The organism is Pseudomonas sp. PB101 (assembly GCF_009764265.1).
GTDB lineage: Bacteria > Pseudomonadota > Gammaproteobacteria > Pseudomonadales > Pseudomonadaceae > Aquipseudomonas.
Window position 1 is genome coordinate 55,937 of the sequence record NZ_RWIR01000052.1, and the last position, 114,117, is coordinate 170,053.

107 protein-coding genes and 1 pseudogene (2 of these 108 only partly in view) are annotated in these 114,117 nt (G+C 60.2%); 56 read left to right on the forward strand and 52 right to left on the reverse strand.

Annotated features, from left to right (window positions below; genetic code table 11):
• The 4 genes and pseudogenes from EI969_RS15355 to coxB all read right to left on the reverse strand — a co-directional run.
• Positions 1–266: the 5' end (the start) of a cytochrome c oxidase assembly protein gene (locus EI969_RS15355; protein WP_160388535.1), read on the reverse strand. Its footprint begins 286 nt before the window's first position; only the first 266 of its 552 coding nucleotides appear in the window; its start codon is at positions 264–266; the stop codon falls past the left edge of the window.
• A 13-nt stretch (positions 267–279) separates the two neighbouring features.
• A pseudogene (locus EI969_RS30575) lies at positions 280–396 on the reverse strand (outer membrane lipoprotein carrier protein LolA); the annotation flags it as partial.
• The gene (ctaD, locus tag EI969_RS15360; protein WP_160388536.1) at positions 393–1,979 is read right to left on the reverse strand and encodes a cytochrome c oxidase subunit I; all 1,587 of its coding nucleotides are present in this window, start codon (positions 1,977–1,979) and stop codon (positions 393–395) included. The gene ctaD and the pseudogene EI969_RS30575, both read right to left, overlap by 4 nt.
• Before the next feature lie 82 nt (positions 1,980–2,061).
• Positions 2,062–3,189 (reverse strand): cytochrome c oxidase subunit II, encoded by a 1,128-nt coding sequence (gene coxB, locus EI969_RS15365; RefSeq protein ID WP_160388537.1) that lies wholly within the window; start codon positions 3,187–3,189, stop codon positions 2,062–2,064.
• 369 nt (positions 3,190–3,558) lie between these two features.
• On the opposite strand from coxB, the gene EI969_RS15370 reads away from it, so the two are divergent.
• Entirely contained in the window at positions 3,559–4,209 is a 651-nt protein-coding gene (locus EI969_RS15370; protein WP_160388538.1) for a hypothetical protein, read from the forward strand.
• A gap of 121 nt (positions 4,210–4,330) precedes the next feature.
• Here the strand turns inward: EI969_RS15370 and EI969_RS15375 are convergent, their stop codons facing one another.
• The 3 genes from EI969_RS15375 to EI969_RS15385 form a co-directional block, all read right to left on the reverse strand.
• Positions 4,331–5,857: a SulP family inorganic anion transporter gene (locus tag EI969_RS15375; protein ID WP_160388539.1), complete on the reverse strand. Its 1,527-nt coding sequence runs from the start codon at positions 5,855–5,857 to the stop codon at positions 4,331–4,333.
• Positions 5,858–5,947: 90 nt separating this feature from the next.
• The gene (locus tag EI969_RS15380; RefSeq protein WP_160388540.1) at positions 5,948–6,679 is read right to left on the reverse strand and encodes a carbonic anhydrase; all 732 of its coding nucleotides are present in this window, start codon (positions 6,677–6,679) and stop codon (positions 5,948–5,950) included.
• A 244-nt stretch (positions 6,680–6,923) separates the two neighbouring features.
• The gene (locus EI969_RS15385; RefSeq protein WP_160388541.1) at positions 6,924–7,982 is read right to left on the reverse strand and encodes a PA0069 family radical SAM protein; all 1,059 of its coding nucleotides are present in this window, start codon (positions 7,980–7,982) and stop codon (positions 6,924–6,926) included.
• A 207-nt stretch (positions 7,983–8,189) separates the two neighbouring features.
• Between EI969_RS15385 and EI969_RS15390 the strand changes: the two genes are divergently transcribed.
• Complete coding sequence (locus tag EI969_RS15390; protein WP_160388542.1) at positions 8,190–8,495, forward strand: hypothetical protein; 306 nt, start codon at positions 8,190–8,192, stop codon at positions 8,493–8,495.
• A 236-nt stretch (positions 8,496–8,731) separates the two neighbouring features.
• Positions 8,732–9,376, forward strand: coding sequence for a dual specificity protein phosphatase family protein (locus EI969_RS15395; RefSeq protein ID WP_160388543.1), 645 nt, complete (start codon positions 8,732–8,734; stop codon positions 9,374–9,376).
• A 38-nt stretch (positions 9,377–9,414) separates the two neighbouring features.
• Here the strand turns inward: EI969_RS15395 and EI969_RS15400 are convergent, their stop codons facing one another.
• Complete coding sequence (locus tag EI969_RS15400) at positions 9,415–9,693, reverse strand: YheV family putative zinc ribbon protein (RefSeq protein WP_160388544.1); 279 nt, start codon at positions 9,691–9,693, stop codon at positions 9,415–9,417.
• A complete protein-coding gene (gene prlC / locus EI969_RS15405) occupies positions 9,690–11,741 on the reverse strand; it encodes an oligopeptidase A (protein ID WP_160388545.1) in 2,052 nt (683 codons plus the stop codon). Before prlC ends, EI969_RS15400 begins: the two co-directional genes overlap by 4 nt.
• 88 nt (positions 11,742–11,829) lie before the next feature.
• Here prlC and EI969_RS15410 point away from each other — a divergent pair, with 88 nt between their 5' ends.
• Entirely contained in the window at positions 11,830–12,375 is a 546-nt protein-coding gene (locus tag EI969_RS15410; RefSeq protein WP_150718243.1) for a gamma carbonic anhydrase family protein, read from the forward strand.
• Between the two features lie 27 nt (positions 12,376–12,402).
• Positions 12,403–13,053: an HAD family hydrolase gene (locus EI969_RS15415; RefSeq protein WP_160388546.1), complete on the forward strand. Its 651-nt coding sequence runs from the start codon at positions 12,403–12,405 to the stop codon at positions 13,051–13,053.
• 110 nt (positions 13,054–13,163) lie between these two features.
• Here EI969_RS15415 and EI969_RS15420 read toward each other — a convergent pair whose 3' ends face one another.
• The 9 genes from EI969_RS15420 to EI969_RS15460 form a co-directional block, all read right to left on the reverse strand.
• Positions 13,164–13,787 carry an ABC-type transport auxiliary lipoprotein family protein gene (locus tag EI969_RS15420; protein ID WP_160388547.1) on the reverse strand — a complete coding sequence of 208 codons (624 nt, stop codon included), beginning with the start codon at positions 13,785–13,787 and terminating at the stop codon, positions 13,164–13,166.
• The gene (locus tag EI969_RS15425) at positions 13,784–14,722 is read right to left on the reverse strand and encodes an MlaD family protein (RefSeq protein ID WP_160388548.1); all 939 of its coding nucleotides are present in this window, start codon (positions 14,720–14,722) and stop codon (positions 13,784–13,786) included. Before EI969_RS15425 ends, EI969_RS15420 begins: the two co-directional genes overlap by 4 nt.
• A gap of 1 nt (position 14,723) precedes the next feature.
• Positions 14,724–15,527: an ABC transporter ATP-binding protein gene (locus EI969_RS15430; protein ID WP_160388549.1), complete on the reverse strand. Its 804-nt coding sequence runs from the start codon at positions 15,525–15,527 to the stop codon at positions 14,724–14,726.
• On the reverse strand, positions 15,524–16,672 hold the full coding sequence (locus EI969_RS15435; RefSeq protein ID WP_160388550.1) for an ABC transporter permease: 1,149 nt from the start codon (positions 16,670–16,672) through the stop codon (positions 15,524–15,526). Before EI969_RS15435 ends, EI969_RS15430 begins: the two co-directional genes overlap by 4 nt.
• Positions 16,673–16,726: 54 nt before the next feature.
• The gene (locus tag EI969_RS15440; protein WP_160388551.1) at positions 16,727–17,755 is read right to left on the reverse strand and encodes a DUF5924 family protein; all 1,029 of its coding nucleotides are present in this window, start codon (positions 17,753–17,755) and stop codon (positions 16,727–16,729) included.
• 229 nt (positions 17,756–17,984) lie between these two features.
• On the reverse strand, positions 17,985–19,361 hold the full coding sequence (locus EI969_RS15445) for a pitrilysin family protein (RefSeq protein ID WP_160388552.1): 1,377 nt from the start codon (positions 19,359–19,361) through the stop codon (positions 17,985–17,987).
• A gap of 56 nt (positions 19,362–19,417) precedes the next feature.
• Positions 19,418–21,076, reverse strand: coding sequence for a Na/Pi cotransporter family protein (locus EI969_RS15450; protein WP_160388553.1), 1,659 nt, complete (start codon positions 21,074–21,076; stop codon positions 19,418–19,420).
• 209 nt (positions 21,077–21,285) lie between these two features.
• Positions 21,286–22,053 carry a TerC family protein gene (locus EI969_RS15455; protein ID WP_160388554.1) on the reverse strand — a complete coding sequence of 256 codons (768 nt, stop codon included), beginning with the start codon at positions 22,051–22,053 and terminating at the stop codon, positions 21,286–21,288.
• An 85-nt stretch (positions 22,054–22,138) separates the two neighbouring features.
• Positions 22,139–23,446: a CitMHS family transporter gene (locus EI969_RS15460; RefSeq protein ID WP_160388555.1), complete on the reverse strand. Its 1,308-nt coding sequence runs from the start codon at positions 23,444–23,446 to the stop codon at positions 22,139–22,141.
• A 341-nt stretch (positions 23,447–23,787) separates the two neighbouring features.
• Here EI969_RS15460 and EI969_RS15465 point away from each other — a divergent pair, with 341 nt between their 5' ends.
• Positions 23,788–24,189 carry a GFA family protein gene (locus EI969_RS15465; protein ID WP_160388556.1) on the forward strand — a complete coding sequence of 134 codons (402 nt, stop codon included), beginning with the start codon at positions 23,788–23,790 and terminating at the stop codon, positions 24,187–24,189.
• Here the strand turns inward: EI969_RS15465 and EI969_RS15470 are convergent, their stop codons facing one another.
• On the reverse strand, positions 24,190–24,516 hold the full coding sequence (locus EI969_RS15470; protein ID WP_160388557.1) for a DOPA 4,5-dioxygenase family protein: 327 nt from the start codon (positions 24,514–24,516) through the stop codon (positions 24,190–24,192).
• 59 nt (positions 24,517–24,575) lie between these two features.
• The gene (locus EI969_RS15475) at positions 24,576–25,526 is read right to left on the reverse strand and encodes a LysR family transcriptional regulator (RefSeq protein ID WP_160388558.1); all 951 of its coding nucleotides are present in this window, start codon (positions 25,524–25,526) and stop codon (positions 24,576–24,578) included.
• Positions 25,527–25,640: 114 nt separating this feature from the next.
• On the opposite strand from EI969_RS15475, the gene betC reads away from it, so the two are divergent.
• The 3 genes from betC to EI969_RS15490 all read left to right on the forward strand — a co-directional run bounded on the left by betC (position 25,641) and on the right by EI969_RS15490 (position 29,818).
• Positions 25,641–27,155 carry a choline-sulfatase gene (gene betC, locus EI969_RS15480; RefSeq protein ID WP_160388559.1) on the forward strand — a complete coding sequence of 505 codons (1,515 nt, stop codon included), beginning with the start codon at positions 25,641–25,643 and terminating at the stop codon, positions 27,153–27,155.
• A 16-nt stretch (positions 27,156–27,171) separates the two neighbouring features.
• Entirely contained in the window at positions 27,172–28,092 is a 921-nt protein-coding gene (choX, locus tag EI969_RS15485; protein ID WP_160388560.1) for a choline ABC transporter substrate-binding protein, read from the forward strand.
• A gap of 157 nt (positions 28,093–28,249) precedes the next feature.
• Positions 28,250–29,818 (forward strand): SulP family inorganic anion transporter, encoded by a 1,569-nt coding sequence (locus EI969_RS15490; protein ID WP_160388561.1) that lies wholly within the window; start codon positions 28,250–28,252, stop codon positions 29,816–29,818.
• 113 nt (positions 29,819–29,931) lie between these two features.
• On the opposite strand, the gene aroE is transcribed toward EI969_RS15490, so the two are convergent.
• Together aroE and hemF are read right to left on the reverse strand one after the other, a co-directional pair.
• On the reverse strand, positions 29,932–30,753 hold the full coding sequence (gene aroE, locus EI969_RS15495) for a shikimate dehydrogenase (RefSeq protein ID WP_160388562.1): 822 nt from the start codon (positions 30,751–30,753) through the stop codon (positions 29,932–29,934).
• A gap of 13 nt (positions 30,754–30,766) precedes the next feature.
• Positions 30,767–31,681: an oxygen-dependent coproporphyrinogen oxidase gene (hemF, locus tag EI969_RS15500; protein ID WP_160388563.1), complete on the reverse strand. Its 915-nt coding sequence runs from the start codon at positions 31,679–31,681 to the stop codon at positions 30,767–30,769.
• 164 nt (positions 31,682–31,845) lie between these two features.
• Here hemF and EI969_RS15505 point away from each other — a divergent pair, with 164 nt between their 5' ends.
• Positions 31,846–32,823: an NADPH:quinone reductase gene (locus EI969_RS15505; RefSeq protein WP_160388564.1), complete on the forward strand. Its 978-nt coding sequence runs from the start codon at positions 31,846–31,848 to the stop codon at positions 32,821–32,823.
• A 114-nt stretch (positions 32,824–32,937) separates the two neighbouring features.
• Here EI969_RS15505 and EI969_RS15510 read toward each other — a convergent pair whose 3' ends face one another.
• The 3 genes from EI969_RS15510 to EI969_RS15520 form a co-directional block, all read right to left on the reverse strand.
• A complete protein-coding gene (locus tag EI969_RS15510; protein ID WP_056726757.1) occupies positions 32,938–33,495 on the reverse strand; it encodes an L-threonylcarbamoyladenylate synthase in 558 nt (185 codons plus the stop codon).
• 54 nt (positions 33,496–33,549) lie between these two features.
• Positions 33,550–34,656, reverse strand: a complete 1,107-nt coding sequence (dprA, locus tag EI969_RS15515; protein ID WP_160388565.1) for a DNA-processing protein DprA — start codon at positions 34,654–34,656, stop codon at positions 33,550–33,552.
• An 81-nt stretch (positions 34,657–34,737) separates the two neighbouring features.
• Positions 34,738–35,562, reverse strand: coding sequence for a peptidoglycan-binding protein (locus tag EI969_RS15520; RefSeq protein ID WP_160388566.1), 825 nt, complete (start codon positions 35,560–35,562; stop codon positions 34,738–34,740).
• A 187-nt stretch (positions 35,563–35,749) separates the two neighbouring features.
• Between EI969_RS15520 and def the strand changes: the two genes are divergently transcribed.
• From def to EI969_RS15545, 5 genes are all read left to right on the forward strand, one after another.
• Positions 35,750–36,256, forward strand: coding sequence for a peptide deformylase (def, locus tag EI969_RS15525; protein WP_160388567.1), 507 nt, complete (start codon positions 35,750–35,752; stop codon positions 36,254–36,256).
• Positions 36,257–36,313: 57 nt separating this feature from the next.
• Complete coding sequence (gene fmt / locus EI969_RS15530) at positions 36,314–37,273, forward strand: methionyl-tRNA formyltransferase (protein ID WP_160388568.1); 960 nt, start codon at positions 36,314–36,316, stop codon at positions 37,271–37,273.
• The gene (rsmB, locus tag EI969_RS15535; RefSeq protein WP_160388569.1) at positions 37,270–38,580 is read left to right on the forward strand and encodes a 16S rRNA (cytosine(967)-C(5))-methyltransferase RsmB; all 1,311 of its coding nucleotides are present in this window, start codon (positions 37,270–37,272) and stop codon (positions 38,578–38,580) included. Before fmt ends, rsmB begins: the two co-directional genes overlap by 4 nt.
• 22 nt (positions 38,581–38,602) lie before the next feature.
• Positions 38,603–39,979 carry a Trk system potassium transporter TrkA gene (gene trkA, locus EI969_RS15540; RefSeq protein WP_008045725.1) on the forward strand — a complete coding sequence of 459 codons (1,377 nt, stop codon included), beginning with the start codon at positions 38,603–38,605 and terminating at the stop codon, positions 39,977–39,979.
• A 179-nt stretch (positions 39,980–40,158) separates the two neighbouring features.
• A complete protein-coding gene (locus tag EI969_RS15545) occupies positions 40,159–40,473 on the forward strand; it encodes a tetratricopeptide repeat protein (RefSeq protein WP_160388570.1) in 315 nt (104 codons plus the stop codon).
• Here the strand turns inward: EI969_RS15545 and EI969_RS15550 are convergent, their stop codons facing one another.
• From EI969_RS15550 to EI969_RS15560, 3 genes are all read right to left on the reverse strand, one after another.
• Positions 40,474–40,713, reverse strand: coding sequence for a PilZ domain-containing protein (locus tag EI969_RS15550; protein WP_160388571.1), 240 nt, complete (start codon positions 40,711–40,713; stop codon positions 40,474–40,476).
• Positions 40,714–40,786: 73 nt separating this feature from the next.
• Positions 40,787–41,674 (reverse strand): lysophospholipid acyltransferase, encoded by an 888-nt coding sequence (locus EI969_RS15555; RefSeq protein WP_110661925.1) that lies wholly within the window; start codon positions 41,672–41,674, stop codon positions 40,787–40,789.
• Between the two features lie 40 nt (positions 41,675–41,714).
• Positions 41,715–42,272, reverse strand: a complete 558-nt coding sequence (locus EI969_RS15560) for a DNA-3-methyladenine glycosylase I (RefSeq protein WP_160388572.1) — start codon at positions 42,270–42,272, stop codon at positions 41,715–41,717.
• Positions 42,273–42,353: 81 nt separating this feature from the next.
• Here EI969_RS15560 and glyQ point away from each other — a divergent pair, with 81 nt between their 5' ends.
• From glyQ to EI969_RS15580, 4 genes are all read left to right on the forward strand, one after another.
• A complete protein-coding gene (gene glyQ / locus EI969_RS15565; protein WP_025112261.1) occupies positions 42,354–43,307 on the forward strand; it encodes a glycine--tRNA ligase subunit alpha in 954 nt (317 codons plus the stop codon).
• On the forward strand, positions 43,304–45,358 hold the full coding sequence (gene glyS, locus EI969_RS15570; protein WP_160388573.1) for a glycine--tRNA ligase subunit beta: 2,055 nt from the start codon (positions 43,304–43,306) through the stop codon (positions 45,356–45,358). Before glyQ ends, glyS begins: the two co-directional genes overlap by 4 nt.
• Before the next feature lie 6 nt (positions 45,359–45,364).
• Positions 45,365–45,898 carry a D-glycero-beta-D-manno-heptose 1,7-bisphosphate 7-phosphatase gene (gene gmhB, locus EI969_RS15575; protein WP_150716653.1) on the forward strand — a complete coding sequence of 178 codons (534 nt, stop codon included), beginning with the start codon at positions 45,365–45,367 and terminating at the stop codon, positions 45,896–45,898.
• A gap of 84 nt (positions 45,899–45,982) precedes the next feature.
• Positions 45,983–46,762 (forward strand): 1-acyl-sn-glycerol-3-phosphate acyltransferase, encoded by a 780-nt coding sequence (locus tag EI969_RS15580; protein ID WP_160388574.1) that lies wholly within the window; start codon positions 45,983–45,985, stop codon positions 46,760–46,762.
• Between the two features lie 181 nt (positions 46,763–46,943).
• Here the strand turns inward: EI969_RS15580 and EI969_RS15585 are convergent, their stop codons facing one another.
• On the reverse strand, positions 46,944–48,479 hold the full coding sequence (locus EI969_RS15585; protein ID WP_160388575.1) for a PAS domain-containing sensor histidine kinase: 1,536 nt from the start codon (positions 48,477–48,479) through the stop codon (positions 46,944–46,946).
• A 169-nt stretch (positions 48,480–48,648) separates the two neighbouring features.
• Between EI969_RS15585 and EI969_RS15590 the strand changes: the two genes are divergently transcribed.
• Entirely contained in the window at positions 48,649–49,365 is a 717-nt protein-coding gene (locus EI969_RS15590) for a response regulator transcription factor (RefSeq protein ID WP_160388576.1), read from the forward strand.
• Positions 49,366–49,428: 63 nt separating this feature from the next.
• Here EI969_RS15590 and gyrB read toward each other — a convergent pair whose 3' ends face one another.
• From gyrB to dnaA, 4 genes are read right to left on the reverse strand one after another with little or no spacing between them, the layout of a single operon-like run.
• Positions 49,429–51,846 (reverse strand): DNA topoisomerase (ATP-hydrolyzing) subunit B, encoded by a 2,418-nt coding sequence (gyrB, locus tag EI969_RS15595; protein ID WP_160388577.1) that lies wholly within the window; start codon positions 51,844–51,846, stop codon positions 49,429–49,431.
• Positions 51,847–51,851: 5 nt separating this feature from the next.
• Complete coding sequence (gene recF / locus EI969_RS15600) at positions 51,852–52,955, reverse strand: DNA replication/repair protein RecF (protein ID WP_047535636.1); 1,104 nt, start codon at positions 52,953–52,955, stop codon at positions 51,852–51,854.
• 20 nt (positions 52,956–52,975) lie between these two features.
• Positions 52,976–54,079: a DNA polymerase III subunit beta gene (gene dnaN / locus EI969_RS15605; RefSeq protein WP_007969885.1), complete on the reverse strand. Its 1,104-nt coding sequence runs from the start codon at positions 54,077–54,079 to the stop codon at positions 52,976–52,978.
• 39 nt (positions 54,080–54,118) lie between these two features.
• Complete coding sequence (dnaA, locus tag EI969_RS15610) at positions 54,119–55,642, reverse strand: chromosomal replication initiator protein DnaA (protein WP_160388578.1); 1,524 nt, start codon at positions 55,640–55,642, stop codon at positions 54,119–54,121.
• A gap of 566 nt (positions 55,643–56,208) precedes the next feature.
• Between dnaA and rpmH the strand changes: the two genes are divergently transcribed.
• The 21 genes from rpmH to glmS all read left to right on the forward strand — a co-directional run bounded on the left by rpmH (position 56,209) and on the right by glmS (position 76,492).
• On the forward strand, positions 56,209–56,343 hold the full coding sequence (gene rpmH, locus EI969_RS15615) for a 50S ribosomal protein L34 (RefSeq protein WP_003213577.1): 135 nt from the start codon (positions 56,209–56,211) through the stop codon (positions 56,341–56,343).
• A 16-nt stretch (positions 56,344–56,359) separates the two neighbouring features.
• Positions 56,360–56,761, forward strand: coding sequence for a ribonuclease P protein component (gene rnpA, locus EI969_RS15620; protein ID WP_015097448.1), 402 nt, complete (start codon positions 56,360–56,362; stop codon positions 56,759–56,761).
• A complete protein-coding gene (gene yidD / locus EI969_RS15625) occupies positions 56,754–56,999 on the forward strand; it encodes a membrane protein insertion efficiency factor YidD (RefSeq protein WP_010207715.1) in 246 nt (81 codons plus the stop codon). Before rnpA ends, yidD begins: the two co-directional genes overlap by 8 nt.
• A 2-nt stretch (positions 57,000–57,001) precedes the next feature.
• Positions 57,002–58,681, forward strand: coding sequence for a membrane protein insertase YidC (yidC, locus tag EI969_RS15630; protein WP_160388580.1), 1,680 nt, complete (start codon positions 57,002–57,004; stop codon positions 58,679–58,681).
• A gap of 79 nt (positions 58,682–58,760) precedes the next feature.
• The gene (gene mnmE, locus EI969_RS15635; RefSeq protein WP_160388581.1) at positions 58,761–60,131 is read left to right on the forward strand and encodes a tRNA uridine-5-carboxymethylaminomethyl(34) synthesis GTPase MnmE; all 1,371 of its coding nucleotides are present in this window, start codon (positions 58,761–58,763) and stop codon (positions 60,129–60,131) included.
• 550 nt (positions 60,132–60,681) lie between these two features.
• Entirely contained in the window at positions 60,682–62,580 is a 1,899-nt protein-coding gene (mnmG, locus tag EI969_RS15640) for a tRNA uridine-5-carboxymethylaminomethyl(34) synthesis enzyme MnmG (RefSeq protein WP_160388582.1), read from the forward strand.
• The gene (gene rsmG / locus EI969_RS15645) at positions 62,577–63,221 is read left to right on the forward strand and encodes a 16S rRNA (guanine(527)-N(7))-methyltransferase RsmG (RefSeq protein WP_150716645.1); all 645 of its coding nucleotides are present in this window, start codon (positions 62,577–62,579) and stop codon (positions 63,219–63,221) included. Before mnmG ends, rsmG begins: the two co-directional genes overlap by 4 nt.
• A gap of 18 nt (positions 63,222–63,239) precedes the next feature.
• Entirely contained in the window at positions 63,240–64,037 is a 798-nt protein-coding gene (locus EI969_RS15650; protein WP_008002319.1) for a ParA family protein, read from the forward strand.
• Between the two features lie 9 nt (positions 64,038–64,046).
• Positions 64,047–64,919 (forward strand): ParB/RepB/Spo0J family partition protein, encoded by an 873-nt coding sequence (locus EI969_RS15655; RefSeq protein WP_160388583.1) that lies wholly within the window; start codon positions 64,047–64,049, stop codon positions 64,917–64,919.
• Positions 64,920–65,067: 148 nt separating this feature from the next.
• The gene (locus EI969_RS15660) at positions 65,068–65,475 is read left to right on the forward strand and encodes a F0F1 ATP synthase subunit I (protein WP_008045685.1); all 408 of its coding nucleotides are present in this window, start codon (positions 65,068–65,070) and stop codon (positions 65,473–65,475) included.
• Between the two features lie 16 nt (positions 65,476–65,491).
• Positions 65,492–66,361 (forward strand): F0F1 ATP synthase subunit A, encoded by an 870-nt coding sequence (gene atpB / locus EI969_RS15665; protein ID WP_160388584.1) that lies wholly within the window; start codon positions 65,492–65,494, stop codon positions 66,359–66,361.
• Between the two features lie 133 nt (positions 66,362–66,494).
• Entirely contained in the window at positions 66,495–66,752 is a 258-nt protein-coding gene (gene atpE / locus EI969_RS15670; protein ID WP_003097235.1) for a F0F1 ATP synthase subunit C, read from the forward strand.
• Positions 66,753–66,810: 58 nt separating this feature from the next.
• Positions 66,811–67,281 (forward strand): F0F1 ATP synthase subunit B, encoded by a 471-nt coding sequence (locus EI969_RS15675; protein ID WP_008064601.1) that lies wholly within the window; start codon positions 66,811–66,813, stop codon positions 67,279–67,281.
• A 12-nt stretch (positions 67,282–67,293) separates the two neighbouring features.
• Complete coding sequence (locus EI969_RS15680) at positions 67,294–67,830, forward strand: F0F1 ATP synthase subunit delta (protein ID WP_007934341.1); 537 nt, start codon at positions 67,294–67,296, stop codon at positions 67,828–67,830.
• 21 nt (positions 67,831–67,851) lie between these two features.
• Entirely contained in the window at positions 67,852–69,396 is a 1,545-nt protein-coding gene (gene atpA, locus EI969_RS15685; RefSeq protein WP_150716641.1) for a F0F1 ATP synthase subunit alpha, read from the forward strand.
• 50 nt (positions 69,397–69,446) lie between these two features.
• Positions 69,447–70,307: a F0F1 ATP synthase subunit gamma gene (atpG, locus tag EI969_RS15690; protein WP_008045673.1), complete on the forward strand. Its 861-nt coding sequence runs from the start codon at positions 69,447–69,449 to the stop codon at positions 70,305–70,307.
• Between the two features lie 27 nt (positions 70,308–70,334).
• Positions 70,335–71,714 carry a F0F1 ATP synthase subunit beta gene (atpD, locus tag EI969_RS15695; RefSeq protein WP_060540274.1) on the forward strand — a complete coding sequence of 460 codons (1,380 nt, stop codon included), beginning with the start codon at positions 70,335–70,337 and terminating at the stop codon, positions 71,712–71,714.
• A gap of 45 nt (positions 71,715–71,759) precedes the next feature.
• On the forward strand, positions 71,760–72,185 hold the full coding sequence (locus EI969_RS15700; RefSeq protein WP_007969909.1) for a F0F1 ATP synthase subunit epsilon: 426 nt from the start codon (positions 71,760–71,762) through the stop codon (positions 72,183–72,185).
• Between the two features lie 113 nt (positions 72,186–72,298).
• Positions 72,299–73,666 carry a bifunctional UDP-N-acetylglucosamine diphosphorylase/glucosamine-1-phosphate N-acetyltransferase GlmU gene (glmU, locus tag EI969_RS15705; protein WP_160388585.1) on the forward strand — a complete coding sequence of 456 codons (1,368 nt, stop codon included), beginning with the start codon at positions 72,299–72,301 and terminating at the stop codon, positions 73,664–73,666.
• A 215-nt stretch (positions 73,667–73,881) separates the two neighbouring features.
• Positions 73,882–74,658 (forward strand): DeoR family transcriptional regulator, encoded by a 777-nt coding sequence (locus EI969_RS15710; protein WP_160388586.1) that lies wholly within the window; start codon positions 73,882–73,884, stop codon positions 74,656–74,658.
• Position 74,659: 1 nt separating this feature from the next.
• A complete protein-coding gene (glmS, locus tag EI969_RS15715) occupies positions 74,660–76,492 on the forward strand; it encodes a glutamine--fructose-6-phosphate transaminase (isomerizing) (protein WP_160388587.1) in 1,833 nt (610 codons plus the stop codon).
• 45 nt (positions 76,493–76,537) lie between these two features.
• Here glmS and EI969_RS15720 read toward each other — a convergent pair whose 3' ends face one another.
• From EI969_RS15720 to EI969_RS15735, 4 genes are read right to left on the reverse strand one after another with little or no spacing between them, the layout of a single operon-like run.
• Complete coding sequence (locus tag EI969_RS15720) at positions 76,538–77,563, reverse strand: DUF2955 domain-containing protein (RefSeq protein ID WP_160388588.1); 1,026 nt, start codon at positions 77,561–77,563, stop codon at positions 76,538–76,540.
• On the reverse strand, positions 77,553–78,671 hold the full coding sequence (locus EI969_RS15725) for an HlyD family secretion protein (RefSeq protein ID WP_160388589.1): 1,119 nt from the start codon (positions 78,669–78,671) through the stop codon (positions 77,553–77,555). The genes EI969_RS15720 and EI969_RS15725 overlap by 11 nt, the downstream gene beginning before the upstream one ends.
• A complete protein-coding gene (locus EI969_RS15730) occupies positions 78,664–80,175 on the reverse strand; it encodes an efflux transporter outer membrane subunit (protein ID WP_160388590.1) in 1,512 nt (503 codons plus the stop codon). The genes EI969_RS15725 and EI969_RS15730 overlap by 8 nt, the downstream gene beginning before the upstream one ends.
• Positions 80,176–80,189: 14 nt before the next feature.
• Complete coding sequence (locus tag EI969_RS15735) at positions 80,190–81,347, reverse strand: AI-2E family transporter (protein WP_160388591.1); 1,158 nt, start codon at positions 81,345–81,347, stop codon at positions 80,190–80,192.
• Positions 81,348–81,834: 487 nt separating this feature from the next.
• Here EI969_RS15735 and EI969_RS15740 point away from each other — a divergent pair, with 487 nt between their 5' ends.
• From EI969_RS15740 to EI969_RS15755, 4 genes are all read left to right on the forward strand, one after another.
• Complete coding sequence (locus tag EI969_RS15740; RefSeq protein ID WP_160388592.1) at positions 81,835–82,737, forward strand: LysR family transcriptional regulator; 903 nt, start codon at positions 81,835–81,837, stop codon at positions 82,735–82,737.
• A gap of 126 nt (positions 82,738–82,863) precedes the next feature.
• Positions 82,864–83,490 carry a glutathione S-transferase family protein gene (locus tag EI969_RS15745; protein WP_160388593.1) on the forward strand — a complete coding sequence of 209 codons (627 nt, stop codon included), beginning with the start codon at positions 82,864–82,866 and terminating at the stop codon, positions 83,488–83,490.
• Between the two features lie 63 nt (positions 83,491–83,553).
• On the forward strand, positions 83,554–85,584 hold the full coding sequence (locus EI969_RS15750; RefSeq protein ID WP_160388594.1) for a pyridoxamine 5'-phosphate oxidase family protein: 2,031 nt from the start codon (positions 83,554–83,556) through the stop codon (positions 85,582–85,584).
• A 110-nt stretch (positions 85,585–85,694) separates the two neighbouring features.
• Positions 85,695–86,891: a DUF3142 domain-containing protein gene (locus tag EI969_RS15755; protein WP_160388595.1), complete on the forward strand. Its 1,197-nt coding sequence runs from the start codon at positions 85,695–85,697 to the stop codon at positions 86,889–86,891.
• A 1,968-nt stretch (positions 86,892–88,859) separates the two neighbouring features.
• Here the strand turns inward: EI969_RS15755 and EI969_RS31005 are convergent.
• Positions 88,860–89,060: a flagellar basal body protein gene (locus EI969_RS31005; protein WP_371925966.1), complete on the reverse strand. Its 201-nt coding sequence runs from the start codon at positions 89,058–89,060 to the stop codon at positions 88,860–88,862.
• Positions 88,997–89,626 (reverse strand): LysE family translocator, encoded by a 630-nt coding sequence (locus EI969_RS15765; RefSeq protein WP_160388597.1) that lies wholly within the window; start codon positions 89,624–89,626, stop codon positions 88,997–88,999. The genes EI969_RS31005 and EI969_RS15765 overlap by 64 nt, the downstream gene beginning before the upstream one ends.
• A 145-nt stretch (positions 89,627–89,771) precedes the next feature.
• Between EI969_RS15765 and EI969_RS15770 the strand changes: the two genes are divergently transcribed.
• Complete coding sequence (locus EI969_RS15770) at positions 89,772–90,245, forward strand: Lrp/AsnC family transcriptional regulator (protein ID WP_160388598.1); 474 nt, start codon at positions 89,772–89,774, stop codon at positions 90,243–90,245.
• A gap of 94 nt (positions 90,246–90,339) precedes the next feature.
• Here the strand turns inward: EI969_RS15770 and lpdA are convergent, their stop codons facing one another.
• On the reverse strand, positions 90,340–91,740 hold the full coding sequence (gene lpdA / locus EI969_RS15775; protein WP_160388599.1) for a dihydrolipoyl dehydrogenase: 1,401 nt from the start codon (positions 91,738–91,740) through the stop codon (positions 90,340–90,342).
• Positions 91,741–91,954: 214 nt separating this feature from the next.
• Here lpdA and hflK (EI969_RS15780) point away from each other — a divergent pair, with 214 nt between their 5' ends.
• The 5 genes from hflK (EI969_RS15780) to cfaB all read left to right on the forward strand — a co-directional run bounded on the left by hflK (EI969_RS15780) (position 91,955) and on the right by cfaB (position 99,308).
• Positions 91,955–93,913, forward strand: coding sequence for a protease modulator HflK (gene hflK / locus EI969_RS15780; protein ID WP_160388600.1), 1,959 nt, complete (start codon positions 91,955–91,957; stop codon positions 93,911–93,913).
• Entirely contained in the window at positions 93,910–94,944 is a 1,035-nt protein-coding gene (hflC, locus tag EI969_RS15785) for a protease modulator HflC (protein WP_160388601.1), read from the forward strand. The genes hflK (EI969_RS15780) and hflC overlap by 4 nt, the downstream gene beginning before the upstream one ends.
• On the forward strand, positions 94,941–95,999 hold the full coding sequence (gene hflK / locus EI969_RS15790; protein ID WP_160388602.1) for a protease modulator HflK: 1,059 nt from the start codon (positions 94,941–94,943) through the stop codon (positions 95,997–95,999). The genes hflC and hflK (EI969_RS15790) overlap by 4 nt, the downstream gene beginning before the upstream one ends.
• Positions 95,996–97,906 (forward strand): cation-translocating P-type ATPase, encoded by a 1,911-nt coding sequence (locus EI969_RS15795; RefSeq protein ID WP_160388603.1) that lies wholly within the window; start codon positions 95,996–95,998, stop codon positions 97,904–97,906. The genes hflK (EI969_RS15790) and EI969_RS15795 overlap by 4 nt, the downstream gene beginning before the upstream one ends.
• 217 nt (positions 97,907–98,123) lie before the next feature.
• Complete coding sequence (cfaB, locus tag EI969_RS15800; protein ID WP_160388604.1) at positions 98,124–99,308, forward strand: C17 cyclopropane fatty acid synthase CfaB; 1,185 nt, start codon at positions 98,124–98,126, stop codon at positions 99,306–99,308.
• Here cfaB and cls read toward each other — a convergent pair.
• Entirely contained in the window at positions 99,305–100,744 is a 1,440-nt protein-coding gene (gene cls / locus EI969_RS15805; protein WP_160388605.1) for a cardiolipin synthase, read from the reverse strand. The genes cfaB and cls overlap by 4 nt on opposite strands.
• Positions 100,745–100,877: 133 nt before the next feature.
• Here cls and EI969_RS15810 point away from each other — a divergent pair, with 133 nt between their 5' ends.
• Positions 100,878–101,399: a DUF3617 domain-containing protein gene (locus EI969_RS15810; protein ID WP_103396008.1), complete on the forward strand. Its 522-nt coding sequence runs from the start codon at positions 100,878–100,880 to the stop codon at positions 101,397–101,399.
• A gap of 91 nt (positions 101,400–101,490) precedes the next feature.
• Here EI969_RS15810 and EI969_RS15815 read toward each other — a convergent pair whose 3' ends face one another.
• From EI969_RS15815 to folE2, 6 genes are all read right to left on the reverse strand, one after another.
• Positions 101,491–102,378 (reverse strand): His/Gly/Thr/Pro-type tRNA ligase C-terminal domain-containing protein, encoded by an 888-nt coding sequence (locus EI969_RS15815; protein ID WP_160388674.1) that lies wholly within the window; start codon positions 102,376–102,378, stop codon positions 101,491–101,493.
• An 81-nt stretch (positions 102,379–102,459) separates the two neighbouring features.
• Positions 102,460–103,020: a carbonate dehydratase gene (locus EI969_RS15820; protein WP_160388606.1), complete on the reverse strand. Its 561-nt coding sequence runs from the start codon at positions 103,018–103,020 to the stop codon at positions 102,460–102,462.
• Entirely contained in the window at positions 103,017–103,892 is an 876-nt protein-coding gene (locus tag EI969_RS15825; protein ID WP_160388607.1) for a metal ABC transporter substrate-binding protein, read from the reverse strand. Before EI969_RS15825 ends, EI969_RS15820 begins: the two co-directional genes overlap by 4 nt.
• An 11-nt stretch (positions 103,893–103,903) precedes the next feature.
• Positions 103,904–104,770 carry a metal ABC transporter permease gene (locus EI969_RS15830; protein ID WP_160388608.1) on the reverse strand — a complete coding sequence of 289 codons (867 nt, stop codon included), beginning with the start codon at positions 104,768–104,770 and terminating at the stop codon, positions 103,904–103,906.
• The gene (locus EI969_RS15835) at positions 104,770–105,438 is read right to left on the reverse strand and encodes a metal ABC transporter ATP-binding protein (protein WP_160388609.1); all 669 of its coding nucleotides are present in this window, start codon (positions 105,436–105,438) and stop codon (positions 104,770–104,772) included. Before EI969_RS15835 ends, EI969_RS15830 begins: the two co-directional genes overlap by 1 nt.
• On the reverse strand, positions 105,435–106,331 hold the full coding sequence (gene folE2, locus EI969_RS15840) for a GTP cyclohydrolase FolE2 (RefSeq protein WP_160388610.1): 897 nt from the start codon (positions 106,329–106,331) through the stop codon (positions 105,435–105,437). The genes EI969_RS15835 and folE2 overlap by 4 nt, the downstream gene beginning before the upstream one ends.
• A gap of 241 nt (positions 106,332–106,572) precedes the next feature.
• Between folE2 and zigA the strand changes: the two genes are divergently transcribed.
• Positions 106,573–107,778 carry a zinc metallochaperone GTPase ZigA gene (gene zigA / locus EI969_RS15845; protein ID WP_160388611.1) on the forward strand — a complete coding sequence of 402 codons (1,206 nt, stop codon included), beginning with the start codon at positions 106,573–106,575 and terminating at the stop codon, positions 107,776–107,778.
• Between the two features lie 15 nt (positions 107,779–107,793).
• On the opposite strand, the gene EI969_RS15850 is transcribed toward zigA, so the two are convergent.
• Positions 107,794–108,150, reverse strand: coding sequence for an NADH:ubiquinone oxidoreductase (locus tag EI969_RS15850; protein ID WP_160388612.1), 357 nt, complete (start codon positions 108,148–108,150; stop codon positions 107,794–107,796).
• Positions 108,151–108,177: 27 nt separating this feature from the next.
• Here EI969_RS15850 and EI969_RS15855 point away from each other — a divergent pair, with 27 nt between their 5' ends.
• Positions 108,178–109,149: a GTP-binding protein gene (locus tag EI969_RS15855; RefSeq protein WP_160388613.1), complete on the forward strand. Its 972-nt coding sequence runs from the start codon at positions 108,178–108,180 to the stop codon at positions 109,147–109,149.
• Between the two features lie 4 nt (positions 109,150–109,153).
• On the opposite strand, the gene EI969_RS15860 is transcribed toward EI969_RS15855, so the two are convergent.
• Positions 109,154–109,567 carry a DUF3301 domain-containing protein gene (locus tag EI969_RS15860; RefSeq protein WP_160388614.1) on the reverse strand — a complete coding sequence of 138 codons (414 nt, stop codon included), beginning with the start codon at positions 109,565–109,567 and terminating at the stop codon, positions 109,154–109,156.
• 119 nt (positions 109,568–109,686) lie between these two features.
• Here EI969_RS15860 and pdxY point away from each other — a divergent pair, with 119 nt between their 5' ends.
• Positions 109,687–110,559 carry a pyridoxal kinase PdxY gene (pdxY, locus tag EI969_RS15865; protein WP_160388615.1) on the forward strand — a complete coding sequence of 291 codons (873 nt, stop codon included), beginning with the start codon at positions 109,687–109,689 and terminating at the stop codon, positions 110,557–110,559.
• 113 nt (positions 110,560–110,672) lie between these two features.
• Here pdxY and EI969_RS15870 read toward each other — a convergent pair whose 3' ends face one another.
• Entirely contained in the window at positions 110,673–111,155 is a 483-nt protein-coding gene (locus tag EI969_RS15870; protein WP_160388616.1) for an acyl-CoA thioesterase, read from the reverse strand.
• A gap of 285 nt (positions 111,156–111,440) precedes the next feature.
• Here EI969_RS15870 and EI969_RS15875 point away from each other — a divergent pair, with 285 nt between their 5' ends.
• On the forward strand, positions 111,441–113,204 hold the full coding sequence (locus tag EI969_RS15875) for a cation:proton antiporter (RefSeq protein WP_160388617.1): 1,764 nt from the start codon (positions 111,441–111,443) through the stop codon (positions 113,202–113,204).
• Positions 113,205–113,226: 22 nt separating this feature from the next.
• Here the strand turns inward: EI969_RS15875 and EI969_RS15880 are convergent, their stop codons facing one another.
• Both EI969_RS15880 and EI969_RS15885 read right to left on the reverse strand, forming a co-directional pair.
• Complete coding sequence (locus EI969_RS15880) at positions 113,227–113,634, reverse strand: SMI1/KNR4 family protein (RefSeq protein WP_077430996.1); 408 nt, start codon at positions 113,632–113,634, stop codon at positions 113,227–113,229.
• Positions 113,635–113,772: 138 nt separating this feature from the next.
• Positions 113,773–114,117 carry the final stretch of a Tim44 domain-containing protein gene (locus EI969_RS15885; RefSeq protein ID WP_150716607.1) on the reverse strand. 534 nt of this gene lie beyond the right edge of the window, so only the last 345 of its 879 coding nucleotides appear in the window; its start codon lies off the right edge, out of view; it ends in the stop codon at positions 113,773–113,775.

A 114,117-nucleotide genomic window follows, 5' to 3' on the forward strand; every position in this document is an offset into this window, starting at 1 on the left:
CCGGGGTTGGCCGTCAGTTCATCGTGCCTTGGATAGAAATCCCAAGGCATGTCGGCGGTGTTGGTCGACAGAAACTGCACGCGCACCTGCCGCGAGGTGTCGACCGTCTGCTCACCCTCGTACTGCCCGGCGGTCTTGCCATTGATGCCGAAGGCCTTGCACATCACGTCGTAGATCGGCACCAGCGCAAACCCGAACACAAACATTGCCCCCACCACGATCAGCAAACGCGTGACCAGTTTCTTCAACGAAATCGAATCAGCCATGATTCCAAACCTCTACGCATAACCCTGTAGGAGCGAGCTCGCTCGCGAAAAACCTGAGAGCGCCACGGGGCGTCAGGCTTCCAGCGTTATCGTTCACGACCATCGCGAGCAAGCTCGCTCCTACAGTCATTTCACTTCCGGTGGCGTGGTGAAGGTGTGATACGGCGCCGGCGACGGGATGCTCCACTCCAGGCCTTCAGCCCCATCCCACGGTTTGGCCGGTGCCGGCGGGCCGCCGCGAATGGTCTTGATCACGATGAACAGGAAGAAGATCTGCGTGGCGCCGAACATGAATGCGCCAATCGACGACACCATGTTGAAGTCGGCGAATTGCAGGTTGTAGTCCGGAATCCGCCGGGGCATGCCCGCCAGTCCCACGAAGTGCATCGGAAAGAAGGCCATGTTCATGCCGATGAACGACAGCCAGAAATGCAGCTTGCCGAGGGTTTCGTCGTACATGTGGCCGGTCCATTTCGGCATCCAGTAATAGGCCGAGGCGAAGATCCCGAAGATCGCCCCCGGCACCAGCACATAGTGGAAGTGCGCGACCACGAAGTAAGTGTCCTGGTACTGGAAGTCCGCCGGGGCGATGGCCAGCATCAACCCGGAGAAACCGCCGATGGAGAACAGGATCACGAACGCCACGGCAAACAGCATCGGCGTCTCGAACGTCAGCGAGCCTTGCCACATGGTGCTGGCCCAGTTGAACACCTTCACCCCCGTCGGCACAGCGATCAGCAGCGTGGCGTACATGAAGAACAGCTCGCCCACCAGCGGAATGCCGACCACGAACATGTGGTGCGCCCAGACGATGAACGACAGGAACGCGATGCTCGCCGTGGCGTAGACCATCGAGGTGTAGCCGAACAGCGGCTTGCGCGAGAAGGTCGGGATGATCGAACTGACAGCGCCGAACGCCGGCAGGATCATGATGTACACCTCGGGGTGACCGAAGAACCAGAACACGTGCTGGAACAGCACCGGGTCACCACCACCGGCGGCACTGAAGAAACTGGTGCCGAAGTGGATGTCCATCAGCATCATCGTCACGCAACCCGCCAGTACCGGCATCACCGCGATCAGCAGGAACGCGGTGATCAGCCAGGTCCAGACGAACAGCGGCATTTTCATCAGCGTCATGCCGGGGGCGCGCAGGTTGAGGATGGTGGCGATCACGTTGATCGCCCCCATGATCGAACTGATCCCCATCAAGTGAATGGCGAAGATAAAGAAGGTCACGCTTTCCGGTGCATAGGTCGTCGACAGCGGCGCGTAGAACGTCCAGCCGAAATTCGGCCCGCCACCGGGGGTGAACAGGGTCGACACCAACAACAGGAACGCTGCCGGCAGCAGCCAGAAGCTGAAGTTGTTCATCCGCGGCAGGGCCATGTCCGGCGCGCCGATCATCAGCGGGATCATCCAGTTGGCAAGGCCGACGAAGGCCGGCATTACCGCACCGAAGACCATCACCAGACCGTGCATGGTGGTCATCTGGTTGAAGAATGCCGGCTCGACGATTTGCAGCCCCGGCTGGAACAGCTCGGCGCGAATCACCATCGCGAACGAGCCACCCAGCAGGAACATGGAGAATGCAAACCACAGGTACAGCGTACCGATGTCCTTGTGGTTGGTGGTCAGTACCCAGCGCATCAGGCCTTTTGCGGGGCCGTGGGCGTGGTCGGCATGACCATGGTCATCGATGACGGCGCTCATGGTTTGTCTCCTGCAAGCAGATGGGCTGGGCTGGTCGGGGCACGTTGTCCCGACCGGTTCCGTACGTGCGCAATAGACCGGGTCATTTGCTTTCCGCCTGTTTCAGCTCCAGCACTTCTTTAGGCGTGACCATGTCGCCCTTGTTGTTGCCCCAGGCATTACGTTCATAGGTCACGACCGCCGCGATGTCGACTTCCGAGAGTTGCTTGCCGAACGCCGCCATTGCAGTACCCGGCTTGCCGTGGAAGACAATGCTCAGGTGAGCGTCTTTCGGCCCGGTAGCGATCTTCGAACCCTTGAGCGCCGGGAACATCGGCGGCAGACCCTGGCCCTCGGCCTGGTGACAGGCCACACAGGTGGTGTGGTAGATCTTGTCACCGCGCTCCTTGAGCTCGTCGAGCGTCCATTCCTTGCTGGTCAGCTCCTTGAGCTGCGCGGCCTCGGCCTTGCGATCGGCCAGCCATTTTTCGTAATCGGCCTTTTCCTTGACCTCGACCACGGTCGGCATGAAGCCGTGGTCCTTGCCGCACAACTCGGCGCACTGGCCACGGTAGATGCCGGGTTTGTCGACGCGGGTCCAGGCTTCGTTGACGAACCCGGGAATCGCGTCGCGCTTGACCGCGAAAGCCGGCACCCACCAGGAGTGGATCACGTCGGCGGAAGTCACCAGGAAGCGCACCTTGGCGCCGACCGGCAGCACCAGGGGCTTGTCGACCTCGAGCAGGTAGTGCTCGCCCTTGGCTTCCTTGTTGTGGATCTGGTCTTGAGGAGTGGTCAGGTTGCTGAAGAACTCGACGTCCTGGCCCAGGTACTTGTAGTGCCACTTCCACTGGTAGCCGGTGACCTGGATATCGATTTCCGGCTCACTGGCGTCGTACATCTTGATCAGGGTCGCGGTAGCGGGAACCGCCATGGCCACCAGAATCAGGAAGGGCACGATGGTCCAGAGGATTTCGACGGTGGTGCTTTCATGAAATTTGGCGGCCACCTGCCCGGTCGAGCGGCGGTGGAGAATCATCGACCAGAACATGGCACCAAAAACGATGATGCCGATCACCACACAGATCCAGAAAATGGTCATGTGCAGGTCGAATACTGCGTGACTGATTTCAGTCGCTCCAGGCGCCATATTCACAGTCCAGGCCGCTTGCGCCTGACTGAAAATCGACCACAACAGGAGGCCCATCCAGACATGTGGATGTCGCATCATTGCGGGTTCCCCTTATCGTTCTTGTTATCCCGCCGGCTTTCACCTGCGGCAAGGGAGCGGCTGCATCAGACTACGAACTTGAGCACCGGGCCTTGCTGCATATGCAGTCGGGCGTCATCAGCTAACTCCATTCCACCCCGAGTATAGACAGCACCTCCGACCTCGCAACGCGAAGGCGTAAATCATCTGAAACAGCATTAACTTGCATTGCCGGGCACGAATGGAGAAGGATGCAGACGAGTGGTGGCAAATCGATATAACGGGTGCGTCTCAAGGATGAAATAATTATGACAAATGCGTCTTAGCATTTTTCGTAAGCCAGCTAAGTTATGTCTTCCCTATTTCATTGCCTTGTTTCCTGGAGTTTTCATGAACACCGCCGCATTGCGCGAGCAGATCGAAAAAGCCCAACAGCACGAAAAAGAAACCGGCCTGCTGACGCGTCAGCTGGAAAGCAAACTGCCTCATCTACACCCGGCCATCCAATTGCCGGAAGCGGACGCCAATAGCGTACTGACGCGATTTGTCGCCGCCTACATCGAAGAAGTGCCCGACCTGCTGGATGCAGCCAATGAAGTCGCCAGGGAAGCGGGCATTGAGTCACAGATCAAACCGGTGCTGAAAATCGCCGAGCAGTACTTCCTCCAGCCGCCAGCCATCATGGCCGGTCATGTCGGGCTCGATAGCCTGCTGGATGAAGCCTACCTTGCGCACCGGTTTGTCGAAGAGGTCAACGACCTGTACATCAAGCATTTCGGCCAGCCACTGATCCCCCTGGACATGACTGTCGCCAACCTGATTGCTCACCAATTGATCGGTGAGTCGTTCGCCAACCAACTGGACGAAGTGGTGCACCACGCCATCGACGAAATGCTCAACGACGAAAGCTTCGCGCTGGAATCGGTGGAAGCCTACCGCGAGAAGCTCAACAGCCCGGACACCGGTGCCGCGTGGAAACGCTGGCCGTGCATGTCCCGGCGCTTGGGCGTAGGCCTGGAACTGGATCAGCCGGCGGCTTGATCCATCGGTAAACACAATCTCCTTGTAGGAGCGAGCTTGCTCGCGATGAGGCCATGTCATTCAACATCAAGGTTGACTGATCCACCGCCATCGCGAGCAAGCTCGCTCCCACACTGGAGTCTCAGCCAGCCGCGCCTATGCCGGTATTCGTCCGCACCCGTCCCTCGAGCCTGCGCTTCAACCCCCGCGACTCAATCAACAGCCTCGAACCCTTGGCCGCATTCGCCCGTCCCCAGTCCTCCAGCAGTTCCAGGCACGAGTGATCGATGTAGCTCAGATTGTTGAGTGGCACATGCACCGTCGTGCCCGGCGCAATGCTGCCCAACACCCGGGTCAGCGCCGGCACCTTGAGGAAAGTCGCCGCGCCCGCCAGGCGCAATTCCATCTGCCCTTCCTGAGGCAGGTCGATCAGGCTGATTTTCAAACGCGAGGCTTTCAGCGCCAGCTTCACCAGCGTCAGGCCGAAGCCAACCAGCACGCCCGTCAGCAAATCCGTGAAAACGATGGCCAGCGCGGTTGCCGCGTAAGTGAACATCGGCGCCCGACCATACCGGCCCAAACCACGAAAGACCTTGAGATCCACCAGTTTGAAGCCGGTGTACACCAGTACGCCCGCCAGGCTCGCCACCGGAATGCTCTGCAACACGCTGGACAGCAACAGCACGAACGCCAGCAGCCACAGGCCGTGAAAAATGGTGGAAAACCGCGTAGTTGCTCCGGCCTGAACATTCGCCGAACTGCGCACGATAACGCCCGTCATCGGCAACGCCCCAAGCAGGCCACACAACATATTGCCGATACCCTGGGCTGACAGCTCCCGGTCGAAGTCCGATCGCTGACCGCTGTGCATGCGATCAACCGCCGCGGCCGAGAGCAGGGTTTCGGCGCTGGCGATGAAGGCCACGGCAAACGCAGCGATCAGCAAGGTCGGATCCGCCAGGTTGAGCAGGTCCATCGGCTTCAACCAGTCGATGGCCTCCGTCAGGTTGGCCGGTACCTCAACCCGTTTGACCTGCAACGCCAGCACCAGGCTGGCAAGCGTGGCCAGGCCGACGCCAAGGAGCGCTCCGGGAATGAAGCGCAGGGATCGCGGACGAAATTTTTCCCACAGCCACATGACAGCGATCGTCGACAAACCAAGCAAACCGGCTTGCCAGCCAAACGTAGGCAGCGCCTGGGTCAGCGCCGCCGGGAAGGCTGCCAGATTATCGAGACCCGAGGGTTTGGGCACGGCATCCAGCATCACATGCACCTGAGACAAAACGATCAGCACGCCAATCCCGGCCAGCATGCCGTACACCACCGCAGGCGCCGTCACCCGAAACCAGCATCCCAGCTTCAATCGACCCGCCACCAGTTGCAGCAACCCGGCCAGCAACAGAATGGGCCCGAGCATGGCAATACCGTGTTGGCGCACCAATTCAAACACCAGAACGGCCAGACCCGCCGCCGGGCCACTGACTTGCAATGGCGAGCCGGCCAACCAGCCGACCACCAGCCCCCCGATGATGCCGGTGATCAAACCTTTGGCCGGCGGCAGCCCCGAGGCAATCGCGATGCCCATGCACAAGGGCAGGGCGACCAGAAACACAACCACCGAAGCCAGCAGCTCCCGTGGCAGAACAGCTTTGAGTCGAGCAGCACGCATGGTGAGTCTCCCGAAGTTTTCTTCAGGCATGGCAAAGCCAGGCTGCCTGAACGGCAGCCACGGCTAAACCACACAACGATTTTGGAGGATTCAGAAGCGCGCTTTGGGCGTCGCCACAGGAATTGGCAGGCTGCCATCAAGCGGCAGGAAACTGCCTTGATCGGCGTCGTACGCTTTGATTTCGCTGGTTTCGATGTTGTAGACCCAGCCGTGGATAAACAACTGACCGTTGGCCATGCGCGAGGCCACCGACGGATGGGTGCGCAGATGCTGCAACTGGGCGATCACATTCTCTTCGGTGAGGATGTGCATGCTTTCGCTTTCGTTAGAGCAGTTGCAGTTCTCCTGCACCATGGTCTTGGCCACTTCGGCGTGACGCAGCCACGCTTTGACCGTGGGCATTTTTTCCAGACTGTCCGGGTTGAGCACCGCGCGCATGGCGCCGCAGTCGGAATGCCCGCAAATGATGATGTGATGCACACCCAGAGCCAGTACGGCGTACTCGATGGCCGTGGATACGCCCCCGTTCATTTGCCCGTAAGGCGGTACGACGTTACCGACGTTGCGGGTCACGAACAGATCGCCAGGGGAGCTTTGAGTGATTAATTCAGGAACGATGCGCGAATCGGCGCAGGCAATGAACATCGCGCGTGGCCGCTGGGCCGTGGCGAGTTTCTTGAAGAGCTCTTCCTGCTGGGGAAATATCTCATGATGAAAATGCAAAAAACCGTCAACGATATGCTGCAACGCCGCATCGGCGGATTCGGCCTCGGGTTGGGCTGAAGCCGACGCAGCCAACGGCTGTTTATCCTTGTCACTCATGAATTCATCCTCATTGGCGGGCTCGCAAAGTCGTCCCGTGGGGTCCGGTGTGGAGCCAGTGGCTGGTTAAAAAACATCCGGGCCAAACATCTCGACCAGTCAGTCACTCGATGAACAAGGTAGCGGCCGAATCTTAATTGAAACTGAATAAAACGCTCTAGAACGCGTGTTCCAGGTCACAAAAAACGTGACCACCCTAAAGCTCGAGGGCGCTCCTCAGTACTCAACCATAGGCCAATTGTCCTCAAATCAACGACATTTGGCGACCCGGCGGACAAAAGGCGTCGCAGTCCAGATTGAACCCCTCCCGGCGATTGAGCCCCAGCCGCTTGATCGCCTTGGCAAAGCGCTGGGCCAGCAAGTCCGCAAACGGGCCTTCGCCGCGCATTCGAGCGCCAAAGCGGCTGTCATAGAGTTCACCGCCACGGCTCTGGCGAATCAGGCTCAGCACATGCGCGGCCCGCTGCGGATAATGGGCGCCCAGCCATTCCTCGAACAGCGGCGCCACTTCCAGCGGCAAGCGCAACATCATGTAGGCAGCGCTCTGCGCCCCGGCTGCATGGGCCTCGGTGAGCAGGCTTTCGAGCTCGCTGTCGTTGATCATCGGGATCATCGGTGAACACAGGACGCCGACCGGGATGCCCGCCTCGCGCATCACCCGAATGGCCCGCAACCGCGCCTTGGGTGCTGCGGCGCGGGGCTCGAGGATGCGCTTGAGTTCGTCGTCCAGGGTGGTCAGGCTGATCATTACCGCCACCAGTCTTTGGCTGGCAAGCTCGGTCAGCAGGTCCAGGTCACGCAGAATCAGCGAGCCCTTGGTGACGATGGTCACCGGATGCCGGTAACGCAGGAGTACTTCGAGGGTTCGACGCGTGATCCGGTATTCGCGCTCGATCGGCTGATACGGGTCGGTGTTGGAACCGAGGTTGATCGGCGCACATTGATAGCCACGCCTGGACAACTGCTCCTCCAGCACATCCACGGCGTTGGTCTTGGCGATCAGTTTTGTCTCGAAATCCAGCCCGGGCGACATGTCCCAATAGGCGTGGCTCGGTCTTGCATAACAATAGATACAACCATGCTCGCAGCCGCGGTAGGGATTGATCGACCGATCGAATGGCAAATCCGGCGAGGTATTGCGGGTGATGATGGTTTTCGCCGTTTCGATGCGCACCTCGGTGCCTTGGGTAACCGGTGCTTCCTGATACCAGCCGTCGTCTTCGACCACCGAACGATTGGGGGCGAAACGGTTGTGCGGGTTGGTCGCGGTGCCGCGGCCACGGGGAGGAGATGGCGTGTGCATGAAAAACACCCAATGACTGTATGCGCATACAGTACGCCGATCAAAACCACTCGACCAGCACCGTTCGGCACTTTCTAATCATTTGTCATGTGCCCTTACATGAAGCAACTGGGAGAAACATATAAGTTCTGGCTGTTTCGGCAAGACAGCAGATACCATTTTTTTTCGCTACACACACATACCGATATTCTATAAAAGGATTTATTTATGTCGTTTTTCAATCGCCGCGGTATCTTTCTGCAAAAACTTGGACCGACCATAGTCGACCCAAATGAAGTACTGGTATCGATGCAGTTCGCTCTCAAGGAGGAAGGCTGGGATGAAGAAAACTCGGCAACAACCACGTCTTTGCTGGACTCCACCACAATAATTGCGTCCTCCTATGACGGGGGCCAGTCTTTTAGCATCGGTAAGGTCGACAAAGATATTGATGGCAACGGGACCATCAATTCCGCTGACAAGGAAAAACTGCTGACGCTGGCTAAAGCGTACGCAAGCATTGCCCAGCCTTGAAGCAAAGTTTCAGGCAAATATATATTTATTAATCAGATCCGGTCGAAACTGACAATCGATCGGATTTGATTTTGCATATGACAAAGTTCTTTCAATGAGCGAAGCCAGATCCTTGATGGAACACTCATCACGCCTTCAGCTTCACGATTCTTTGACGGTTCGCTCACAGGTCTTTGACCGGGCTTGGCTGATCCTTGCCAGCATCTTCCCGTCCCCTTCAGAGCGGTCGCTCAAGCATGCCCTTACGACGATTCATATCTGCAATCTGCCTGTCGCTCATTGCACTCGTTAACCTGGCACCGGCACTTGCTGACGACAGTGTGGTTCAGCGCCCGGCAGACTGGGCGCAACCGGTCGAGAAGCAGTACAACCTCTTTCAGATGTCGCCAACCCTCTACCGCAGCGCCTTGCCGGACAAGGAAGCGGTATCGCTGCTGGAGAACCTCAAGATCGGCACGGTGATCAACTTCCTGCCGGAACAAGACTCCGGTTGGCTGTCCACGCCGGGCATCAGGCAAGTACATCTGCCTTATCGCACCAACCATGTGGATGACGCCGATGTGCTCAAGGCCCTGCGCGCCATCACGTCTGCCGAAGCCCAAGGCCCGGTGCTGATGCACTGCAAACACGGCTCCGACCGCACCGGCCTGATGGCGGCCATGTATCGGGTCGTCGTCCAGGGCTGGAGCAAGGAAGAGGCCCTGGACGAGATGACCCAGGGCGGCTTTGGTGACAGCACCCATTTCAAGGATGGCATTCGCTACATGATGCAGGCCGATGTGGACAAACTGCGCACGGCGCTGGCCAATGGCGATTGCAGCACCAGCCCGTTCGCCGCGTGCTCAATGAAGAGTTGGTTCAAGTCGGCTCATATCGAATAAGAAAAGCCCTCGCTGCATGGCGCAGCGGGGGCTTTTTTTCACTCAGGCTTTTTCTTCAGTTTCGGGTTCGGGAAGAACTGAACCGCCTGAACCTTGGTGGCGGCTGGTTTGGGTGCGCTGGTGTTGACCCGCGTCCCCAGCTCCTTGGGAACCGACAGCCCCTGCTCGTTGAGTGTGTCGGAGTAACCGCAGGCCACGCACTCACGGTGCGGGACCAGGTCTTCGTTCCACATCATCAACTTGTCCGGTTCGCTGCATGCCGGGCATACCGCCCCGGCGATAAAGCGTTTTTTCGTGATCACAGGTCCCTCACTCATGCTGCTGCGTCCTCACTCAGGCCGCTGTGGCGCAAGAGTGCGTCAATCGATGGCTCACGGCCACGGAAGTCGACGAACAACACCATCGGTTCCTGGGAGCCGCCCCGGGCCAGGATCGCTTCACGGAAGGCTCGACCGGTGTCGGCGTTGAGCACGCCTTCTTCTTCAAATTTCGAGAAGGCATCGGCCGACAGCACTTCAGCCCACTTGTAGCTGTAGTAGCCCGCGGCATAACCGCCAGCGAAGATGTGCGCAAAGCTGTTGGGGAAGCGGTTGTAGGCCGGCGGACGCATCACCGAGACCTCATCGCGCACGCCTTCGAGCACTTGCAGCACGCTGCGGCCGTCGCCGTGGGTGGTGTGAAGCTCGAAGTCGAACAGCGAAAACTCCAGTTGGCGGACCATCATCAGGCCGGACTGGAAGTTTTTCGCCGCGAGCATTTTCCCGAGCAAATCCTGAGGCAGCGGTTCGCCGGACTCGTAGTGACCGGAAATCAGCGCCAGGCCTTCCGGCTCCCAGCACCAGTTTTCCATGAACTGGCTTGGCAGTTCGACGGCATCCCAGGCCACGCCGTTGATGCCAGACACGCCAGCATGCTCGACGCGGGTCAGCAGGTGATGCAGGCCGTGGCCGAATTCATGGAACAGGGTGGTGACTTCATCGTGGGTCAGCAGCGCAGGCTTGCCGCTGTCGGCCGGGGTGAAATTGCACACCAGGTTCGCCACCGGGCTTTGCAGCACGCCGCCAGCCGTGCGGCGACGGTCGCGGGCGCCGTCCATCCAGGCACCGCCACGCTTGTTGGCGCGGGCATAGAGATCGAAGAAGAAGCGGCCGACGTGCTGGCCGTTTTCCTTGATCTCGAACAGGCGCACATCCGGGTGCCAGGCGTCGAAGCCTTTGAGTTCGGCGATCTCGATGCCGTACAGGCGCTGCACGATGGCGAACAGGCCGCTGAGCACCTTGTCGATCGGGAAGTAGGCGCGCAGGGCTTCCTGGGCGACGCTGTAACGCTGCTCACGGAGCTTTTCACCGTAGAAACCGCTGTCCCAGCTTTGCAGGTCCGGGCAGCCTTGCTCGGCAGCGTAGGCCTTGAGCTGTTCCAGATCCTGGGCGGCGAACGGCTTGCTGCGCTTGGCGAGGTCGCGCAGGAAGCTCAGCACCTGATCGCTGGACTCAGCCATTTTGGTTGCCAGGCTCAGCTCGGAGAAGCTGCCGAAACCCAGCAGCCTGGCCAACTCCTGACGCAGGTCGAGGATTTCTTCCATGACCGGGCCGTTGTCGTTCTGACCGGCATTCGGTCCCTGGTCCGACGCTCGGGTGCAGTAGGCTGCGTAGACTTCTTCACGCAGTGCGCGGTCCTGGGCGTAGGTCATCACCGCGTAATAGCTCGGGAATTCCAGGGTGATCAGCCAGCCGTCCAGATCCTTGGCCTGGGCCGCAGCGGCCATTTGCGCCTTGGCCGAATCGGTCAGGCCGGCGAGGGCGGCTTCATCGGTGACATGCTTGGTCCATGCCTGGGTGGCGTCGAGCAACTGGTTGGAGAAACGGCTGCCCAGTTCGGAGAGTTTGCTCTGCACTTCGGCGTAACGTTTCTGTTCGGCTTCCGGCAAGTCGATACCCGACAGACGGAAGTCACGCAGGGCGTGTTCCAGGATAGTTTTCTGCGCCACGTCGAAACCGCTGGCCTGCGGGCTGCTGGCCAGGGCTTCGAAGGCCTGGAACAGTTCACGGTTCTGGCCCATTTCGGTGGAGTAGGCGCTCAAGGCCGGCAGGCACGACTCGTAGGCTTCGCGCAGTTCGGCGCTGTTGCACACGGCATTGAGGTGGCTGACCGGGCTCCACGCCGCGCCCAGGCGATCGTTGAGTTCGTCCATCGCCAGCACCAGGCCGGCCCACGTTGGCTGCTTGGCCTGGGTCTTGAGGATCTCGACGATGGCGGCGCGGTTGTCAGCCAGGATCTGTTCAATGGCCGGTTGCACGTGTTCGGCGCGGATGGCGGAGAACGGCGGCAGGTCGTAGGACTGCAAAAGAGGGTTGTTCACGCTCACGGTTGATACCTTGGCTGGAGAAACATGCAGCCATCTTAATTACAATCGACACTCACCGCAGCTATCAGCGACAGAGAGAAACCCTATCGTGAACCTTCGCAAGTATCAGAACCACACGCCGCTGCTCGGCAAAGGCGCTTTTGTCGACGGCTCGGCGGTGGTGATCGGCGACGTTGAAATCGGCGCGGACAGCTCGGTCTGGCCGCTGACGGTGATCCGTGGCGACATGCACCGTATCCGCATCGGCGCGCGCACCAGCGTGCAGGATGGCTGTGTGTTGCACATCACCCACGCCGGGCCGTTCAACCCCGATGGCTTCCCGTTGCTGATCGGCGACGACGTGACCATCGCCCACAAGGTCATGCTGCACGGCTGTTCGGTGGGCAGCCGGGTATTGATCGGCATGGGCAGCATCGTCATGGACGGTGCGGTGGTCGACGATGACGTGATCATCGGCGCCGGCAGCCTGGTGCCACCGGGCAAACATCTGCAAAGCGGCTTCCTGTATGTGGGCAGCCCGGTAAAGCAGATCCGCCCGTTGACGGACAAGGAACGCGCCTTTTTCACCTACAGCGCGGCGAACTACGTGAAGCTCAAGGACCTGCATCTGGCCGAAGGCTACGACCAGCTCTGACCCGGCCCCTCATTTTCAGGATTCAACATGCATTACCAAACCGTTCTGTTCGACCTCGATGGCACCCTGACCGACCCGCGCGAGGGCATTACCCGTTCGATCCAGTTTGCCTTGGGCAAGCTGGGTATCGATGAGCCGGATCTGGCCAAACTCGAGCACTTCATCGGCCCGCCATTGTTGCAGGCCTTCATGCAGTTCTACGCCTTCGACGAAGCCAAGGCCTGGGAGGCGGTGAATTTCTACCGTGAGCGTTTCAAGGTCACCGGTTTGTACGAAAACCGCGTGTTCGACGGCGTCACCCCGCTGCTGGAAACCCTCGGCGGACAAGGCCGTCAGCTGTACATCGCGACCTCGAAACCGTGGGTGTTCGCCCGGGAAATCGCCCGGCATTTCGACTTTGCCAAACACTTCAAGGTGATTTACGGCAGCGAACTGGATGGCACCCGGACCAACAAGGTCGAGCTGATCGCTCACCTGATGGCCGAAGAAAACCTCGACCCGGCCAATACCCTGATGATCGGTGACCGCAAACACGACCTGATCGGCGCGCGCAGCAACGGCCTGGACGCAGCGGCAGTGGGTTACGGATTTGGCAGCCACGAAGAATTGAGCGCCGAAGCGCCGGCCTATCACTTTGAAACGCTGGCCGAGTTGCATCAGGCGTTTTTGCCGCGCTGAAAAGGCCAACCCCTGTAGGAGCCGGCTTGCTGGCGATTGTTACAACGCAGTGTGCCAGGCACGCCCCCATCGCGGGCAAGCCCGCTCCCACAGGGGCACGGTGCAGGTGTTCAGGGTCTGGGTGGTGGCGCCAGCTTCTGCCCTTGCTCGACCGCCCAGTTCACCACCTGCGTGGTCAACTGATCGTTCGCCTGACCGAACCCGACCACCACCGCCGGGACCTGCACGGCACTGAGTGGCTGGCGCACTTCAAAGCGGCGGCTGGCGAGGAGGCGCTGATCGTAACTGCGCACCAGCAGGGCATCCAGACGCACGACCACGCTGGCATTCGTATCCTGATACTCGGTCTGGAACGCCTGCAGGCTGCCGCCTAATTCAAGATCGGTCTGGAAGATGCTGTCATCGGTGCTCAGCAATGTCACCCGTCCGTCATGCTGGAAACCTTGCAGCAGGCGATTGCGCACCAGCACCGGCGCCGGGTCGGTCCAGCGCGAACCCTTGTAGTGGCTGAGCACGTCGCCCTGAGGAATCACGGCAATGTTCGGACTGTTCAACGCTTCGCTGGACTGGAACTTGTTCAGGCGCAATGACCACCGCTGCGGCGCGCCATGGCTGGCCGATGAACTCTGCGCCGAAGGCAATCTATAGACCTCGAAGGGTTCGGGCTTGGGCAGTATCGAGCACGAACCGATCAGCGTGAAGCCGGCGAGGAGGGCAATCTGAATCAGCTTCATGGCGTGAATTCCTTGGTCTTTTCACTGCCCAGCAGGTAACCGCTGGGGTCGGCCTCCAGACGCTTGGTAATGACGCGCAACGAGGACAGGGTTTCGCGCATCTCGTGCACGGCCGGACCCAGGCCATTGAGGCCTTGCATACCGCTGTTGAGCGAATCCTGATTGGCGCTGATCAGTTTGTTGAGGGTGGCGCTGCTTTGCTGCAGCGACTTCATCGCCTGTTCGGCACTGCCGAGCGCCTCCTTGCCATGTTCATTGAGCAGCCCGTTGGCATTGCGCATCAGCGCCGTGGTCTGCTCCAGCATGGTGTTGGCCTGCTTGCCGACGGAGGCCAGTTGCTGCATGGCCTGGCGAATATCGCCGCGCTGCTCGGCAATGGTCCCGGTAGTTTGCTCCAGGTTCTCCAGGGTATTGCTGATGCGCTCGATGTTTTCCGTGGAAAACATCCGGTTGGCGTTATGCATCAGGGTGTTTACCCCGGCCATCAGGTCTTCGCTGTCATTGAGCAGGCGGGCGATGGGCGAGGGCGAGGCGACGATGGTCGGCAGATTGCCGTCCTTGCCCTTGAGCGTCGGGCTCTGTGGCGTGCCGCCGCTGAGCTGGATGATCGAAGTCCCGGTGACGCCGGTCAGGGCCAGTTTGGCCTGGGTGTCTTCCTTGACCGGGGTGTCGCCGGCCAGGCGAATTCGCGCCAGTACCCGGCGCGGATCTTTCGGATCCAGGCGCAGCGAGATCACGTCGCCGACCTTGATCCCGCTGTACTGCACCGAACTGCCCTTGGACAAACCGCTGACCGCCTCGTTGAACACGACCTCGTAATCCTTGAACTCGGTGTCGACACTCGACTTGGCCAGCCACAGGCCGAACAGCAGCGCGGCCGTCACCACAATCACGGTGAACAGGCCGATCAATACATGATGGGCTCGGGTTTCCATGTCAGACCTCGTTGAGCTGTTGGGCGGCCGTCAATGCCGCGCGGCCGCGAGGGCCATGGAAGTATTCGTGAATCCACGGATCGTTGGTTTCCGACACCTTGTCGATGGCGTCCGCCACCAGCACCTTTTTCTGCGCCAGCACCGCCACCCGGTCGGTGATGGTGTAGAGCGTATCGAGGTCGTGGGTCACCAGAAAGACACTCAGGCCCAGGGCATCGCGCAGGGTCAGGATCAATTGGTCGAACGCGGCGGCGCCAATCGGGTCGAGACCGGCGGTGGGCTCGTCGAGGAACAGGATGTCCGGATCCAGCGCCAATGCCCGGGCCAGCGCGGCACGCTTGATCATCCCGCCGGACAGCGACGAGGGGTACTTCTCCGCCGCCGACAGGGGCAACCCGGCCAGGGCCATTTTCACCGCCGCCAGGTGCTCCGCGTCGTTGCGGCTCAAGCCGGCGTGCTCGATCAGCGGCAGGGCGACGTTTTCGGTCACCGTCAGCGAGGAAAACAAGGCGCCTTTCTGGAACAGCACGCCGAATCGCCGTTCCACCCGCGAGCGCTCGTGCTCGGACAAGGTCGGCAGGTTTTTGCCGAAGACTTTCACCACACCCTCGCTCGGCTGACGCAACCCGACAATGCTGCGCAGCAACACCGATTTACCGCTGCCGGAACCACCGACCACGGCGAGGATTTCCCCCTTGTACAAATCCAGGTCGAGGTTTTCGTGCACGCTCTGGCTTCCAAAGCGATTGCACAGCCCACGGACTTCAATCACCGCCTCGCTGGGCGCTCGGGGAATACGACTCACCAGCCCATCTCCATGAAAAACATCGCCGCTATCGCATCCATCACGATCACCACGAAAATCGACTGCACCACACTCGACGTGGTGTGGGCGCCCACAGACTCGGCGCTGCCGCTGACCTTGAAGCCTTCGAGGCAACCAATCGCGGCGATCAGGAAAGCGAAGACCGGTGCTTTGACGATCCCCACCAGAAAGTGCTGAACACCGATGTCCGATTGCAGCAGCGAGATGAACATCGCCGGCGAGATATCCAGCTTCACCGCGCAGACCACCGCACCGCCGATGATCCCCGACAGCATCGCCACAAAGGTCAGCATCGGCAGGGCGATCAGCAACGCCAGGACCCGAGGCACCACCAGCAATTCCACGGGGTCGAGGCCCAGGGTGCGAATGGCGTCGATTTCTTCGTTGGCCTTCATCGAGCCGATTTGCGCGGTGAACGCGCTGGCGGTGCGCCCGGCCATCAGGATCGCGGTCAGCAGCACACCGAACTCGCGCAGGAAGGCGAACCCCACCAGGTCGACGGTGAAGACCGTGGCGCCGAACGTGGCCAGCACCGTCGACCCGAGAAACGCCACCACGGCGCCCACCAGAAAAGTCAGCAGGGCAACGATGGGGGCAGCATCGAGGCCGGTCTGTTCGATGTGCGCGATCATCGGTGTGACGCGCCAGCGCTTGGGCCGGAACAGGCCGCGAACGATGGTTTCGATGATCAGGCCAACGAAACCCAGCAGTTGCAGGGTGTCCTGCCAGACGGTGTCCACCGCCCGGCCAATGCGGGTCAGCAACTGCACGGTGACGCTGACTTGCGGCTCCTTGATCGGTACGCAGAAATCGGTCAGCGAGCGGTAGACGGTCTGCAGCAACGCACGATCGGCGCTGGAGAGTGTGCAATCCGGATGCTCGGCGGAGCGGCCGAGGCGCTCGGAGCCGAGCAGCTCGACCAACAGCGAGGCGCCAGCCGTGTCGAGAGCGCCGAGACCATTGAGGTCGACGGGGGTGTTGGCGTCGTACTGGCCATAGAGTTTTTCGCTCAACAGCTTCAAGTCAGCGTAATGGGCAAGCGTCCAGTCGCCCGTCACCCGCAACCGTGCAGGGGTGAGCGACGTGTCCAACTGGGCATTGCCGGCCGTCGTGCTGCTGATCATAAGCTCCGTGCTTGTTCAGTGATTTCGCAGCACTACGTAATAGCACGAACCTGACTACTTTTCTTTGATCGCTGTGCTGTCCGTGACTTCGAAACGCAGCACGCCGATGACCTGGCCATCTTCGGTCAGCACCCGAACCTGCCATTTGCCGGCCGGGTTGCCCGGGAAGTTCTGTTTGTGGGTCCAGGCCCGGTAACCTTCCTTGCGCCCGCCGTGAATATCCAGCGGGATGCGGTCGACCTCTTTACCGTTGAACTGCCAGACGTGATAAATCCGCTCGTCCAGGCCACGCGGGGCGTTGATCGCGGTGTAGGCGTAAAGCCCGCCATTGCGGATCTGCTCGGCGCTGACTGTGTCGAGGCTGGCGCCGGGCGTGCGGTCCTGCATTTGCGTGCTGATGGCCACGTCCGTCATCCACAGCGTCGCCGGCGGCACCCACGAGCGCAGCGTCCAACCGACGGCGCCGATGCCCAGGGTGATACTCAGAATCGCCAGCGCACTGCGCAGGGTACGAATCGGGAAGATCGACGCCAGGCTCGGGAACGACAACAGCACCGAGATACCCAGTGCCCATTTGAAACTTTGCGCGGTGGTCAGGTGCATGATCACCGGCAACGCCGTGAGCAGCGCGGCGAACAGGGTCAGGGTGTGCAGGGCCAGGAACGCCCAGCGCCGTGGCGCCAGCCACTTGTAGTAGAGCGGGTCGATGATCGAAATCAGCGCCGCGATGCCCAGCAGCCCGGTGAAAAACAACTGGCCACTGTTCCACGTCGTGGTGATGAAGAAGAACGGCAGGACAAAAAACAGGCTTTCCTGATGGATCATCTGCGTGGCGTAACGCAGCAAGGGCTCCGGGATTTCGCGCTTGAAAATGCGTGTGAACAGCTTGGTCAGGCTGTTTTCCAGCATCAGCCAGATCCAGCTGATCAGCATGATGGTGGTGATCCAGGTCGCCAGGCCCTGTTGGCGATCGACCAGAATGAAGCTGCCCACCCCGGAGATGAAACCAGCGAGCGCAATGACCCCGGGATAGCGCTTCATCAATTCGAGGATGCGCTGTACGAAAAGGGTCAGCTTTTGCATTCGGCGTTTTCACAGTAGTTGTAGGAAAAAACCTCAACAGGGTACCGCTGACACGACCCTGTGGCGAGGGTTCGCGGTCAGTAACACCACGCAACCTGTGGGAGCGAGCTTGCTCGCGATGAGGCCGGCACATCCAACATTTTTCGTCGGCTGACAATCCGCTATCGCGAGCAAGCTCGCTCCCACAGGGAACCGGCAAGGTCTCTCAGTCCGTTGTCACATGGAATGGTTACTTCCTGCGATGCAAACGCCAGCCCACCAACATCAACACGATCAAGCCCACCCCACCGACCACCAACCACATCAACTGGTCATAGCTGAACAGCGACTTCTCGATCCGCAAATACCCCGGCTGCAACAGCAGTTCACGCACGGCCTTGTTCGCCTCTTGCAGCGTCACCCCTTGCAGCTCACGGGCCGGGTTGGCGAAACGGCCGTCCTCGTAGTCGCCGATGGCGCTCCAGTAGTAGTCGGCCAACGCGCTGTTGCCTTGCACGGCCCAGGTCTGGCGGGCGATCGCGGCCTGCTTCAGGCGGTTGAAGGTCTCGGCGTTGAGGCCGTCCTTGAGCAGTTCGGCCTTCAGGTCATCGAGCACTTGTTCGGCCTCGGGCACGTCGTCGCGTTCAAGGTCGGCGTTGAGGCTCATGAAGCCCACGCCGCCAAACACCTCGCGTTCCGCCCAGGGGCCGTAGGACAAACCGTGAGCCAGGCGCAACTGGCGATAAAGCGCCCAATCCAGATAGTCCTTGAGCAAATCGAAGGTTTGGTCGTGCCCCTCTTCCAGAACCGGCTCCGGCACCAGCCAGTGCAATTTGGCACCGTTGCCGACCAAACCGTCGGTCAGGCTGCGCTCATGGACCGCGCTGGTCTTGATTTGCGGCAGCGGCGGATGCTCGCCGGGTTCAATCGCTTCCAGCGTGCCATACGCCCGATCCAGATAGGCCGGCAACAACTTGTCGAGGTCGCCGACCACGATCAGGGTCATGTTGTTCGGCGCATACCAGTCCTTGCGCACCTGCTCCAGTTGCTCACGGGTCAGGTTATCGACTTGCGCACGCTCCGGGCATTTGAGGCCAAGCTCCACGGCCAGTTGATTGCTGGCCGTGTGGCCGAGGTCCTGACGATCGAGCCAGCGTTGCAGGTGTGAATAGTGGCCGCCGTCTTCACGCTCGACCACTTGCTTGGCGGCGTTGATGGCGTTGTCGTCGAAACGGGTCTGGGTCAGCAGCGCCAGCAGCAGGTCGAGTACCTTGCGCTGGTTTTTTGCCGGGGCTTCGATGACGAACGTCGTGTCGGCGTTGCTGGTGAATGCATTCCACTCACCGCCCAGGGCCTGCATGCGCTCTTCCAGGCCACCTTCACCGCTGGCGTCGATGCCGCTGAACAGCAGGTGCTCGAGCAGATGCGGCAGTTCCTTTTCTTCGCAGTTGAAATCGTCCAGGCCAACGCCGACCACCAGCCGGATCGCCACATGCCCGCGGTCAGTGCCCGGTTTGAGCAGCAACTGCAAACCATTGCGCAGCGTATAGCCCTCGACCTGAAAGCGATCCAGGGCGAATGACGGGAATGAACCCAGCAACAGGCAGGCGAACAACAGACAACGCATAACGGGCTTCCATACGGCCAGCGTAAGTTCAACAGACTCCAGGCGACTGTGGACGTTCAGGGCGAATGGGTGATGTCGCTCAAATCATCAACAACCAATGCGCCGGTATCCGACGTTTCCAGCACCACATAGGCACTGCTGCAAAACAGCGAATTGAGACGCTTCATGTCGGCGATCAGCTCCAGGTGCAACGAACTGGTTTCGATACTTTGCACGATTTTACGTTGCAAGCGGCTGACATGAGCATGAGCCAGGCGCCGTTCCTGTGCGCGGAAACGACGTTTCTCCCGCACCAATTGGCGGGCACTTTCCGGATCGCCACTGAGAAACACCGACATCCCGAGCCGCAGGCTGGAAATCAACTGCGCATGCAGCCCGGTCAATTCGTCCAGCCCGACTTCGGAAAACGACCGGCGCTGCGAGGTTTTCTGCTGCTGAATCTTGCGCAGCATGCGTTCGATCAAGTCGCTGGCGAGTTTCAGGTTGATCGCCAGCTCGATGATTTCCGCCCAGCGTCGGCTGTCCTGATCGCTGAGGTCTTCCCGGGGCATTTGCGCCAGGTACAACTTGATCGCGCTGTAGAGCGCTTCGACATCGTCGCTCAGGCGGCGCATTTCCTGGGTGACGGCGGTTTGCTTGCCGCGCAACACGTCCAGCATGGCTTCGAGCATGCTGTCGATCAGGTCACCCATGCGCAGGGTTTCCCGCGCCGCGTTGGCCAGCGCCAGACCGGGCGTGACCAATGCCGTGGGGTCAAGATGCCGGGGCTTGGCCGTGCCGTTGGCCTGCGGGCGCTCCGGTAGCACCCAGGCACAGAACCTGGCCATCGGTCCGAGGCTCGGCAGCAGGATCACGCAGCGCACGGTGTTGTAGAGCAAGTGAAAGCCGATGACCATTTCCTGAGGGCTGAAATCGAGGCCGTCGAGCCAGTGCACCAGCGGATCGAGCACCGGGATGATCAATAAAAGACCAATCAGTTTGTACAGCAGGCTGCCCAGCGCCACCTGCCGTCCGGCGGCGTTCTGCATGCTGGTGCTGAGGAAAGCGAGTACGCCACTGCCGATATTGGCGCCGATCACCAGCCCGATCGCCACCGGCAGGCTGATCACATTGGCCCCTGCCAGGGTCGCGGTCAGCAGTACAGCGGCCAGGCTGGAATAGGAAATCATCGCGAACAGCGCCCCGACCAGGGCATCGAGCAGGATATCGCCGGTGAGCGAGGCGAAAATCACTTTCACCCCCTTGGCATGGGTAATCGGATGCGCCGCTTCAACAATCAGTTGCAGCGCCAGAATGATCAAGCCCAGGCCAATGGCAACACGGCCCAGTTGCCCGAGGCGGGTCTGTTTGCGCGACAGAAAGAAAATCACCCCGAGAAAGATCAGCAACGGCGACAGCCACGACAGATCGAACGTCAGCACCCGCGCCATCAACGCCGTACCGACGTCTGCGCCAAGCATGGTGGCCAGAGCCGGGGTCAGCGCCATCAAGCCCTGACCGACAAAGGAGGTGACGAGCATGGCGGTGGCGTTGCTGCTCTGGACCATCGCCGTCACGGCGATCCCGGAGGCGAAAGCCAGCCAGCGTTTGGACATGTTATGGCCAATGACATGGCGCAGGTTGGTGCCGTAGACCCGCAGGATGCCGGTTCGGACGATGTGCGTGCCCCAGATCAGCAGGGCCACGGCGGAAAGCAGATTGAGCAGGGTGAGCATACAGACCCCCTGTGGTGTAGCGCCCCAAAGGAGCAAATTGACGGTGCCGCGACGTTCTACGTTCTGTACTTAAGCTGTAGTTGGCTAACGGTCTGCGCGCCAGCATCGCATAGCCAAAGAGTGGATTGAAACAAAACTGTCATGAAGACGGTTTTATGAAAACAAGGAAAAAGGGGCCAGAAGGCCCCTTTCTCAGCACAACATTCGGGTTACTGGCCCGGAATGTCCTTGCGCAGCTTCACCGGATCCTGCTGTTTCCTCTTTTTCGCGATAGCGGTGCGCATCTTGATGTTGATCGCTTCCACTGCCAGCGAGAACGCCATGGCGAAGTAGACGTAGCCTTTTGGCACGTGCACGTCCAGGGATTCGGCAATCAGCACGGTACCGACGATCAACAGGAACGACAGCGCCAGCATCTTCAGCGACGGGTGCTTGTCGATGAACTCACTGATGGTGCCCGACGCCCACATCATCACCAGCACGGCCACGATGATTGCCGCGACCATGACCGGTACGTGGGAAACCATGCCGACTGCGGTGATCACCGAGTCCAGGGAGAACACGATGTCGATGATCGCGATCTGGATGATGGTGTAGAGGAAGTTGCCGCCCTTGCCCGAAGGTTCTTCGTTGGTTTCATCTTCACCTTCCAGCGCGTGGTACATCTCTTGCGAGCTTTTCCACAGCAGGAACAGACCACCGAAGAACAGGATCAGGTCGCGCCCGGAGATGCCCTGGCCGAACACTTCGAACAGATCGGCGGTGAGGCGCATGACCCAGGTGATCGACAGCAGCAACAGGATTCGCGTGATCATGGCCAGCGCCAGACCGAAAATCCGGGTGCGCGCCTGCATGTGTTTGGGCATGCGGCTGACCAGGATCGAAATCATGATGATGTTATCGATGCCCAGGACGATTTCCAGGGCGGTCAGGGTGAAGAAGGCAACCCAGATTTCAGGGTTGGTCAGCCATTCCATGTGTATTCCTTTGAGCGATTGTTAAACCAAAAAGGGCCCGGGCTTCAAACCGCGAAGCCTGGACCCGAAGTGGTGAGTCTTGGGCTTATAGAGTGCTGAACAGCGGGAAAGTCCCCAACAGCAGTGCAGCAACCAGTATGCAGATACAAACCAGCACTGCCCACTTCAGGGTGAAGCGCTGGTGATCACCGAAATCGATGCCGGCCAGGGCCACCAACAGGTAGGTCGATGGAACCAGCGGGCTCAACAGGTGGACGGGCTGACCGACGATCGAGGCACGTGCCATTTCCACTGCGGTTATACCGTAATGGCTAGCGGCTTCGGCAAGTACCGGTAACACGCCGTAATAAAATGCATCATTCGACATGAAGAACGTGAACGGCATGCTCACCAGCGCCGTGATCACCGCCAGGTACGGGCCGAGGAAATCCGGAATCACCGCCAGCAGGCTTTTCGACATCGCATCGACCATCCCGGTGCCGGTCAGGATACCGGTGAAGATACCGGCAGCAAAGATCAGCCCGACCACTGCCAGCACGCTGCCGGCGTGGGCCGCGACGCGATCCTTCTGTTGTTGCAGGCACGGATAGTTGACGATCATCGCGATACTGAACGCCACCATGAACAGCACGGGCAGTGGCAACAGGCCGGCGATCAGGGTGCACATCAGGCCCAGGGTCAGGGCGCCGTTGAACCAGATCAGCTTCGGACGACGGGCATCCGGGAACTGTGAAACGCTGATTTCGCTGTGATCGATCTCATCGCCCACCAAGTGCAGTTCACCCAGGCGCGCACGTTCACGTTTGCCGTAGAAGTAGGCGATCGCCAGGATGGCCACTACACCGGCCGCCATCGCCGGGATCATCGGCACGAAAATCGCCGACGGATCCACGTGCAGCGCACTGGCGGCACGGGCGGTCGGACCGCCCCATGGGGTCATGTTCATCACGCCACCGGCGAGGATGATCAGGCCGGCCATGATCCGCGGGCTCATGCCGATGCGGCTGTAGAGCGGCAGCATCGCGGCCACGCAGATCATGTAAGTGGTCGCGCCGTCACCATCGAGGGAAACGACGAGCGCCAGCACGGCGGTGCCGACCGACACTTTCAGCGGGTCGCCCTTGACCATCTTGAGGATCTTGCGCACGGCCGGGTCGAACAGACCGGAGTCGATCATCAGGGCGAAGTACAAAATCGCGAACATCAGCATCACGCCGGTCGGGGCGAGCTTGGTGATGCCTTCGAGCATCATCGGGCCGATTTTCGGGCCAAAGCCGCCGAACAGGGCGAAGATGATTGGAATCAGGATCAGGGCGATCAGCGCGGACAGGCGCTTGGTCATGATCAGGAACATGAACGTGATGACCATGGCGAAGCCAAGGAAAGTCAGCATGGGAATACTCCAGGCGTGGCGCGGCTAGGGAATGGGCGGACCGGTGGGATCAGCGCAGAACGGGAAGCACGGGACGTACGGACGGAGTTACAGCGACGCGGCGGGTAGAAGAGGACATCAGAATCACCATTGTTGTTGTTAAATGGGCTGTGCGAGCGATAAAACGCTGGCATTGGCCGACCGGTCTGTTGCCGGTAGTGGGGCGATCCTAATCGGGGAAGCTTTCAGCCAGCTTTCGCCGATGAAAGCGTTGACCGGAAGTACGACCGGTCGTCGGAGCGGGGCAGGGACGCGAGCATGCTCGCGATGGCGTCAGAGAATTCCCAACAGGAGGAACCAGCATGGCCGACATTCACACCGGCGGCTGCCACTGCGGGCAACTGCGCTATCAATTCAGCGGGCCGCTGCACGATATCGCCCACTGCCATTGCTCGATTTGCCGACGGGTCAGCGGCGGCATCGTGACCACCTGGATCACCGTGCCGACGTCCGCCTTTCAATGGCTGGCCGGGACGCCGGCGCGGTACGATTCTTCCGCCACCTGCGCGCGATATTTCTGCGGCCACTGTGGGGCGCAACTGGCAGTGGTAACGCTCCTGAGCCCGGACAGCATCGACCTGACCATCGCTACCCTCGACCATCCCGAGCAAGCACCGGCCGAGCGGCACATCTGGACCGACAGCCGCCTGCCGTGGCTGCACCTGGACGAACACTTGCCCGGCGAGGCTGAAGAAACCCTCTGATCAAAAAATAGACAGGTCCAGCGGCCGAACCGCGCCCATCCAGATTGCATGCTCGGTGTGATCGCGCAGATCGTCGCCGGTGTCCGGATGCAAGAACACCACCAGACCCTTGCGGTTGAGCGCCAGCCACGGCAGCACGTCGCCCAGCAGCTGCGGCTCGAACGCCAACTGGCAGCTCCAGTCCGGGTGCGGACCGACCGGACGCTCGTGGACGCGGCCCATTTTCAATGGAAACAATTGCGCCGCCTGCTCACACAGGGCTCGCGCCTGATCAATGGTGCCGGCATCGAAATAGACATGGGCGTGGTAGCCCGTTATGCGTTGCATTTGAAATCCTCTTTCAGGTCGAGCTGATCACGCGGCACAGGCTGCGATTTTTTCACCATTCACACCGCAATCGAAGGCAATGACAGCCCCGACAACGACTCCGCGCTGCTGGCCTGCTCGGACATCAACCATTCTACAAATTGTTGAATGAGCGCTCCGCGCCGTTTGCGCTGGGGCAGGACCACGTAGTAACCCAGCCTGGACATCGCCGTCTCGGCAATCGGTCGGCACAACAGACCTTGGCCCAGTAAGTTATCCACAAGGTGGCGCCAGCCGATGGCCACACCCTGACCCCCTATCGCCGCCTGTATCAGCAGCGTGTAATTGTCGAATCGCAGCTGACCGGGCGCGGGCGGCGAAGTAATCCCCAATTCCCGAAACACACCACTCCAGTCGAACCAATTACTGCTGTGTTCCCCACGCAGGTGCAGCAAAGGAAACTCCAGCAATGCCTGGGCCGGCAAGGGCAGGGTTCGTTCACCCAACAACTGCGGGCTGCACACCGGAAACACTTCCTCGCTGAACAGCCAATGACTTTCACCCTGTTTGAAGCGGCCATCGCCGAACAGTATCGCCACATCGATATCGGTACGTAGCATGTTATGGCTGCGTTCACTGGTGACCAGGCTGACATCCACCTGCGGATTGGCCGCGTGAAAGCGATGCAGGCGCGGCATCAGCCAATAGGCGGCGAAGGCAAAATCCGTGGCCACCTGCAGCACCTCATGCTGATGTTGTGCGCTGATTGCACTCAATCCTGCGTCGATGTTCTGCAAACCTAGCTGAACCTGCTCAAAAAGAATCTGCCCGGCCTCGGTCAGTTCAATACCGCGATAAATGCGGTCGAACAATCGGGTCGCGAGTTGTTCTTCAAGGCGCTTGATCTGCTGGCTGATGGCCGGTTGCGTGGTGCCCAGTTCAACCGCCGCCGCCGTGAAGCTGCGCTGACGGGCCGCGGCTTCAAAGGCACGAAGCAGATCCAGTGACAGGTCACCAAGGGCGTCATACATAAGCTGTGCTTATCCTAGTCATTGCCGCGCGTGGGCTTTACCGCAAAGTGCGAGGGTTTCATTCTCAAAGCCAGCACTCTCGCATAAACATCCACTATGGAATGCCGCGATCACATGAAGCGCAAGAACATTCTTTTCATCATGGCCGATCAAATGGCCGCGCCAATGTTGCCGTTCTACGGTCCATCGCCCATCAAACTGCCCAATCTGAGCCGCCTCGCCGCCCAAGGCGTGGTGTTTGACTCCGCCTATTGCAACAGCCCTCTGTGCGCGCCGTCGCGTTTCACCCTGGTCAGCGGCCAATTGCCGAGCAAGATAGGCGCTTACGACAATGCCGCCGATTTCCCCGCCGACGTACCGACCTACGCCCACTACCTGCGCCGCCTCGGCTACCGCACCGCCCTGTCGGGAAAGATGCACTTCTGCGGGCCGGACCAGTTGCATGGCTACGAAGAACGCCTGACCAGCGATATTTACCCCGCCGACTACGGCTGGGCGGTGAACTGGGATGAACCGGATGTACGCCCGACCTGGTATCACAACATGTCCTCGGTGCTGCAAGCCGGCCCGTGTGTGCGCACCAATCAGCTGGATTTCGACGAGGAGGTGGTGTTCAAGGCCCAGCAATACCTGTTCGACCATATCCGCGAAGATGGCGACCAGCCGTTCTGCCTGACCGTTTCGATGACTCACCCACACGACCCATACACGATTCCCAAGGCTTTCTGGGACCTGTACGACGATGCCGACATCCCGCTGCCTGCAACGCCGGATCAGCATGAACTCGACCCGCACTCCCAGCGTTTGCTCAAGGTCTACGACCTGTGGGACAAGCCACTACCTGTGGATAAAATTCGCGACGCCCGCCGCGCTTATTTCGGCGCGTGCAGCTATATCGACAGCAACGTCGGCAAACTCCTGCAAACACTCGAGGAAACCGGGCTGATCGATGACACCATCATTGTGTTTTCCGGCGACCACGGCGACATGCTCGGCGAACGCGGCCTCTGGTACAAAATGCACTGGTACGAAATGGCCGCACGGGTGCCCCTGTTGATAAGTGCACCGGGGCAATTCGGCGCCGCTCGGGTCAGCGCCAGCGTTTCGACCGCCGATCTGCTACCGACCTTCGTCGAACTGGCCGGCGGCTCGCTTGAACCGGGCTTGCCGCTGGATGGCCGTTCGCTGGTCCCGCACCTGCGAGGGCAGGGCGGCCACGACGAAGTGTTTGGCGAATACATGGCCGAAGGCACCATCAGCCCGCTGATGATGATCCGTCGCGGTGCCTATAAATTCATCTATAGCGAAGACGACCCTTGCCTGCTATTCGACGTGCACAATGACCCGCACGAACAGCAAGAACTCAGCCATTCGCCGCAACATCGCCAGCTGTTCGACGATTTTCTCGCCGAAGCACGGGCTAAATGGAGCATTCCGACGATTCATAACCAAGTACTCGCCAGCCAGCGGCGCCGACGTTTCGTGGCCGAGGCGCTGACCCTCGGCAAGCTGAAGAGCTGGGATCACCAGCCGCTGGTGGATGCCAGCCAGCAATACATGCGCAACCATATCGACCTCGACGATCTGGAACGTAAAGCACGTTATCCACAACCCTGCCAAAACCAATAATGTTAAGGGGAAGTCCATGCAAAGGTTATCCACAGTACTGACGGTCGGGCTCCTGGCCCTGGGCAGTGCATCGGCATTTGCCGATCAGAGCTGCGAGACGGTGAAGATGGCCGACCCGGGCTGGAGCGACATCGCCGCGACCAACGCCATCACCGGGTTTCTGCTGGACGGCATGGGCTACAAGGCCAAGGTCGACACCCTCGCGGTGCCGATCACCTTTGGCGGGCTCAAGGATGGCCAGGTCGATGTGTTCCTGGGGAACTGGATGCCGGCGCAGCAGGGTTTCTACGACAAGTTCGTGGCCAACGGCGATGTGACGCAACTGGCGAAAAACCTCGACGGCACCGAGTTCACCCTCGCCGTCCCGGATTACGTCTGGGACGCAGGTGTGCATGACTTTGCCGACCTGAACAAATACGCCGACAAGTTCGACCACAAGATCTACGGTATCGGGTCCGGCGCGCCGGCGAACATTTCGCTGCAGGAAATCATCAAGAAAAACGATTTCGACATGGGCCAGTGGAAACTGGTCGAGTCCAGCGAGCAGGCAATGCTGGCCGAAGTATCCCGCGCGGTGAAAAAACAGAAATTCGTGACCTTCCTCGGCTGGACGCCGCATCCGATGAACGTGCAACTGAAGATGCACTACCTCAAGGGCGGCGAGAAATACTTCGGTGACACCGGCAGCGTCCACACCCTGACCCGCAAAGGTTATGCACAGGCCTGCCCGAACGTCGGCAAACTGCTGACCAACCTGAGCTTCACCCAGGACATGGAGAACAGCATCATGGCCGAAGTGGTGAACAGGAAAGTCAGCAATGCCGACGCGGCCAAGGCCTGGATCAAGGCTAATCCGGCGGTGCTGGATAAATGGCTCGATGGGGTGAAGACCGTGGATGGCAAGGATGCGTTGCCTGCGGTCAAAGCCAGGCTTTAACCCATCCCTGTGGGAGCGAGCTTGCTCGCGATAGCGGCGGGACAGTCAGCAGAGATGTTGAATGTGATTCCGTCATCGCGAGCAAGCTCGCTCCCACATTGGGCACATCGTTATCTCGTCCTGATACTCTTTCACAAAACCCCAACCGAGAGGCCCCATGGCCCTGCCAAGCCGCCATTCACTCTTTCCATTCCTCAGTTGGTTGCCCAAGCAAACCCGCGCCAGCGTCGGGCGCGACCTGATCGTCGGCCTCAGCGGCGCGATTCTCGCGTTGCCGCAATCCATTGCCTACGCGCTGATTGCCGGCCTCCCACCGGAATACGGCCTCTACGCCGCAATCATCCCGGTGCTGATCGCCTGCCTCTGGGGTTCGTCGTGGCATTTGATCTGCGGTCCCACGGCGGCCATCTCGATTGTCCTGTACGCCAGCGTCAGTCCCCTGGCCGTTCCGGCGACGCAGGACTACGTCACCGTGATCCTGTTGCTCACCTTCCTGGCCGGGATTTTCCAGTGGCTGCTGGGATTGCTGCGCTTCGGCGCCCTGGTGAATTTCGTCTCCCACTCGGTGGTACTCGGCTTCACTCTGGGTGCTGCCGTGGTGATTGCCATCGGTCAGCTGCCTAACCTGCTGGGGCTGGACTTGCCCAGCCAGGCCACTGCGCTGGACAGTTTCATCACCTTGTTGCGCCATCTCGGCGAAATGGACAAACCTTCGCTGGCACTGGGGCTGGCGACGGTAGTCGTGGGCGTGATCCTCAAGCTGTGGTTGCCACGCTGGCCGACGCTGTTGATCACTCTGGTGCTGGGTGCATTGCTGGTCTGGCTTTGGCCATCAATGTTCGGCCATGTGCAACTGGTCAGCGCCTTTACCGGCAAGCTGCCGCCTTTCAGTCCGTTGCCGCTGGACCTCGATCTGATCCTGCGCCTGCTGCCCAGTGCGGTGGCGGTCGGTATGCTCGGGCTGGTCACCAGTCTGTCGATTGCCCGCTCGATCTCGGCACGTTCGCAGCAATTACTCGACGCCAACCAGGAAGTTCGCGCCCAGGGCTTGTCGAACATCGTCGGTGCGTTTTTTTCCGGGTCGCTCTCAGCCGGCTCCTTCACTCGCTCAGGTCTGAGCTATGAAGCAGGGGCCTGTTCGCCCCTGGCGGGGATTTTTTCGGCATTGTGGGTAGCTCTGTTTGCGATCTTCGGCGCGAGCCTGATCGCACACATACCGATTCCCGCCATGGCTGGCAGCATTCTGTTGATCGCCTGGGGACTGGTGGACCATCGCGGCATTCGCGCGCTGTTGCGGGTCAGCCGCGCCGAATTTTTGGTCATGGCGCTGACCTGCGTCGCCACGCTGTTGCTGGAGTTGCAGACGGCGATCTACGCCGGCGTGCTGGCGTCGCTTTTTTTCTACCTCAAACGCACATCGCAACCACGGGTGCAGCACGTACGCGATGGCGAGGAAGATATTCTGCGGGTCGGCGGGTCGATCTTTTTCGGCGCCAGCCATTACCTGCAAGTGCGCCTGCAACGCATGCACGGCGCGCGGGTGGTGATCGAGGCGCAGCAGATCAACTTCATCGACTATTCAGGGGTGGAAATGCTCCATCAGGAAGCGCGGCGCCTGCTGCGCCAGGATCGCAGCCTGACCCTGCGCCGGGCCCGGCCGCAGGTGGTGGAAGAATTGAGGAAGCTGGAAGGGGCAGAGAAATGCCCGATCCGGTTTGAGGATTAATCCGACTTCACTCTGAACCCTGTGGGAGCGAGCTTGCTCGCGATAGCGGTATGTCTGGCATATCAATGCTGGATGTACTGCCGTCATCGCGAGCAAGCTCGCTCCCACAGGGGTTACAGGGCTAATTGTCGGCGAAGTTCGGCCAGCACCGGCGTCGTATCCGGGCGCACTCCGCGCCAAAGGAAGAAGGCTTCCGCCGCCTGCTCGGCCAGCATCCCCAAGCCATCCATCGCCACCGCAGCCCCGTGTTCACTGGCCCAGCGGCAGAATGAGGTCGGCTCCTTGCCGTACATCATGTCGTAGCACACCGTTTTGCCCGGCTCGATCAGTCCGGGCGATATGGGCGGCACATCGCCTGTCAGGCTCGCGGAGGTCGCGTTGATGATCAGGTCCACCGACTCCTGCAACCAGTCATAACCACTGGCCGAGACCGGCCCCAGATCGCAGAACAGTTCCGCCAGCAATTCGGCCTTGTCCACCGTACGGTTGGCGATGATCACCGAGGCCGGCTGCTCGGCCAGCAACGGCTCCAGGGCACCGCGCACCGCGCCGCCGGCACCGAGCAGCAGGATGCGTTTGCCCTTGAGGCTGAACCCGGCGTTGACCTTCAGGTCGCGCACCAACCCGGCACCGTCGGTGTTGTCGCCCAGCAGACTGCCATCGGCCAGTTTGCTCAGGGTATTGACCGCACCGGCGCGCTGCGCCCGTGCCGTCAGGCTATTGGCCAATCGATAGGCCTCTTCCTTGAACGGCACCGTCACGTTGGCGCCGCGTCCTTCGAGGAAAAACGTCCGGGCACAAGTGGAGAAATCGTCGAGGGGTGCCAGCAGGGTGTTGTAGTCCAGCTTTTGCGCGGTCTGCTCGGCGAACAGGCGATGGATCAACGGCGACTTGCTGTGGCCAATCGGGTTACCGAATACGACATAACGGTCCATCAGGTTTCCTCGTTCAGGCTTCGGCCAACCAATCGCGGTCTTGCAGGAAGTACTCGGTCAGGCGCGCTTCTTCGCTGCCAGGCGTAGCCTTCCAGTCGTAACCCCAGCGCACTTGCGGCGGCAGCGACATCAGGATCGACTCGGTTCGCCCGCCCGATTGCAGGCCGAACAGCGTGCCGCGGTCGTAGACCAGGTTGAATTCAACGTATCGGCCACGGCGGAATTCCTGGAACTCGCGCTGTTTTTCAGTAAACGCATCATTCTTGCGGCGCTGCACGATGGGCAGGTAGGCGTCGATGTACGCATCACCAATGGCGCGCATGAAGGCGAAGCTGGTGTCGAAGTCCCACTCGTTCAGGTCGTCGAAAAACAACCCGCCGATGCCGCGTGGCTCGTGGCGATGCTTGATGTGGAAGTAGCTGTCGCACCAGGCCTTGTAACGCGGGTAGACGTCCGCACCGAACGGCGCACAGGCCTGCTCGGCGACGCGGTGCCAGTGGATGCAGTCTTCTTCGTTGCCGTAATACGGGGTCAGGTCGAAGCCGCCGCCAAACCACCAGACCGGCTCTTCACCTTCTTTTTCGGCAATGAAAAAGCGCACGTTGGCGTGGGAAGTCGGCACGTGCGGGTTGTGCGGGTGAATCACCAGCGACACGCCGAGGGCTTCGAAGCCACGGCCAGCCAGTTCCGGTCGATGAGCGCTGGCAGACGGTGGCAGACCGCTGCCGAAGACGTGGGAAAAGTTGACGCCGCCCTTTTCAATCAATGCGCCGTTTTCGATCACACGGGTGCGACCGCCACCGCCGGCCGGCCTGGTCCAGGCGTCTTCGACGAATTGCGTGCCACCGTCTTCGGCTTCCAGGGCGGCGCAGATACGGTCTTGCAGGTCGAGCAGGTAGGCTTTTACGGCCTCGGTGCGGGTCGTCATGTCTTCACCTTGAATCGGGCAAAACTACGCGGCGCTCCATCGGAGCGGGGGCCAGCGCAAATGGGCCCGTAGCATACCATCGCAAGTCGGCCCGTCGCAGTTGACGAAGATCAAGCTTAGGAGTCCGATAGGGAGCTTGGTAAAACGACCTATGGAGAGTTCTGATGGCAAAGCGTATCCAGTTCCGCGCCCATGGCGGCCCCGAAGTGCTCGAGTATGTGGATTACCAACCCGCCGAGCCAGGCCCGAAAGAAGTGCGCGTGACCAACAAGGCCATCGGCCTGAACTTCATCGACACCTATTACCGCAGCGGCCTGTACCCGCCGCCGTCCCTGCCATCGGGAGTCGGCTCGGAAGGTGCGGGCGTGGTCGAGGCGGTGGGCAGCGACGTGACCCGCTTCAAGATCGGCGATCGTGTGGCCTATGGCAGCGGCCCGCTGGGCGCCTACAGCGATGTGCATGTCCTGCCGGAGGCCAATCTGGTGAAACTGCCGGACGCCATCAGCTTCGAACAGGCCGCAGGCGTCATGCTCAAGGGCCTGACCGTGCAGTACCTGCTGCGTCAGACGTATGAACTCAAGGGTGGCGAAACCATCCTGTTCCACGCCGCGGCCGGTGGGGTCGGCTCTCTGGCCTGCCAATGGGCCAGGGCCCTGGGCGTGAAGCTGATCGGTACGGTCAGTTCGGCGGAGAAAGCCGCACTGGCCAAGGCCAACGGCGCCTGGGCGACCATCGACTACAGCCACGAAAACGTCGCCCAGCGTGTGCTGGAATTGACTGACGGCAAAAAAGTCCCGGTGGTGTACGACGGCGTCGGCAAGGACACCTGGCTGACATCACTCGACAGTGTCGCGCCGCGTGGGCTGGTGGTGAGTTTCGGCAATGCGTCCGGCGCGGTCGACGGCGTGAACCTGGGGATCCTGGCGGGGAAAGGCTCGCTGTACGTGACCCGGCCGACCCTCGGCACTTATGCGAACAACGCCGAGAACCTGCAACGCATGGCCGACGAGCTGTTCGAGATGATCATCAGCGGCAAGCTGACCGTGGAGATCAGCCAGCGCTTTCCACTGGCTGAGGCGGCGAAGGCGCAGACCGAGTTGTCGGCGCGTCGTACTACCGGTTCGGTTGTTTTGTTGCCTTGAGGACGCAATCGCTGGCAAGCCAGCTCCCACAAGGATCAGCGGTGACCACAAATTTTGTGAACACCAGAAGACACTGTGGGAGCGGGCTTGCCCGCGATAGGGGTCGCTTCGGTATCAGTCCGGGCGCACAACCCTGCCGGTGGCCAGATCGCGAATCACGCTCGGGTTCTTGCGCCCGCCCAGATTTCCACCCAGCACCAGATCCACCTGCCCCCGGAAATACTGTTCGACGCGAATCCGCGTACGCGCTGCCGGGCGCCCCTGCGGGTTGGCCGACGTCGACACCAGCGGCCCGACCAGCGCGCACAGGTCGCGCACCTGCGGATGATCGCTGACCCGCAGCGCCACGGTTTCATGCACGCCGGTAATCCACTCTGGCAGCAGGTTCTGGTGCGGCACCAGCCAGGTGTTCGGGCCAGGCCAGGTGCTGGCCATGCGGTCCATCCACAGCTCGGGGAAGTCCTCGAAAAGGAAATCGAACTGACGAATGTTGTCGGCAACCAGGATCAGCCCCTTGTCCACAGACCGGCCCTTGATCAGCAGCAGACGTTCCACCGCTTCCTCGTCCCACGGGTCGCAACCCAGGCCCCAGACTGCTTCGGTTGGGTAGGCAATCACCGCCCCGGCGCGAATTGCTTGCGCGGCTTGTTGCACACGCCAACTGTTGACCATGAAAAACACTCCAGAATAAGGCTCTGCGCAGTTTACCGATCTTGTTCATAAAACCTAGCTCACCCGCGCAAACCAGCGCCCGCTTTCGCACACGGCGCGGCCATCCATTTCCAGTTCCGTCAACGCCGCCAGCACTTTCGGCAAGGCCCAGCCGCTTGCATCGACCAGCGCTTCACTGGTCAGAGGCGCGGCATGCAGCAGCTTCAGCAGCGGGTGAGTGGTTACAGCGGTGCACGTTTCTGTGGATAACGACAGTCGTTGCCAGCCGCGCAAGGCTTCGAGGATATGCTCGATGGTTTCCACCAGCACCGCACCGTCACGGATCAACTGATGGCAGCCGCGTGCGCCCGGATGATGAATCGACCCGGGCATCGCAAACACCTCGCGCCCCTGTTCCGCCGCCAGCCTCGCCGTAATCAGCGAACCACTGGCGACACTTGCCTCGACCACCAGCACGCCAAGGGACAAGCCGCTGATGATCCGGTTGCGTCGAGGGAAGTTGCTCGCGGTCGGGCCTGCATCCAAAGGAAACTCCGAAAGCACGGCACTGCCCGAGGCAATCATCGCGTCTGCCAGGCGCCGATTGCGCTGTGGATAAAACTTCTCGAGCCCCGTGCCAAGCACGCCTACGGTTTGCCCGCCGACATCCAGAGCAGCCTGGTGTGCAGCGGCGTCAATGCCCAGGGCCAGGCCGCTGGTGATGACAAACCCGGCGCCCGCCAGGCTGCGGGAAAACGCCGCCGCGGTGTCCATCCCCGGCCGAGACGCGCGACGGCTGCCGACCATGGCCAGTTGGGGTTTTTCCAGAATGCCCGGATCGCCCGCGACAAATAACAGCGGCGGTGCATCGCTGATTTGTGCCAGCAGTGCCGGGTAGTCCGGTTGGTCAAACATCAGTAAATGCTGGCCCGGACGCTCAAGCCAGGCCAACGCATGGCTGGCGCCGTCGCGAATCTCGGGACTGCGCCGGGCCTCGGCACAGGCCAGTGGCAAACCCAACGCGCGCCAGGCACTGGCCGGTGCGCTGATGGCCTTGGATGCCGAACCGAAGGCTTCGAGCAGCTTCCTGAACCGCGCCGGACCGAGTTCCGGCACACGGTGCAGGCGTAATCGAGCTTCCAGTTCCGCAGGGGAAACCGGTGTAACGGCAGACGTCGACATGGATCATCCTTGATCGTTATGAGCACCCGTACAAACGGGAATAAGCTGTGGATAACTCTGTTGGTAACTTGTGCAGCAAGCTTATGGATTTCGCACCTTGTCCATCACCGACAGCGAACGCGAAGCGCTCAGCACCAGCCCGTAGCTGAGCTTGTCGTAGGTACGGAAAACCATCAGCAGACCGGCGCGCTCATCGGGAATCTTCAAGGGCTGGCCGGTGATCCGGTCGCGCACGGTTTCGCCGGTCTTCATCACCGCCAGCAGATTGCCTTCGGCCAGTCCGTCGCGCTGCCCCTTGTTCAGCGTAACCACGTCCAGTTCGCCGATCTGCGTGACCCCGCGCGGTACATCGATGATCAAACCGCTGATTTCGTGGCTCGGTGCGCTGGGTGCGTAGGTGGAATTGATCGAGCGCTCTTCGCCGCTGAACAGGCGGTCACCGAGGCGCACTTCCTGGGTGGTGCGCTGCAACTCCAGGGTGGCGACGTCACCTTCGATGGCCACGACCTCGCCGCCGCCGATGTCGTCGGCGTTGATCCCCAAAATCTCTTTGCTCTGCGGATCGGTGTAGACCTTGCCCTGGCGAAAGATGCCGTACACCGGCTGCGCCGGATCGAACTGACCACGGGCAAAGATGCGGTCACCCGCGCCGCTGAGCACACGCTCGGAATCGCCGGCGACGATATAGGGCGCCTTGGTGAATTCCTCGGCCTTGTCGACGATGCGGTTGCTCAGCAGAAAGCTGTTGATCGATTTCAGCGCGATGCCGGGGATAGCCTCGGTCACCGGGCTGCTGCGCACCTGAGGGGACAGCTTTATGGTGGGAATATCTTCCCGAAGTTGCACTTGCCCATGCGCCAGACCGGCCGAGACCAGAAGCGGCAGGGCGAGTAGTGATTTCCTCATGCGGTGAATCCCTTTATTATGTGCGTTCGCGTGAAACGCCAGAGCCCTCGGTGGCTCGCTCCCGGCTTGCTTGTCAAAACTTGCTTGTCAACAGAAGGGAGCTACGTTTTACAACGGTAGCCTGCAATTCTTCGGACCCGCCAGGCCATCGACCCGACCTTACTTCACACGTGCACTAATCAAGCTTATGGCCATTTTAAACATCCTCGAATTCCCTGATCCGCGTCTGCGCACTATCGCCAAGCCAGTGGCCGTAGTGGACGACGAAGTGCGTCAGTTGGTCGACGACATGTTTGAAACAATGTATGAAGCGCCTGGCATCGGCCTCGCCGCGACCCAGGTCAACGTGCACAAACGTATCGTCGTGATGGACCTCTCCGAAGACCGCACTGAGCCCCGAGTGTTCATCAACCCCGAGCTCGAACCGCTGACCGTCGACATGGGCCAGTATCAGGAAGGCTGCCTGTCGGTACCGGGCTTCTATGAAAACGTCGATCGCCCGCAACGAGTCAAGGTCAAGGCGCTGGACCGCGACGGCCAGCCATACGAACTGATCGCCGAAGATTTGCTCGCGGTGTGCATCCAGCACGAATGCGACCACCTCAACGGCAAATTGTTCGTCGATTACCTGTCCACGCTCAAACGCGACCGCATCAAGAAGAAACTGGAAAAGCTTCATCGCCAGAACGCCTGATGCCCATCTTCAAAGGCTTGCTGCGGCAAGCCTTTTTCTTTTCAAGAGACGTCATCCATGACTGAGCCACTGCGCATTGTCTTTGCCGGCACCCCGGAATTCGCCGCCGAACACCTCAAGGCCCTGCTGAGCAGCCCTTACGAGATCGTCGCGGTCTACACCCAACCGGATCGTCCGGCCGGTCGCGGGCAAAAACTGATGCCGAGCCCGGTCAAGCAGCTTGCTCTGGAAAACAACATCCCGGTGTTGCAGCCGCCGACCTTGCGCAACGAAGGCGCGCAAGCGGAACTGGCCGCACTGCAACCGGACTTGATGGTGGTGGTCGCCTACGGCCTGATCCTGCCGCAAGTGGTGCTGGATATTCCGCGCCTGGGTTGCATCAACAGCCACGCCTCGCTGCTGCCGCGCTGGCGCGGTGCGGCGCCGATCCAGCGCGCCGTGGAAGCGGGCGACGCCGAAAGCGGCGTGACCGTGATGCGCATGGAAGCCGGTCTCGACACCGGGCCGATGCTGCTGAAAGTCACCACGCCGATCAGCGCCGAAGACACCGGCGGCAGCCTGCACGATCGCCTCGCCGAAATGGGCCCGCCAGCCGTTATCCAGGCGATTGCCGGCCTCGCCGCCGGAACCCTGGAAGGCGAAGTCCAGGACGACAGCCTGGCTACCTACGCGCACAAATTGAACAAGGACGAAGCACGCATCGACTGGAGTCGCCCGGCGGTTGAGCTGGAGCGTCTGGTCCGTGCCTTCAACCCGTGGCCGATTACCCATAGCACCTTGAACGGCGAAGCCCTGAAAGTGCTGGCCGCGAACCTCGCCGAAGGCAAAGGCGCACCCGGTGAAATCCTCGGCGCCAGCAAGGACGGTCTGATCGTCGCCTGTGGCGAACAGGCCTTGTGCCTGACCCGCCTGCAGTTGCCCGGCGGCAAGGCGCTGAACTTCAGCGACCTGTTCAACAGCCGTCGCGAGAAATTCGCCACCGGTATCGTCCTCGGTCAAGCGGTGGACGCTCAATGAATCCGCGTCTGGCCGCCGCCAAGGCACTTGCCGCTGTCCTGAGCGGAAAAGCTTCGCTCAACAGCTCCCTGCCGACGCAACTGGACAAGGTCGAGGACCGTGATCGCGGCTTCACCCAGGACCTGGCGTTCGGTACCGCGCGCTGGCAGCCACGCTTGTCGGCACTGGCGGCCAAGCTGCTGCAGAAACCGTTCAAGGCCGCCGACGCCGACGTCGAGGCGCTGTTGCTGGTCGGCCTCTATCAGTTGCTCTATACCCGTGTCCCGGCTCATGCCGCCATCGGGGAAACCGTCGGTTGCGCCGACAAGCTGAAAAAGCCTTGGGCCAAGGCACTGCTCAATGCCGTGTTGCGCAACGCTCAGCGCGAAAGCGAAACGATTTTCGCCGAACTGGAGCGTGATCCGGTGGTGCGCACCGCTCACCCACGCTGGCTGCAAAAATCCCTGAAGGCGTTCTGGCCTGAGCAGTGGGAGGCCATCTGTGCGGCGAACAACGCGCATCCGCCGATGATCCTGCGGGTCAATCGTCGCCATCACAGCCGGGATGCCTACCTCGGCCTGTTGACCGACGCCGGTATCGCCGCGACTGCGTGTGTCTATAGCCGCGACGGTATCGTGCTCGAAGCCGCCGCCGACGTGCGCAGCCTGCCAGGGTTCGCCGAAGGCTGGATCAGCGTGCAGGACGAAGCCGCGCAACTGGCCGCCGACCTGCTGGATCTGGCGCCGGGGCAACGGGTACTGGACGCCTGCTGCGCACCCGGCGGCAAGACCTGCCATATCCTCGAAGCCGAACCAAAACTGGCCGGCGTGGTGGCGGTGGACCTGGAAGCCAAACGACTGGTGCGCGTGCGCGAGAACCTCGAACGCCTGAAACTGAGCGCCGAACTGATCGCCGCCGACGGCCGCGACACTCAGGTGTGGTGGGACGGCAAGCCGTTCCAGCGCATCCTGCTGGACGCGCCATGCTCGGCCACCGGCGTGATTCGTCGTCACCCGGACATCAAGCTGACCCGCCAACCCGACGACATCGCCGCGCTGGCGCTGTTGCAAGGCGAACTGCTCGATGCCATGTGGACCACGTTGGAGGTGGGCGGCGTTCTGCTGTACGCCACTTGCTCCACGCTGCCGACCGAAAACACTGAAGTCATCGAAGCGTTCCTGGCCCGCACGCCGGGCGCCCGTGAACTGGACCTCGCCACGGCGGCCGGCATCAAGCAGCCCCATGGTCGCCAGCTGCTGGCCCAGGAAGGCGGACACGACGGGTTCTACTACGCCAAGCTGATCAAGATCGCCGCCGCTCGCGGTTAAACGGATTCAATGGAGTGACTGGATGAAAATCATCATCCTCGGTGCAGGGCAGGTCGGCGGCTCGCTGGCAGAACACCTGGCCAGCGAAGCCAACGACATTACCGTGGTCGATACCGATGGCGAGCGCCTGCGCGATCTCGGCGATCGCCTGGACATCCGTACCGTTCAAGGTCGCGGTTCGTTCCCGACGGTACTGCGCCAGGCCGGCGCCGATGACGCCGACATGCTGGTCGCGGTGACCAACAGCGATGAAACCAACATGGTCGCCTGCCAGGTCGCCCACACGCTGTTCCACACCCCGACCAAGATCGCCCGGGTGCGCGAAGCCGCGTACCTGACCCGCGAAGAGCAGTTGTTCCAGAACGAAGCGATTCCGGTGGACGTGCTGATCAGCCCGGAACAAGTGGTCACCAACTACATCAAGCGCCTGATCCAGCATCCCGGCGCCTTGCAGGTAATCGACTTCGCCGAAGGCAAGGCGCAACTGGTGGCGGTGCGGGCGTACTACGGCGGGCCGCTGGTGGGCCAGCAACTGCGGCAGTTGCGCGAGCACATGCCGAACGTGGAAACCCGCGTCGCGGCGATTTTCCGTCGTGACCGGCCGATCCTGCCCCAGGGCGATACGGTGATCGAGGCCGACGACGAGGTGTTTTTCATCGCCGCCAAAGCGAACATTCGCGCGGTGATGAGCGAAATGCGCCGTCTCGACGAAACCTATAAACGCATCGTCATCGCCGGTGGCGGACAAATCGGCGAGCGCTTGGCCGAAGCCATCGAAAGCCGTTATCAGGTGAAAATCATCGAGATGAACCCGGCACGCTGCCGCCATCTCTCCGACACCCTGGACAGCACAGTGGTGCTGCAGGGCAGTGCTTCGGACCGCGACCTGCTGATGGAAGAGAACATCGCCGACGCGGACCTGTTCCTGGCCCTGACCAACGACGACGAAGCCAACATCATGTCGTCGCTGCTGGCCAAACGGCTGGGTGCGAAGAAGGTGATGACCATCATCAACAACCCGGCTTATGTCGACCTGATCCAGGGTGGCGACATCGACATCGCCATCAGCCCGCAACTGGCGACTATCGGCACCTTGCTGGCCCACGTGCGCCGGGGTGACATCGTCAGCGTGCACTCACTGCGCCGGGGCGCGGCGGAAGCCATCGAGGCGATCGCCCATGGCGATGCGAAATCGAGCAAGGTGATCGGCAAGGCCATCGAGAACATCGGTTTGCCGCCAGGCACCACGATCGGCGCGATCATCCGCGATGAAGAAGTGATCATCGCCCACGACGACACCGTGATCGAAGCGGGCGACCATGTGATTCTGTTCCTTGTGGATAAAAAGCATATTCGCGATGTGGAGAAGTTGTTCCATGTGGGGTTGAGCTTCTTCTGATCCTGATTTTTTCAGTGCCTGCATTGGCCCTATCGCTGGCAAGCCAGCTCCCACAGTTTTTTGGTTGTTTACAAATATGATGCACACCAGAGAACCCTGTGGGAGCTGGCTTGCCAGCGATGGCGGCGTCAAAGACGAAAAAAACATCCCCTGATACCCGCAGAAAAGGAATCCACCCCATGATCGAATCCCTGGAAAAAATGCTCGCCAAGGGTGTGGATAACGCTTTGCTGCGCTTCGGCCTGGGCAAGGGTTATCTGGATCTGGGGGAGAACGCCAAGGCTGCGGAGCATTTCCAGCGCTGCGTCGAATTCGATCCGAAGTATTCGGCGGCGTGGAAACTACTGGGCAAGGCCCATCTGGCGCTGGCGGACTTTGCGGCCGCGCGCCAAGCCTGGGAGCAAGGCGTGGAAGCCGCTCGCAACCATGGCGACAAGCAGGCAGAAAAGGAAATGACGGTGTTCCTGAAGAAGCTCGACCGCCAGGCGCACTGATCAGAGATAACGCAAACCGATGCCCTCGGCATCCACCTGCACCACTTCCATGCGCACTCGCGGCGCGCCTGTGGGCAAGTCCTGCACCTGACCGTAGACCACTGCGCCCGGGGGCAGCGTCGACAGTTGCGGATGCTTGACGTAGACGCCGGTGGTCGACAGGTTGCGGGTCTGGCCCAGGCAATCGCCGATGCTTTCATGACTGATCTTGATGCGGAATGACTTGCGGTGTTCGGACATCTTCTGCGCCCTTGAATGAACGGTTGTGGATAACCCCGGGGTGCAGGGTTATCCACAGATCATGCCAATTGAATCAATACCAACGCTCTTCACCCGGTGGACGCTTCTTGAAGCGCTTCATGCTCCACATGTACTGGCTCGGGTAAGCGCCGACATAACGCTCGACCACCTTGCTCATGGCTGCGCAGGACTCCGCCGTATCGGTGCTGTACATGGCTTCTGGCGCGGCTTCGAGGATCACTTTGTAGCCCGAACCGTCCGGCAGGCGCAGGGCATGCAGGAACACGCCGACCGCCTTACCACCGGCGAGCATGTTCGGCACGAACTTGCTGGTCAGCGCCTGGGTGGCGAAGAACGGCACGAAGATCCCGGCGGATTCGGACGGTTCCGGGTCAGCGGGAATGCCCACTGCACCACCTTTGCGCACTTCCTTGATGACGCTGAGGATGCCTTCCTTGGTGGAGGCAGCGACCTTGTTACCCAACTGCACCCGTTGCTTTTGCAGCAATTCATCCACCGCCTTCAACTTCGGCGGACGATAGAAAATGATCGGCTTGCACTGGCTGCAATAGAAGTGGTTCAGCACTTCCCAGTTGCCCAGGTGGCTGGTGATGCCGACCACGCCTTTGCCGGAGGCGAGGGCGTCCTTCAACACGTCGAGGCCTTCGACCTCGCGCACCAAGTCGATGGAGCGCTGGGCCGGCCAGATCCAGGCGCAGGCGCTTTCGGTCAGGGACTTGCCGATGTCCTTCAGGCTCTGTCCGACCAAACGTTCACGCTCGGCGGGGTCCATGTCCGGAAAACACTTGGACAGATTGATCCGTACCACGTCGCGGGAACGGTTCGGGGTTTTCCACATGACCCAGCCAATCGCCGAGCCCACGGCCTGCACGGCCCGCCACGGAAGCAGGGCAAACAGCCGCAGAGCGCCTACCAGCAAGGCGCCTTTCAACTTATCCACAGGTCACTCCTGATCTTGTGCTGTGCGCGAATCGGCCATTCTAACCGCCGTTGGCCAACTGCGCGTAGCGGTCGCAATCACGGGTGTGATCCATGACCATGCCCGAGGCCTGCATCAGCGCGTAGCAAATGGTCGGCCCGACGAAGGTGAAGCCGGCTTTTTTCAGGCCTTTGCTCATCTCGACAGCGACCGGCGTAACGGCCGGCACTTCGCTGCGATCCTTGAAATGATTGATCACCGGCGTACCACCGACGAAGGACCAGAGAAACCCCACCGGGTCCTCCAGCGCCAGCCAGGCCTGGGCATTGCGCCGGGCGGCGTTGAGCTTCAGGCGATTGCGGATGATGCCCGGATCGAGCATCAACTCGTCGATTTCGGCATCGCTCATCTGCGCCACGCGCTGCACATCAAAGCCGAACATCACCTGACGATAACGCTCGCGTTTGCGCAACACGGTGATCCAGGAAAGCCCGGCCTGGAACCCTTCGAGCAAAAGCAACTCGAACAAACCCTGCGCATCGCGTAGCGGCGTGCCCCACTCCTGATCGTGATAAGCCATGTACAGCGGATCTTCGGAACACCAAAAGCAGCGTGGCATAAGGCTCCAGGGGGCGTGCGCAGCAACGAATCGGGTATACTCCCGCTCTTTAAATCGCAGCCCAAGAAACAGGTGAATTTCGTGAGCCAGCCTACGCCAGCCGTGCGTACCTTCCAAGACTTGATCCTCGCCCTCCAGCAATACTGGGCCGAGCAAGGTTGTGTGGTACTTCAGCCCTACGATATGGAAGTAGGCGCCGGCACTTTCCACACCGCAACGTTCCTGCGCGCCATCGGCCCGGAAACCTGGAACGCCGCCTACGTGCAGCCAAGCCGCCGTCCGACTGACGGCCGCTACGGCGAAAACCCGAACCGTCTGCAGCACTACTACCAGTTCCAGGTGGTCCTGAAGCCGAACCCGGACAACTTCCAGGAACTGTACCTGGGCTCCCTCAAGCACGTCGGCCTGGACCCACTGGTCCACGACATCCGCTTCGTCGAAGACAACTGGGAATCGCCGACCCTCGGCGCCTGGGGTCTGGGCTGGGAAGTCTGGCTCAACGGCATGGAAGTGACCCAGTTCACCTATTTCCAGCAAGCGGGCGGCATCGAGTGCTACCCGGTGACCGGCGAGATCACCTACGGTCTCGAGCGTCTGGCCATGTACCTGCAAGGCGTGGACTCGGTCTACGACCTGGTCTGGGCTGACGGCCCGATGGGCAAAGTGACCTACGGCGACGTGTTCCACCAGAACGAAGTGGAGCAGTCCACCTACAACTTCGAACACGCCAACGTCGACAAGCTGTTCGAACTGTTCGATTTCTACGAAAGCGAAGCCAAGCGCCTGATCGAACTCGACCAGCCGCTGCCGTTGCCGAGCTACGAAATGGTGCTGAAGGCCTCCCATACCTTCAACCTGCTGGATGCGCGCCGGGCAATTTCCGTGACTGCGCGTCAGCAATACATCCTGCGTGTACGCACCCTGGCGCGTTCCGTTGCGCAAGCCTACCTGTTGGCTCGCGCCAAGCTGGGCTTCCCGATGGCGACCCCGGACCTGCGTGACGAAGTACTGGCCAAGCTGGAGGCTGCACAATGAGTGCTCTGGATTTTCTGGTTGAACTGGGCACTGAAGAACTGCCACCCAAAGCCCTGAACACCCTGGCCGAGGCGTTCCTCGCCGGTATCGACAAGGGCCTGCAAGCCGCCGGCCTGAACTACGAGAGCAAAACCGTTTATGCCGCCCCGCGCCGCCTGGCCGTGCTGATCACCGCACTGGCCACCCAGCAGCCGGATCGCAGCATCAACCTCGACGGCCCGCCACGTCAGGCCGCGTTCGATGCCGAAGGCAACCCGACCCAGGCAGCACTGGGCTTCGCCAAGAAGTGCGGCGTCGAGCTGAGCGAAATCGATCAGAGCGGCCCGAAACTGCGCTACAGCCAGAGCATCGCCGGCAAGCCGACCGCCAGCCTGCTGCCGACCATCGTCGAAGATTCGCTGAACGACCTGCCGATCCCGAAACGCATGCGTTGGGGGGCACGCAAGGAAGAATTCGTTCGTCCGACCCAATGGCTGGTGATGCTGCTCGGTGACCAGGTCATCGATTGCACCATCCTCGCGCAGAAGGCCGGCCGCGACTCCCGTGGTCACCGCTTCCATCACCCGGAAAACGTGCGCATCGGTTCGCCGTCCAGCTACCTGGCCGACCTGCGTGCCGCCTACGTTCTGGCCGACGCCAACGAGCGTCGCGAGATCATCAGCAAGCGCACCGAAGAGCTGGCCACCCGTCAGGAAGGCACGGCAATCGTACCGCCAGCCCTGCTCGATGAAGTGACCGCGCTGGTCGAGTGGCCAGTGCCGCTGGTGTGCTCGTTCGAGGAGCGTTTCCTCGACGTGCCGCAAGAAGCACTGATCACCACCATGCAGGACAACCAGAAGTACTTCTGCCTGCTGGATGCCGACGGCAAGTTGCTGCCACGTTTCATTACCGTGGCCAACATCGAAAGCAAGGACCCGCAGCAGATCATCGCCGGTAACGAGAAAGTGGTTCGCCCACGCCTGACCGACGCCGAGTTCTTCTTCAAGCAAGACAAGAAGCAGAAGCTCGAAGACTTCAACCTGCGCCTGCAGAACGTGGTGTTCCAGGAAAAACTCGGCAGCGTCTACGACAAGGCCGAGCGCGTATCCAAACTGGCCGCGTTCATCGCTCAGCGCATCGGCGGCAACGCCGCGTGGGCCGCCCGTGCAGGCTTGCTGTCCAAGTGCGACCTGTCGACCGAGATGGTCGGTGAGTTCCCGGAGATGCAAGGTGTCGCCGGTTACTACTACGCCCTCAACGACGGCGAGCCGGAAGATGTCGCCCTGGCCCTGAACGAGCAGTACATGCCGCGCGGTGCCGGCGCTGAACTGCCAGCCACCTTGACCGGTGCGGCCGTGGCCATCGCCGACAAGCTCGACACCCTCGTGGGTATCTTCGGCATCGGCATGTTGCCGACCGGCAGCAAAGACCCGTATGCCCTGCGCCGCGCCGCACTGGGCGTGTTGCGTATCCTGATCGAGAAACAACTGGATCTGGACCTCAACGACGCCGTGGCCTTCGCCGTGAATGCGTTCGGGACCAAGGTCAAGGCTGCCGGCCTGAACGAATCGGTGCTGGAGTTCATCTTCGATCGCCTGCGTGCCCGTTACGAAGACGAAGGCGTCGACGTCGCCACCTACCTGTCAGTACGTGCCCTGAAGCCGGGTTCGGCCCTGGACTTCGATCAGCGCGTGCAAGCGGTAGAGGCCTTCCGCAAATTGCCGGAAGCCGCTGCCCTGGCTGCGGTGAACAAGCGCGTGTCGAACTTGCTGAGCAAGGTCGAAGGCTCGGTGCCTACCGTCGTCGAAGCCAAGTACTTCGACAATGCCAACGAGTTCTCCCTGTACTCGGCGATCCAGCAGGCTGACCAGGCTGTACAGCCGATGGCTGCAGCGCGTCAGTACAGCGAATCGCTGGCACGCCTGGCCGCCCTGCGCGAGCCGGTGGATGCGTTCTTCGAGGCGGTAATGGTCAATGCGGAAGACGCCAACGTGCGCGCCAACCGTTATGCCTTGCTGGCGCGCCTGCGTGGGCTGTTCCTCGGCGTCGCCGATATTTCGTTGCTGGGGTAAGACTGTTTGAAACTGCTGATTCTCGATCGGGACGGAGTGATCAATTACGACTCCGACGCTTACATCAAGTCGGTGGAGGAGTGGATTCCGCTCCCCGGCTCGATCGAAGCCATCGCGCAGTTGAGCAAGGCCGGCTGGACGGTAGCGGTCGCTACCAACCAGTCGGGCATCGCTCGCGGCTATTACGACCTCGCCACCCTGGATGCCATGCACGAGCGCTTGCGCGCACTGGTGGCGGAGCAGGGCGGTGAAGTCGGGCTGATCGTCTACTGCCCGCACGGGCCGGACGAAGGCTGTGATTGCCGCAAGCCGAAACCCGGGATGTTGAAAAGCATCGCCGCTCATTACAACGTGTCGCTGACCAATCTCTGGTTCGTCGGCGACAGCCTTGGTGACCTGGAAGCCGCCAAAGCCGTCGATTCACAGCCAGTTTTGGTAAAGACCGGGAAAGGCGAAAAGACTTTGGGCAAGACCCTTCCGGTTGGCACATTGATTTTTGACGATTTGGCGGCGATTGCCGCAGAACTTATCCACAATTAAAGTGCTTCGATTGTTCCTGACCAAGGATTGATCGGGGGTGCGCTTTATATAAGGCGGGCAATTCCCGCAACGGTAAACGTCACCATGTCGATATTGCAGGCCATCAGAACCTTCCTCTTCTACCTTCTGCTGGGCACCAGCTCGTTGCTTTGGTGCAGCCTGAGCTTTTTTATCGCGCCGTTTCTGCCATTCAAGGCACGTTATCGCTTCATCAACGTGTACTGGTGCCGCTGCGCCTTGTGGCTGAGCAAAGTGTTCCTGGGCATCCGCTACGAAGTGAAGGGTGCCGAGAACGTACCTGAACGGCCTTGCGTCATTCAGTCGAACCACCAGAGCACATGGGAGACGTTCTTTCTCTCTGCTTACTTCTCACCGCTGAGCCAGGTGCTCAAACGTGAACTGCTCTATGTGCCGTTCTTCGGCTGGGCCATGGCCATGCTGCGACCGATCGCCATCGATCGCGACAACCCGAAAGCCGCGCTCAAGCATGTGGCGCAGAAAGGCCATGAGTTGCTCAAGGACAATGTCTGGGTGCTGATCTTCCCCGAAGGCACGCGCGTACCTTTCGGCACCGTCGGCAAGTTCTCGCGCGGTGGCAGCGCCTTGGCGGTCAACGCCGAATTGCCGGTGCTGCCGATTGCGCACAACGCCGGCAAGTTCTGGCCGAAAACCGGTTGGGCGAAGAAACCGGGCGTCATCACTGTGATCATTGGCGAGCCGATGTATGCCGCAGGCACCGGACCGCGAGCCATTGCCGAATTGAACGACCGGGTGCAGGCGTGGAACGAGCAGATGCAACGGGAAATGGGCTCGCTGCCACCGACTCCGCAAGCGCCGGTTTCAAACGATCAGGTGGCTGTCTGAGATTCTGTGGATAACCTGTGTACCGTTTCATTGAAAACCGTCGCTATTTGCACGTAACTTTATGATTTTTTTACATATTTCTTTGAATGATAAAAATCATAAAAACGTGCATAAGTTTTTTTAGGACGTAAAAAAGCCGGCTGATATAGCCGGTTTTTTTATATCCACAATTCCTCCGCCTTCACTCCGTGAACAGCGGAAATTGCAGCCTGAATGTCGTGCCCCGACCCACCTCGCTCTGACACTCGATTCGCCCGCCGTGCCGATCCACAACGGCCTTGACCATCGACAATCCCAAGCCCACGCCATCGATACCCTGGGCGGAAGAAAAGCGCCTGTATTGGCTGAACAGCTCGGGCAACTCCTCCGCCGCGATGCCTTTGCCCTGATCGATGAGTTCACAGGTCAGCCAGCCGTCGCGCTGACTGACGTGCAAACGGATACGAGTGCCTGGAGCGCTGTACTTGATGGCATTTTCCAGCAGATTGAACAGTGCCCGAGTCAGCAGCACCTGATCCGCCAGAACCAGACTTTCCTGCGCCTGCTCCTCAACCTGATGGGCCAGTTCGATCTGTTTCAACTGCGCAATGGGCAGCGCCTGATCGAACACATCCAACACCAGCATCGCAAACAGGCTCGGCTGAAACTGATAAGCGTCGGACTCGGCCCTCGCCAGTAGAACAAAACCGTCAGTCAACTCCAGCGCCCGACGAACCTGTAGTTCGATTTGAGCAAAGAGCGGCGAATCCCCCCCCACTTGATGACGATGGACATCAAGCAACGCGAGGATGGCCGAGTGAGGTGCCCGCAGGTCGTGAGACAAGAATCGCAGCAGCACCGCACGCTGTTCCTCCGCATCGCGCTCGACACTCAAATCAGTCAGGTTCCATAGCCAGCCGACCGGCACCTCACCGTCCACCGGCAACAGCTCGGCGCGCTCCAGCCGCAGGCTGCGTTCCTTGAGGTCGCGGAACTCCAGCAGCGGCAGCGTCGACAAGGGCGAATCCGACCCGCGGTTCATATCCGGACAACCCAGCTGTTCAAGTCGCTTCAGCACATCATCGCCGACCAGTTCCCCACCAAACAGATCACGGGCCTTGCGATTGCCGAGCAGAATCCGTCCCTGGGGATCGCTGATCAATGTAGCCACCGGCAGGTATTCCAGGCCATCGGCAATGAATCGGTGGGTATCGCGGGTCAGGCTCATGGCTTGTTCCAGCGCGACGATTTGATTCTGCAAACTGTCGCCACCGGGATGGAGGGTACGACGGCGCTCGGGAAACACTTTCGGCTCGCTGTCCAGCCGTGCCAGTTCCCAACCGAAATAGGTCAGCACCACACTGAGGCGTCGCCAGTTCCAGATCAGGTAACCAAACAGCATCCCCAAGACTGCAGGCGTCGGAGACCACCACCAGCGCCTGAATTCCGCAAGACCGGCACTGGTCAGCAGCGCGCACGCCATCCCCGTGAGCGTCAACCAGAGCGCCAGCCGCGGACGCCACCACAACAGGCCAAGTACGCACGTCACCAGACCAAGGGAAAACAAGGCGCTCAGGCCTGGGGAAGCATCGTTCAGGTTGATCTGCGCGCGGTAGGACAGCAGTGTCGTCAACGGCAGCAACACAAAACTTATCCACAGCCACTCGCGCAGCAATTGCCGAAACAATCGCTGTACCTGGCTTGGCTCTCGGCTTTCGCGGCGGCGCTGGTCAGTCATGGCCAAGCGGGCAGGGCGGGGTATAAGGTTTCATGGTTCCTGTGTCTTAGGCGTCGACTCAAGAATCATAGCGGACGCTGCGACCAACGGCGGGCCGCTGACTTTCACTGTGTCGATTGACCCGCTATCGTCGATACAGAGCTGCCCAGGCGACAAGGAATCACCGTATATGCGCGTTGCGATTCTGGACGATGAGCCCGCCGAACTACGCCGGGTCGAACAAACCCTGCAACAGATGAGCGAAGCCGGAGAGCAGCCGTGGTCTTTGCACAGCTTCGAACGGGCCAAAGACCTGTTGCGCCAACTGCGTCGGGAAACCTTCGACCTGCTGATCCTCGACTGGCAACTGCCCGACCTAACGGGCCTGTCACTGCTGCAATGGACCCGCGAACACATGGAAGCGCCGCCGCCGACAATCATGCTCACCAGTCGTGACGGCGAAAGCGATATCGTTCAGGCCCTGAATGCTGGCGCCGATGACTACGTCAGCAAGCCGTTCCGCCCCAATGAACTGAAGGCCCGCGTTGGCGCGGTCCTGCGTCGACATGGCCAACAGCGCACAACGGCCGAAGGCTTGAGCTTCAATGACCTGGTGTTCGACGACGCCGAACTGACCGTCACTCGCGACGGCAAACCGATCGTCATGACCGAACGCGAATACCGCCTGGCGCATTGCCTGTTCAGCAACCTCGGCCGGCCGCTGTCGCGCGATTACCTGTACGAACGATTCTGGCCCCATGAAGAAATATCGTCGTCACGCCCACTGGATACGCACATCTATCGTCTGCGCAACAAACTTGGGCTGACGGCGGATCGCGGCTGGCAGCTGCTGACGATTTATAGGTATGGGTATCGGCTGGAGAGTGTGACACCGGCGAACGAATGAAACGCAGGCAATAAAAAAGGCCAATGCAGATGCATTGGCCTTTTTCGTTGGCACCGACCGGGATCAGAAGTCCAGGTTGGACACCGCCAAGGCGTTGCTTTCGATGAAGTCACGGCGTGGTTCGACCGCATCACCCATCAGGGTGTTGAAGATCTGATCCGCGCCAATGGCGTCTTCGATGGTCACTTTGAGCATCCGGCGCTGGCTTGGGTCCATGGTGGTTTCCCACAGCTGATCCGGGTTCATTTCGCCCAGACCTTTGTATCGCTGGATGGTGTGGCGCTTGGTGCTTTCAGCCATCAGCCATTCAAGGGCTTCCTTGAACTCGGTCACCGGCTTCTTGCGCTCGCCACGCTGGATGTACGCGCCGTCGTCCAGCAGGGTGCTCAGTTGAGCGCCTAGCGAAACCACAGTCTTGTAATCGTTACTGCCGAAGAAGTCGCGGTTGAAGGTGACGTAGTTCGACAGGCCGTGGGAGATCAGTTCGACCTCTGGCAGCCAGACGTTACGTTCACGGTCTTCACGCAGGCTGGCTTTGTAAACCAGGCCGGACTTCTCAACGGTGCGCAGGCGAACTTCGTACTGAGCCAGCCAATCCTGCATCGCTGCGTGATCGGACAGTTGCTCCATGCTCACCGCAGGCAGGTAGATGAAGTGCTCGGTCAGCTCCTGTGGGTACAGGCGCGACAGACGCTTGAGGGTCTTCATCACCAGACGGAAATCATTCACCAGACGCTCAAGCGCTTCACCGGAGATACCGGGTGCTTCTTCGTTCAGGTGCAGGCTCGCATCTTCCAGGGCCGACTGGGTCATGTACTCTTCCATGGCCTCGTCGTCTTTGATGTATTGCTCCTGCTTGCCCTTCTTGACCTTGTACAGCGGTGGCTGAGCGATGTAGATGTAGCCGCGTTCGATCAGCTCCGGCAGCTGACGGAAGAAGAAGGTCAGCAGCAGCGTACGGATGTGCGAACCGTCGACGTCAGCATCGGTCATGATGATGATGTTGTGGTAACGCAGCTTGTCGATGTTGTACTCGTCGCGGCCGATGCCGCAGCCCAGCGCGGTGATCAAGGTGCCCACTTCCTGGGAAGAGATCATCTTGTCGAAGCGCGCCTTCTCGACGTTCAGGATCTTGCCCTTCAGCGGCAGGATGGCCTGGGTCCGACGGTTACGTCCCTGCTTGGCGGAGCCGCCAGCAGAGTCACCTTCCACGAGGTACAGTTCGGAAAGGGCAGGGTCTTTTTCCTGGCAGTCAGCCAGTTTGCCCGGCAGGCCGGCGATATCCAGCGCGCCTTTGCGACGGGTCATTTCACGGGCTTTACGCGCCGCTTCACGAGCACGTGCCGCATCGATCATCTTGCCGACGACCAGCTTGGCTTCGTTCGGATTTTCCAGCAGGAAGTCGGAGAAGTACTTGCCCATTTCCTGTTCGACCGCGGTCTTCACTTCGGAAGACACCAGCTTGTCTTTGGTCTGGGAGCTGAACTTCGGATCCGGCACTTTTACCGAAATGATCGCGGTCAGGCCTTCACGAGCATCGTCACCGGTGGTGGCGACCTTGTGCTTCTTCGCCAGGCCTTCAGCTTCGATGTAGGTGTTCAGGTTACGCGTCAGTGCGGAACGGAAACCCACCAGGTGAGTACCGCCATCGCGCTGTGGAATGTTGTTGGTGAAGCACAGCAGGTTCTCGTTGAAGCTGTCGTTCCACTGCAGGGCGATTTCCACGCCGATGCCGTCTTCACGCTGGATGTTGAAGTGGAACACCTGGTTGACCGGGGTCTTGTTGGTGTTCAGGTATTCAACGAACGCACGCAGGCCGCCTTCGTATTTGAACAGTTCTTCCTTGCCGCTGCGCTCGTCCTTGAGGACGATGCCGACACCGGAGTTGAGGAAGGACAGTTCACGAATCCGCTTGGCCAGGATGTCCCAGCTGAAATGGATGTTCTTGAAGGTTTCGCTGGAAGCCTTGAAGTGGATCTGCGTACCGGTGGTTTCGCTGTCGCCAACGATTTTCATCGGCTCTTGCGGAACACCGTGGACGTAAGTCTGTTCCCAGATCTTGCCGCTACGGCGAACGGTCAGGACCAGCTGTTCCGACAGGGCGTTAACGACCGACACACCCACGCCGTGCAGACCGCCGGAGACCTTGTAGGAGTTGTCGTCGAACTTACCGCCGGCGTGCAGCACGGTCATGATGACCTCGGCTGCCGAAACGCCTTCTTCCTTGTGAACGTCTACCGGGATGCCACGGCCGTTGTCGCGAACGGTGATGGACTCATCCGGGTGGATGATGATGCTGATGTCGTCGCAGTAGCCGGCGAGGGCTTCGTCGATCGAGTTATCGACCACCTCGAACACCATGTGGTGCAGACCGCTACCATCATCGGTGTCGCCAATGTACATACCGGGACGTTTGCGTACGGCATCCAGGCCTTTCAGCACTTTAATGCTCGTTGAGTCGTACGTATTTTCTTCGCTCAATGCCTTCACTCCCGATGGTCGTGGGTCTGGGTGATACGGCCCTGTTCCACGTGGAACAGTGCGACTGGCGTTTCCGTCTGCCAGCCTTCCCTCAATAATTCGTGATCTACACAGGTGATAAATACCTGGCAGCGTAAGTCTTCCAACAAGCGGCAAAGCGCGCGACGGTGCTGCTCGTCCAGTTCGGACGGCAAGTCATCCACCAGATAAATACACTGACCGCGTCGAGCCTGGCTGACCAGGTGCCCCTGGGCAATCCGTAATGCGCAAACCACCAACTTCTGCTGGCCACGGGACAAGATGTCCGCGGCGTTGTGTGCGCCCAGTCTGAGACGCAAATCAGCACGTTGTGGTCCGGCCTGGGTGTGCCCTATTTGCTGGTCCCGCTGTAGAGACCCGGCGAGCACAGCACTCAATTCACGGTCCTTGTCCCAGCCGCGGTAATAGCTGAGCGTCAAGCCTTCAAGCTCAACCAGTTCGCTCAAGGTTTGTTCAAAGACTGGTTTCAAGGCTTTGATATAGGCGCGGCGGTATTCATCAATTTCAGCGCTGGCCTGGCACAGTTCCCTGTCCCAAACCGCTTGCGAAACGGCGTCAAGTGTACCATGCCGCAGCCAAGAGTTTCTCTGGCGCAGGGCCTTCTGCAAGCGCTGCCAGGTTGACATGAAGCGCGGTTCCACGTGGAACACGCCCCAATCGAGAAACTGTCGGCGAATCTTCGGTGCCCCTTCCAGCAATCGAAAGCTGTCCGGGTTGATCAGTTGCAGCGGCAGAATCTCGGCCAGTTGGGCTGCGCTGCGCGCGTTCTGCCCATCGATCCGGATCTGGAATTCACCCTGGCGATCCCGCGAAATGCCCAAGGCGCTATGCCCACCCTCAGCCAGTTCAACCTGGCCAAACACCGTGCAGGCAAGCTGTTCGTATTGAATGACCGGTAACAGGCGGGTGCTGCGAAACGAACGGGCAAGCCCCAGCAGATGGATGGCTTCCAGAACACTGGTTTTGCCGCTGCCGTTGGCGCCGTAAAGGATATTGATGCGGGGAGAGGGGGAGAAGGTCACCGGGTGCAGATTGCGCACCGCGGTGACCGAGACGCGACTTAAGGACATCTAGCTTCTGCTGGGCATGATTACAGACGCATCGGCATGACGACGTAGGCCGAGTCGTCGTTGTCCGATTCCTGCACCAGCGCACTGCTGTTGGAGTCGGACAGGATCAGACGAACCTGCTCGGTGGTCATCACGCCCAGTACGTCGAGCAGATAGCTCACGTTGAAGCCGATTTCCAGGGAGCCGCCGTTGTATTCAACGCCCACTTCCTCTTCCGCTTCTTCCTGCTCCGGGTTGTTCGCCTGGATCTTCAGCTGACCGCTGGCCAGTTGCAGACGGATACCACGGTACTTCTCGTTGGACAGAATCGCGGTACGGCTGAACGCTTCACGCAACGCCTGGCGATCGCCCAGTACCAGCTTGTCGCCGCCTTTTGGCAGAACGCGCTCGTAGTCCGGGAATTTACCGTCGACCAGTTTCGAGGTGAAGGTGAACTCACCGGTGGTGGCGCGGATATGGTGCTGGCCCAGCACGATGCTGACATTGCCGTCCGGCTCGGTGAGCAGGCGCGCCAGTTCGAGGATACCTTTGCGCGGCACAATGACCTGGTGACGATCCGGCTGACCGATATCGGCCTGCATCGAGCACATGGCCAGGCGGTGACCGTCGGTGGCCACGGCGCGGATCACGCCGGCAGACACTTCCAGCAGCATGCCGTTGAGGTAGTAACGCACGTCCTGCTGGGCCATGGCGAAGCTGGTGCGCTCGATCAGACGACGCAGCTTGCTTTGCTCCAGGCTGCAGGTCAGCGAACCCGGGCCTTCTTCTACAGTCGGGAAATCGTTGGCCGGCAATGTCGACAAGGTGAAGCGGCTACGGCCAGCCTTGACCACAAGCTTCTGCTCATCGACCTTGATATCGATCAGCGCATCGTTCGGCAGGCTTTTGCAGATGTCCATCAGCTTGCGCGCCGGCACGGTGATGGAACCCGGATCCGCCGGCTCTTCGAGTTGAACACGACCGACCAGCTCGACTTCCAGGTCGGTACCGGTCAGCGACAATTGCTGGCCTTCGACAACCAGCAGCACGTTGGAGAGCACCGGCAAGGTCTGGCGGCGTTCGACGACGCCTGCGACCAGTTGCAGGGGTTTCAACAGGGCTTCGCGTTGAATGGTGAAATGCATGGTCTAGTCCCTTGCCTTAATTAGCTGCGCTGGTGTTCATCAAGTGGTCAGTGTACGCAGCAGGTTCTTGTAGTCCTCGCGGATGTCCGCGTCGGATTCCTTAAGTTCGTTGATCTTGCGGCAGGCGTGCAAAACAGTCGTATGGTCGCGGCCGCCAAACACATCGCCGATTTCCGGCAGGCTGTGGTTAGTCAACTCTTTGGACAAGGCCATTGCAACCTGACGCGGACGTGCGACCGAGCGAGAACGACGCTTGGACAGCAAGTCGGAGATCTTGATCTTGTAATACTCGGCGACGGTGCGCTGAATGTTATCCACAGAGACCAGTTTATCCTGCAACGCCAACAAGTCCTTCAGGGATTCGCGAATCAACTCGATGGTGATATCGCGGCCCATGAAGTGCGAGTGGGCGATCACGCGTTTGAGCGCGCCTTCCAGCTCACGGACGTTGGAGCGAATGCGCTGGGCAATGAAGAACGCGGCGTCGTGTGGCAGATCGACCTTGGCCTGGTCGGCCTTCTTCATCAGGATCGCCACGCGGGTTTCCAGCTCCGGCGGCTCGACCGCTACGGTCAGGCCCCAGCCAAAGCGGGATTTAAGGCGCTCTTCAAGGCCTTCGATTTCTTTCGGGTAGCGGTCACTGGTGAGAATGACCTGCTGGCCACCTTCGAGCAGGGCGTTGAAGGTGTGGAAAAACTCTTCCTGGGAACGCTCCTTGCGGGCGAAGAACTGAATGTCATCGATCAGCAAGGCATCCACCGAGCGGTAGAAGCGTTTGAACTCGTTGATCGCATTCAGTTGCAGGGCCTTGACCATGTCCGCCACAAAACGCTCCGAATGCAGGTACACCACCTTGGCATTCGGGTTCTTCTTTAATAGATGGTTACCCACAGCGTGCATCAAGTGGGTTTTACCCAGGCCGACACCACCATAAAGGAAGAGCGGGTTGTACCCGTGCTTGGGGTTGTCCGCCACCTGCCAGGCGGCGGCGCGCGCCAGCTGGTTGGATTTACCTTCAACGAAGTTCTCGAAGGTAAAGGTGCGGTTCAGGTAACTGGTGTGCTTGAGCGCACCTTCGACCTGCACGGTACGTTGCTCGGCGCGCACCGGGGCCTGTTGCGAACTGGCGCCGGCCATCGGGTCGAAGCTGTCACGGGAAGGTTCTTCCTCGTTTACCTCGGCCGTTTTTTGCGTGGCGCGTTTGGTCGAAGCCGCGGCAGGTGCCGGCGCTGGCGAACTGGCGGGTGCCTGTGCAGCCTGGGCCTGGGAAGCCGCAGCTGCCAGGGGAGCATTGGGCGCGGCACGGGGTGCCGAACTGCGTTTGCTGCCTATTAACAAGGAAAGCGCAGGCGCCATGCCGTTGCCGTGCTCATCGAGCAATTCGAGAACACGCCCCAGGTACTTTTCGTTGACCCAGTCCAGAACAAAACGGTTGGGTGCATAGACACGCAACTCGTCGCCTTCGGCTTCGACCTGTAGTGGACGGATCCAAGTGTTGAATTGTTGGGCAGGCAGCTCATCGCGCAAAAGCTCCACGCACTGCTGCCAAAGTTCCACTGACACGGATATCCCCTAAGTTGAAAGCCGGTGAGGCAAAAACAAGCGGCCATTGTAGCGGCCAGACGCCGACTTATCCACACGAAGGTGGTTCATCGACCAAGAACAATCAGGGATTTATACGCAAAAAAGACGACCAATGGTCTGTGCATAAGCTCTGTGGATAACCGGGGTTAAGGTCATTGCACAAGTGGGGGCGAAACTCGGTGGATAACCGGCCTGTGGATAAAGCGGCATTCCACACACAGGTTATCCGACAGTGCAGCACAGGCTGAACACGGTTTTCCACTGTAGTTGTCATTCTCTGTACATCAGGTAAAACAAGGGCTGAATCGACTTATCCACAGAAGGAGGCGAGCCTAGCTTTTATAAGCTTTACAGAAAAGCTTTAAATTCTTTCCTTTCTTATTTTTATATTTACCGACGGTTCCTTCAGCGCAAAACGCCTGGAGATCTATTTATAAGGAAACGCTGGTTGGAAATTGACCTGAAGGCTTGCTTTCTCTAGAATCCCCGGTCTCTTAAAACGGGGGCCATTCCGGCCCGTTGTGGACGAACCAGGTAACACGACAATGAAACGTACTTTCCAACCAAGCACTATCAAACGCGCTCGTACCCACGGCTTCCGTGCTCGCATGGCTACCAAGAACGGTCGTGCCGTTCTGTCGCGTCGCCGCGCCAAAGGTCGTGCGCGTCTGGCAGTTTGATAAGCCGGCACTGGAGGTGAGTCAGGACTTCAGTCGGGAAAAGCGTCTGCTTACTCCCCGGCATTTCAAGGCAGTCTTTGACTCCCCTACCGGCAAGGTTCCGGGGAAAAATCTCCTGCTCCTTGCGCGCAACAACGATCTTGATCACCCCCGTCTCGGGTTGGTTATCGGGAAAAAGAGCGTAAAGCTCTCCGTCGAGCGCAATCGCCTCAAACGTCTGATGCGCGAATCGTTTCGCCTGAACCAGGATTCACTGGTCGGTTGGGACATCGTTATCGTCGCGCGCAAAGGTTTGGGTGACGTAGAAAACCCCGAATTGATTCAGCATTTCGGCAAACTCTGGAAGCGTCTGGCTCGCAGTTCGCCGGTACCAGCAGTCAAAACCGAAACTGTAGGGGTAGACAGTCCCGATGCGTAAACTGGCACTCGTTCCGATCCAGTTTTACCGCTATGCCATTAGTCCTCTGATGGCCAGTCACTGTCGTTTCTACCCCAGTTGTTCCTGCTACGCGTTAGAAGCCATCGAAAATCATGGCCTTCTTCGCGGTGGCTGGCTGACCTTTCGTCGTTTAGGTCGCTGTCATCCGTGGAATCCCGGTGGTTATGACCCGGTTCCACCTATCCCTACCTCCCGTTCTTCTTCGATGGCCGAGTAATCATGGATATCAAACGCACGATCCTGATCGTCGCCCTGGCAATCGTGTCCTACGTTATGGTTCTTAAATGGAACCAGGACTATGGTCAGGCTGCCTTGCCGACTCAGAATGTTGCCTCCAGTACGACTGCACCGGGCCTGCCGGAAACGGCAACTGGCTCCAACGCTTCCGCCAGTGACGACATTCCACGTGCTGCAAGCGACACCAGCGCACCTGCCGAAACGCCGGTGGCTGTGAGCAAGGACCTCATCCAGATCAAAACGGATGTACTGGACCTGGCTATCGACCCACAAGGTGGCGATGTTGCCCAGTTGACCCTGCCGCTGTATCCGCGTCGCCAGGATCACCCGGAAATTCCGTTCCAGCTGTTCGATAACGGCGGCGAACGTACTTATCTGGCGCAAAGCGGTCTGATCGGCACCAACGGTCCGGATGCCAATCCGGCCGGTCGTCCGGTTTATTCCTCGGAGAAGAAGGTTTATCAACTGGCTGACGGTCAGGACCAATTGGTCGTAGACCTGAAGTTCAGCAAGGACGGCGTCAACTACATCAAGCGTTTCACCGTGAAACGCGGCCTGTATGACGTAACCGTTTCCTACCTGATCGACAACCAGAGCGCTCAGCCCTGGACCGGTGCGATGTTCGCCCAGTTGAAGCGCGACGCCAGCGCCGATCCTTCGTCGACCACGGCTACCGGCACCGCGACTTACCTGGGCGCCGCCCTGTGGACAAGTTCTGAGCCGTACAAGAAAGTGTCCATGAAGGACATGGACAAGGCAGCGCTCAAAGAAACCGTCACTGGCGGTTGGGTTGCCTGGTTGCAGCACTACTTCGTGACCGCGTGGATTCCGGCCAAGGGCGAAAACAACGTCGTCCAGACCCGTAAAGACAGCAAAGGCAACTACATCATCGGCTACACCGGCCCATCGATGAGCGTTGCACCGGGCGCCAAGGCCGAGACCAGCGCTGTTCTGTACGCAGGTCCGAAAAGCCAGGCCGTGCTCAAAGAGTTGTCCCCAGGTCTGGAACTGACGGTCGACTACGGTATTCTGTGGTTTATCGCCCAACCGATCTTCTGGTTGCTGCAACACATCCACGCCATTGTGGGTAACTGGGGCTGGTCGATCATCTTCCTGACCATGCTGATCAAAGGGATCTTCTTCCCGCTGTCGGCTGCCAGCTACAAATCCATGGCGCGCATGCGTGCAGTGGCACCGAAACTGGCCGCGCTGAAAGAGCAACATGGCGATGACCGACAGAAAATGTCGCAAGCCATGATGGAGCTGTACAAGAAAGAGAAGATCAATCCGCTGGGTGGTTGCTTGCCAATCCTCGTGCAGATGCCGGTTTTCCTCTCGCTGTACTGGGTTCTGCTGGAAAGCGTTGAAATGCGCCAGGCGCCGTTCATGCTGTGGATCACTGACCTGTCGATCAAGGATCCGTTCTTCATTCTGCCGATCATCATGGGCGCAACCATGTTCATCCAGCAGCAGCTGAACCCGACTCCTCCGGATCCGATGCAGGCCAAGGTAATGAAGCTGATGCCAATCATCTTCACCTTCTTCTTCCTGTGGTTCCCGGCTGGTCTGGTGCTGTACTGGGTAGTGAACAACTGCCTGTCGATCGCCCAACAGTGGTACATCACACGTAAGATCGAAGCGGCCGCTAAAGCAGCTGCCTGATTTACACTGTGGATAACCACTCAAAACGCCCCCTAGTGGGGCGTTTTGCTATCTGTCACTTTTGTCTGGATACCGGTTTATGAGCGTTCCTCGTGAAACCATCGCAGCCGTCGCCACCGCCCAGGGCCGTGGCGGTGTAGGCATCGTGCGTATTTCCGGGCCGTTGGCCAGCGTTGCGGCCAAGGCCTTCAGTGGTCGCGACCTCAAGCCGCGATTTGCCCACTACGGTGCGTTCTTCGGTGAAAACGACGAAGTACTGGATCAGGGCATCGCGCTGTATTTTCCCGGGCCAAACTCGTTTACTGGCGAAGATGTCCTGGAACTACAGGGTCACGGCGGCCCGATCGTTCTGGATATGTTGCTCAAGCGCTGCCTGGAATTGGGTTGCCGGCTCGCCCGACCGGGGGAATTCAGTGAGCGCGCCTTCCTCAACGACAAACTGGACCTTGCCCAGGCCGAAGCCATTGCCGACCTGATTGAAGCCAGTTCTGCCCAGGCGGCGCGAAACGCGTTGCGCTCCCTGCAGGGCGCTTTCTCGTCACGTGTGCATAACCTCACCGAGCAACTGATCGGCCTGCGCATTTATGTCGAAGCGGCCATCGATTTCCCGGAAGAGGAAATCGACTTCCTCGCAGATGGCCACGTCCTGAGCATGCTCGACAAAGTGCGCGACGAGTTATCCACCGTCATGCGCGAAGCCGGGCAGGGCGCCTTGCTGCGTGACGGCATGACCGTGGTGATTGCCGGTCGTCCGAATGCCGGTAAATCCAGCCTGCTCAATGCGCTGGCCGGGCGTGAAGCGGCGATCGTGACCGAAATTGCCGGTACCACCCGCGACGTACTCCGTGAACATATCCACATCGATGGCATGCCGCTGCATGTGGTGGATACCGCCGGTCTGCGCGATACCGATGACCATGTGGAAAAAATCGGCGTCGAACGTGCCTTGAAAGCCATCGGCGAAGCGGATCGGGTGCTGTTGGTAGTCGATGCCACCGCACCGGAAGCCCTTGATCCGTTTGCATTGTGGCCGGAATTTCTGGAAACCCGTCCCGATCCCGCGAAAGTGACCTTGATCCGCAACAAGGCTGACCTTACGGGTGAAGCCATTGCCATGGAGATCAGCGAGGACGGTCACGTCACCATCAGCCTGAGTGCCAAGTCCGCAGGTGCTGGCCTGGAACTGCTGCGCGATCACCTCAAGGCCTGCATGGGCTACGAGCAAACGTCCGAAAGCAGCTTCAGTGCTCGCCGGCGGCATCTGGAGGCGCTGCGTCATGCCAGTGCTGCCCTCGAGCATGGCCGTGCGCAATTGACCCTGGCCGGTGCTGGTGAGCTGCTGGCCGAGGATTTGCGCCAGGCTCAGCACTCGCTGGGAGAAATCACCGGCGCTTTCAGCTCCGACGATCTGTTGGGGCGAATCTTCTCCAGCTTCTGCATCGGTAAGTAACCCGCCTGTTGTTCACAGACAGGCCATTCGTGCCTGTCTGCTCCCTCCTTTTGTGAATAAACCCTCCAGTGCCGAGCGGACATTGTCTGCTTGAGCTGAATTTTCGTGCGCGGATTTTGAGCAAACGACGTTTTTCTGTGGATTAAGCCCTGTGAATAACCGCCACTAAGGTCAGTTGATAACAGGGCCTGAAAACTGGATATAACCACCCCTGTGGATAAGCACCTCTTTCATCCACAGGCTTACCCCGGTTATCCAAGGGCCTCATTGGCACATGAACACAGGGTTTTGAATCTCTGTACACATTGAAAATAAAGGTCTGTAGAGATCTATCCACAGAAAGGCAGGTACATAGAAATAAACATAAAAACAAAGATTTAATAAATTTCTTTCTTTTTAATTTCTATAACTCCGACTTTTCCACAGCTGGTTAAATTTTGTGCAAAGGGTTCTTTAGGAAGGGCGAAGTCCCTATACTTGTCGACCAGGTCCAAAAACCTGAGCTCAAACTATTCCTGAATTACCTACTTAAGCAGGCACGAGGTGCGTGGTGGATTTCCCTTCCCGTTTTGAAGTGATCGTCATCGGCGGCGGTCATGCCGGTACCGAGGCAGCACTGGCCTCAGCACGTATGGGGGTTAAAACCCTGTTGCTGACGCATAACGTGGAAACCCTCGGTGCCATGAGTTGCAACCCGGCCATTGGCGGGATCGGCAAAAGCCACCTGGTCAAGGAAATCGATGCCCTGGGTGGCGCGATGGCCATTGCTACCGACAAAGGCGGCATCCAGTTTCGCGTGTTGAACAGCCGCAAAGGCCCGGCCGTGCGTGCAACCCGTGCACAGGCAGACCGGGTTCTGTACAAGGCCGCTGTCCGCGAAATCCTGGAAAACCAGCCGAACCTGTGGATATTTCAACAGGCAGCCGATGACCTGATCGTCGAGCAGGAACAAGTGCGTGGCGTAGTGACCCAAATGGGCCTGCGTTTTCTCGCCGACTCGGTGGTTTTGACCACAGGCACCTTCCTCGGTGGACTTATCCACATCGGTTTGCAGAATTTTTCCGGTGGTCGCGCCGGTGATCCGCCATCGATCGCGCTGGCTCACCGCCTGCGTGAACTGCCGCTGCGCGTGGGTCGCCTGAAAACCGGTACACCGCCGCGTATTGACGCCCGCTCTGTGGATTTCTCGGTGATGACCGAGCAAGCCGGCGATACACCGATCCCGGTGATGTCGTTCATGGGGTCCAAAGAGCAACATCCGCGGCAAGTCAGCTGCTGGATTACCCACACCAACGCCCGCACCCACGAAATCATTGCCGCGAACCTCGACCGTTCGCCGATGTATTCCGCTGCCGGTGAGATCGAAGGCATCGGCCCGCGTTATTGCCCGTCGATCGAAGACAAGATCCATCGCTTTGCCGACAAGGAAAGCCATCAGGTCTTCATCGAACCGGAAGGTTTGACGACAAACGAGCTGTATCCGAACGGGATATCCACATCCCTGCCGTTCGACGTGCAATTGCAGATCGTGCAATCGATCCGCGGCATGGAAAACGCGCACATCGTGCGTCCGGGCTACGCCATCGAGTACGACTACTTCGACCCGCGCGACCTGAAGTACAGCCTGGAAACCAAAGTCATTGGCGGCCTGTTTTTCGCCGGACAAATCAACGGCACCACCGGTTACGAAGAAGCCGGCGCCCAGGGTTTGCTCGCCGGCACCAACGCGGCACTGCGCGCCCAAGGCAAAGAGGCCTGGTGTCCGCGTCGCGACGAGGCCTACATCGGTGTGTTGGTCGACGACCTGATTACCCTCGGTACCCAAGAGCCGTACCGGATGTTCACCTCCCGTGCCGAGTACCGTTTGATCCTGCGCGAAGACAACGCCGACCTGCGCTTGACCGAAAAAGGCCGTGAACTCGGCCTGGTCGATGACGTGCGCTGGGCAGCTTTCTGCAAAAAACGCGAAAGCATCGAACTGGAAGAGCAGCGCCTGAAGAGCACCTGGGTTCGCCCGGGCACCGAACAGGGCGATGCGATTGCCGAAAAATTCGGCACGCCGCTGACTCACGAATACAACCTGCTCAATCTCTTGAGCCGTCCGGAAATCGACTACGCTGGTCTGATCTCCGTCACTGGCGGTGGCGCAGAAGATCCACAGGTTGCCGAACAGGTCGAGATCAAGACCAAGTACGCCGGTTACATCGATCGTCAACAGGATGAAATCGCCCGCCTGCGAGCCAGCGAAGACACCAAACTGCCTGTGGATATCGATTACACGAATATTTCCGGTCTCTCCAAAGAGATCCAGAGCAAGCTCGGTGCGACCCGTCCAGAGACTTTGGGCCAGGCTTCGCGTATCCCGGGCGTAACGCCGGCAGCCATTTCGCTGTTGATGATTCATTTGAAAAAACGCGGCGCGGGCCGTCAGTTGGAGCAAAGCGCTTGAGTTCGTTGGTCACTTCGCAACATGCAGAAGAGTTATCCACAGGTGCCCGCCAGCTTGGCGTCACGCTGACAGACACCCAGCACGCGCAACTGCTGGGTTATCTGGCCCTGTTGATCAAATGGAACAAGGCCTACAACCTCACCGCCGTGCGTGATCCTGACGAAATGGTCTCCCGCCATCTGCTCGACAGCCTGAGCGTGATGTCATTCATCGAAAACGGACGCTGGCTCGACGTCGGCAGCGGCGGCGGCATGCCCGGCATTCCGTTGGCCATCCTGTTTCCCGAGTCCCAGGTGACTTGCCTGGACAGCAACGGCAAGAAAACCCGCTTCCTGACCCAGGTCAAACTCGAACTCAAACTGGATAACCTGCAAGTTATCCACAGTCGCGTCGAAGCCTTCCAGCCTGCCCAGCCGTTCAACGGGATCATTTCCCGGGCGTTCAGCAGCATGGAGAACTTCAGCAACTGGACTCGCCACCTCGGCGATAGCGAAACACGCTGGCTGGCAATGAAGGGCGTTCATCCGGCCGATGAGCTGGTAGCATTGCCGGCAGACTTCCACCTCGATAGCGAACACGCCCTGGCCGTACCTGGTTGCCAAGGCCAACGCCATCTGCTGATACTGCGCCGCACGGCATGATTGGGAACACAAGCAAGAATGGCTAAGGTATTCGCGATAGCGAACCAAAAGGGTGGCGTGGGCAAAACCACCACCTGCATCAACCTCGCAGCATCCCTGGTCGCGACCAAGCGTCGGGTGCTGTTGATCGACCTTGATCCACAGGGCAACGCCACCATGGGTAGCGGTGTGGATAAACACGGCCTGGAAAACTCGGTCTACGACCTGCTGATCGGCGAATGCGACCTGGCCCAGGCCATGCACTTCTCCGAACACGGTGGTTACCAGTTGTTGCCGGCCAACCGCGACCTCACCGCGGCCGAAGTGGTTCTGCTGGAAATGCAGATGAAGGAAAGTCGCCTGCGCAGTGCGCTGGCGCCGATCCGCGAAAACTACGACTACATCCTGATCGACTGCCCGCCGTCGCTGTCGATGCTGACCTTGAACGCACTGGTTGCCGCCGACGGGGTGATTATCCCCATGCAGTGCGAGTACTTCGCCCTCGAAGGCTTGAGCGACCTTGTGGATAACATCAAGCGCATCGCCGAGCTGCTCAACCCGAACCTCAAGGTCGAAGGCCTGCTGCGCACGATGTACGACCCGCGCCTGAGCCTGATGAACGATGTCTCGGCGCAGCTCAAGGAACACTTCGGCGAACAGCTCTACGACACCGTCATTCCGCGCAACATCCGTCTGGCCGAAGCGCCAAGCTACGGCATGCCGGCGCTGGCGTACGACAAATCCTCGCGCGGTGCCGTTGCCTACCTGGCACTGGCGGGCGAAATGGTTCGTCGTCAGCGCAAAAACTCACGCATCGCCGCCGCTCAGGCAACTTAAGGAATCCCCATGGCCGTCAAGAAACGAGGTCTCGGACGAGGACTGGATGCACTGCTGAGTGGTCCGACCGTCAGCTCGCTGGAAGAACAAGCGGCGCAAGCCGATCACCGTGAGCTGCAACACTTGCCACTGGACTTGCTCCAGCGCGGCAAGTACCAGCCGCGTCGTGACATGGACCCGCAGGCGCTCGAAGAGCTGGCGCAGTCGATCAAGGCCCAGGGCGTCATGCAGCCCATCGTGGTGCGCCCGATCGGCGCTGGCCGCTTCGAAATCATTGCCGGTGAACGCCGCTGGCGTGCCAGCCAGCAGGCCGGGCAGGAAACCATCCCGGCGATGGTTCGCGATGTACCCGATGAAACCGCGATCGCCATCGCGCTGATCGAGAACATCCAGCGCGAAGACCTCAACCCCATCGAAGAAGCGGTGGCCCTGCAGCGCTTGCAGCAGGAGTTCCAGCTGACCCAGCAACAGGTGGCCGAGGCTGTGGGCAAGTCCCGGGTGACCGTGGCGAACCTGTTGCGCCTGATTTCCTTGCCGGAAGTCATCAAGACCATGTTGTCCCACGGCGACCTGGAAATGGGTCATGCCCGTGCTTTGCTCGGTTTGCCGGAAAATCAGCAGGTCGAAGGGGCGCGACATGTTGTCGCACGCGGGCTGACCGTGCGCCAAACCGAGGCACTGGTTCGCCAGTGGTTGAGTGGTAAACCTGAGCCTGTTGAAGCGGCAAAACCGGACCCGGATATCGCCCGTCTCGAACAGCGCCTGGCCGAGCGCCTAGGCTCTGCGGTGCAGATTCGCCACGGTAAGAAGGGTAAGGGGCAGTTGGTGATTGGCTACAACTCCCTGGACGAGCTTCAAGGCGTACTCGCACATATCCGCTGAAACATTTCCTCATGTAGCGCGCAGTCGGAAATCACTACCTGACAGTTGAATAGGGGCAGAACCGCCCCTATACTCTGCGCGCATTTTGTCGGCACAAATTATGCCAAGTTAGTGAATTTCGGCAGCCGACCATTGGAGAGTAAAAGTGATGGAAACCCGCACGCCAAACCGCCTGCCCTTCCATCGCCTGGCAGTTTTTCCGGTGTTGATGGCTCAATTTGTCGTGTTGCTGATCGCCGCTTTGGCGCTCTGGTACCGATATGGAGTCGTTGCCGGGTACTCCGGACTCTGCGGAGGCCTGATAGCCTTGCTACCCAATGTTTATTTCGCTCACAGGGCATTTCGGTTTTCCGGCGCCCGAGCAGCCCAGTCCATCGTCCGGTCATTTTATGCCGGCGAGGCAGGCAAACTGATTTTGACGGCAGTGCTGTTTGCACTGGTGTTTGCAGGTGTGAAGCCACTGGCGCCGATTGCAGTATTCGGTGCCTTCGTGCTGACTCAGTCGGTCAGCTGGTTCGCTCCCCTGCTGATGAGAACAAGACTTTCGAGACCTTAGGGCGTTTGAGGCAACCATGGCAGAAACAACCGCTTCGGGCTATATCCAGCACCACTTGCAGAACCTGACCTTCGGTCAGCACCCTACCGGCGGCTGGGGCTTTGCCCACACCGCAGCAGAAGCCAAGGAAATGGGCTTCTGGGCTTTCCACGTCGATACTCTCGGCTGGTCGGTCGCTTTGGGTCTGATCTTCGTTCTTCTTTTCCGCATGGCGGCAAAGAAGGCGACTTCCGGTCAGCCTGGTGCTTTGCAGAACTTCGTTGAAGTTTTGGTCGAATTCGTCGATGGCAGCGTGAAAGACAGCTTCCATGGCCGTAGCCCGGTGATTGCACCGCTGGCACTGACCATCTTCGTCTGGGTGTTCCTGATGAACGCCGTCGACCTGATTCCGGTCGACTGGATTCCTCAGCTGGCCATGGCGATCTCCGGCGATCCGCACATTCCATTCCGTGCCGTATCGACCACTGACCCGAACGCTACCCTGGGCATGGCCCTGTCGGTGTTCGCGTTGATCATTTTCTACAGCATCAAGGTCAAGGGCATCGGCGGCTTTATCGGCGAACTGACCCTGCACCCGTTCGGCAGCAAGAACATCTTCGTTCAGGCCCTGCTGATCCCGGTGAACTTCCTGCTGGAATTCGTGACCCTGATCGCCAAGCCGATCTCCCTGGCTCTGCGTCTGTTCGGCAACATGTACGCCGGCGAGCTGGTCTTCATTCTGATTGCTGTGATGTTCGGCAGCGGTCTGCTCTGGCTTAGTGGCCTGGGCGTTGTTCTGCAGTGGGCGTGGGCTGTGTTCCACATCCTGATCATCACCCTGCAGGCGTTCATCTTCATGATGTTGACCATCGTTTACCTGTCGATGGCACACGAAGAAAACCATTAAGACCAGTCTCGACTAGTCTGATGTCCTTCCCGGTCAAACGGGAAGGTGCTCCTGACGGGGCATCTGAAACGATTTGTTTTACCGCTTTAATCTAAAAAACCTAAACCATACGACGTAAAAGTCGGGAGGAAAGATGGAAACTGTAGTTGGTCTAACCGCTATCGCTGTTGCACTGTTGATCGGCCTGGGCGCACTGGGTACCGCAATTGGTTTCGGCCTGCTGGGCGGCAAGTTCCTGGAAGGCGCAGCGCGTCAACCAGAAATGGTTCCAATGCTGCAAGTTAAAATGTTCATCGTTGCCGGTCTGCTCGACGCCGTAACCATGATCGGTGTTGGTATCGCTCTGTTCTTCACCTTTGCGAACCCGTTCGTTGGTCAGATCGCTGGCTAATTACTCGGATCTTCCGGGTAATTTGGTGTGATGGACAACGTAACTGCGAGGTGTTGGCGTGAACATTAATGCGACCCTGATTGGCCAGTCCGTTGCGTTCCTGATTTTTGTACTGTTCTGCATGAAGTTCGTATGGCCTCCGGTCATCGCGGCTTTGCACGAACGTCAAAAGAAGATCGCTGATGGTCTGGACGCTGCCAGCCGAGCAGCTCGCGACCTGGAGTTGGCCCAAGAGAAAGCGGGTCAGCAACTGCGCGAAGCGAAAGCTCAGGCAGCTGAAATCATCGAGCAAGCCAAGAAACGCGGTAATCAGATCGTTGAAGAGGCTGTTGAAAAAGCCCGTATCGACGCTGACCGTGTGAAGGTTCAGGCTCAAGCCGAGATCGAACAGGAACTGAACAGTGTCAAAGACGCGCTGCGTGCCCAAGTGGGCTTGCTGGCAGTCGGCGGCGCCGAGAAGATCCTGGGTGCCACAATCGATCAAAACGCGCACGCAGAGCTGGTTAACCAACTGGCTGCTGAAATCTAAGCGAGGGCGATCATGGCAGAACTGACCACGTTGGCCCGACCTTACGCTAAGGCGGCCTTCGAGCACGCTCAGGCCCACCAGCAACTGGCCAATTGGTCAGCCATGCTCGGCCTGGCTGCAGCGGTGTCGGAAGACGACACCATGCAGCGCGTGCTCAAGGCCCCGCGACTGACGAGCGCAGAAAAGGCCGCCACGTTCATTGACGTGTGCGGCGACAAGTTTGATGCCAAGGCACAGAACTTCATCAACGTCGTTGCCGAAAACGACCGTCTCCCGCTGTTGCCGGAGATTGCCGCTCTTTTCGACCTGTACAAGGCCGAACAAGAGAAGTCGGTAGACGTAGAAGTGACCAGTGCTTTTGCATTGAACCAAGAACAGCAAGACAAACTCGCCAAGGTTCTCAGTGCACGACTCAACCGGGAAGTGCGCCTGCAAGTTGCGGAGGACGCTGCCCTTATTGGTGGTGTCGTCATCCGCGCCGGCGACCTGGTTATCGATGGCTCGATTCGCGGCAAAATCGCGAAACTTGCCGAAGCATTGAAATCTTGAGTTTGAAGGGGCAGCAGAGCAATGCAGCAACTCAATCCTTCCGAAATAAGTGAAATTATCAAGGGCCGCATCGACAAGCTCGATGTGACCTCCCAAGCCCGTAACGAAGGCACTGTCGTCAGCGTATCTGACGGTATCGTGCGGATTCACGGTCTGGCCGACGTAATGTACGGCGAGATGATCGAGTTTCCGGGCGGCGTCTTCGGTATGGCCCTCAACCTGGAGCAAGACTCTGTAGGTGCCGTTGTATTGGGCGCATACCAGTCTCTGGCTGAAGGCATGAGCGCCAAGTGCACCGGCCGCATCCTCGAAGTTCCGGTTGGTAAGGAACTGCTGGGTCGCGTAGTCGACGCACTGGGTAACCCAGTTGACGGCAAAGGTCCACTGGGCAACACCGAGACCGACGCGGTCGAGAAAGTTGCTCCGGGCGTGATCTGGCGTAAGTCGGTAGACCAGCCTGTACAGACTGGCTACAAGGCTGTCGATGCCATGATCCCTGTCGGCCGTGGCCAGCGTGAGCTGATCATCGGTGACCGTCAGATCGGTAAAACCGCTCTGGCGATCGACGCGATCATCAACCAGAAGAACAGCGGCATTTTCTGCGTCTACGTAGCAATCGGTCAGAAACAATCGACCATCGCCAACGTGGTTCGCAAGCTGGAAGAAAACGGCGCCCTGGCTAACACGATCATCGTGGCTGCCAGTGCTTCGGAATCTCCTGCGCTGCAATTCCTGGCACCGTACTCCGGTTGCACCATGGGTGAATTCTTCCGCGACCGCGGTGAAGACGCGCTGATCGTTTATGACGATCTGTCCAAGCAAGCAGTGGCTTACCGCCAGATTTCCCTGCTGCTGCGCCGTCCACCAGGCCGTGAAGCTTACCCAGGCGACGTGTTCTATCTCCACTCCCGTCTGCTGGAGCGCGCATCCCGCGTTTCGGAAGAATACGTAGAGAAGTTCACCAACGGCGCAGTGACCGGCAAAACCGGTTCCCTGACCGCACTGCCGATCATCGAAACCCAGGCTGGCGACGTTTCCGCGTTCGTTCCGACCAACGTGATTTCCATCACCGACGGTCAGATCTTCCTGGAATCGGCCATGTTCAACTCGGGCATCCGCCCTGCAGTGAACGCCGGTGTTTCGGTATCCCGTGTGGGTGGTGCCGCTCAGACCAAGATCATCAAGAAGCTGTCCGGTGGTATCCGTACCGCTCTGGCTCAGTACCGTGAACTGGCGGCATTCGCCCAGTTCGCTTCTGACCTGGACGAAGCGACCCGTAAGCAACTTGAGCATGGTCAGCGCGTTACCGAGCTGATGAAGCAGAAGCAATACGCACCAATGTCGATCGCTGACATGGCGCTGTCGCTGTATGCCGCTGAGCGTGGGTTCCTGACTGACGTTGAAATCGCCAAGATCGGCAGCTTCGAACAAGCGCTGATTGCTTTCTTCAACCGCGATCACGCCGAATTGATGGCGAAGATCAACGTGAAGGGTGACTTCAATGACGAAATCGACGCTGGCATGAAAGCCGGTATCGAGAAGTTCAAGGCCACCCAAACCTGGTAAGCCGCAGCGGGAGCCTAGCGGCTCCCGCTTGCTAACCTGATAGGTGTTACATGGCAGGCGCAAAAGAGATTCGCAGTAAGATTGCGAGCATCAAAAGCACGCAAAAGATTACCAGCGCCATGGAAAAAGTGGCGGTCAGCAAAATGCGCAAGGCACAAATGCGCATGGCTGCTAGCCGTCCTTATGCGGAGCGTATCCGCCAGGTAATTGGGCATCTGGCCAACGCCAACCCGGAATACCGCCACCCGTTCATGATCGACCGCGAAATCAAGCGTGTCGGTTATGTCGTAGTGAGCAGTGACCGTGGTCTGTGCGGCGGCTTGAACACCAACCTGTTCAAGGCCCTGGTCAAGGACATGGCGGTAAACCGCGAAAACGGCGTCGAGATCGATCTGTGTGTCGTTGGTAGCAAGGGTGCGGCCTTTTTCCGCAACTTCGGCGGTAACGTCGTTGCAGCTATCAGCCACCTGGGTGAAGAGCCGTCGATCAATGATCTGATCGGCAGCGTCAAGGTGATGCTGGATGCCTACCTGGACGGCCGTATTGACCGCCTGTCCGTGGTGTCCAACAAGTTCATCAACACCATGACGCAACAGCCTACCGTGGAGCAATTGATTCCACTGGTGGCAACCCCGGATCAAGACCTCAAGCACCACTGGGACTATCTCTACGAACCGGATGCCAAGGAGCTGCTGGACGGCTTGATGGTCCGTTACGTGGAGTCGCAGGTCTACCAGGCGGTGGTCGAGAACAACGCGGCTGAACAAGCTGCGCGGATGATCGCGATGAAGAACGCTACCGACAACGCCGGTGATTTGATCAGCGATTTGCAGCTGGTCTACAACAAGGCGCGTCAGGCTGCGATCACCCAAGAGATCTCGGAAATCGTCGGCGGCGCTGCCGCGGTTTAACGGTTCAAATATTCAGAGGATCCAGCTATGAGTAGCGGACGTATCGTTCAAATCATCGGCGCCGTTATCGACGTGGAATTTCCACGCGACAGCGTACCGAGCATCTACAACGCGCTGACTGTACAAAGCGCGGCCGGGACCACCCTGGAAGTTCAGCAACAGCTGGGCGACGGCGTGGTTCGTACCATTGCGATGGGTTCCACCGAAGGCTTGAAGCGCGGTCTGGACGTTGTCGACTCTGGCGCAGCCATCTCCGTACCGGTCGGTAAAGCGACTCTGGGCCGGATCATGGACGTTCTGGGCAACCCGATCGACGAAGCAGGTCCAATCGATACCGACGAGCGTTGGGGCATTCACCGTCCAGCGCCTTCGTTCGCTGAACAGGCAGGCGGCAACGACCTGCTGGAAACCGGCATCAAGGTTATCGACCTGGTCTGCCCGTTCGCCAAAGGCGGTAAAGTCGGTCTGTTCGGTGGTGCCGGTGTAGGCAAAACCGTAAACATGATGGAACTGATCCGTAACATCGCCATCGAGCACAGCGGTTATTCCGTGTTCGCAGGTGTGGGTGAGCGTACTCGTGAGGGTAACGACTTCTACCACGAGATGAAGGATTCCAACGTTCTGGACAAAGTGGCACTGGTTTACGGTCAGATGAACGAGCCGCCGGGTAACCGTCTGCGCGTAGCACTGACCGGCCTGACCATGGCCGAGAAGTTCCGTGACGAAGGTAACGACGTTCTGCTGTTCGTCGACAACATCTATCGTTACACCCTGGCCGGTACTGAAGTATCCGCACTGCTGGGCCGTATGCCTTCGGCAGTAGGTTACCAGCCGACCCTGGCTGAAGAGATGGGCGTTCTGCAAGAACGTATCACTTCGACCAAGGAAGGTTCGATCACTTCGATCCAAGCGGTATACGTACCTGCGGATGACTTGACCGACCCGTCGCCAGCGACCACCTTCGCCCACTTGGACGCCACCGTCGTTCTGTCCCGTGACATCGCCTCCCTGGGTATCTACCCAGCGGTCGATCCACTGGACTCGACTTCGCGCCAGCTGGACCCGAACGTGATCGGCCAGGACCACTACGACACCGCTCGCGGCGTTCAGTACGTTCTGCAGCGTTACAAAGAACTGAAGGACATCATTGCGATCCTGGGTATGGACGAGCTGTCGGAAGCCGACAAGCAGTTGGTAAACCGTGCTCGTAAGATCCAGCGTTTCTTGTCGCAGCCGTTCTTCGTGGCTGAAGTCTTCACCGGTGCATCGGGTAAATACGTTTCCCTGAAAGACACCATTGCTGGCTTCAAAGGCATCCTCAACGGTGACTACGACCACCTGCCAGAACAAGCGTTCTACATGGTTGGCGGCATCGAAGAAGCGATCGAGAAAGCCAAGAAACTGTAATCCCGGCGCCCGGCAACGGGCGCTAATTTAGGTTGAGGCAATCAGATGGCTATGACAGTCCATTGCGATATCGTCAGCGCGGAAGGGGAAATCTTTTCCGGTCTGGTCGAGATGGTGATTGCGCACGGTGCACTGGGTGATCTTGGTATCGCCCTGGGTCACGCGCCGCTGATCACTAATCTGAAGCCAGGTCCGATCCGCCTGGTCAAGCAGGGCGGGGAAGAGGAGGTGTATTACATCTCCGGTGGTTTCCTCGAGGTTCAGCCGAACATGGTCAAAGTACTTGCCGACACCGTGCAACGTGCTGCCGACCTGGATGAAGCCTCCGCTCAGGAAGCCGTCAAGGCTGCCGAGAAGGCCTTGCATGAACGTGGCGCTGAATTCGATTACGGTTCCGCTGCCGCACGTCTGGCCGAGGCCGCAGCTCAGCTGCGCACCGTCCAGCAGATCCGCAAGAAGTTCGGCCACTAAGGCTGCGCTTGTTGTGTGATTGATTAAAAAGGGTAGCCTCGGCTACCCTTTTTTCTTTTCCGATTTTTACAACCTGGTCGCAGCCGCTGACCACCCAGGATTGGTAGCCAGTCATGTCTCTTGAAATCGTTATTCTCGCTGCTGGCCAAGGCACGCGCATGCGTTCCGCTTTGCCGAAAGTACTGCACCCGATTGCCGGCAACTCCATGCTCGGCCATGTTATCCACAGCGCCCGACAACTTGATCCACAGCGCATCCACGTGGTGATCGGCCATGGCGCCGATGCCGTGCGTGAGCGCCTGGCCGCTGACGATCTGAATTTCGTCCTTCAGGACAAACAACTGGGCACCGGTCACGCCGTGGCCCAGGCTGTACCCTTCATCAAGGCCGACACCGTGCTGGTTCTGTACGGTGATGTGCCTTTGATTGAAACGGAAACCCTGCAGCGCCTGCTCAAGCTGGTCGTGCCTGGGCAAATGGGCCTGCTCACCGTCGAACTGGACGACGCGACCGGTTACGGTCGAATTGTTCGCGACGCTGATGGCAAGGTGTCCGCGATCGTCGAGCACAAGGACGCCACCGAAGCTCAACGTGCCATCAACGAAGGCAACACCGGCATCCTCGCAGTCCCGGCGGATCGCCTGGCTGACTGGACCAGTCGCCTGTCCAACAACAACGTGCAGGGCGAGTATTACCTGACCGACGTGATCGAAATGGCGGTCAACGATGGTCTGGTGGTGGCTACCGAACAACCCCACGACGCGATGGAAGTGCAGGGCGCCAACGATCGTAAACAGCTTTCCGAACTTGAGCGTCACTATCAATTGCGCGCTGGTCTGCGCTTGATGGCCCAAGGCGTGACGCTGCGCGACCCGGCGCGTTTCGATGTGCGCGGTGAAGTCACGGTTGGCCGCGACGTGCTGATCGACATCAACGTGATTCTCGAAGGCAAGGTGGTCATCGAAGACGACGTGGTGATCGGCCCGAACTGCGTGATCAAGGACAGTACACTGCGCAAAGGCGTGGTCATCAAGGCCAACAGCCACATCGAAGGCGCCATCCTCGGTGAAGCCAGCGATGCCGGTCCGTTCGCCCGTCTGCGTCCAGGCACCGTGCTGGAAGCCCGCGCGCATGTGGGTAACTTCGTCGAGTTGAAAAACGCGCACCTGGGCGAAGGCGCCAAGGCCGGTCACCTGGCCTATCTGGGCGACGCCGAGATCGGCGCGCGCACCAACATTGGCGCCGGTACCATCACCTGCAACTACGATGGTGTGAACAAGTGGAAAACCGTGCTGGGTGCGGATGTGTTCATCGGCTCCAACAACTCGTTGGTAGCGCCTGTGGATATCTTGGACGGTGCAACCACGGCAGCCGGATCGACCATTACTTCGACTGTGGATAAATCCCAGTTGGCCATCGGACGTGCTCGTCAGAAGAACATCGACGGCTGGAAGCGGCCGGAGAAAGTCAAAAAGAACTGAGTTATACACAACTCCCTTGTAGGAGCGAGCTTGCTCGCGATGGGCGTGAACGATGACGCATTCTTTCTGGAAAAATGCGCCGCTCTCGAATTCATCGCGAGCAAGCTCGCTCCTACAAGTTATCCACAGTTCTTTTTATCGCATGACGCTTGACGAAGTTTCGCCGATAGGTTTTGATTGCTTCCGTTATCTTTCGAATCGAAACTTACCAGCCCATGTCGAAGCGCAACACGCCTCAGCGTCGCCACAACATTCTCGCCTTGCTCACTGAGCAGGGCGAAGTCAGTGTGGATGAGTTGGCCAAGCGCTTCGAAACGTCGGAAGTTACGATTCGCAAGGATCTGGCGGCACTTGAAAGCAATGGTCTGTTGCTGCGTCGCTACGGGGGGGCCATCACCATGCCTCAGGAGCTGGTGACCGACCTGGGTCAGCCGGTTTCCAAGTACAAACAAGCCATCGCCCGTGCCGCCGTCGCGCGGATCCGCGAGCATGCGCGCATCATTATCGACAGTGGCAGTACCACCGCCTCGATGATCCCGGAACTGGGTCAGCAACCTGGCCTGGTGGTGATGACCAACTCGCTGCATGTCGCCAATGCCTTGAGCGAGCTTGAGCATGAACCGGTGCTGTTGATGACCGGTGGCACCTGGGACCCGCATTCCGAGTCCTTTCAGGGGCAGGTCGCCGAGCAGGTACTACGCTCCTACGACTTCGACCAGCTGTTCATCGGTGCCGATGGCATCGATCTGGTTCGCGGTACAACCACCTTCAACGAACTGCTGGGGCTGAGCCGGGTCATGGCCGAAGTCGCCCGAGAAGTGGTAGTGATGGTGGAGGCCGACAAGATCGGCCGCAAGATTCCCAACCTGGAACTGCCCTGGAGCAGTGTCCATACCCTTATTACCGATGAACGCCTGCCGCTTGAGGCTCGCGATCAGATTCAGGCCCGCGGCATCACTTTGATATGCGCGGCTGTCAGTCAGGAGAAATAGCATGTGTGGAATTGTCGGCGCAGTCGCAGAACGTAACATCACCGCCATCCTCGTCGAAGGCCTCAAGCGCCTTGAATACCGTGGGTACGACAGCGCCGGCGTGGCGGTCTACACCAACGATGAAAAACTCGAGCGCATGCGTCGTCCGGGCAAGGTCAGCGAGCTGGAACAGGCACTGGCCACCGAGCCGCTGGTCGGTCGCCTGGGCATCGCCCATACCCGCTGGGCTACTCACGGCGCACCGTGCGAGCGCAATGCTCACCCGCATTTCTCCGGTGACCTGGCAGTGGTGCACAACGGCATCATCGAAAACCACGAAGCCCTGCGTGAACAACTCAAGGCCCTGGGCTATGTGTTCACCTCGGACACCGACACCGAAGTCATCGCTCACCTGCTGAACCACAAACTCAAGGATCTGAGCGACCTGACCGTGGCCCTGAAGGCGACCGTCAAAGAGTTGCACGGTGCCTACGGTCTGGCGGTCATCAGTGCAAAACAACCGGATCGCCTGGTTGCAGCCCGCAGCGGCAGCCCGCTGGTGATCGGCCTGGGCCTGGGGGAAAACTTCCTCGCGTCCGACCAGTTGGCCCTGCGCCAGGTCACCGACCGCTTCATGTACCTGGAAGAAGGCGACATCGCCGAAATCCGCCGCGACAGTGTGCAGATCTGGGACGTTGACGGCCAGGCTGTCGAGCGTGAAACCGTGCAGTACCGCGATGGCGCGGAAGCCGCTGATAAAGGCGAATTCCGCCACTTCATGCTCAAGGAAATCCACGAGCAACCGTCCGTGGTGCAGCGCACCCTGGAAGGTCGCCTGAGCCAGAACCAGGTGCTGGTACAGGCATTCGGTCCACAGGCTGCCGAGTTGTTCGCCAAAGTGCGCAACGTCCAGATCGTCGCGTGCGGCACCAGCTACCACGCCGGCATGGTCGCGCGTTACTGGCTCGAAGAGCTGGCCGGCATTCCTTGCCAGGTCGAAGTCGCCAGCGAATTCCGCTACCGCAAGGTGGTGGTGCAGCCGGACACCTTGTTCGTGACCATCTCCCAGTCCGGCGAAACCGCCGACACCCTGGCCGCGCTGCGCAACGCCAAGGAACTGGGCTTCCTCGCCAGCCTGGCGATCTGCAACGTCGGCATCAGCTCGCTGGTGCGTGAATCCGACCTGACCCTGTTGACCCAGGCCGGCCGCGAAATCGGTGTGGCGTCGACCAAAGCCTTCACCACGCAATTGGTGGGCCTGCTGTTGCTGACACTTTCCCTGGGTCAGGTTCGTGGCACCCTGGCCAAAGGCGTCGAAGCGACGCTGGTCGAAGAACTGCGCCGTTTGCCAACCCGTCTGGGCGAAGCGCTGGCGATGGACAGCACCGTGGAAAAAATCTCCGAGCTGTTCGCCGAGAAAAACCACACCCTGTTCCTCGGCCGTGGCGCGCAATTCCCGGTAGCGATGGAAGGGGCACTCAAGCTCAAGGAAATTTCCTACATCCACGCCGAAGCCTATCCGGCCGGCGAGCTGAAACACGGCCCGTTGGCGCTTGTGGATAACGACATGCCAGTGGTGACCGTGGCGCCGAACAACGAACTGCTGGAGAAGTTGAAATCCAACCTCCAGGAAGTCCGCGCCCGCGGCGGCCAGTTGATCGTCTTCGCTGACGAGAAGGCCGGCATGACCAACGGTGAAGGCACCCACGTGGTGCACATGCCGCACATCCACGACATCCTGTCGCCGATCCTCTACACCATCCCGCTGCAACTGCTGTCGTACTACGTCGCCGTGCTTAAGGGCACCGACGTTGACCAGCCGCGCAACCTGGCGAAATCGGTCACCGTGGAATAAGTTATCCACAATGAAAAACCCCCTCTTCAGGGGGTTTTTCTGTTTCTAGGCAGTCGTAATTCGACGTCGCCGCCGCGTATCCAGCAGATGCACCATCACACAGGCATACAAGGTCACCAGAATGAACAGTCCCATGCGGATGGCGAAGGCGGTATAGACGTCCTTGCCCGCGGCGCTATCCTGCACCGATTGGCCGAGCAGAATGATCAGGGTCGCCAGGCTGTTGAGCCAGAAGCTCGGTGGTTGTCGGGTCTGGGCCAGGCCGTAGAGTTTTCTGGCCGCCAGCAAGCCGAACAGCAGCATCCACAGAAAAAACATCCACAGGTTGACGAACAGGCTCAGCGCGCACCAGAAAACAATCGCCATCAGGCCACCGAGCAGGGTCGAGCCGAGCAGTTCCTGGCCGGCGCTGCGGGCGCTGGTGGCGCAGCTTTGTTGGCCGAGGCTGACGGCTTTCATGATGATCGGCAGGTAGCTCGCCGGGTCGATCATGGCCAGCAGGAAAGTCGGCAGCACCACCAGCGTGGCTCTTAATGCCAGCCAACCGCTTTCGGTGGGAGACAGGCTCGGGCCGGGTTTGGCTTGTGGGGCGCTGGCGGGGTCGGGGAATAGCCAATGGCTGATGGTCAGTGTCGTGACCGCCAGGAACAGGCCTTTGACCAAGGCCACGATCACCTCAAGCGCCAGGGCGAATTCAGCGGTTCCGGCCGAGCTGATCAAGGTCAGGCCCACCACCAGGAAGGTCGCCACCAGCGGATTGCCGCCGCGCAGGCCATAACCGAAGGCCAGGAACAGGCACAGTCCGACCAGCAGCACGCCACTGAACGGGTAGTAACGCAGCAGAGGGATCAGCAGCAGGCCGGTCCCGGTGGTCAGCATAAGGATGAGGACCAGGCCCAGGCTGGCCTTGAACGGTAATGGCCGGTTCATCGCTGCCAGCATCATCAGCGCCAGCATCGGTGAGAGGAACGGGATGGGCAAGGCCAGACCGAAGCTCGCCGCCAGGCACAGCGCCGTACCGAAGCTCAGGCGCAAGGCGCGCTGAACCCGGGCCGGGCGCTCAATACGCATAGGACATCCAGCTCATCAGGCGCAAAAAGATGCGCCCAAGAAAATTCAGCGGATTGCCCTCGCTCGGGAACGCCATGACTTCGGCCTGGCCGCCGGAGCGGATGCCTTGCGGGCTGGTCAGCTCACCGGGTTCGAATTCGATGATGACCGGAAAGCGCTGGGCAGGACGCAGCCAGTCGCGGCTGTTCTCCACTTTCGGCAGGCTGCCCGGCTGGGTGGTCTGGCCGATATCGACGCCATAGCCGACGCTGCGCACATGGCCTCGGTAGATTTTCCCCGGCAGGGCGTCGAGCACGATGGACACCGGTGTCCCGGGCTGGACGCTGCCCAGGTTGTTTTCGGTCATGTCGGCGCTGATCCACACGTCGTGGATGGCGATCAGGGTCATCACCGGCGCACCGGCGGCGGCGAACTGGCCGACATCGGTGCGCAGATCGGTGATCAGGCCGGCCGAACGCGCGTGGACCTTGGTATTGCTCAAGTCCAGCTCGGCTTTTTCAAGGTTGCTGGCGGCGCTGAGCAACTGGGCGTTTTCGTCTTCGTTACCGCCCTGTGTTTCCCGCGCACGTTGTACTTCAGCCTTGGCCGCGGCGACCTGGCTGATGGATTCTTGCACGGTGGCGCGGGATATCTCCAGGCGTCGCAGCGAGATGGTGCCCGGGTCTTCGCGGTACAGGCGCTCAAGCCGCTGGATGTCCTGGCGTGCCTTGAGCTCGTTGGCCTGGGCGGCGCGCAGGGAAGCTTGCTTGGAGTCGATGCCGGCGGTGTTGGCGCCCACCTGGCGCCGGGTCGATTCAAGGTCGGCGCGGGCGCGATCGACGGCGATCTGGTACTGCTCCGGGTTGACTTCAAACAGCAATTCGCCAGCCTTCACGTCCTGGTTGTTGCGTACATGCACCTTGGTCACCCGGCCGGAAACCTCGGCTGCCACCGGCACAATAAAGGCCTGCACCCGTGCCTGTTGCGTGTAGGGCGTGTAACGGTCGGCCATCAGGTACCAGGCCAGGCTGAGGATGATCAGCAGCACCACCCAGTTGATCGCTTTTCTGGCCGGGTCGGCGGTGGCGGCCGAGGCGTTCTCGGCGGCCGGTTGCTGGCTGTCAGTCATGGGCACCTTCCTTCGGTTCGTCGAGCAGATCGCCCCAATCGGTCCGTTGTTGCATCTGTTTGCGGGTGGCCGGGTCGATCATCGGCTGGTCGCTGTACCAGCCACCGCCCAGGGCCTTGTACAGGGCGATCAGGCTGTTGACGGCGGTGCCGCGGTTGACCAGGTAGATATCCTGTTGGGCAAACAGGGCGCGCTGGGCATCCAGCACACGCTGGAAATCCGAATAGCCTTCGCGGTATTGGGCATTGGCCAGGGTCACCGAGCGTTCGGCGGCTACCGAGGCTTCGCTGAGGATCTGGTCGCGCTCCAGCGCCTTGATCAAACCGGTCGCGGCATCGTCAGCCTCGCGTGCCGCCTGACGCACGCTGTCCTGGTAGATGACGATCAGCTGCTGCAGGCGGGCATCCTGTACGCGCACGTTGTTGGTGATCCGGCCGTGGTCGAAGATGTCCCAGCGCAGGCTGGGGCCGGCCACCATGTCGAGAGTGTTGGATGCACCGCTGAGCGAGCTGGCGGACCAGACGATGCTGCCGAGCAGGCTGATGGAGGGGTAGAGGTCGGTCTCGGCTACGCCGATCAATGCCGACTGCGCCGCCACTTGCAGCTCGGCAGCGCGAACATCGGGGCGCCGCACCAGCAGGTTGGCCGGCACATCCTGCAGGACGGCGGTATCGAGCAACGGCACTAGCCCGGTGTTGCGGTTCAGGTCAGGGATGGTGCCGGGTGGCTGGCCGATCAGGGTGGACAACGCATTGCGCAAACTCGCCACCTGGCTCTCGAAATCCGGGATGGTGCTCAGGGTGCCCAGGTACTGGGTCTTGGCTTGTTGCAGGTCGAGTTCAGCTTCAGCGCCGCTCTTGAACAGGCGCTCGGTGATCTCGTAGCTGCGCTTCTGCAATTTGGCGTTGCTGCGGGCGATGGCCAGGCGCGCCTCGGCGGTGCGCAAGGCGTAGTAGTTTTGCGCCAGTTGCGCGTGCAACAGCACCAAGGCGTTTTCATAGTTGGCCTGGGCGGCAAACCAGGACGCGTCGGCCGATTCGATGGCACGGCTGAAGCGCCCCCAGAAATCCAGCTCCCAACCGATATCGAAGCCGGCGCTGTATTGCCAGAAATGCGTGTCCTGAGGATTCGCGCCGCCCGATTGCCGACGGTCCAGGTACAGGCTGTCGGCGCTGGCCTGCTGCAATTGCGGGTAGCGTCCACTCAGGGCGATACCCAATTGCGCGCGGGACTCCATGACCCGCAGGCCGGCGACGTGCAGGTCGGGGTTGTGGGCATCGGCTTCGGCCATCAAATGGTCCAGCACCGGGTCGTTGAACACGCGCCACCATTGGCGGCTGTCCGGTTGCGCGTGTTGTTGGCCGGCGATTTCCAGGGCCGGGCTGTTCCAGTGTTCGACCCAGGGCTGGGCCGGCGACTGGAAATCCGGCCCGAGTTGCACGCAGCCCCCCAGAACGACGGTGCCACAGAGCAGCAACCGGCTGACGCGAGCAGGGCGAGGCATCAAGCGCAAACTCCTCAGAGGGGACGCTGATCGTTCATTGCCTCTATTTGCGGTGTCTCGTTCAACGCCTCGAGCTCGGGTGTCTCGCTCAGCAACTCGGCAGACGGTTGGTCCTGGACCCACTGCCAGAACAGTTGGTAGCCCACCGCCAGCGCAACCGGCCCGATGAACAAGCCAATGAAGCCGCCGCTGACCATGCCGCCCAAGGCGCCAATCAGAATCACCGGCATGGGCACATCGACGCCGCGGCCAAGCATCAACGGTTTGAGGACGTTGTCGGCCATCCCGGCAATCAGGCTGTAGATGCCAAACACGACGGTGGCCAGGGTGGTCCCTTCGGTGGCGAAGACATAGGCGATCACCGGGATGGTCACCAGCAGTACCGGCAACTGCATGATCCCCATCAACAGCGCCACCATGGCCAGCAGCCCGGCACCGGGGACACCCATGAGTACGAAGCCCACGCCAACCAGCAACATCTGGATAAACGCGATGCCCACTACGCCTTGGGCGACCGCGCGGATGGTTGCAGTGCAAAGCACGGTAATACGCGGCCCACGCTCCGGGCCGGAAAGGCGCGTGGTGATGGCCAGGGCGCTTCTTTCGCCGTTTTCGCCGTAGGCCATGAACACGCCGGCAATGATCAGGGCGCCGATGAACAACAGAAAGCCCACGCCGACGTCAGCCATTTTGCCCAACAAGGTCAGGCCGACGGACTTGATGTAAGGCATCATCTTCATCAGCACGCTGCTCATGTCGGTAGCGGCTTGCATCCAGTAGCCATACAGCGGCTTGCCAATAAGCGGCAGGGAAGCGATTTTTTCGCTGGGCAGCGGAATCTGCAACGTATCGGACTTGAGGATCGCCAGAGTGCCCTGGATCGACTCACTGATCGAGGTGCCCAGCAGGTAGATCGGTACCATCAGCAAAGCCAGGGCGACCACCACAATCAGGGTGGCGGCACGACCGTCCTTGTTGACCAGCTTGCGCTTGATCAGCGCATGCAGCGGATACAGGGTGATGGCCAGAATCATTGCCCAGAGCATGAGGTTGAGGAAGGGGTGGAAGATCTGGAAGCAGAACAGCACCAGCACGGTGATCAGTCCGGCTCGTATCAGTACATCGAGCAAACCACCGGACAGTGCTCTTGCGGAAATGTTTGTGCGCAACATTTTCGAACTCCTTGCGTTGTCACCAGGTTAGCCAGCTAGTTGAAGTTCACTCTTCCCTACTCGCTGAATCTTGAAAGCAGGATCGATGGACAGCCGTCCAAGTGTTAACAACTAACGCCTTATTTAATGTAGGGAAAATTCAACGAGGTACCTGCTAAAGCTCAATAGGTAGCAGTGTGGCTTGTAGTATAGGAGCAGTCTTATATTCCGCCTGTTTACACAGGCTGGAAGTTTGCCGTTGCAGCGGGCGGGGCCGGATAATTGCCAGCGGTCGCATCCGTCGCAAGAAAATAATCCTCATTAATTATCAATAATCGCGGGCCCGCTCTTCGCGGTTTGTGCCACCCTTGGTTTTTTAAGTGCTGGCGTCAGAGTGCTGTAGCCCGTTGATTTACTTGATGGTGGGTTGCCCAACTAGCGGGTTGAGCGTTGCCGCTAACCGTCGGCCTTCACTTGCGACTTATCTATTTGAAATGAGGACATGCCCATGGACCGCTTCCAGGAAATGCAGGTCTTCGCCGCCGTCGCCCAGGACCAGGGTTTTTCGGCGGCGGCGCGGCGTCTGGGGCTGTCGGCGGCCAGCGTGACCCGAGCAGTGGCGGCGCTGGAGAAACGAATAGGCACGCAACTGCTCACGCGTACCACGCGCAGCGTGTATTTGAGCGAGGCCGGTCAGCGATACCTGGAGGACTGTCGGAGAATTCTCGCCGAGGTGCAGGAAGCGGAAGACTCGGCCGCAGGCAGCCATATCCATCCTCGTGGGCAACTGACCATCACCGCCCCGGTTTTGTTTGGCGAGCTGTTTGTCACGCCGTTGATGGTCAGCTACCTGACGCAATTCCCTGAGGTCTGCATCAATGCGCTGCTGGTCGACCGGGTCGTGAGCGTGGTGGAGGAGGGCGTCGATGTGGCCATCCGCATCGGCGAGCTACCCGACAGCAATCAGCATGCGATCCGCGTGGGCGAGGTGCGGCGGGTGATCTGCGCATCGCCACAGTACCTGGCCAGCCATGGTCGGCCCGTGCATCCACAGGAACTGGCTCAGGCGCCGATTATCGCGACCTCTGCGATTGGCCAATTGAGGAGTTGGCCCTTTGTCGAAGACGGCGAAACCCTGAGTGTCCGGGCCGAGCCGCGTCTGGTCGTGACAGCGAACCAGGCGGCCATCACGGCAGCCTGCCTGGGGTTGGGGTTCACGCGGGTGCTGTCTTACCAAGTGGCGGGTAAAGTGGCCGCCGGTGAGCTGGAGATCGTTCTGGCCGACTTCGAACTGCCGCCATTACCCATCCATGTGCTCTATCAGGGCGGGCGCAAAGCCCCGGCCCGGGTGCGCAGTTTTGTCGATTTCGCGGTGAAGACCTTGCGCGAACATCCGGCGCTCGAAGGTTGAATTGTTTCGTCTGCTGAAATAATGGATTGCGTTTGCTGGTTATTCTGATGTTTTGGTTGTGGGCGGAAGATACGACCCACCGGCGCTGCTCTTCCTGAGCAGCCCCACCGATCCGAGGTGTCGACCATGCAAGCGATCAAACTCTACAACTTCCCACGTTCCGGCCACGCTCATCGTGTCGAGTTGATGCTGTCCCTGCTGAAATTGCCGACCGAATTGATCTTCGTTGACCTCGCCAAGGGCGAACACAAGCAACCAGCGTACTTGGCGCTCAATGCATTCGGTCAGGTGCCGGTGATCGATGACCAGGGCGTGGTGTTGGCCGACTCCAACGCGATTCTGGTTTATCTGGCGCAAAAGTACGGCAACGGTCGCTGGCTGCCGACTGATCCGGTGGGGGCGGCCAAGGTTCAGCGCTGGTTGTCGGCCGCTGCCGGCCCGATTGCCTTCGGCCCTGCGCGTGCCAGATTGATCACGGTGTTTGGCGCGCCTTACAACGCTGATGAGGTTATTCCCTATGCCCATTCCGTGCTCAAGGTGATCGATCACGAATTGGCCAATACAGCGTATCTGGCCGGCACTGAACCGACGATTGCCGATATCGCCGCCTACAGTTACATCGCCCATGCGCCGGAGGGCAATGTGTCGCTCGACGAGTACGCCAATATTCGCGCCTGGCTGGCCCGCATCGAAGCCTTGCCAGGTTTTGTCGGCATGCCGCGCACCGTCGCCGGTCTGCAAAAAACTGCCTGATGCTGGCGGCCCGCAATTGCCGGGCCGCCCCGTTCTGCGCCGCTGGCGCAGGGGAGAAACCCTATGGACCGTTCACCCTGGCATGCCGGCGAGAAACAGTTGCAGGCGCATGTGGGCGTTGCCGAACGAATGGAGATTTTCGGTCGCAAGGTCATTCGCAGCGAGATGCCGGACCAGCACCGCACGTTCTATCAGCAATTGCCGTTCATGCTGTACGGGGCGGTGGATACCGACGGTCATCCCTGGGCCAGTATCCTTGAAGGCCAACCCGGTTTCGCCCACTCACCAGAACCTGGGCTGCTGCAATTTGCCAGCCTGCCTGCCCTTGATGATCCTGCGCAGTTGAGCGACGGGTCGGCCATCGGCCTGTTGGGCATCGAGCTGCATACCCGCCGTCGCAACCGCATCAATGGCCATGTCCGCGCCATGACGGCGGGTGGCTTCGGGGTGACGGTGGACCAGTCCTTCGGCAATTGCCCGCAGTACATTCAGTTGCGCCAGTTTCGCTCGGTGCCGCTGACCGATCCTGCGACCCGTGCCGCCCGGCATTTCAACGAACTGGATGACGTGGCCAGAGCCATGATTGCCGAGGCGGACACGTTCTTCGTTGCCAGTTATGTAGATGACGATGGTGAACGTTCGGTGGACGTATCGCACCGTGGCGGCCAGACCGGTTTCGTGCGCGTGGAAGGCAACCGCCTGACCATTCCGGACTTCGCCGGCAACCTGCATTTCAACACCCTGGGCAACCTGCTGCTCAATCCCCGCGCCGGGCTGTTGTTCATCGATTTCAATACCGGTGATTTGCTGCAGCTCAGCGGGCGCACCGAGATCATCCTCGAGGGCCCGCAGGTCGAGGCGTTCCAGGGCGCTGAGCGCCTGTGGACAATCGATGTCGAGCACGTCGTGCGTCGCCCCGCCGCCCTGGCGCTGCGTTGGCGCTTCGACGGCGTATCGCCCACCAGTTTGCTCACCGGCACATGGGAGCAGGCCTCGGCGCGTTTGCACGCCAAAGCCCTGGGCGATCAATGGCGACCATTGCGGGTGACGCGGATTGAAGCGCAAAGCCAGAACATTCGCTCGATTTACCTGGAGCCCGCCGACGGAGCCGGATTGCCGCTGTTCCAGGCCGGGCAGCATTTGCCCCTGCGCTTCAACATTGATGGTGAAGTGCACATCCGCACGTACAGTTTATCCAGCGCACCGTCCGATGATTTTTTCCGCATCAGCGTCAAGCGTGACGGGCGGGTCTCTACGCATTTGCATGAGCAGATTCGGGTCGGCGACCTGTTGGAGGCGCGGGCGCCGCAAGGACATTTCACCGTGGCGCCCCATGAGCATCGGCCACTGGTGTTGCTGGCGGCCGGAGTGGGCATCACGCCGCTGTTGTCGATGGTGCGCGAGGTGGTTTACCAGGGCTTGCGCACTCGTCGTATCCGCCCGACATGGTTTATCCAGAGTTCGCGAACGCTGGCCGACCAGCCTTTTCGCCGTGAACTGGATCGCTTGCTCGAAGACGCCGGTGACGCGGTGCGGGTGGTGCGCTTGCTCAGCCAACCGGAAGCCGAGGCGATGCAGGGCGAGGATTTCGACCACATTGGACGGATCGACGTCGCGCTGCTCAAGGATCTGCTGACAGTCGAGGACTATGATCAGCCGGATTTTGTCGTCTGTGGCCCCGGAAGTTTTACCCAGGCGCTGTACGACGGCCTGCGCGAACTGGATATCCGCGATTCGCGGATTCACGCCGAAACCTTCGGCCCGTCCACCTTGCGCCGGCGTCCCGACCCCGATGCGGTCGTCATCGAGCAACCACCGGCCGCCACCACGTCGGTGCCCGTGGTGTTCCAGCGCTCGGCCAAGGAAGCGCGCTGGCAGCCGGAGGGCGGCAGCTTGCTGGAGTTGGCGGAAAGCCGTGGCCTGCGCCCGGAATTCAGTTGTCGCGGCGGCTCCTGCGGCACCTGCAAGACGCGCTTGATCAGCGGCCAGGTGCATTACCCGTTGCCGCCGGCGGAAGTGCCGGATGACGGACACGTGCTGATTTGCTGTGCGATTCCGGCGCAGGGAGCGCAGCCGCTGGTGCTCGATATCTGAAGCAGGATTGCAGGCCAACATTGCCCGCCGGTCGATGGCTGGGTAGGGTAGGGGGCAGAACGAAAAAGGGCCGCAGAGGCCCTTTCTGCATTTCAGGAACAGGCGTTTTAATGGTTTTTTTCACTCGCTCGATCGTCTTGTTGATGGCGCTGGCGCTCATCACCGGTTGCGAAAGACAGGATGCACCGCCGCTGGACCAGCAACTCTACGTCTGGCAGCGGCAGTGGACGCCGGCCCACGACGCCGCCCTCAGGGACAGCCGTGCAGACTTTTCGACGCTGCGGGTGCTGGCCTTGCAAGCCTTCCCCAATGCCGGCTGGAGCCGTGCCCGAATAGATCCGCCGTTGCTCAAGCGCGATGGCCGGCCGGTGATTGCGGTGGTGCGCCTGGACGGGCAGCTCAAGGCGCTGGATCAGGAAGAGGTCACCGCGCAAATCCGCCAGGTGATCAGCGACTGGCAGGAGCTAGGGTTGAACCTTGCAGGCGTGGAAATCGACCACGATGCGGGTAATGCCCGGCTACCGGCGTACCGCGAATTTCTCGCGCAATTGCGTGAAGCGTTGCCGGCTTCGCTGGCGCTGAGCATCACCGCGTTGCCGTCCTGGCTCGACAGTCGCGAACTGCCGGCGTTGTTATCCACAGTCGACAGCAGCGTGTTGCAGGTGCACGCAGTGAGCGATCCGCGTCGCGGCTTGTTCGATGCCGATCAGGCCCTGCAATGGGCAAAGGCCTGGAGCCGCGTCACGACAAAACCGTTCTATCTGGCGCTGCCGGCCTACGGCGTGGCGTTGCTGCCGTCGGCGGATGGCGCGCCGCTTGTAGAAAGCGAAGTGACGCTGGAGCGTGAAGGCCGGCGCCGGGAGTTACTCGCCGATCCACAGTCACTGCGTACCCTCGGCACCGAACTGCGTGCCGATCCACCGAAACATCTGGCGGGGCTGATCTGGTTTCGCCTGCCTTTGGCCAACGACCGCCGGGCCTGGAGCTTGACGACCTTGCGCGCCGTGGCGCGTGGTGATGTCCTCGACAGTCGGTTGACGTTGAAACTCTCGGGCGACAATGGCCTCTATGACATCGGCATCAGCAACCAGGGCAACCTCGACAGCGCCTGGCCCGAACGCCTGACACTGGCAGTCAGCGGCTGCGAAGGGGCCGATGCCCTGGCCGGTTACGCGTTGCAACAGCGACCGGATCTGATTACCTTCACCCGCCTGCGCGATGGCCGAATTCCGGCCGGCGGACAGCGCGCCATCGGTTGGGCTCGCTGCGCAAAAATTGATCAAGGAGGTTCGAATGTTCACCCGTAACTGGCCGCGTCATTTACTTTGCCTGAGCCTCAGCCTGCCGCTGGGCTCGGCGTTGGCCTGCGGCCCGGACTTCCCCATGCGCCTGCTGGATAACCGTGGCCAGTCGCTGGCGGAATTGCCCGAGGGCAACTTCAGCTTCGAAGTCAGCCGCCTCGGCCACGCCATCAACGGCTTGAAGAATGTCACCGCTGGCGCCGACTACAGCGATGAACCTGACTCTGTAGCGCTGCGGGACCAGGCCGAGCAGGTCGGGCTTTCCGCAGAGCAACAAGTGTTGGTCAAACACCTGCGCAGCCTGACCGATGCCCGTCAGGTTGAAACCGAAGGCGCGCAACTGCCGCCCGAGCTCAGGTGGTACCTGGCCGGTGCCGTGGCATTTGGCGCGGGCGACAGTGCCTTGGCCGCCAGTTACTTCAAGAAAGTGCTGGCCTTGCCCGCCGAGCAACGGGCTACGCGCAGCACCTGGGCGGCCTACTCGCTGGGGCGCGCGTTGTTCGCCATGAGCGCCGAAGCCGATGCGGCGCCGGATCTGCTCGAGCAATCGGCAAAGGCCTTCGAGCAAACCCGGCAGTTGAGCATCGACGGCTTCAGCGATCCGCTGGAGCTGGGCGTCGCCAGCCTCGGCGAAGAAGCCCGGGTGGTGCGCACCGCTGGCGACTGGAACCGTGCTATCGAGCTGTACGCCACGCAAAATCTGCACGGCTCTGCGGTGGGCTACACCTCGCTGAAGCTATTGATGGCGGACCTGATGACGCTGCCGGAGGATCAAGTAGCCGAGCTGCTCAAGGGCCAGCCCGTGCAGCAGTTGGTGACCGCATCGCTGATCAGTCGGTTGGGCTGGTCGTTCGGTGATCAACCGGCCAACGAACAAAAAATGATCAAGTTGCTGCAAAACAGTACCCGCGGAAGTCTCGACAACGCCGATCGCCTGGCGGCGATGAATTATCAACAGGGTGATTACGCCAGCGCCAAGGCCTTCCTCGAACATGCCGGCGATGGCGGTCTGGCCTGGTGGCTGCGGGCAAAACTGGCAGTGCGCGACGGCGATAAAACCGCGGCCGCCGCAGCCTACGCCAAAGCGGCCCAGGCCTTCCCGCAGAATGAATCCTGGGGCGATCGACTAACGCCGGACTACGATTACGAATCGCTGCAGCCAAAATGCCGGGTCGAGGGTGAAAGCGCGATCCTGGCCCTGCAACGCGGCGACTACCTGCAAGCCTTCGACCAGCTGTATCGCAGCCAAAGCATTTACTGGTTCGACGCCGCCACCGTTGCCGAGCGCGTGTTGACCCTCGAAGAGCTCAAGCAGTACGTCGACACCCAAGTGCCGGCGCCGCCGCCGCTCACCCAGCAGGAGCGTGACAATTACGTGCCGTTGCCGGTGGCGGCGAGCCTGCGCAATCTGCTGGGGCGGCGTTTGCTGCGCGAGGGGCATTACGAGCAAGCGCTGGCGTACTTCGATAATGACGGCTTGCGCCACAAGGCCAGGCTGTATGGCGAGCAACGCCAGGCGGCTGATTCAGCCTGGTGGCCGACCCGCCGCGCCGCTGCGCTGTTCAACGCAGCCTGGACCGCGCGCGAATGGGGCATGGACATTCTGGGTTATGAAATGGCCCCGGACTACGCCACCCTCGGCGGTAACTTCATACTTGAAAACGCCGAACTCAAGGTCGGTCCATTGGTGGCCGAGGACGAAGTGAAGCGTCAGCAGGCCAGTGCTGCCCAGCCCGATCAGCGTTACCACTATCGTTTCGTGGCCACGGCGCTGGCGAGCAAGGCGGCGGATAACTTGCCTCACACCAGTCAGGCGTTCGCGGCGGTGCTGTGCGAGGCGTCGGGGTGGAACAGCAGCCTCGCGGAGCAAAGCGCGATTTATCAGCGTTATGTCAAAGAAGGGCCTTACGTGGAATGGGCTGCCGATTTCGGCCACCAGTGCCCGTATCCCGACTTCGAGAACGCCGATAAACGCTACGTGACCCAAGTCACCGACGCTGCGCGTTCGGCCTTGCGTCCGTACAAGACGCCGTTGCAGATCGGTAGCGTACTGGCGTTCGCGACATTCGCGCTGATGATGTTCAAGCGACGCCGCAAGGCACGGTAAACGCTCAAGCCTGTTGCACAAAGGTCAGCCGCACGGCGAAACCGATCAACAGGCTGCCGAACAGCCATTGTTGCAGGCGCTGGGCCGAAGGGCTGCGTTGCAGCCAGCGACCGAGTGCAGCACCGACCAGGGCGTAAGCGCTGTCGAACAGCAAGCCGACGCCGACCAGCACCACGCCCAGGGTCGCAAATTGTCCGAGCACCGGCCCGGCCTGCGGATTGATGAACTGCGGTAGCAGCACCGAGCAGAACAGCAGTGCCTTGGGGTTGAGCAGGTTGGTCAGCAACCCGCGTTGGATGGCTGCACCCCAGCGCGGTTTTTCACCGGTTGCGTCGGCGCTGCCGAGGGATGGCAGCAGGGTAGTTCGCAAGCACTGAACGCCGATCCACAGCAAGTACGCGGCGCCTGCCAGGCGCACCACATCGAAGGTCCAGGGCGCTGCCTTGAACAGCGCCGCCAGCCCCAACGCCGCCAATGCCACATGACAACCCCGGGCGATGCCCAACCCCACGGCCGTGGCCAGCGCGGCGCCTTTGCCCTGGCGGGCGCCGGTCTGCAACAGCAGGATCATGTCAGGCCCCGGCAGAAGATAAACCACCGCCAGCGCCATGAAAAACAGCCAGAGCCCCTGCATGTTGCACCCCATTCGTTGTCGATTCGGTGGTGCCAGTCTATGGCGGGAGGGCGGGGCAGGTGCTTGCGTTGTCAGCTTCTATCGGCTGCGGTATTGGCATAATCTGCCAGCTAATCACGCTTGAACCATCAGGATCTGCCAAACCATGAAACTCGATGCCTACGACCGCAAGATCCTCGCCGCGCTGCAACGGGACGGCCGCCTGAGCAATGTGCAACTGGCAGACGAGATCGGCCTGTCGGCGTCACCCTGCTTGCGCCGAGTGCGGATGCTTGAGGAAGCGGGGGTCATTCGTGGCTACCAGGCCAATCTGGATCGCGATGAGGTGGGGTTGGGGCTGACGGTGTTTGTCGGGGTCAAGGTCGAGCGTCATAACGACGAACAGGCCGAAAGCTTTCGGCAGGCGGTGACGGCGTTGCCGGAAGTAATCTCGGCGTTCCTGGTGTCAGGGGAGTCGGATTTTCTGTTGCAGGTCGTGGTGCCGGACTTGCGTGCCTATGACCGCTTTCTCACCGGGCGCTTGTTGAAGCTGCCGGGTGTGAGCGACATCCGCAGCAACTTTGCGATTCACACGGTGAAGGCGCCGGGGTCGTTGCCGCTGGAGCATTTGCCGCTCTAGACCGAGTCGTTAGCATCGCGAGCAAGCTCGCTCCCACAGGTACAGCGCAAACTCTGTGGGAGCGGGCTTGCCCGCGATGGCGGTAAACCTGTCACTACATCTGCGTCGCCATCCCCTCCACATTCATCGCCGCCTGACGCAACGCCTCGGAGCGGGTCGGGTGTGGGTGGCAGGTCAGGGCGATGTCTTCGGCCGAGGCGCTGAATTCCATGGCCACGCAATACTCGCCAATCATCTCGCTCACGCTCGGGCCAACCAGGTGCACGCCGAGGACTTCGTCCGTGCGCTCATCGGCCAGCACTTTGGCAAAGCCTTCGGTTTCGTGGTTGATCTTCGCCCGGCTGTTGGCGGTAAAGGGGAATTTGCCAACCTTGTACGCCCGGCCTTCAGCCTTGAGCTGCTCCTCGGTCTTGCCGACGCTGGCCAGTTCCGGCCTGGTGTAGATCACACTGGGGATCAGGTCATAGTTGACCTCGCCCGCCTTGCCGACGATCTGCTCGACGCAGGCCATGGCTTCGTCCTCGGCCTTGTGGGCGAGCATGGGGCCCGAGGTCACGTCACCAATCACCCAGATCCCGGCGGCTTCGGTGCGATGCCCTTTGTTGGCGAGCATGCCGCGCTTGTCGGTGGCGAGGCCGACGTTCTCCAGGCCAAGGCCCTGTGTATAAGGTCTGCGCCCGATGGCCACCAGCACGTAGTCGGCTTCCAGCAACTCGGCGGCACCTCCCGCGGCAGGCTCGATGCTGAGCTGCACGCCGTTGGCGGAGGCGGTGGCGCTGGTCACTTTTGAGCTCAATTTAAAGCTCAAGCCTTGCTTGCCCAGGGAACGTTGCAGGGTTTTGCCGGCCTCGATGTCCACACCGGGGCAGATCCGGTCGAGAAACTCGACTACCGTTACCTGCGCCCCAAGGCGTCGCCATACCGAACCCAGCTCCAGGCCGATCACACCGGCGCCGATCACCACCAGATGCTTGGGCACCTCCTTCAGGGCCAGGGCACCGGTGGAATCGAGGATGCGTTTGTTGTCGATATCCACGCCGGGCAGGGGCATTGGCTCGGACCCGGTGGCGATGATGATGTCCCTGGCGCTCAGTTCGGTCTTGCCGCCGGCGCTGTCGGTCACCGTGACTTTGCCCGGCCCGTCGATGCGGCCCCAGCCTTTGATCCAGTCGACCTTGTTCTTGCGAAACAGGAACTCGATGCCCTTGGTCAGCCCGGTAACGCTTTCATCCTTTTGCTTCATCATCTGGGCGAGGTTGAGGCTCGGCTTGACGTCGATGCCCAGGTTGGCGAATTCCGCACCCATGGCCGCCTCGTACAGTTCGGAGGCATGCAGCAATGCCTTGGAAGGCATGCAGCCGACGTTCAGGCAGGTGCCGCCGAGTGTGGCGCGTCCTTCCACGCAGGCTGCCTTCAGACCCAGTTGTCCTGCGCGGATCGCTGCGTTGTAACCACCGGGACCTGCGCCGAGTATCACGACGTCATAAGTGCTCATGGATGTACTCCTGGATCGAAAGGGGAAGGGATGGGTAAAAGTAGTTCCTGAATAAAATTACGAACGTAATATGTGCGCGGCGTAGCAATTCGGTCAAGGCTTCAGGTAAGCGACAGGTTGGGCGCCTTTAGATAGCGAACTTGTGTACGGAAATTTCACCACTTTCGTTATATCGTAACGTATTGCCCTATAAGCAAAGACACTCTGGAGTGGTATGCAAGTCGATCTCGATGTTGATGAAACGCCGCTGGCCGGGTTGCCGCGCTTTCAGCAGGCGTTCATTCAAGGGCGGCGTTTGCGCCAGTTCGCCATCGGTGCGGGGCTGCTCGCCACCGTGGGCCTGTTGTTGGCGCTGTTTGCCGGGCTGTTTGCGTCGCAAACGCTGTGGCCAGCGCTGCTGCTGAATCTGAGCGCAGCGTTTGTGCTGTTGATGGCGGGTGTGCAGTCGGCCTGGTGGGTCGCCCGGTGGCGTGCCCGCGCCATGAATCCCGTCGTGCCCGAGGTCGTTGTCGAGGAATCTGCCGAACCTTTGGGCTGGTATGAACGCTTGCTGGACCGGATCAGTCGGCAATCGCTGAACCTGCTCGGGCAAATCGGCGCGCCGACGCTGTGGCTTGGCGGTTGGGCGTTGTTGGCGTTGTTGGGCGTCGAACAGGCCTGGAACCTCGCGTTGCCCCCGATGGCACTGGGCCTGGCAGCCACTGTCGGGGCGGCGTGCTCATTGCTGTTGGCCTTCGGTCTGTTGGTGATGGAGCGCCATCTTGCGCAGGAAAACACGGCGCAGTGGCCTGAGGCCGACGCGTTGGCGCAATTGACTCGCGTGGCGATCATCAGTCTGGTCCTCGGTGCCTTTTGCCTGCTGTTTGCCAATGAAACGTCGGTATGGCCCGTACGCCTGGCGGTGTTGATCGGGCTGCTGCCGGGGCTGGTGGCGGCCGAACTGTTGCTGCGTGCAGTGTTGTCTTTGTTCAGCCCGCGCCGCGAGCGCCTTGAACCGGAGCTGTTGGCGCGCAGTTTTGTCGCTGACATGCTGCGCTGGCCACCGCAGCCATTGCTGGCGCTGCAGCACGAACTGCATAACCGCTTCGGCATCGATCTGCGGCAGATCTGGGCCTTCACTTATATGCGCCGGGCGTTGCTGCCGGTGCTGGCGGTGGTCGCGCTGGTCGGCTGGTCGCTGACCGGCATTCACGAAATTGCCCTGCAAGGCCGGGGTATTTACGAGCGCTTCGGCAAGCCGGTGGAGGTCTTTGGCCCCGGTTTGCATCTGGGTTTGCCGTGGCCATTGGGGCGCGTGTTGAGTGTCGAGAATGGCGTTGTTCATGAACTGGCCACCAGTGTCGGCGAAACCTCGGTCCCGGCTCAGGCCGAGCCCGCCGAAGGCCCGGCCCCGGCGATTGCCAACCGCTTGTGGGACGCCAGCCACGTGAACGACAAATCCCAGGTGATCGCCAGCAGCCGCGCTGACAAGCAGAGCTTTCAGATCGTCAACATGGACGTGCGTTTCGTCTATCGCATTGGCCTGAGCGATGCGGCGGCGTTGGCTGCGACCTATAACAGCGCCGATGTGCCGATGTTGATTCGCAGCACTGCCAGCCGAATCCTGGTTCATGACTTCGCCTCGCGCACCCTCGACGGTTTGCTGGGTGAGGACAGGGTAGGGCTGGCCGAAGAAATCGGCCGCGCCGTGCAGGCTGACCTGCAAAAACTCGACAGCGGCGTGGAGATTCTCGCCACGGTGGTCGAGGCGATTCACCCTCCGGCCGGTGCAGCCAATGCCTATCACGGCGTGCAAGCGGCGCAGATTGCAGCGCAAGCGCTGATCGCCCGGGAGCGCGGCGCTGCTGCCGAGGCCACCAACCAGGCGCAGTTGCAGGCCAGCATCGCCCGCGATCAGGCAACGGCCAGCGCCCGTGAGATCAATGCTGGCGCCGAGGCGGCGGCCCTGAAATTCAACGCCGAGCAAAAAGCCTATGCCAGCGCGGGTCAGGCCTTTGTGCTGGAGCAGTATTTCAGCCAGTTGTCCCAGGGTTTGGCCAACGCCAGATTGCTGGTTCTCGATCATCGTCTGGGCGGCAGCAGCAATGCGCCGACCATCGACCTCCGTACGTTCACGCTGCCGGTTGACCCTGCCCCGTCGCGTAAATCCGCTCAGCCAGGAGCTGCCAATTGAGCCAGTCCCATACTCACGATCACGATGACCACGCCGGCCACGATCACGGCCATGGCGGGCACCACCACGGCCATCACCACCACGGTGATCCACAAGAGGCCGGTCCATTCCCGTGGCGTCGCATGGGGTGGGCTGCATTGCTGGTGGCGTTCGCGGTCGCTGCCGCGAGCCTGGTGCAGGTGCGCTCGGGGGAGGCCACGGTGATCACGCGTTTCGGCAACCCTTCACGCGTCTTGCTGGAACCGGGGCTGGGCTGGCGCTGGCCGGCTCCGTTCGAAGCGGCGATCCCGGTGGATCTGCGGCTGCGCACCACGTCCAGCGGCTTGCAGGATGTCGGCACCCGGGATGGGTTGCGCATCATCGTTCAGGCGTATGTGGCGTGGCAGGTGCAGGGTGATCCGGACAACGTGCAACGCTTCATGCGCGCGGTGCAGAACCAGCCCGATGAAGCAGCGCGACAGATTCGTACCTTTGTCGGCTCTGCACTGGAGACCACCGCCAGCAGTTTTGACTTGGCGAACCTGGTGAATACCGATGCCAGCCAGGTACGGATCGGCGAATTCGAAGCCCAACTGCGCAAGCAAATCGATCAGCAACTGCTCACCACTTATGGCGTGCGTGTGCTGCAGGTTGGCATCGAACGATTGACGCTGCCTTCGGTGACGCTCACCGCGACCGTCGACCGGATGCGCGCCGAGCGTGAAACCATCGCCACTGAACGCACGGCGATCGGCAAGCGTGAAGCGGCGCAAATCCGTTCCGCCGCCGAGCGTGATGCGCGGATTGTGCAGGCCGATGCCACGGTGAAAGCAGCAGATATCGAAGCGCAATCGCGGGTCGAGGCGGCGCAGATTTACGGTCGCGCCTATGCGGGGGCGCCGCAGCTCTACAACTTGCTGCGCTCGCTCGACACCTTGGGCACGGTGGTGACGCCGGGCACCAAGCTGATTTTGCGCACCGATGCGGCACCGTTCCGGGTGTTGGTTGACGGTCCGCCGAGCCTCGACAACAAGTCCGGGTCGCAGCCATGAATTTGGTTCCACGTGGAACAAATGAGTTGAGCAGCCCCTGGATTCAAGCCGGGCGCTTGGCATTTATTGCCTTGTACGCGGTGACGGTGCTGGCGGCGTTGGCGTGGGCGTTTTCCAATGTGCGGCAGATAGATCCACAAAATCGTGCTGTGGTTTTGCATTTTGGTGCGCTGGATCGCATTCAGAATGCCGGGTTGTTACTGGCCTGGCCGCAACCCTTCGAACAGGTGACTTTGTTGCCAGCGGCGGACCGGGTCATCGAGCGTCGGGTGGAAAGTCTGTTACGCAGTGATGCCGCGATACAGGCAGATCGAGTGGCCAGTTTTGCCACGCCGATCAGCGATGCCCTTGCAGGCTCCGGTTATCTGTTAACGGGGGATGCCGGGGTGGTGCAACTCGATGTTCGGGTTTTTTACAAAGTCACCGAACCTTACGCATTCGTGCTTCAGGGTGAACATGTGTTGCCGGCACTGGATCGCTTGGTCACCCGCAGCGCTGTGGCACTCACCGCCGCACGGGATCTGGACACGATTCTGGTTGCTCGACCAGAGCTGATCGGCGCTGACAATCAGGCGGCGGAACGACGCGAGCGGTTACGAGGCGATCTGGTGCAGGGTATCAACCAGCGTCTTGCAGAACTCACCGCGACGGGGCAGGGACTGGGGATCGAAGTGGCACGGGTCGATGTGCAATCGAGTCTGCCAAGCCCGGCGGTCAATGCCTTCAATGCGGTCCTGACTGCCAGTCAGCAGGCCGACAAAACCGTGGCCAATGCGCGTACCGAAGCCGAAAAGCTGACGCAAACTGCCAACGAGCAAGCCGACAGAACATTACAGGTTGCCCATGCCCAGGCCAGTGAACGACTGGCCAAAGCATCCACCGACACGGCCACGGTGTTGAGCCTGGCCAAGGCGCAACAACAGGGCACTGACCCGCAAATGCTGCTGCGGATTTACCGTGAGCGCATGCCGAAAATTCTCGGCCAGGCCGGCTCTGTCACCACGGTCGATCCCAAAGACGATTCCCGGCTGATCATTCAGGGAGCTGCACAATGACCGCTCAATCCGCCGTCGCACCGAGCCTGTTGTCCTCGGCCGAACAGCGCCGTGCCGCGCGCCAGTTGACCCTGGCCATGCTCGCATTGGGCCTGCTTGCGCTGGGCCTGATCTGGCGTTGGCTGGCGCCGGAACAGACTGGCGTCAGTCAGTTGCTGCTGGGTTTTGCCTCGCTGCTGGTCGCCGTGCCGGTCATGCGTTCGGCCTGGTACAGCTTGCGGTATCCGAGCCTGCACGGCATCACCGATCAATTGATCGCCCTGGCCATGCTGGGTGCCTGGGCCACGGGGGACCTGCTGACGGCGGCGCTGTTACCGATCATCATGATCTTCGGCCACGTGCTTGAAGAGCGCAGCGTCATCGGCTCACAGGAAGCCATTCACGCCCTTGGCAAACTGACCCGCAGCCACGCACGCAAAGTGCAGGCGGACGGCTCCATCATCGAAGTCGACAACGGCACGCTGAAGGCCGGCGATCTGGTCGAGGTGCGCGCAGGGGATCGAGTGCCGGCGGATGGCCGGGTGTTGTCCGGTCAGGCCAGTCTCGATACCGCCTCCATTACTGGTGAATCGGTGCCGATGGAGGCGGGCGTCGGCATGTCGGTGTTCGGTGGCGCGATCAACCTCGATGGCCTGCTGCGCATCGAAGTGACCCGCACCGGCCATGAGTCGACCCTCGGCAAAGTCATCGCGCTGATGCAAAACGCCGAGCGCTCCAAGCCGCCGATCACTCGACTGCTGGAGCGTTATGCCGGCAGTTACATGGTGTTGGTTTTGCTGCTGGCTGCCGTGACCTGGTTCATCACCAACAACGCTCAAGCGATGCTCGCGGTGTTGGTGGCTGCCTGTCCTTGTGCGCTGGTGTTGTCGGCACCGGCCACGGCGATTGCCGGGGTGGCCGTAGCGGCCCGCCACGGGATTCTGATTCGCAGCTCTGCATTCCTTGAAGAGCTGGCCGATCTGACTTCGCTGGTGGTCGACAAAACCGGGACGTTGACCTTCGGTACCTTGCGCCTGCAATCCATCGACAGTCCGCTGGAGGACCGCAGCCATGTCCTGACGCTCGCGGCCAGCCTCGGTTCGGCCAGCAGTCACCCGGTGAGTCGCGCGCTCGCGGGGTTGGTTGACCAGGAGCATTTCCTGCCGCTTCGCGACATACATGAACGTCAGGGACTGGGCGTCGTGGCGATGACCGAACAGGGTGAAGCGGCGCTTGGTCGACCGGAGTTGTTCACGCAACTGGGCATCAGCACGACGGCCGTTCCCGATCACGACGGTCCGATTGCCGGACTGGCGCTCAACGGTGAATTCCTTGCCTGGCTGTTGTTGGCCGACAGCGTCAAACCCGAGGCGCAGTTTGCCTTGGCGGAGTTGCGCGATCTCGGATTGGGTCGCCAGCTGTTGCTCACGGGTGACCGGCACAGCGTCGCGCAAACGCTTGCCCGGGATGTCGGGATCAGCGACGTCGAAGCGCAAGCCCTGCCCGAAGACAAACTCAACCGCGTGCTCAAGGAAATCGACAGCGGCTTCCGGCCAATGGTGGTCGGCGATGGCATCAACGATTCACTGGCCCTCAAGGCCGGTGTGGTCGGTGTGGCCATGGGTGCCGGCGGCGCGGACATCGCCCTGGCATCGGCAGACATCGTGCTGATCGGCAGTGACCTGCGCCGCCTCGGCACTTGCGTGCGCCTTAGTCGTCAATGCCGCCAGACATTGCAGGTCAACGTCATCATCGGGCTGGGCTGGACCCTGGCCATCGTCGCATTCGCCGCGTTCGGCTGGCTGGGTGCTGCCGGTGCGATGATTGCCGCGTTGCTGCATAACCTCAGCACCTTGTTGGTGTTGGGTAATGCCGGCCGATTGCTGCGGTTCCAGGAGCCACTGCTCAAACTCAAGGATGATGCCTGAAGGGGAATGCTCTAAACCGGGCAATCACCGGGTTCAATCTTTTTAGAACTGTGCGCCTGGTTCGTAGTCATTGAACATGAGGGCACATCATTTTGTGCGTTCGCGGCGGCCGGCCCTGGCGTCGCGAATCATTGAAAATGGCTATTAATTCGATAGCCAGCTATTTTTCAAAGATGGTCTACCCTCTGTTCAGACGTCTGAAACAAGGGGGTTATCCATGCTCGCGCAACTACCACCGGCCTTACAGAATCTGCAATTACCGCTTCGCCTGAGACTCTGGGACGGCCATGAATTCAATCTGGGACCGACGCCCAGCGTCACGATTGTGGTCAAGGACCCACAAATGGTCACCCAGTTTACCCATCCAAGCCTGGATGCCCTCGGCGCTGCATTTGTCGAAGGCAAACTGGAACTTGAAGGCTCCATCAGCGACGTGATCCGCGTCTGTGATGAATGGAGCCAGGCGTTGCTGAATGAAGACGACGACAGTCAGCCTGTTCGCAGCGCCCACGATAAAGAGATGGATGCCAAGGCGATTTCCTACCACTACGACCTGTCCAACGAGTTCTATCAGCTGTGGCTCGATAGCGACATGGCCTATTCCTGCGCTTACTTCGAGACCGGCAGCGAAAGTCTGGAGCAGGCCCAGCAAGCCAAGTTCCGTCATTTGTGCCGCAAGCTGCGCCTGCAGCCCGGCGAATATCTGCTGGATGTGGGTTGCGGTTGGGGTGGATTGGCTCGTTTTGCGGCGCGGGAGTTTGGCGCGAAAGTGTTTGGTATCACCCTCAGCAAGGAGCAGTTGGCCCTGGCCCGGGAACGCGTAAAAGCGGAGGGCCTGGAGGACTTGGTCGAACTGCAACTGCTCGACTATCGAGATCTGCCGCAGGATGGCCGATTCGATAAGGTCGTCAGCGTCGGCATGTTCGAACACGTCGGCCACGCCAATCTTGCCGAGTACTGCAAGACCCTGTTCGGTGCGGTGAAAGAGGGCGGCCTGGTGATGAACCACGGGATCACCGCCAAATTCACCGATGGCCGTCCGGTAGGACGCGGTGCGGGTGATTTCATCGAGAAATATGTGTTCCCCAACGGCGAACTGCCGCACCTGTCGATGATCTCTGCCGAGATCAGTGAGGCCGGGCTGGAAATCGTCGACGTCGAGAGTTTGCGCCTGCACTACGCTCGCACGCTCGATCACTGGAGCGAACGCCTGGAAGACAACCTCGAAGCGGCCTCCAAACTGGTACCGGAACAAGTCCTGCGCATCTGGCGGCTGTACCTGGCCGGTTGCGCCTACGCGTTTGCCCGCGGCTGGATCAACCTGCACCAGATACTCGCGGTGAAGGCCCACGCCGATGGCAGTCATGAACTGCCATGGACCCGGGACGATATCTACCTTTAAAGAATCGGTGAAATAAGCCGGGCGACCCGCATGCCGACCTGTTGGACGCGGCGGGTTTCCCGGCCTTCTTCCTTGGCGATTTCGTGGGCGTTGGCAAAGTCATCGTTGAGCATCTGTTCCACCTCGGCGGCAAAGGCGCTGTCGACGGTCAGCAACATCACTTCGAAATTCAGGCGGAACGAGCGGTTGTCCAGGTTGGCGCTGCCGATGGCGCTGATTTCGCTGTCGATCAATACCACTTTCTGGTGCAGGAACCCGGGTTCGTAACGGAACACCCGCACACCGGCGCGCACCGCTTCGAAGGCGTAGAGGCTAGAGGCGGCGTAGACGATTCGGTGATCGGGGCGCGACGGCAGCAGCAGGCGCACGTCCACTCCGCGCAGGACCGCCAGGCGCAGGGCCGCGAACACGGCTTCGTCTGGGATGAAATACGGGCTGGTAATCCAGACCCGCTCGGTCGCCGCGTGGATGGCTTCGACAAAAAACAGCGAACAGGTTTCGTAGGCATCTGCCGGCCCGCTGGCGAGCAACTGGCACAACACACCGTCTTCCGGGTAGACCTCGGGCAGGATCAGCGGCGGCAGTGCGCGAGCCACCCAGAACCAGTCTTCGGCGAAAGACTCCTGCATACAGGCCACCACCGGCCCGCGCACTTGCACGTGGGTATCGCGCCAAGGGGCCAGGGGCGGTTTCTCGCCCATGTATTCGTCTCCGACGTTGTGCCCGCCGACGAACCCGAGAATGCCGTCCACCACGACAATCTTGCGGTGGTTGCGAAAGTTCACCTGGAAGCGATTGAGCCAGCCACTGCGGGTGGCGAAGGCTTTGACCTCGACCCCGCCATCACGCAGCGCCTGCACATAGGCGTGGGGCAGGGAGTGGCTGCCGATTCGGTCATACAACAGGTAAATCGCCACGCCTTCGGCGGCTTTCTTCAATAGCAGTGTTTGCAGGCGTTGGCCGAGGCGGTCGTCGTGAACGATGAAAAACTGGACCAATACCGCTTCTTTCGCCTGGCTGATGGCCTCGAAAATGGCCTCGAACGTCGCTTGGCCGTTGATCAACAAGCGCATCTCGTTGTTGGCCAGGCACGGCATGTGTCCGAGCTTGGGCATCGCTCTGAGTGAGTCGTACGCCGAGGAGGCGCGGGCGGTGAGTGCTTCTTCCACCCAGGGTCGCCAGTTGAGTTCGGAGATCGCCTTGCGCATTTCCTCGTTGGCCTGTCGACGGGCCTTGATGTAGCCGTCGAACGTGCTGCGGCCGAACACCAGGTAGGGGATCAGCGTGAGGTAAGGGATGAAGAACAGCGACAGGGCCCAGGCGATCGCGCCTTGGGCGGTACGAACGGTCAACACGGCGTGGATGGCCGCGATCATGCCCAGCGAGTGCAAGAGGGCGATGGTATAACCGAAAATATGCGGTCCGAAATAATCCATGGGGGGCTGCCTTGCTCCTGAAGATTCAGTGCTTAACAGACCATGTTCCGTGCAGAATGTCGCTAATTAATTGGCCCATGAACCGAAGCTCGCGGCTGACGTCTAACGGCCACTACTGATCAGGAGTTACTCGATGAACGTTCGTCTGCTGGGTTTGGCCATGGCACTTGGGTTGGCACTTCCTGTGGCGGCTCACGCGCAAATGCTGCAACCAGGATTGTGGGAGTTGACCACGAGCAACATGAAGGTCGACGAGCAGAACATGCCGGACCTGCAGTTGATCCTCGGTCAGCTCCAGAGCCAGATGACCCCTGAGCAGCGAGCAATGCTGGAAAAACAGGGCATCACCATGGGCGGCAAAGGGATCCGGGCGTGCCTGACTCCGGAGCAGGTCAAGACCGACAACATTCCCCTGACCGATCCGCAGTCGGGCTGCAAACAGGAAATCACCGACCGCTCCGGTAATCAGTGGAAATTCCGCTTCAGCTGCCCGAAAGCCCAAGGTGCGGGTGTGGCGACATTCCTCAGTGATCGCGAATTCACCACCAAGGTCAACGGCACGTTCAACGCCACCGGCATTCAGCAGAAGGGCAGCCTGGAATCCCGCGCCGTCTGGCTGGGGCAGGATTGCGGCACTGTGAAGCCGAGAGCCTAAAAGCTTCGTCGGATCGCCGCCCGGAGCAGGCTCGCTCCCACATTGATTGTGTGTTCCCTGTGGGAGCGAGCCTGCTCGCGAAAGCGTCCATTCAGCCGCCCTGGATCCCCGGCTGACTCAACCATTCACACGCCGCCTCGACGGCCATCCGGCCAAAATCCTCCCCCGTGCGACTGCGTACACTGACAAATCCACCAGCCTGTTCTTTTTCGCCGACCACCACCAGGTACGGCACGCTACGGCTGTGCTGGCGAATCTTGTAGCGGACTTTTTCGTTACGCAGGTCGGCCTTGGCGCGCACGCCTTTTCGGCGCAAAGATTCGGTCACCGCTTGGGCATAAGTCGCCTGGCGGTCATCCATGCTCACGACGACTACGTGGGGTGGAAGGCTCCAGTGTTGCAGCTCCTGATGGCTGGACCAGCATGTGCCGTAGATCCGTTGTTGCAACGTGCCGCTGATGTGATCGAGGGCGAACGCCTGCAAGACTCTGGTGGTGGGGACGTGCGGTCCATGGCTCTGGTATTCGCTGTCCCCCAGGCGGTACAGCGGAATCTCTTCGCGATGGGGTCGACGACGGATCGAGTGATTGGTCGCTGCCAGTGACTGCATGCGCGCTTGGATGAGGGGCAGGTCCGCCGGGGTCAACGGTCGCTCGACTGCAAACTCGTAAAAAAAACCGTCACCCAACTCCCTGCCTGCGCGCATTTGCGCATGGGGGTGAAGTTGCTTGACCGCCATGGCCAGCATCAATGCGCAGGAGCGGCGCAGGATCTCCAGGCCGTCCGGCTCCCGGGGGGTGACAATGCTGACCCGGGCATTTGCCTCGATCATGTATTCGCAGTCCACCAGGACCCCATTGACCCGGCCCGCTACCGCAGCGCTGGCCAATTCGGGGCCGATGCTGGCGGCCAACTCGTGCACGGACAGCGGCTGGTCGTACTCACGCAATGAACCATCGGGCAGGGTGATCTGGATCATGGTCGGCGTACTCAGGTGCATCTAACGAGCGTTATCGCATAAACCGCAGGGGCGAACATTAAGGCGTTTGTCGAGCCAGCGTCAGAACTCGTTTTGCAGGGCTTTGTAGCCGCGCACCAGGTCGACGTTGGTGCGCGCCACGTCTTCGGAAAACTCCGATGCACTGACGCTCACCGGCGGGTATTGCGAGAGGTCGGTGTTGGGGCCGATCCGCGTGGTGGAGGGCACGTAGAAGGCCTCAGGCAGGTCACGACCGTCGACCACAGAGTTGTGCCGCACCACGCAACCGTCACCGACCACGCAGTTGAACAGCACGCTGTTGAAACCGATGAACACCCGATTGCCCACGGTGCAGGGGCCATGCACGATCGAGCGGTGGGCGATGGAACTGAATTCGCCGATGGTCACCGCCGCACCGGATTTGGAGTGGACCACCACACCGTCCTGGATGTTCGAGTTGGCACCAATGGTGATCGGCTGCATGTCGCCGGAGGCATCGACTTCATCAGCGCGAATCACGGCGTATGGCCCGACGAACACGTTCTCGCCGATCACCACTTTGCCGCAGATGATTGCCGTCTTGTCGACGTAGGCCGACTCGGCAATCCGCGGTAGATCTCCGGAAGGATTCTTGCGGATCATGGCTGCCTCAACGCGTTGTACAGGGTGTTGAGGTTGTACTCGAACAACCCGGTGAAGGTGCTGGCCGGACCGCTGGCCGCCAGGGCATCGGAGTACAGCGTGCCGCCGATCTGCGCGCCGCTTTCGTCTGCAATCTGCTTGAGCAGTCGGGCGTCCTTGATGTTTTCCATGAACACCGCCTTGACCCTGGCCTGACGAATCTGGGTGATCAATGCAGCCACTTCGGCGGCGGAAGGTTCGCGTTCGGTGGACAGGCCTTGAGGCGCCATGAACTCGATGCCATAGGCCTGGCCGAGATAACCGAAGGCGTCATGGGAGGTTACTATCTTGCGATTGCCCGGTGGCAATGAACCGAGCTTGGCCTTGGCTTCGGCGAGCAGGGCATGGACCTGTTTCAGGTACGCCTGGCTGTTGCGCTCATAGTCGGCGCTGTTCGCCGGGTCCGCCGCGATCAGCGCCCTGGTGATGTTGGCGATGTACAACTCGGTGTTCGCCAGGTTATGCCAGGCATGCGGGTCGGGAACGGTCTCGCCGTCTTCATCCAGGCTGCGCGGAATGACGCCGCGGCTTGCGCTGATGACTGGCGCTTTGGTCTCGGTACTGGTCACCAGGCGATCCAGCCAGGGTTCGAAACCCAAGCCGTTCTTGATGATGAGCCTGGCTCTGAGCAGCGCCTTGGCGTCGTCCGGTGTCGGCTCGTAGGTATGGGCATCCGCGTCCGGGCCGACCATATTGGTGATCTGGATGTGATCCTTGCCGACCTGGCGGGTCATGTCGGCAAGGATGCTGAAGCTGGTGACCACCTGAAGTTTTTCGGCGGCAGACAGCGACATTGATACCAACAAACTGAACAACACGAGTAAAGCGCGCATCGGGTAACACCTCATTGGGATGTGAGCAAAGGCGGGCGGCGCAGCAAGCCGTGCACCGGCCCGAACACCACGGACAACAGATATCCGCCGCCTGCCACCAGGACAATTGCCGGGCCACTGGGCAGCGAGTAATGGAACGAGATCAGCAACCCGAGCCATACCGAGAGGCTGCCGAGCAGGGCGGCGACGGCGATCAGTACCGGCAGGCGACGACTCCAGAAACGCGCCGCGGCGGCAGGCAGCATCATCAGACCGACGACCATCAACGCGCCGATCGCCTGGAAACCGATGACCAGGTTCAACACCACCAGTGTCAGGAACACGCCGTGGGCCAGTGGCCCGAGTCGGCTGACGGTTTGTAGAAATAACGGATCGAGGGTGTCGAGCAGCAGGGGCCTGTAGATCAGTGCCATGGCAATCAGGCTCAGGCCCGAGACCCAAAGCATGCCGGTCAAGGTGGGGCCGTCGACTGCCAGCGCCGAGCCAAACAGCAGGTGCAACAGGTCCAGGCGCTTGCCGGCGATGCCGAGAATCAGTACGCCACAGGCCAGGGAAATCGGGTAGATCGCCGCGAGGCTGGCGTCCTCTCGCAGGCCGGTGCGTCGGGTAATCCAGGCCGCGAGGCCCGCCATGCTCAGGCCGGCACCGAGGCCGCCGATGGTCAGTGCCGGGAGACTCAAGCCAGCAAACCAGAAGCCCAGAGCCGCACCTGGGAGGATGCCGTGGGCCACTGCATCGCCGATCAGGCTCATGCGTCTGAGGATCAGAAACACCCCAAGGGGCGCCGTACTGCACGCCAGGACCAGGCCACCGAACAGCGCCCGACGCATGAAAACGAACTCTTGGAACGGTTGCCAGAGATGCGCGGCAGCGATCATCAGGCCACCTGCGATCGGGGTTGTTGGCGGATCAGTTCGGCGCTTGGGCCGAATACACAACCGCTGCTTTTGATCAGCAGCGTGTGTGGAATGTGTTCGCGGACAGCGGCGAGGTCATGACAAACCACCACCAGTGTTCGGCCTTCGAGATGCCATTGGTCCATGTGCTTCCAAAGCAACGCCTGGCCGAGTTCATCGAGAGCCGCGTGGGGTTCGTCGAGCAACAGCAAAGGCGCTTCGGTCAGGCTCAAGCGGGCGAGCAGGGCGCGTTGCAATTCACCGCCGGAGAGGGCCATCAAGGGTCGATCTTCCAGGCCGTTCAGGCGCCAGTTTTCGAGGACGGCTTGCAGTCGCTGCCTGCGGACTTCCGGAGTTTGTTTACTGCCCCAGAAACCGGCAGCGACCAGTGCCTGAAGACTGATTGGAAACTGCCGGTCCAGATGTTGTTGCTGAGGCAGGAACGACACTCCGCCCCGGTGCGGAGCACCTAGACGCACCTTCCCGGCCAAGGGTTTTTGCAAGCCGGCGATGACTTTCAACAGGCTGCTTTTGCCGGCGCCGTTCGCCCCGATGATGGCCGTCAGGCTACCCCTCGGCAGTTCGCAGTCCAGCGCTGGCGTGAGTGGCTGTCCCGGTGCGCCCCAGCGCAAAGCATGGCAAGCGATCATGCGACCTCCCAGTTGAGTCGGCTCTCGGCGACGGCGTCGTGGGCGTGCAGGCTTTCGGCGTGAATGACACGAATGTGGAAGGCGCTGATGCCCGTGGAGCGCTGCAGGGCCAGATTCAAACGGCGTGCGGCGTCTTCGCAGAACATCAGGTTCTGACCATTGGCCAAGGCGAAGGCTTGCTCGTCGGCGCGTTTTACCGCTGTTTGAACGGCTGTGCCGAGTGCGGCTTCGGCGTCATTGATGACTGCGATCAGAGGCAGCTCATCCAGAAAATCAGCCAGCCGTACGCGCAACTTCGCGCTGCTGCGTTGGCTGTGAGGTGTGGCGACGATGCCCTTGGTCGAGCCGAGCCAGGCTAAAACGTCAGCGTGTTGCAGTGACTTGTTGGCGAAATCGTCGACGAATTGCTGCTGAATCAACTGGCGAGAAAGGGCCGCGGAACATGGACAGGTTGAGGAGTAAGGCACCTCAATTTTTAGTTCCACGTGGAACATCGCGTTTTTCAAGCGCGCTTCAATGCTCACCGGATAGCTTTTCCAGCCTGCCAATGGACTGATCAACGCCGGTCTTTTAAGCAGCACATCGGTGTGAATGGTTAAGTGAGCACTGCTGGACAGCCCTTCATGGCTCTCAAGAAAACGCTGCAGAATCCGCCGCAATAACGCTGGGGAAAGGTTTTCCTGCTCCAACAATTCAAGCGCCAGATACAGGCGTGACATGTGAATGCCGCGCGCATTGCCATCATCGAGGCTTACGCCGGCATCGGCCTTTGCATTCAGCCGTTGGCCATCAAATAAAACGGGAAGAGCAATGCCGCACATGCCCACCCACTCCAGTGGCAGGGCTTGGCGTGAGGCCTGCGCGGCGATATCCGGCAGAGTCAGCGCATTCATGAGCAGGTCCATCGTGGGAGTTGATTTAGGATGTTATAGTATAACAATCAAATCGACGATGCCTTTTTCATGAACAGGTCTTCATCTTTCACGGACCCATGGGATTTCTCGCGAAGGGGGAACGCGTCCAGCATCGTGGCCTTGCTGTGTCGGGCAAAGGGATGGTTTATTAGCTTTGTTATATTATAACATTAAAATAAGCCCGACACCGTGACCGGGCATCCCTGTGAGGAATATGCAGATGTCCAATCGACTTCCCGTGACCGTTCTCTCCGGCTTTCTTGGCGCCGGAAAAAGTACACTTCTTAATTACATACTACGTAATCGCGATGGCTTGCGCGTGGCGGTCATCGTCAACGATATGAGCGAAATCAACGTCGATGGCACCGAAGTTCAGCGCGATGTCAGTCTTAACCGGGCTGAAGAACGGTTGGTTGAAATGAGTAACGGGTGTATTTGCTGTACGTTACGTGAAGATTTGCTCGAGGAAGTCAGTCAACTCGCCAGAGAGGGGCGCTTCGACTATCTGCTGATCGAGTCCACGGGCATTTCCGAACCGCTGCCAGTGGCGGAAACCTTCACCTTCCGCGATGAAAACGGCCAGAGCCTCAACGACATCGCCCGGCTCGACACCATGGTCACGGTGGTCGATGGCATGAACTTCCTGCTTGATTACCAGGCGGCCGAAAGCCTGGCCTCGCGAGGAGAAACACTGGGGGATGACGACGAGCGTTCCATTACCGACCTGTTGATCGAGCAGGTCGAGTTCGCCGATGTGATTTTGCTCAGCAAGATCGACTTGATCAGCAGCCACCAACGCGAGGAGTTGATCGCCATACTGGAACGGCTCAACGCCAGGGCGGAAATCATCCCGATGGCGATGGGCGAAATCCCCTTGGACAAGATCCTCAACACCGGTCGTTTTGATTTCGAAAAAGCCGCCCAGGCACCGGGATGGTTGCAGGAACTGCGCGGTGAACACGTGCCCGAAACCGAAGAGTACGGCATTGCGTCCAGCGCTTACCGGGCCCGCCGGCCGTTCCATCCGCAGCGGTTCTTCAACTTCATCGATGGCCCCTGGGACAACGGCAAGCTGCTGCGCTCCAAGGGCTTTTTCTGGCTGGCGAGCAAGCACATGGATGCCGGCAGCTGGTCTCAGGCCGGTGGCTTGATGCGCTATGGTTTTGCCGGACGCTGGTGGCGTTTCGTACCGAAAAACCAATGGCCGCAGGACGAAGAAAGTACCGCCGGGATCATGAAGAACTGGGCCGCCGACAGCGGGGACTGTCGCCAGGAACTGGTGTTCATCGGCCAGGACATCGACTTCACGCAACTCACGGCCGAACTGGACGCCTGCCTGCTGACTGATGAGGAAATGGCGCTGGGTGTAGAGGGCTGGCGTTTGCTGCCTGATCCATTCGGTCCTTGGTATGAAGAAGCCGCCTGATCCGCTACTGGCGCTTCAAGGCCAGAGCCAGGTGCCCTGGCTCTGGCCTTCGCAGTACGGCTGCAAATACGCCGCGTCGGTGGCAACGCCGTAATAGTGAATATCTTGGCGGTAGGGCATATTGGCGACTTGGGCGTTGCTGCAAATGCCGAATGAGCCGCCGGGGCATTGATCGACATACCGCACTTCGACTTTCTGCCCCGCCAGGTTCGGTTGGCAGAAACCATCGGCGAAGAGTTTTGGCGGGATAGTGCGGTTCTGCTGGCAAACCTGGATATCCAGCCGCTCGGCCTGGCTGTGAACCACACAAGCCTGGGCCAGCGCCTCGCCCGAAACGAGTGCCAGAAGCAACGACAAGCCAATCAACCGCATTCATTACCTCCTCAGAAATCATCGACCATGCTGCAGAATATCCCCACTCATGTGATTGCCGGCCCGTTGGGCGCCGGCAAGACCAGCCTGATCAAGCACCTGCTGGCCCAGCGCCCGGCCGGTGAGCGGTGGGCGGTGTTGATCAACGAGTTTGGCCAGATCGGTCTCGACGCTGCGCTACTGACCCGGGACGCCGATGGTATCGCACTGGGTGAAGTGGCCGGGGGCTGCTTGTGTTGCGTCAACGGTGCGCCGTTTCAGATTGGTCTTGGGCGCTTGTTGCGCAAGGCGCAACCGGATCGCCTGTTCATCGAACCCTCGGGGCTGGGGCATCCGGCACAGTTGCTCCGGCAGTTGAGCGAAGCGCCGTGGCAAGGCGTGTTGGCTGTTCAGCCGTGTGTGCTGGTGTTGGATGCCCAGGCGCTCGCCGCTGGCAAGCCGTTGCCGCAGGCCCAACAGCAAGCACTGAGCCATGCAGGATTGTTGCTGCTGAACAAATCTGAAGGTCTCGAAGATGAAAGTCGCCAGCGAATCGCCGGGCAATTGCCGCCAACCCCTTTGTACTGGACGCAACAGGCGGTTTTACCCTTGAGCGCATTACCGGGCCTGAATGCCAAAGCGCTGGCGGGTGTGGATAACTTTGTCGTGCCCAAGGGATTGGCGCCGCTGCCGGCGGTCTGGAGCGATCCCGCGTTGCCCATTTGCTTGAGTCAGGAGCAGGACGGAGGCTGGAGCATCGGATGGCGTTGGCACCCAAGCCAGGTGTTTGATGCCGCCCGGGTTGGCTGCTGGCTTGAAAGCCTGGACTGGCGGCGGGCGAAGCTGGTTATCCACAGTGCCCAAGGGTGGGTTTCGGCGAATGCGCTGGATAACTCGGTGCTGGAGTGGCGGGCCAGTGAATGGCGGCAGGACTCACGCATCGAGCTGATTTTCAGTGAACCGCAGAATGCAGACCTGTTGCAGAGTGAACTGGCTGCATGCCGATCCGGATCGGGTTAACCCATCAGGGCCGCCACTTGGTGTGTTCCTGACGCCACTGGCTCAGTTCGATCACTTCTGCACGGGGTTTCACCACATCGACCACCGGTTCGGTTTCGTCGAACGGGACCGGGTAGGGCGCCAGTTCAATCTGTGCGCTGTGGGCGCCGAACTGAGTGATGGTGCCGTTGTGGCGGGTTTCACCGGTCACGGTGAATTCGAAGTTGTACACGCGGGCCAGGCGTCGGCGACCACCGGCATCCCTGATGAACGCGATTCTTTTCAAGGCCACGTTGCCGTCGAGCAATTCGATCCCGAGCTTGCTGCAATGCTGCTTGACCCGCTCCAGCGCGCGCTCGCGCAAGCCGTGGTTGTGCCACAGCCATGCGCCGGCAGTGGCGAACAGCATCAGCACGAATATATTTCCAAGGGTCAGCATCAACAGGGTGCTCCAACAAGATAGTGTCAGCTTAACTGTGTCGCTGGTCTGTCGTACAGGCTGCGTTTAGTCGCATACTGCGCGGCTAGAATTTCAATCGTTTTACGGAAATCCACCGCATGAAACGTACACCGCATTTGCTCGCTATCCAGTCCCACGTGGTATTCGGTCACGCCGGCAACAGTGCCGCTGTTTTCCCGATGCAACGGGTCGGGGTGAATGTCTGGCCGCTCAACACCGTGCAGTTCTCCAATCACACCCAGTACGGCCAGTGGGCCGGTGAAGTGCTGGCGCCGCACCAGATACCGGAGCTGGTCGAAGGCATCGCGGCGATTGGCGAGCTGGGTAACTGTGATGCGGTGCTCTCCGGTTACCTCGGCAGCGCCGCCCAGGGACGGGCGATCTTGACGGGGGTGGCGCGGATCAAGTCGATGAATCCCAAGGCGCTGTACCTGTGTGACCCGGTCATGGGGCATCCGGAAAAAGGCTGCAGTGTGCCGGCGGAAGTCAGTGATTTTCTGCTGGAGGAGGCCGCCGCCGTGGCGGACTTCATGTGTCCGAACCAGCTGGAGCTGGACAGCTTCTCCGGGCGCAAGCCGCAATCACTGTTCGATTGCCTGGCCATGGCGCGTGCCTTGCTGGCGCGCGGCCCGAAAGCGGTGCTGGTCAAGCATCTGGACTATCCGGGTAAACCGGCAGGGGTCTTCGAGATGCTGCTGGTGACGGCCGAAGGCAGCTGGCATTTGCAGCGCCCGTTGCTGGCGTTTCCACGTCAACCGGTGGGCGTGGGCGATCTGACGTCGGGGCTGTTCCTGGCGCGCGTGCTGTTGGGTGACAGTCTGGTGGCCGCATTCGAGTTCACGGCTTCGGCGGTGCATGAAGTGCTGCTGGAAACCCAGGCGTGTGCCAGCTACGAATTGGAACTGGTTCGGGCTCAGGACCGGATTGCCCATCCGCGGGTGCGGTTCGAGGCGACCTCGATCAGCCTTTGATTGAGCGTTGTTCCCATCGCGGGCAAGCCCGCTCCCACATTTGATCTTCGGTGTTGCATAGATCCAGTGTGGGAGCGGGCTTGCCCGCGATGGCGATTTATTGATCGAACACGTCAGGCGTCGCCCTTGATCTCCTGATAGCGCTTTTCCGACTCCTGACGAATCTGCCGGCGCTGCTGAGCCTGGATGAAGCGGCGCTTGCTCTCGCTGTTGTCCGGTTGCAGCGGTGGCACCTGGGCGGGCTTGCGCTGGTCATCCACCGCCACCATGGTGAAGAAGCAACTGTTGGTGTGACGCACCGAGCGCTCGCGGATGTTCTCGGTCACCACTTTGATGCCCACCTCCATGGAGGTGTTGCCGGTGTAGTTCACCGAGGCGAGAAAGGTGACCAGTTCGCCGACATGGATCGGCTCACGGAAAATGACCTGGTCCACCGACAGAGTAACCACATAGCGACCGGCATAACGGCTGGCGCAGGCGTAGGCCACTTCGTCCAGGTACTTGAGCAGGGTGCCACCGTGAACATTGCCAGAGAAGTTGGCCATGTCAGGGGTCATCAATACCGTCATCGACAGCTGGGCGTTTCCGGGTTCCATAGCATTCTCACGGGTCAAGGCCAGGTTAGAGGAATGCACCTCTGCGGGTGCCTCGGTGGTTTTTTCAAACCAACAGTTATCGGGACGCCGGGTACCGGGTCGCCGTCACGCCGGATCGATCTGTTTCCATATATTGCACCGCCTTTCTGCCCGAAGTCGCGGTGTTACCCTGCAAAAGCCCGGACACAGGGACATTTCCTACGCGCAAGCAGACTTTTGTTCGGCTCGATCAGACGTATTCCTGCGTCTGTGAATCGGGCAACTTCAATCAGGGAGCCACTCGCCATGCATGCCATCAGTTTCATTCAGGATCTGGCAGTGATCATGTTGATCGCAGGGGTGGTGACCGTGGTTTTCCATCGCCTGAAACAACCGGTGGTGCTGGGCTACATTGTCGCCGGTTTCATCATTGGCCCGCACACCCCGCCGTTCGGCCTGATCCATGACGAGCAAACCATCAAGACCCTGGCTGAACTCGGGGTGATTTTCCTGATGTTCTGCCTGGGCCTTGAGTTCAGTCTGCGCAAGCTGTTCAAGGTGGGTGCCACGGCATTCATCGCGGCATTCCTGGAAATCGTGCTGATGATCTGGATCGGCTACGAGATCGGTCGCTGGTTTGACTGGAACACCATGGATTCACTGTTCCTCGGTGCGATCCTGGCGATTTCCTCAACCACCATCATCGTCAAGGCGCTCAATGACCTGAAGTTGAAGAACGAGCGGTTTGCGCAGTTGATATTCGGTGTGCTGATCGTTGAAGACATCCTGGGCATCGGCATCATCGCGCTGCTGTCCAGCATCGCCGTCAGCGGTACGGTCAGCTCCGGCGAAGTATTTTCCACGGTCGGCAAACTGTCGCTGTTCATGATCGTCGCATTGGTCGTCGGCATTCTGATGGTGCCGCGGCTATTGGCTTACGTGGCCAGGTTCGAAAGCAACGAAATGTTGCTGATCACGGTGCTGGGCTTGTGCTTCGGCTTCTGCCTGCTGGTGGTCAAGCTTGAATACAGCATGGTCCTCGGCGCGTTCCTGATCGGCGCGATCATGGCCGAGTCCAGGCAGCTGCTGAAAATAGAGCGCTTGATTGAACCGGTTCGTGATCTTTTCAGTGCGATTTTCTTCGTGGCCATCGGGCTGATGCTCGATCCGGCGATCCTGCTTCAGTACGCGTGGCCAATCGCCGTAATCACCGTAGCCGTGGTGCTCGGCAAGATGTTGTCCTGCGGCCTTGGTGCCTTTATCGCCGGCAATGACGGACGCACCTCGCTGCGAGTCGGGATGGGGCTTTCACAGATTGGCGAATTTTCTTTCATCATCGCGGCGCTGGGCATGACGTTGCAGGTCACCAGTAATTTCCTCTACCCGGTTGCCGTGGCGGTATCGGTGATTACCACGTTACTGACGCCCTATCTGATTCGGGCGGCGGATCCCCTGTCGATCAAGCTTGGCGAGATCATGCCCGAACGTCTGGGGCGAGTGCTGGGGATGTACGGCGAATGGTTGCGCAGCATCCAGCCTCAGGGTGAGGGGGCGTTGCTGGCGTCGATGATCAGAAGGATTTTGCTACAGGTCGGCGTCAATCTGGCGCTGGTGATCGCGATCTTCTTCTCGGGTGCGTTCTTTGCCGAGCGCATATCGGCCTACTTGCAAGGCTGGATCAGTGACCCCAGCTGGCAGAAGGCATTGATCTGGGGCGGAGCCCTGTTGTTGTCGCTGCCTTTTTTGATTGCGGCGTACCGCAAGCTCAAAGCACTGTCGATGTTGCTGGCGGAAATGGGCGTGAAGCCAGAGATGGCCGGGCGGCACACGCAGCGAGTGCGTAGGGTGGTCGCCGAAGTGATCCCGATCCTGTCGCTGCTGGTGATCTTCCTGCTGTTGGCAGCCTTGTCGGCCAGTATTCTGCCGACCAACAAGTTGCTGGTGCTGATCGCCGTGGTCGCGGCCGCCGTGGCGGCGCTGCTATGGCGCTGGTTCATTCGTGTGCATACGCGGATGCAGGTGGCGTTGCTGGAAACCCTCGATAATCACAAGGAGTCGTCCGGGCATTGACCACCTTGCGGCACTGGCTGGATCAGCTTTCCAGCCAGACGTCCCGCGCCCAGTGCCACACCGACTCCCAGGTTTCTTCGGCGATCAGCTCTTCTTCGGCCTGCCAAAGCACCACGGTGCCGTCTTCTTCTACCAGATAGTAGTCGTCACCGTCCTGGCAGATCGGAATCATGCTGCGATCGACACCGGCGTCCCAGGCGTTGGCGGCAACGTCGGGCAGGTAGGTGTGGGATTGCGGGTCGGTCACGGTGACCGGCTCCAGGCTGCCGTAGACCACATCGCTGACGGTCAGCAGAAACTCCCTGAAGACGAACGGAATGTCGATGAACAGTTGTTCTTCGATTTCGACCAGCAGGTCTTCGTCAGGCAATTCCAAGGGGACCGGTACCGGCTCGTTGGCTTCACGCAGTTGTTCGATGATTTCTTCCACGTCCGGGATCCTCTTGCTTGTTTGGCGCGGTTTATATGGGGCGGTTTATACAGTAGCTTGCTATAGATGCAACCGCGAAATAGAAAACCCCGGCCGAGGCCGGGGTTTTGTTTACAACAGATGAAGCTCTGCGCGGGATCAGCCGTTCTGGCGGATACCTGCCACCAGCCAAGGCTGGTTTTCGCCCTGTGCGCGTTCCATGTTCCAGCTTTCGCTGAAGACTTCGCCCTGGTCGAAACGCGAGGTTTTCGACAAGCCGGTGAAGGTCAGGGTGGCGATGGTCTTGTCGGCGCGATCGTCCACACCGTCCAGCTGAACATTGAGGTTATCAATGTAGGTGGACTGGAAGCCGTCGCCCAGATCGGCACGCTCACGCTTGAGGAACTCCAGCATCTGCGGGGTCACGAACTCGGCGATCTTGTCCATTTCGTTGGCATCCCAGTGCTGTTGCAGGGACTGGAAGTGATTGCGCGCCGCTTCGAC

What these genes read in the sequence shown, in the direction of transcription:
- ctaD (WP_160388536.1), bottom strand. Translation starts at nt 1,979, where the DNA reads ATGAGCGCCGTCATCGATGACCATGGTCATGCCGACCACGCCCACGGC.
- coxB (WP_160388537.1), bottom strand. Translation starts at nt 3,189, where the DNA reads ATGATGCGACATCCACATGTCTGGATGGGCCTCCTGTTGTGGTCGATT.
- EI969_RS15370 (WP_160388538.1), top strand. Translation starts at nt 3,559, where the DNA reads ATGAACACCGCCGCATTGCGCGAGCAGATCGAAAAAGCCCAACAGCAC.
- EI969_RS15375 (WP_160388539.1), bottom strand. Translation starts at nt 5,857, where the DNA reads ATGCGTGCTGCTCGACTCAAAGCTGTTCTGCCACGGGAGCTGCTGGCT.
- EI969_RS15380 (WP_160388540.1), bottom strand. Translation starts at nt 6,679, where the DNA reads ATGAGTGACAAGGATAAACAGCCGTTGGCTGCGTCGGCTTCAGCCCAA.
- EI969_RS15385 (WP_160388541.1), bottom strand. Translation starts at nt 7,982, where the DNA reads ATGCACACGCCATCTCCTCCCCGTGGCCGCGGCACCGCGACCAACCCG.
- EI969_RS15390 (WP_160388542.1), top strand. Translation starts at nt 8,190, where the DNA reads ATGTCGTTTTTCAATCGCCGCGGTATCTTTCTGCAAAAACTTGGACCG.
- EI969_RS15395 (WP_160388543.1), top strand. Translation starts at nt 8,732, where the DNA reads ATGCCCTTACGACGATTCATATCTGCAATCTGCCTGTCGCTCATTGCA.
- EI969_RS15400 (WP_160388544.1), bottom strand. Translation starts at nt 9,693, where the DNA reads ATGAGTGAGGGACCTGTGATCACGAAAAAACGCTTTATCGCCGGGGCG.
- EI969_RS15415 (WP_160388546.1), top strand. Translation starts at nt 12,403, where the DNA reads ATGCATTACCAAACCGTTCTGTTCGACCTCGATGGCACCCTGACCGAC.
- EI969_RS15420 (WP_160388547.1), bottom strand. Translation starts at nt 13,787, where the DNA reads ATGAAGCTGATTCAGATTGCCCTCCTCGCCGGCTTCACGCTGATCGGT.
- EI969_RS15425 (WP_160388548.1), bottom strand. Translation starts at nt 14,722, where the DNA reads ATGGAAACCCGAGCCCATCATGTATTGATCGGCCTGTTCACCGTGATT.
- EI969_RS15435 (WP_160388550.1), bottom strand. Translation starts at nt 16,672, where the DNA reads ATGATCAGCAGCACGACGGCCGGCAATGCCCAGTTGGACACGTCGCTC.
- EI969_RS15440 (WP_160388551.1), bottom strand. Translation starts at nt 17,755, where the DNA reads ATGCAAAAGCTGACCCTTTTCGTACAGCGCATCCTCGAATTGATGAAG.
- EI969_RS15445 (WP_160388552.1), bottom strand. Translation starts at nt 19,361, where the DNA reads ATGCGTTGTCTGTTGTTCGCCTGCCTGTTGCTGGGTTCATTCCCGTCA.
- EI969_RS15450 (WP_160388553.1), bottom strand. Translation starts at nt 21,076, where the DNA reads ATGCTCACCCTGCTCAATCTGCTTTCCGCCGTGGCCCTGCTGATCTGG.
- EI969_RS15455 (WP_160388554.1), bottom strand. Translation starts at nt 22,053, where the DNA reads ATGGAATGGCTGACCAACCCTGAAATCTGGGTTGCCTTCTTCACCCTG.
- EI969_RS15460 (WP_160388555.1), bottom strand. Translation starts at nt 23,446, where the DNA reads ATGCTGACTTTCCTTGGCTTCGCCATGGTCATCACGTTCATGTTCCTG.
- EI969_RS15465 (WP_160388556.1), top strand. Translation starts at nt 23,788, where the DNA reads ATGGCCGACATTCACACCGGCGGCTGCCACTGCGGGCAACTGCGCTAT.
- EI969_RS15470 (WP_160388557.1), bottom strand. Translation starts at nt 24,516, where the DNA reads ATGCAACGCATAACGGGCTACCACGCCCATGTCTATTTCGATGCCGGC.
- EI969_RS15475 (WP_160388558.1), bottom strand. Translation starts at nt 25,526, where the DNA reads ATGTATGACGCCCTTGGTGACCTGTCACTGGATCTGCTTCGTGCCTTT.
- betC (WP_160388559.1), top strand. Translation starts at nt 25,641, where the DNA reads ATGAAGCGCAAGAACATTCTTTTCATCATGGCCGATCAAATGGCCGCG.
- choX (WP_160388560.1), top strand. Translation starts at nt 27,172, where the DNA reads ATGCAAAGGTTATCCACAGTACTGACGGTCGGGCTCCTGGCCCTGGGC.
- EI969_RS15490 (WP_160388561.1), top strand. Translation starts at nt 28,250, where the DNA reads ATGGCCCTGCCAAGCCGCCATTCACTCTTTCCATTCCTCAGTTGGTTG.
- aroE (WP_160388562.1), bottom strand. Translation starts at nt 30,753, where the DNA reads ATGGACCGTTATGTCGTATTCGGTAACCCGATTGGCCACAGCAAGTCG.
- hemF (WP_160388563.1), bottom strand. Translation starts at nt 31,681, where the DNA reads ATGACGACCCGCACCGAGGCCGTAAAAGCCTACCTGCTCGACCTGCAA.
- EI969_RS15505 (WP_160388564.1), top strand. Translation starts at nt 31,846, where the DNA reads ATGGCAAAGCGTATCCAGTTCCGCGCCCATGGCGGCCCCGAAGTGCTC.
- EI969_RS15510 (WP_056726757.1), bottom strand. Translation starts at nt 33,495, where the DNA reads ATGGTCAACAGTTGGCGTGTGCAACAAGCCGCGCAAGCAATTCGCGCC.
- dprA (WP_160388565.1), bottom strand. Translation starts at nt 34,656, where the DNA reads ATGTCGACGTCTGCCGTTACACCGGTTTCCCCTGCGGAACTGGAAGCT.
- EI969_RS15520 (WP_160388566.1), bottom strand. Translation starts at nt 35,562, where the DNA reads ATGAGGAAATCACTACTCGCCCTGCCGCTTCTGGTCTCGGCCGGTCTG.
- def (WP_160388567.1), top strand. Translation starts at nt 35,750, where the DNA reads ATGGCCATTTTAAACATCCTCGAATTCCCTGATCCGCGTCTGCGCACT.
- fmt (WP_160388568.1), top strand. Translation starts at nt 36,314, where the DNA reads ATGACTGAGCCACTGCGCATTGTCTTTGCCGGCACCCCGGAATTCGCC.
- rsmB (WP_160388569.1), top strand. Translation starts at nt 37,270, where the DNA reads ATGAATCCGCGTCTGGCCGCCGCCAAGGCACTTGCCGCTGTCCTGAGC.
- trkA (WP_008045725.1), top strand. Translation starts at nt 38,603, where the DNA reads ATGAAAATCATCATCCTCGGTGCAGGGCAGGTCGGCGGCTCGCTGGCA.
- EI969_RS15545 (WP_160388570.1), top strand. Translation starts at nt 40,159, where the DNA reads ATGATCGAATCCCTGGAAAAAATGCTCGCCAAGGGTGTGGATAACGCT.
- EI969_RS15550 (WP_160388571.1), bottom strand. Translation starts at nt 40,713, where the DNA reads ATGTCCGAACACCGCAAGTCATTCCGCATCAAGATCAGTCATGAAAGC.
- EI969_RS15560 (WP_160388572.1), bottom strand. Translation starts at nt 42,272, where the DNA reads ATGCCACGCTGCTTTTGGTGTTCCGAAGATCCGCTGTACATGGCTTAT.
- glyS (WP_160388573.1), top strand. Translation starts at nt 43,304, where the DNA reads ATGAGTGCTCTGGATTTTCTGGTTGAACTGGGCACTGAAGAACTGCCA.
- EI969_RS15580 (WP_160388574.1), top strand. Translation starts at nt 45,983, where the DNA reads ATGTCGATATTGCAGGCCATCAGAACCTTCCTCTTCTACCTTCTGCTG.
- EI969_RS15585 (WP_160388575.1), bottom strand. Translation starts at nt 48,479, where the DNA reads ATGACTGACCAGCGCCGCCGCGAAAGCCGAGAGCCAAGCCAGGTACAG.
- EI969_RS15590 (WP_160388576.1), top strand. Translation starts at nt 48,649, where the DNA reads ATGCGCGTTGCGATTCTGGACGATGAGCCCGCCGAACTACGCCGGGTC.
- recF (WP_047535636.1), bottom strand. Translation starts at nt 52,955, where the DNA reads ATGTCCTTAAGTCGCGTCTCGGTCACCGCGGTGCGCAATCTGCACCCG.
- dnaN (WP_007969885.1), bottom strand. Translation starts at nt 54,079, where the DNA reads ATGCATTTCACCATTCAACGCGAAGCCCTGTTGAAACCCCTGCAACTG.
- rpmH (WP_003213577.1), top strand. Translation starts at nt 56,209, where the DNA reads ATGAAACGTACTTTCCAACCAAGCACTATCAAACGCGCTCGTACCCAC.
- yidD (WP_010207715.1), top strand. Translation starts at nt 56,754, where the DNA reads ATGCGTAAACTGGCACTCGTTCCGATCCAGTTTTACCGCTATGCCATT.
- yidC (WP_160388580.1), top strand. Translation starts at nt 57,002, where the DNA reads ATGGATATCAAACGCACGATCCTGATCGTCGCCCTGGCAATCGTGTCC.
- mnmE (WP_160388581.1), top strand. Translation starts at nt 58,761, where the DNA reads ATGAGCGTTCCTCGTGAAACCATCGCAGCCGTCGCCACCGCCCAGGGC.
- EI969_RS15650 (WP_008002319.1), top strand. Translation starts at nt 63,240, where the DNA reads ATGGCTAAGGTATTCGCGATAGCGAACCAAAAGGGTGGCGTGGGCAAA.
- EI969_RS15655 (WP_160388583.1), top strand. Translation starts at nt 64,047, where the DNA reads ATGGCCGTCAAGAAACGAGGTCTCGGACGAGGACTGGATGCACTGCTG.
- EI969_RS15660 (WP_008045685.1), top strand. Translation starts at nt 65,068, where the DNA reads ATGGAAACCCGCACGCCAAACCGCCTGCCCTTCCATCGCCTGGCAGTT.
- atpB (WP_160388584.1), top strand. Translation starts at nt 65,492, where the DNA reads ATGGCAGAAACAACCGCTTCGGGCTATATCCAGCACCACTTGCAGAAC.
- atpE (WP_003097235.1), top strand. Translation starts at nt 66,495, where the DNA reads ATGGAAACTGTAGTTGGTCTAACCGCTATCGCTGTTGCACTGTTGATC.
- EI969_RS15680 (WP_007934341.1), top strand. Translation starts at nt 67,294, where the DNA reads ATGGCAGAACTGACCACGTTGGCCCGACCTTACGCTAAGGCGGCCTTC.
- atpA (WP_150716641.1), top strand. Translation starts at nt 67,852, where the DNA reads ATGCAGCAACTCAATCCTTCCGAAATAAGTGAAATTATCAAGGGCCGC.
- atpG (WP_008045673.1), top strand. Translation starts at nt 69,447, where the DNA reads ATGGCAGGCGCAAAAGAGATTCGCAGTAAGATTGCGAGCATCAAAAGC.
- atpD (WP_060540274.1), top strand. Translation starts at nt 70,335, where the DNA reads ATGAGTAGCGGACGTATCGTTCAAATCATCGGCGCCGTTATCGACGTG.
- EI969_RS15700 (WP_007969909.1), top strand. Translation starts at nt 71,760, where the DNA reads ATGGCTATGACAGTCCATTGCGATATCGTCAGCGCGGAAGGGGAAATC.
- glmU (WP_160388585.1), top strand. Translation starts at nt 72,299, where the DNA reads ATGTCTCTTGAAATCGTTATTCTCGCTGCTGGCCAAGGCACGCGCATG.
- EI969_RS15710 (WP_160388586.1), top strand. Translation starts at nt 73,882, where the DNA reads ATGTCGAAGCGCAACACGCCTCAGCGTCGCCACAACATTCTCGCCTTG.
- glmS (WP_160388587.1), top strand. Translation starts at nt 74,660, where the DNA reads ATGTGTGGAATTGTCGGCGCAGTCGCAGAACGTAACATCACCGCCATC.
- EI969_RS15720 (WP_160388588.1), bottom strand. Translation starts at nt 77,563, where the DNA reads ATGCGTATTGAGCGCCCGGCCCGGGTTCAGCGCGCCTTGCGCCTGAGC.
- EI969_RS15725 (WP_160388589.1), bottom strand. Translation starts at nt 78,671, where the DNA reads ATGACTGACAGCCAGCAACCGGCCGCCGAGAACGCCTCGGCCGCCACC.
- EI969_RS15730 (WP_160388590.1), bottom strand. Translation starts at nt 80,175, where the DNA reads ATGCCTCGCCCTGCTCGCGTCAGCCGGTTGCTGCTCTGTGGCACCGTC.
- EI969_RS15735 (WP_160388591.1), bottom strand. Translation starts at nt 81,347, where the DNA reads ATGTTGCGCACAAACATTTCCGCAAGAGCACTGTCCGGTGGTTTGCTC.
- EI969_RS15740 (WP_160388592.1), top strand. Translation starts at nt 81,835, where the DNA reads ATGGACCGCTTCCAGGAAATGCAGGTCTTCGCCGCCGTCGCCCAGGAC.
- EI969_RS15745 (WP_160388593.1), top strand. Translation starts at nt 82,864, where the DNA reads ATGCAAGCGATCAAACTCTACAACTTCCCACGTTCCGGCCACGCTCAT.
- EI969_RS15750 (WP_160388594.1), top strand. Translation starts at nt 83,554, where the DNA reads ATGGACCGTTCACCCTGGCATGCCGGCGAGAAACAGTTGCAGGCGCAT.
- EI969_RS15755 (WP_160388595.1), top strand. Translation starts at nt 85,695, where the DNA reads ATGGTTTTTTTCACTCGCTCGATCGTCTTGTTGATGGCGCTGGCGCTC.
- EI969_RS31005 (WP_371925966.1), bottom strand. Translation starts at nt 89,060, where the DNA reads ATGGCTGTTCGGCAGCCTGTTGATCGGTTTCGCCGTGCGGCTGACCTT.
- EI969_RS15765 (WP_160388597.1), bottom strand. Translation starts at nt 89,626, where the DNA reads ATGCAGGGGCTCTGGCTGTTTTTCATGGCGCTGGCGGTGGTTTATCTT.
- EI969_RS15770 (WP_160388598.1), top strand. Translation starts at nt 89,772, where the DNA reads ATGAAACTCGATGCCTACGACCGCAAGATCCTCGCCGCGCTGCAACGG.
- lpdA (WP_160388599.1), bottom strand. Translation starts at nt 91,740, where the DNA reads ATGAGCACTTATGACGTCGTGATACTCGGCGCAGGTCCCGGTGGTTAC.
- hflK (WP_160388600.1), top strand. Translation starts at nt 91,955, where the DNA reads ATGCAAGTCGATCTCGATGTTGATGAAACGCCGCTGGCCGGGTTGCCG.
- hflK (WP_160388602.1), top strand. Translation starts at nt 94,941, where the DNA reads ATGAATTTGGTTCCACGTGGAACAAATGAGTTGAGCAGCCCCTGGATT.
- EI969_RS15795 (WP_160388603.1), top strand. Translation starts at nt 95,996, where the DNA reads ATGACCGCTCAATCCGCCGTCGCACCGAGCCTGTTGTCCTCGGCCGAA.
- cfaB (WP_160388604.1), top strand. Translation starts at nt 98,124, where the DNA reads ATGCTCGCGCAACTACCACCGGCCTTACAGAATCTGCAATTACCGCTT.
- cls (WP_160388605.1), bottom strand. Translation starts at nt 100,744, where the DNA reads ATGGATTATTTCGGACCGCATATTTTCGGTTATACCATCGCCCTCTTG.
- EI969_RS15810 (WP_103396008.1), top strand. Translation starts at nt 100,878, where the DNA reads ATGAACGTTCGTCTGCTGGGTTTGGCCATGGCACTTGGGTTGGCACTT.
- EI969_RS15815 (WP_160388674.1), bottom strand. Translation starts at nt 102,378, where the DNA reads ATGATCCAGATCACCCTGCCCGATGGTTCATTGCGTGAGTACGACCAG.
- EI969_RS15820 (WP_160388606.1), bottom strand. Translation starts at nt 103,020, where the DNA reads ATGATCCGCAAGAATCCTTCCGGAGATCTACCGCGGATTGCCGAGTCG.
- EI969_RS15825 (WP_160388607.1), bottom strand. Translation starts at nt 103,892, where the DNA reads ATGCGCGCTTTACTCGTGTTGTTCAGTTTGTTGGTATCAATGTCGCTG.
- EI969_RS15830 (WP_160388608.1), bottom strand. Translation starts at nt 104,770, where the DNA reads ATGATCGCTGCCGCGCATCTCTGGCAACCGTTCCAAGAGTTCGTTTTC.
- EI969_RS15835 (WP_160388609.1), bottom strand. Translation starts at nt 105,438, where the DNA reads ATGATCGCTTGCCATGCTTTGCGCTGGGGCGCACCGGGACAGCCACTC.
- folE2 (WP_160388610.1), bottom strand. Translation starts at nt 106,331, where the DNA reads ATGAATGCGCTGACTCTGCCGGATATCGCCGCGCAGGCCTCACGCCAA.
- zigA (WP_160388611.1), top strand. Translation starts at nt 106,573, where the DNA reads ATGTCCAATCGACTTCCCGTGACCGTTCTCTCCGGCTTTCTTGGCGCC.
- EI969_RS15850 (WP_160388612.1), bottom strand. Translation starts at nt 108,150, where the DNA reads ATGCGGTTGATTGGCTTGTCGTTGCTTCTGGCACTCGTTTCGGGCGAG.
- EI969_RS15855 (WP_160388613.1), top strand. Translation starts at nt 108,178, where the DNA reads ATGCTGCAGAATATCCCCACTCATGTGATTGCCGGCCCGTTGGGCGCC.
- EI969_RS15860 (WP_160388614.1), bottom strand. Translation starts at nt 109,567, where the DNA reads ATGCTGACCCTTGGAAATATATTCGTGCTGATGCTGTTCGCCACTGCC.
- pdxY (WP_160388615.1), top strand. Translation starts at nt 109,687, where the DNA reads ATGAAACGTACACCGCATTTGCTCGCTATCCAGTCCCACGTGGTATTC.
- EI969_RS15870 (WP_160388616.1), bottom strand. Translation starts at nt 111,155, where the DNA reads ATGGAACCCGGAAACGCCCAGCTGTCGATGACGGTATTGATGACCCCT.
- EI969_RS15875 (WP_160388617.1), top strand. Translation starts at nt 111,441, where the DNA reads ATGCATGCCATCAGTTTCATTCAGGATCTGGCAGTGATCATGTTGATC.